81 protein-coding genes, 1 rRNA gene, 1 pseudogene and 1 other annotated feature are annotated in these 85,661 nt (G+C 45.6%); of the genes and pseudogenes, 17 read left to right on the top strand and 66 right to left on the bottom strand.

Features of this window, described 5'->3' with window-relative positions; all coding sequences use genetic code 11:
* Window positions 1-93 precede the first annotated feature (93 nt).
* The 12 genes and pseudogenes from Tfer_RS16945 to Tfer_RS16585 all read right to left on the bottom strand — a co-directional run.
* Window positions 94-225: pseudogene (locus Tfer_RS16945) on the bottom strand (phage portal protein); the annotation flags it as partial.
* A gap of 121 nt (window positions 226-346) precedes the next feature.
* Window positions 347-658, bottom strand: a complete 312-nt coding sequence (locus Tfer_RS10465; protein ID WP_052218361.1) for a type II toxin-antitoxin system RelE/ParE family toxin — start codon at window positions 656-658, stop codon at window positions 347-349.
* Entirely contained in the window at window positions 651-938 is a 288-nt protein-coding gene (locus Tfer_RS10460) for a type II toxin-antitoxin system Phd/YefM family antitoxin (protein WP_013119085.1), read from the bottom strand. Before Tfer_RS10460 ends, Tfer_RS10465 begins: the two co-directional genes overlap by 8 nt.
* Window positions 939-1,100: 162 nt before the next feature.
* Complete coding sequence (locus tag Tfer_RS10455; RefSeq protein ID WP_052218360.1) at window positions 1,101-1,901, bottom strand: MBL fold metallo-hydrolase; 801 nt, start codon at window positions 1,899-1,901, stop codon at window positions 1,101-1,103.
* Window positions 1,902-1,941: 40 nt separating this feature from the next.
* Window positions 1,942-2,562 (bottom strand): class I SAM-dependent methyltransferase, encoded by a 621-nt coding sequence (locus Tfer_RS10450; RefSeq protein WP_152909033.1) that lies wholly within the window; start codon window positions 2,560-2,562, stop codon window positions 1,942-1,944.
* Window positions 2,563-2,711: 149 nt separating this feature from the next.
* Complete coding sequence (locus tag Tfer_RS10445; protein ID WP_052218358.1) at window positions 2,712-3,992, bottom strand: methyl-accepting chemotaxis protein; 1,281 nt, start codon at window positions 3,990-3,992, stop codon at window positions 2,712-2,714.
* A 92-nt stretch (window positions 3,993-4,084) separates the two neighbouring features.
* Complete coding sequence (gene murA, locus Tfer_RS10440; protein WP_052218357.1) at window positions 4,085-5,338, bottom strand: UDP-N-acetylglucosamine 1-carboxyvinyltransferase; 1,254 nt, start codon at window positions 5,336-5,338, stop codon at window positions 4,085-4,087.
* 156 nt (window positions 5,339-5,494) lie between these two features.
* The gene (locus Tfer_RS10435) at window positions 5,495-6,157 is read right to left on the bottom strand and encodes a BON domain-containing protein (RefSeq protein WP_052218356.1); all 663 of its coding nucleotides are present in this window, start codon (window positions 6,155-6,157) and stop codon (window positions 5,495-5,497) included.
* A 95-nt stretch (window positions 6,158-6,252) separates the two neighbouring features.
* On the bottom strand, window positions 6,253-7,143 hold the full coding sequence (locus Tfer_RS10430; RefSeq protein WP_052218355.1) for a peptidase MA family metallohydrolase: 891 nt from the start codon (window positions 7,141-7,143) through the stop codon (window positions 6,253-6,255).
* Window positions 7,144-7,346: 203 nt separating this feature from the next.
* Window positions 7,347-7,910: a tetratricopeptide repeat protein gene (locus Tfer_RS10425; protein WP_052218354.1), complete on the bottom strand. Its 564-nt coding sequence runs from the start codon at window positions 7,908-7,910 to the stop codon at window positions 7,347-7,349.
* Window positions 7,911-8,106: 196 nt separating this feature from the next.
* A complete protein-coding gene (locus tag Tfer_RS10420) occupies window positions 8,107-9,459 on the bottom strand; it encodes a peptidoglycan DD-metalloendopeptidase family protein (protein ID WP_160315557.1) in 1,353 nt (450 codons plus the stop codon).
* A 328-nt stretch (window positions 9,460-9,787) separates the two neighbouring features.
* Window positions 9,788-9,955: a hypothetical protein gene (locus Tfer_RS16585; RefSeq protein ID WP_160315556.1), complete on the bottom strand. Its 168-nt coding sequence runs from the start codon at window positions 9,953-9,955 to the stop codon at window positions 9,788-9,790.
* A 346-nt stretch (window positions 9,956-10,301) separates the two neighbouring features.
* Here Tfer_RS16585 and Tfer_RS10410 point away from each other — a divergent pair, with 346 nt between their 5' ends.
* Both Tfer_RS10410 and Tfer_RS10405 read left to right on the top strand, forming a co-directional pair.
* The gene (locus tag Tfer_RS10410; RefSeq protein WP_160315555.1) at window positions 10,302-10,901 is read left to right on the top strand and encodes a TetR/AcrR family transcriptional regulator; all 600 of its coding nucleotides are present in this window, start codon (window positions 10,302-10,304) and stop codon (window positions 10,899-10,901) included.
* Window positions 10,902-10,906: 5 nt separating this feature from the next.
* Window positions 10,907-11,950, top strand: coding sequence for a 4Fe-4S binding protein (locus tag Tfer_RS10405; RefSeq protein WP_052218351.1), 1,044 nt, complete (start codon window positions 10,907-10,909; stop codon window positions 11,948-11,950).
* 34 nt (window positions 11,951-11,984) lie between these two features.
* Here the strand turns inward: Tfer_RS10405 and Tfer_RS10400 are convergent, their stop codons facing one another.
* From Tfer_RS10400 to Tfer_RS10380, 5 genes are all read right to left on the bottom strand, one after another.
* A complete protein-coding gene (locus tag Tfer_RS10400; protein WP_041587630.1) occupies window positions 11,985-12,224 on the bottom strand; it encodes a hypothetical protein in 240 nt (79 codons plus the stop codon).
* Between the two features lie 153 nt (window positions 12,225-12,377).
* Window positions 12,378-13,778, bottom strand: a complete 1,401-nt coding sequence (locus Tfer_RS10395) for an RsmB/NOP family class I SAM-dependent RNA methyltransferase (RefSeq protein WP_052218350.1) — start codon at window positions 13,776-13,778, stop codon at window positions 12,378-12,380.
* Between the two features lie 5 nt (window positions 13,779-13,783).
* Window positions 13,784-18,031, bottom strand: a complete 4,248-nt coding sequence (locus tag Tfer_RS10390; protein ID WP_052218349.1) for a 2-hydroxyacyl-CoA dehydratase — start codon at window positions 18,029-18,031, stop codon at window positions 13,784-13,786.
* Between the two features lie 77 nt (window positions 18,032-18,108).
* Window positions 18,109-18,684 carry a TetR/AcrR family transcriptional regulator gene (locus Tfer_RS10385; protein ID WP_052218348.1) on the bottom strand — a complete coding sequence of 192 codons (576 nt, stop codon included), beginning with the start codon at window positions 18,682-18,684 and terminating at the stop codon, window positions 18,109-18,111.
* 316 nt (window positions 18,685-19,000) lie between these two features.
* Window positions 19,001-20,455: a metallophosphoesterase family protein gene (locus Tfer_RS10380; RefSeq protein ID WP_052218347.1), complete on the bottom strand. Its 1,455-nt coding sequence runs from the start codon at window positions 20,453-20,455 to the stop codon at window positions 19,001-19,003.
* Between the two features lie 174 nt (window positions 20,456-20,629).
* On the opposite strand from Tfer_RS10380, the gene Tfer_RS10375 reads away from it, so the two are divergent.
* The 3 genes from Tfer_RS10375 to Tfer_RS10365 all read left to right on the top strand — a co-directional run bounded on the left by Tfer_RS10375 (window position 20,630) and on the right by Tfer_RS10365 (window position 25,312).
* Window positions 20,630-22,024 (top strand): RsmB/NOP family class I SAM-dependent RNA methyltransferase, encoded by a 1,395-nt coding sequence (locus Tfer_RS10375; protein ID WP_052218346.1) that lies wholly within the window; start codon window positions 20,630-20,632, stop codon window positions 22,022-22,024.
* A 10-nt stretch (window positions 22,025-22,034) separates the two neighbouring features.
* Window positions 22,035-22,778: a pseudouridine synthase gene (locus Tfer_RS10370; RefSeq protein ID WP_052218345.1), complete on the top strand. Its 744-nt coding sequence runs from the start codon at window positions 22,035-22,037 to the stop codon at window positions 22,776-22,778.
* Window positions 22,779-22,909: 131 nt separating this feature from the next.
* The gene (locus Tfer_RS10365; RefSeq protein ID WP_052218344.1) at window positions 22,910-25,312 is read left to right on the top strand and encodes an AAA-type ATPase lid domain-containing protein; all 2,403 of its coding nucleotides are present in this window, start codon (window positions 22,910-22,912) and stop codon (window positions 25,310-25,312) included.
* An 85-nt stretch (window positions 25,313-25,397) separates the two neighbouring features.
* Here the strand turns inward: Tfer_RS10365 and Tfer_RS10360 are convergent, their stop codons facing one another.
* Both Tfer_RS10360 and Tfer_RS10355 read right to left on the bottom strand, forming a co-directional pair.
* A complete protein-coding gene (locus tag Tfer_RS10360; protein WP_052218343.1) occupies window positions 25,398-26,516 on the bottom strand; it encodes a 4Fe-4S binding protein in 1,119 nt (372 codons plus the stop codon).
* 190 nt (window positions 26,517-26,706) lie between these two features.
* Window positions 26,707-27,459, bottom strand: coding sequence for an MEDS domain-containing protein (locus Tfer_RS10355; RefSeq protein ID WP_052218342.1), 753 nt, complete (start codon window positions 27,457-27,459; stop codon window positions 26,707-26,709).
* Window positions 27,460-27,726: 267 nt separating this feature from the next.
* Here Tfer_RS10355 and Tfer_RS10350 point away from each other — a divergent pair, with 267 nt between their 5' ends.
* From Tfer_RS10350 to Tfer_RS10330, 5 genes are all read left to right on the top strand, one after another.
* Window positions 27,727-28,248 carry an HPP family protein gene (locus Tfer_RS10350; RefSeq protein WP_052218341.1) on the top strand — a complete coding sequence of 174 codons (522 nt, stop codon included), beginning with the start codon at window positions 27,727-27,729 and terminating at the stop codon, window positions 28,246-28,248.
* A gap of 146 nt (window positions 28,249-28,394) precedes the next feature.
* Window positions 28,395-29,291: a tetrahydromethanopterin S-methyltransferase subunit H family protein gene (locus Tfer_RS10345; protein WP_052218340.1), complete on the top strand. Its 897-nt coding sequence runs from the start codon at window positions 28,395-28,397 to the stop codon at window positions 29,289-29,291.
* A gap of 13 nt (window positions 29,292-29,304) precedes the next feature.
* Window positions 29,305-30,456: a uroporphyrinogen decarboxylase family protein gene (locus Tfer_RS10340; RefSeq protein WP_052218339.1), complete on the top strand. Its 1,152-nt coding sequence runs from the start codon at window positions 29,305-29,307 to the stop codon at window positions 30,454-30,456.
* Between the two features lie 141 nt (window positions 30,457-30,597).
* Window positions 30,598-32,433 carry an MtaA/CmuA family methyltransferase gene (locus Tfer_RS10335; RefSeq protein ID WP_052218338.1) on the top strand — a complete coding sequence of 612 codons (1,836 nt, stop codon included), beginning with the start codon at window positions 30,598-30,600 and terminating at the stop codon, window positions 32,431-32,433.
* 25 nt (window positions 32,434-32,458) lie between these two features.
* Window positions 32,459-32,755, top strand: coding sequence for a hypothetical protein (locus tag Tfer_RS10330; RefSeq protein ID WP_052218337.1), 297 nt, complete (start codon window positions 32,459-32,461; stop codon window positions 32,753-32,755).
* A 150-nt stretch (window positions 32,756-32,905) separates the two neighbouring features.
* On the opposite strand, the gene Tfer_RS10325 is transcribed toward Tfer_RS10330, so the two are convergent.
* The 13 genes from Tfer_RS10325 to Tfer_RS10260 all read right to left on the bottom strand — a co-directional run bounded on the left by Tfer_RS10325 (window position 32,906) and on the right by Tfer_RS10260 (window position 45,451).
* Window positions 32,906-33,745, bottom strand: coding sequence for a 1,4-dihydroxy-6-naphtoate synthase (locus Tfer_RS10325; RefSeq protein ID WP_052218336.1), 840 nt, complete (start codon window positions 33,743-33,745; stop codon window positions 32,906-32,908).
* Window positions 33,742-34,398 (bottom strand): futalosine hydrolase, encoded by a 657-nt coding sequence (locus Tfer_RS10320; protein WP_052218335.1) that lies wholly within the window; start codon window positions 34,396-34,398, stop codon window positions 33,742-33,744. The genes Tfer_RS10325 and Tfer_RS10320 overlap by 4 nt, the downstream gene beginning before the upstream one ends.
* On the bottom strand, window positions 34,395-34,643 hold the full coding sequence (locus Tfer_RS10315; protein ID WP_052218334.1) for a DUF4855 domain-containing protein: 249 nt from the start codon (window positions 34,641-34,643) through the stop codon (window positions 34,395-34,397). The genes Tfer_RS10320 and Tfer_RS10315 overlap by 4 nt, the downstream gene beginning before the upstream one ends.
* A gap of 111 nt (window positions 34,644-34,754) precedes the next feature.
* Window positions 34,755-34,940, bottom strand: a complete 186-nt coding sequence (locus Tfer_RS16940) for a type II toxin-antitoxin system PemK/MazF family toxin (RefSeq protein ID WP_242843582.1) — start codon at window positions 34,938-34,940, stop codon at window positions 34,755-34,757.
* A gap of 513 nt (window positions 34,941-35,453) precedes the next feature.
* Complete coding sequence (rlmH, locus tag Tfer_RS10300) at window positions 35,454-35,933, bottom strand: 23S rRNA (pseudouridine(1915)-N(3))-methyltransferase RlmH (protein WP_052218333.1); 480 nt, start codon at window positions 35,931-35,933, stop codon at window positions 35,454-35,456.
* 269 nt (window positions 35,934-36,202) lie between these two features.
* Window positions 36,203-37,150 carry a ribose-phosphate diphosphokinase gene (locus Tfer_RS10295; RefSeq protein WP_013119053.1) on the bottom strand — a complete coding sequence of 316 codons (948 nt, stop codon included), beginning with the start codon at window positions 37,148-37,150 and terminating at the stop codon, window positions 36,203-36,205.
* Window positions 37,151-37,206: 56 nt separating this feature from the next.
* Entirely contained in the window at window positions 37,207-38,571 is a 1,365-nt protein-coding gene (glmU, locus tag Tfer_RS10290; RefSeq protein WP_052218364.1) for a bifunctional UDP-N-acetylglucosamine diphosphorylase/glucosamine-1-phosphate N-acetyltransferase GlmU, read from the bottom strand.
* Between the two features lie 287 nt (window positions 38,572-38,858).
* On the bottom strand, window positions 38,859-39,116 hold the full coding sequence (spoVG, locus tag Tfer_RS10285; RefSeq protein WP_013119051.1) for a septation regulator SpoVG: 258 nt from the start codon (window positions 39,114-39,116) through the stop codon (window positions 38,859-38,861).
* Between the two features lie 277 nt (window positions 39,117-39,393).
* Window positions 39,394-40,152, bottom strand: a complete 759-nt coding sequence (locus Tfer_RS10280; protein WP_052218332.1) for a nucleotidyltransferase family protein — start codon at window positions 40,150-40,152, stop codon at window positions 39,394-39,396.
* A 24-nt stretch (window positions 40,153-40,176) separates the two neighbouring features.
* Complete coding sequence (locus Tfer_RS10275) at window positions 40,177-40,881, bottom strand: GntR family transcriptional regulator (RefSeq protein WP_052218363.1); 705 nt, start codon at window positions 40,879-40,881, stop codon at window positions 40,177-40,179.
* A gap of 30 nt (window positions 40,882-40,911) precedes the next feature.
* Window positions 40,912-41,832 carry a 4-(cytidine 5'-diphospho)-2-C-methyl-D-erythritol kinase gene (gene ispE, locus Tfer_RS10270; protein ID WP_052218331.1) on the bottom strand — a complete coding sequence of 307 codons (921 nt, stop codon included), beginning with the start codon at window positions 41,830-41,832 and terminating at the stop codon, window positions 40,912-40,914.
* A gap of 70 nt (window positions 41,833-41,902) precedes the next feature.
* Window positions 41,903-44,575 (bottom strand): cyanophycin synthetase, encoded by a 2,673-nt coding sequence (gene cphA, locus Tfer_RS10265; protein ID WP_052218330.1) that lies wholly within the window; start codon window positions 44,573-44,575, stop codon window positions 41,903-41,905.
* A 72-nt stretch (window positions 44,576-44,647) separates the two neighbouring features.
* Window positions 44,648-45,451, bottom strand: a complete 804-nt coding sequence (locus Tfer_RS10260; protein ID WP_052218329.1) for a cyanophycinase — start codon at window positions 45,449-45,451, stop codon at window positions 44,648-44,650.
* A 136-nt stretch (window positions 45,452-45,587) separates the two neighbouring features.
* On the opposite strand from Tfer_RS10260, the gene Tfer_RS10255 reads away from it, so the two are divergent.
* Window positions 45,588-45,968, top strand: a complete 381-nt coding sequence (locus Tfer_RS10255) for a L,D-transpeptidase (RefSeq protein WP_013119045.1) — start codon at window positions 45,588-45,590, stop codon at window positions 45,966-45,968.
* A gap of 95 nt (window positions 45,969-46,063) precedes the next feature.
* Here the strand turns inward: Tfer_RS10255 and Tfer_RS10250 are convergent, their stop codons facing one another.
* The gene (locus Tfer_RS10250) at window positions 46,064-48,118 is read right to left on the bottom strand and encodes a methyl-accepting chemotaxis protein (RefSeq protein ID WP_052218328.1); all 2,055 of its coding nucleotides are present in this window, start codon (window positions 48,116-48,118) and stop codon (window positions 46,064-46,066) included.
* A gap of 435 nt (window positions 48,119-48,553) precedes the next feature.
* Window positions 48,554-49,840, bottom strand: coding sequence for a cytochrome c3 family protein (locus Tfer_RS10245; protein ID WP_052218327.1), 1,287 nt, complete (start codon window positions 49,838-49,840; stop codon window positions 48,554-48,556).
* Window positions 49,841-50,122: 282 nt separating this feature from the next.
* Between Tfer_RS10245 and Tfer_RS10240 the strand changes: the two genes are divergently transcribed.
* Window positions 50,123-50,635, top strand: coding sequence for a hypothetical protein (locus Tfer_RS10240; protein ID WP_052218326.1), 513 nt, complete (start codon window positions 50,123-50,125; stop codon window positions 50,633-50,635).
* A gap of 74 nt (window positions 50,636-50,709) precedes the next feature.
* Here the strand turns inward: Tfer_RS10240 and Tfer_RS10235 are convergent, their stop codons facing one another.
* The 12 genes from Tfer_RS10235 to Tfer_RS10185 form a co-directional block, all read right to left on the bottom strand.
* Window positions 50,710-51,903, bottom strand: coding sequence for a cytochrome c3 family protein (locus Tfer_RS10235; protein WP_242843581.1), 1,194 nt, complete (start codon window positions 51,901-51,903; stop codon window positions 50,710-50,712).
* A gap of 52 nt (window positions 51,904-51,955) precedes the next feature.
* The gene (locus Tfer_RS10230; protein ID WP_052218324.1) at window positions 51,956-53,023 is read right to left on the bottom strand and encodes an NHL repeat-containing protein; all 1,068 of its coding nucleotides are present in this window, start codon (window positions 53,021-53,023) and stop codon (window positions 51,956-51,958) included.
* 20 nt (window positions 53,024-53,043) lie between these two features.
* Window positions 53,044-53,673, bottom strand: a complete 630-nt coding sequence (locus Tfer_RS10225) for a tetratricopeptide repeat protein (protein WP_242843583.1) — start codon at window positions 53,671-53,673, stop codon at window positions 53,044-53,046.
* Between the two features lie 118 nt (window positions 53,674-53,791).
* The gene (locus tag Tfer_RS16580; RefSeq protein ID WP_160315554.1) at window positions 53,792-53,944 is read right to left on the bottom strand and encodes a hypothetical protein; all 153 of its coding nucleotides are present in this window, start codon (window positions 53,942-53,944) and stop codon (window positions 53,792-53,794) included.
* Between the two features lie 290 nt (window positions 53,945-54,234).
* Complete coding sequence (locus tag Tfer_RS10220; RefSeq protein ID WP_052218322.1) at window positions 54,235-55,581, bottom strand: cytochrome c3 family protein; 1,347 nt, start codon at window positions 55,579-55,581, stop codon at window positions 54,235-54,237.
* 194 nt (window positions 55,582-55,775) lie between these two features.
* Complete coding sequence (locus Tfer_RS10215) at window positions 55,776-57,734, bottom strand: methyl-accepting chemotaxis protein (protein ID WP_052218321.1); 1,959 nt, start codon at window positions 57,732-57,734, stop codon at window positions 55,776-55,778.
* Between the two features lie 63 nt (window positions 57,735-57,797).
* Window positions 57,798-58,289 (bottom strand): chemotaxis protein CheX, encoded by a 492-nt coding sequence (locus Tfer_RS10210; RefSeq protein WP_052218320.1) that lies wholly within the window; start codon window positions 58,287-58,289, stop codon window positions 57,798-57,800.
* A 23-nt stretch (window positions 58,290-58,312) separates the two neighbouring features.
* The gene (locus Tfer_RS10205; RefSeq protein ID WP_427916562.1) at window positions 58,313-58,795 is read right to left on the bottom strand and encodes a chemotaxis protein CheX; all 483 of its coding nucleotides are present in this window, start codon (window positions 58,793-58,795) and stop codon (window positions 58,313-58,315) included.
* Between the two features lie 30 nt (window positions 58,796-58,825).
* Window positions 58,826-59,878 carry a protein-glutamate methylesterase/protein-glutamine glutaminase gene (locus Tfer_RS10200; protein ID WP_052218319.1) on the bottom strand — a complete coding sequence of 351 codons (1,053 nt, stop codon included), beginning with the start codon at window positions 59,876-59,878 and terminating at the stop codon, window positions 58,826-58,828.
* Window positions 59,879-59,910: 32 nt separating this feature from the next.
* The gene (locus Tfer_RS10195) at window positions 59,911-60,267 is read right to left on the bottom strand and encodes a response regulator (RefSeq protein ID WP_013119033.1); all 357 of its coding nucleotides are present in this window, start codon (window positions 60,265-60,267) and stop codon (window positions 59,911-59,913) included.
* A gap of 40 nt (window positions 60,268-60,307) precedes the next feature.
* Complete coding sequence (locus Tfer_RS10190) at window positions 60,308-62,398, bottom strand: chemotaxis protein CheA (protein ID WP_052218318.1); 2,091 nt, start codon at window positions 62,396-62,398, stop codon at window positions 60,308-60,310.
* Window positions 62,399-62,426: 28 nt separating this feature from the next.
* Entirely contained in the window at window positions 62,427-62,897 is a 471-nt protein-coding gene (locus Tfer_RS10185; protein ID WP_052218317.1) for a chemotaxis protein CheW, read from the bottom strand.
* A 214-nt stretch (window positions 62,898-63,111) separates the two neighbouring features.
* Between Tfer_RS10185 and Tfer_RS10180 the strand changes: the two genes are divergently transcribed.
* Window positions 63,112-63,849, top strand: a complete 738-nt coding sequence (locus tag Tfer_RS10180; RefSeq protein ID WP_052218316.1) for a ZIP family metal transporter — start codon at window positions 63,112-63,114, stop codon at window positions 63,847-63,849.
* 83 nt (window positions 63,850-63,932) lie between these two features.
* Here Tfer_RS10180 and Tfer_RS10175 read toward each other — a convergent pair whose 3' ends face one another.
* The 5 genes from Tfer_RS10175 to yabG form a co-directional block, all read right to left on the bottom strand.
* The gene (locus tag Tfer_RS10175) at window positions 63,933-65,006 is read right to left on the bottom strand and encodes a CoA protein activase (protein ID WP_152909031.1); all 1,074 of its coding nucleotides are present in this window, start codon (window positions 65,004-65,006) and stop codon (window positions 63,933-63,935) included.
* A gap of 155 nt (window positions 65,007-65,161) precedes the next feature.
* Window positions 65,162-65,335 carry a ferredoxin family protein gene (locus Tfer_RS10170; RefSeq protein ID WP_052218314.1) on the bottom strand — a complete coding sequence of 58 codons (174 nt, stop codon included), beginning with the start codon at window positions 65,333-65,335 and terminating at the stop codon, window positions 65,162-65,164.
* A 138-nt stretch (window positions 65,336-65,473) separates the two neighbouring features.
* Window positions 65,474-66,145: a LysM peptidoglycan-binding domain-containing protein gene (locus tag Tfer_RS16730; protein ID WP_052218313.1), complete on the bottom strand. Its 672-nt coding sequence runs from the start codon at window positions 66,143-66,145 to the stop codon at window positions 65,474-65,476.
* A 78-nt stretch (window positions 66,146-66,223) separates the two neighbouring features.
* Window positions 66,224-67,192, bottom strand: a complete 969-nt coding sequence (locus Tfer_RS10160; protein ID WP_052218312.1) for an NAD-dependent epimerase/dehydratase family protein — start codon at window positions 67,190-67,192, stop codon at window positions 66,224-66,226.
* Window positions 67,193-67,252: 60 nt separating this feature from the next.
* The gene (gene yabG / locus Tfer_RS10155) at window positions 67,253-68,119 is read right to left on the bottom strand and encodes a sporulation peptidase YabG (RefSeq protein WP_052218311.1); all 867 of its coding nucleotides are present in this window, start codon (window positions 68,117-68,119) and stop codon (window positions 67,253-67,255) included.
* 142 nt (window positions 68,120-68,261) lie between these two features.
* Here yabG and Tfer_RS10150 point away from each other — a divergent pair, with 142 nt between their 5' ends.
* Window positions 68,262-69,053 carry a glycosyltransferase family 2 protein gene (locus Tfer_RS10150; protein WP_052218310.1) on the top strand — a complete coding sequence of 264 codons (792 nt, stop codon included), beginning with the start codon at window positions 68,262-68,264 and terminating at the stop codon, window positions 69,051-69,053.
* A gap of 54 nt (window positions 69,054-69,107) precedes the next feature.
* On the opposite strand, the gene rsmA is transcribed toward Tfer_RS10150, so the two are convergent.
* The 5 genes from rsmA to metG all read right to left on the bottom strand — a co-directional run bounded on the left by rsmA (window position 69,108) and on the right by metG (window position 75,315).
* Window positions 69,108-69,983 carry a 16S rRNA (adenine(1518)-N(6)/adenine(1519)-N(6))-dimethyltransferase RsmA gene (gene rsmA / locus Tfer_RS10145; RefSeq protein WP_052218309.1) on the bottom strand — a complete coding sequence of 292 codons (876 nt, stop codon included), beginning with the start codon at window positions 69,981-69,983 and terminating at the stop codon, window positions 69,108-69,110.
* 137 nt (window positions 69,984-70,120) lie between these two features.
* On the bottom strand, window positions 70,121-71,116 hold the full coding sequence (locus Tfer_RS10140) for a resuscitation-promoting factor (protein WP_052218308.1): 996 nt from the start codon (window positions 71,114-71,116) through the stop codon (window positions 70,121-70,123).
* Window positions 71,117-71,329: 213 nt separating this feature from the next.
* On the bottom strand, window positions 71,330-72,289 hold the full coding sequence (locus tag Tfer_RS10135) for a G5 and 3D domain-containing protein (RefSeq protein WP_052218307.1): 960 nt from the start codon (window positions 72,287-72,289) through the stop codon (window positions 71,330-71,332).
* Window positions 72,290-72,549: 260 nt separating this feature from the next.
* Entirely contained in the window at window positions 72,550-73,326 is a 777-nt protein-coding gene (locus tag Tfer_RS10130; protein ID WP_052218306.1) for a TatD family hydrolase, read from the bottom strand.
* A 42-nt stretch (window positions 73,327-73,368) separates the two neighbouring features.
* Window positions 73,369-75,315, bottom strand: a complete 1,947-nt coding sequence (metG, locus tag Tfer_RS10125; protein ID WP_486679325.1) for a methionine--tRNA ligase — start codon at window positions 75,313-75,315, stop codon at window positions 73,369-73,371.
* 49 nt (window positions 75,316-75,364) lie between these two features.
* Window positions 75,365-75,614 (bottom strand) — a binding site (T-box leader).
* A gap of 309 nt (window positions 75,615-75,923) precedes the next feature.
* Between metG and Tfer_RS10120 the strand changes: the two genes are divergently transcribed.
* The gene (locus Tfer_RS10120) at window positions 75,924-76,178 is read left to right on the top strand and encodes an AbrB/MazE/SpoVT family DNA-binding domain-containing protein (protein WP_052218304.1); all 255 of its coding nucleotides are present in this window, start codon (window positions 75,924-75,926) and stop codon (window positions 76,176-76,178) included.
* 82 nt (window positions 76,179-76,260) lie between these two features.
* Here the strand turns inward: Tfer_RS10120 and rsmI are convergent, their stop codons facing one another.
* The 9 genes from rsmI to Tfer_RS10080 form a co-directional block, all read right to left on the bottom strand.
* The gene (rsmI, locus tag Tfer_RS10115; protein ID WP_052218362.1) at window positions 76,261-77,139 is read right to left on the bottom strand and encodes a 16S rRNA (cytidine(1402)-2'-O)-methyltransferase; all 879 of its coding nucleotides are present in this window, start codon (window positions 77,137-77,139) and stop codon (window positions 76,261-76,263) included.
* A gap of 47 nt (window positions 77,140-77,186) precedes the next feature.
* Window positions 77,187-77,948 carry a tRNA1(Val) (adenine(37)-N6)-methyltransferase gene (locus Tfer_RS10110; RefSeq protein WP_052218303.1) on the bottom strand — a complete coding sequence of 254 codons (762 nt, stop codon included), beginning with the start codon at window positions 77,946-77,948 and terminating at the stop codon, window positions 77,187-77,189.
* Entirely contained in the window at window positions 77,920-78,273 is a 354-nt protein-coding gene (locus tag Tfer_RS16045; RefSeq protein ID WP_013119014.1) for an initiation-control protein YabA, read from the bottom strand. The genes Tfer_RS10110 and Tfer_RS16045 overlap by 29 nt, the downstream gene beginning before the upstream one ends.
* A gap of 42 nt (window positions 78,274-78,315) precedes the next feature.
* Window positions 78,316-79,230, bottom strand: a complete 915-nt coding sequence (locus tag Tfer_RS10105) for a PSP1 domain-containing protein (RefSeq protein ID WP_052218302.1) — start codon at window positions 79,228-79,230, stop codon at window positions 78,316-78,318.
* Between the two features lie 28 nt (window positions 79,231-79,258).
* Complete coding sequence (gene holB, locus Tfer_RS10100) at window positions 79,259-80,233, bottom strand: DNA polymerase III subunit delta' (RefSeq protein ID WP_052218301.1); 975 nt, start codon at window positions 80,231-80,233, stop codon at window positions 79,259-79,261.
* A 52-nt stretch (window positions 80,234-80,285) separates the two neighbouring features.
* A complete protein-coding gene (locus tag Tfer_RS10095; RefSeq protein WP_052218300.1) occupies window positions 80,286-80,738 on the bottom strand; it encodes a YaaR family protein in 453 nt (150 codons plus the stop codon).
* Entirely contained in the window at window positions 80,735-81,370 is a 636-nt protein-coding gene (gene tmk / locus Tfer_RS10090; RefSeq protein ID WP_052218299.1) for a dTMP kinase, read from the bottom strand. The genes Tfer_RS10095 and tmk overlap by 4 nt, the downstream gene beginning before the upstream one ends.
* Complete coding sequence (locus Tfer_RS10085; protein ID WP_052218298.1) at window positions 81,367-82,833, bottom strand: aminotransferase class I/II-fold pyridoxal phosphate-dependent enzyme; 1,467 nt, start codon at window positions 82,831-82,833, stop codon at window positions 81,367-81,369. The genes tmk and Tfer_RS10085 overlap by 4 nt, the downstream gene beginning before the upstream one ends.
* 131 nt (window positions 82,834-82,964) lie before the next feature.
* Entirely contained in the window at window positions 82,965-83,150 is a 186-nt protein-coding gene (locus Tfer_RS10080; protein ID WP_052218297.1) for a sigma factor G inhibitor Gin, read from the bottom strand.
* Between the two features lie 173 nt (window positions 83,151-83,323).
* Between Tfer_RS10080 and Tfer_RS10075 the strand changes: the two genes are divergently transcribed.
* Both Tfer_RS10075 and Tfer_RS10070 read left to right on the top strand, forming a co-directional pair.
* Window positions 83,324-83,866 (top strand): lytic transglycosylase domain-containing protein, encoded by a 543-nt coding sequence (locus Tfer_RS10075; RefSeq protein ID WP_052218296.1) that lies wholly within the window; start codon window positions 83,324-83,326, stop codon window positions 83,864-83,866.
* Window positions 83,867-84,080: 214 nt separating this feature from the next.
* On the top strand, window positions 84,081-85,223 hold the full coding sequence (locus tag Tfer_RS10070) for a C45 family autoproteolytic acyltransferase/hydrolase (RefSeq protein WP_052218295.1): 1,143 nt from the start codon (window positions 84,081-84,083) through the stop codon (window positions 85,221-85,223).
* 89 nt (window positions 85,224-85,312) lie between these two features.
* Here the strand turns inward: Tfer_RS10070 and rrf are convergent.
* Window positions 85,313-85,429 (bottom strand): 5S ribosomal RNA (rrf, locus tag Tfer_RS10065).
* Window positions 85,430-85,661: the final 232 nt, after the last annotated feature.

Here is an 85,661-nt window from a genome sequence, read left to right as displayed (position 1 = left end):
ACGTTTTTGGATTGTTCGGTAGAACCTTTAGCCACTTGTTCTATGGTCTGGGCCACCTGCTGGGTGGCTTTGGTCGCTTCTTCTGTACCTGCCGTCCTTGACCACGCCGGGGTGTTCCAGGATACCGCCGGGCCTGGCTCCGTTGGCAAAGAACTACGCCCCGTATTCTTCGGTGGCCAAGGCAAGCCCTATTGCTTCCTTGGCCATGTGGATGGGGGAATAACCCTGAGAAAAAAGGTATGCGCAAAGCATCACCCCCCTTTTTCGGGCATAGAAAAAGCACCTCCGAAGAAGTGCTAATAAATACAGGTTTATTGATTTTTGCCTTTTTATAGTTTTAGTATTTTTACTTGAACAATTTTGTCAAATCCATCTTTGCGTATATTATGCGATGGACTTCAACTATTTTCTCCTCTTCCCGAACAACGTAAAAAACAGCATAATTTTTCACAATCAACATTCGATAATCTTCTCCCAAAGGCTTTATAGGGCGGTATATCTTGTGTGCATAAGGAAAATCCCTCAACAGGGAGATAGAATACTCTAATGCCTCCAGCAGATCCATTGCCGCCTTTGGCGCATTTAACTGGTCGGATATATACAGGATAATGTCCGTTATATCCTGCTTGGCTATGGGAAGGAAAATGATTTCATACATTTCCGTCGTCTGCCTTTTCCTGTAAAGTTTGCCTCAAACTGTCGAAAACCTCTTTATGGGAAAAACGCTGATTGGTTTGTTTTGCTTGCAATTCCGCTTCCTTCAATTTGAAATACACTTCACTTTCAAATTGTAGCTTTTCGTAAGCTTCAAAGCTCATCACAACCATATCTCCATACCCATTTTTTGTAAGAAAAACAGGTTCGGAGGTTTCGTGGACAACCCTTGAAATCTCTGCGAAATTATTTCGCAAATCCGATACCGGCCTAATCTGTGGCATAGAATAACACCTCCACATTTTGCTTAGCATAATTTTATCATAATTATGCTAAATAATCAAGGCGCGCGTCTGAAGCTTGATAATAGTATCTCCAGCATATCATTTTACGCTTTGGATTAATTATTGTTTTCTGTTTCAGCAACAAATTGTGGTTGATCTGCGTCACCTGTAATTAGAACTGTCCCATATCAGCCCCGGTACATACCGTGGAGCTACCGACAAGTTAATATTTTCACCCGCTGTCAGGCCGTTTTCTGCCAAAATGCGGGAAACCGTGGTAAAAGCCAGGTCAGGTTTATTATTTTCCGCACTCAAATGAGCCAGAGTAACGGAATTAGTTTGTCCCGAAACAAGGGAAACTAAACTATGCCCCGCCACAATATTGGACAAGTGCCCCCTGTTGCCTAATATCCGTTTTTTCAGAGGCCAGGGATAAGACCCTCTTTGCAGCATATCGATGTCATGGTTGGCTTCCAGAATAAAATAATGAGATCCCCGGACTTTTTTCACGATTTCCGAGGTCATGCAGCCCGTATCCGTGATAATACTCGCCTTGGTATCCCCCTCGTAGAAAACATATCCGACGGGATCGGCTGCGTCGTGGGATGTGGAAAAAGTCTCGATTTTCAAAGAGTCAATTTCCAGGACATGGCCGGGCCTAAAACAACATACCTGCTGTTCATGTATTTTGCCCAGGCTAAACTGCAAAGCCCGCCAGGTTTTTTCCGTCACATAGACAGGCAAATCATAACGTTGGGCCAAAACTCCAACACCTTTTATATGGTCGCTATGCTCATGAGTTATTAAAATAGCGGAAAGACTCTCACATAATTCCCCCATAGCCTGTATTTTTGCTTCCAAAGCCTTTCCACTCATTCCGGCATCAACAATCACGGACGTATTATCAGATTTGATAAATATTGAGTTTCCAGAACTCCCACTAGCCAAAGTACAAACCTTCATGAGGGCCCCTTTCCCTACTGTTCCGCATTTAAATTTACGATCAGCCTAACTTCAGTGTATAAACAGTAACCCGGTAATGCAGCCCGCTGTCTTCCACATTAAACCGACATTCTGCTACACCGAATTCTTCCTGCCCCAACCCGCAGATAAACTCCTGGGCGTCTTTACGGCCCGGGTCAGAAAGGATTATCCTTCCGCCCGGCTTTAACAGCCTGTAAAAAATACTCTTTAGATAAGGATATAATGTCGGTTCGTAAAGTATATCAGAACCAAGTATAATATCGAAATCCTCTGTTATCTCAAAACTACGCCAATCGGCCTGAATCCTTTTTATGTTCCCTACTTTGTTCAGTTTCGCATTAAAAGCGCAAAAATCAAGGGCTTCCGGAAATAAATCCGTCTGATACACAACCCCGTTTTTAGCGGCAGCAACTATGCCGGCCAATCCTAACCCCGCTCCCAGTTCCAGGATTTTTTGCCCTGTGAGGTCCGGCCCTTGCCATAAAAACCGGGCCATACCGATGGCGGCAGGCCATAAAACCGCCCAAAACGGAACATCATCGTTGGTTTTGACCAGATTCAAAAGAGAATCTATGTCTTTCACGGCCCTAACCTTAAAAAACCGGCCACCCACATCTATTTCCAGTATTTCTGTAGCCACCAAATATATTTCACTTCCTTAACTTAACACAATTGGATAAAATATTGCAAGCAGCAATACCGGTCCTGATGATGAACATTCTCTAAAAAATCAAGACCATAGTTATTATACCATGGCCTCACAACTTCAAGCTATATTTTTTGTTATGGCTATACTTTGAACTTAGTTATCTTTTTCCTCAACTCATCAGCTGCCTCAGCCAGCCGCTGGGCATTCAATGTTACCTGTTCATTGGTATTCATCTGCTGCTGAGCGGCCGCCGAAACCTGTTGAACCGCCGATGACACTTGCTGGGCAATATTATTAATTTTATCTATGGCCTGAACAACCTGCGTGATGCCTGCTGATTGCTGTTGGGCCGCCGTCGAAATTTCCTGAACTATATCAACTGTATTTTCCACCGTCTCAACAATTTCCTTGAGAGCCTGTTGAGCGTCAGATGCTATAACTACTCCCTCTTCAACTTCTTTAGAACCAACAACCATGGCATTAACCGCCATGCTTGTTTCTGACTGGATCTCCTTAATCAGGTCGCCAATCTGCTGAGCAGCTTTACCGGAACCCTCGGCCAATTTTCTCACTTCATCTGCAACCACGGCAAAACCCCGGCCGTGTTCTCCTGCCCTAGCCGCCTCAATAGCGGCATTCAAAGCCAGTAGGTTAGTTTGATCGGCAATACTGGTAATCACGTTGACTATCTCGCCAATCTGTTCGGACCTTTCATTAAGGGTTTTTACCACCTGGGCCGATCTCTTCACGGTTTCAGAAATACTGTTCATTTTTAGCACAGCCCGTTCAACTTCATTAGCGCCCTTAATGGCCAACCGGGAGGCGTTTTGGGAAGCGCCGTGAGCATTTTGGGAACTTGCGGCAATCTGTTGTACGGCAGCCGATAAATCCCGCATGACCTGCAATGTTTCATTTAACTGATATGCTTGCCCTTGCGTACCACCCATTATTTGCTGTATGGCAGCAGAAATTTGCTGCAGAGCAGCGGTTGCTTCCTGAGTGGCATCATATACCTGCTGAGACTCGCAAGCCACATTATTGGCCGTTGACGCGCTCTGCTGAACAGTATCCCTTATGTCCTTAACCATCTTGTTGAAAGCAGTGGCCATTCGCCCAAAAACATCTTTGGTAGGAAAATATATTTCTCCGGTAAGGTCTCCTTCCGCCACTCTGTTAGTGGCCTGAAGAAATACCTGGAATATGCTTTTTAAAATCCTGGTCACCATATAGAGGATAAGAAGGCCGGAAATTACCCCAACGGGCATAACGCCTGTTACCAGTTGTTTTGTCTGTTCAGGAGTGGCCCCAAAATAGTGCATCAAAAAAAGAGTCCAAACCAAGGTGCCTCCGCCCGTAATAGCCACAAAAATAAGGCCTAAACGCACCATCGGCTTAATCCTGAAGCTTGGTCCTTTAGACATTATCCCACTTCCTTAGACAAAAATTGATAAAATTATAGTTCTGCCTTTATCCTCTTTTTTCCTGCCAGGGCGTTATAAAATGTTTATAAACTTTAATATTTTATAGCAGTTTTCACTCCCAGTGCATTTAATTTGTCATAAATCCCTTCGTAGCCTCTTTCTATATAATGGGTATTGCAAATTTCTGTTTCTCCTTCCGCCATCAAACCGGCAATTATCAATGCCGCCCCCGCCCTGAGGTCGGAAGCTTTAACTTTGGCTCCCTGCAGTTTTTCAACCCCCTGAATAATAGCAGTACGGCCTTCTACCTTTATTTTGGCGCCCATGCGTTTGAATTCATCGGCAACCTGCAGCCGGTTTTCAAAGATATTTTCCACAATTACACTGGTGCCTTTTACGGTGGTAAGCATAGCCATCACCTGCGACTGCATGTCCGTGGGGAACCCCGGATAGGGTAAGGTTTTAATGTCTATGGGCCGCAGTTTGCTCCGACGGCGCACTCGTACCTTTTCGTCTTCCTCCCTGATTTCTGCCCCTGCTTCCCTCAATTTTGCAATCAGGGGCTCGATATGGGTGGTAATCACACCATCGATAAGAAGGTCGCCGTCAGTAGCCACCGCAGCAACCATAAAGGTACCTGCCTCTATGCGGTCCGGAATGACGGAATAACGACCGCCTCGCAGCCGTTCCACCCCGTCGATACGAATAACGTCAGTTCCTGCTCCTCGCACCTTGGCGCCCAGGGAATTAAGGAAATTGGCCAAGTCGACAATTTCCGGTTCCTTGGCCACATTTTCAATGACCGTCTGGCCTTTTGCCAAAACAGCCGCCATCATTATGTTTTCCGTGGCACCCACACTAGGGAAATCAAGGTAAATTTTGGCACCCTCTAAACGGTCGCATTTGCCTTTTATTACGCCGTGCTCAAGTTCAATCTCGGCACCCATGCCGGCCAATCCCTTGAAATGCAGGTCCATAGGCCGGCTACCGATATTACACCCTCCGGGCAAAGAAATCTCCACTCTCCCCTGCCTGGCCAGTAATGGGCCCAACAGTAAATTAGAAGCCCGTAACTTCTTTACTAATTCGTATGGAGTCTGGTACCCAATATCACCGGGGACATGAATACGGATCGTATTCTTTTCGCACCAGTCGGCTTCCACACCCAGATTCTTAACGATGTCCAGCATTACATTTACATCACTGATGTTGGGAACATTGTCGATAATAACAGGTTCATCAGTTAATAGGGCAGCAGCAATAATAGCAAGAGCTGCATTCTTGGCCCCTGCTATTTTTACCTCGCCAACAAGCGGTGTCCCTCCCGAAATTATTAAGCTATTCACTCCGTTTTTGACCTCCTCAGATTGTCCACAGTCATACCTTATGTATATTCTCGATAAATGTAAATATTCCTGCCGGTCTTCCAACATAAAGACAGTTCTAAACCTTCCCGGTATAGAACTGTTCGGATTACCGCGGTATTTTTGCTGGCAACATTTTTACTGTATTTCATCACAAGTGAGGTTATTTTCAATTTCCCCGACTCCGGGCACCTGGGATACTATCCGTTCAACTGCCTCAGCCTGTCCGGGGTTTTTTACATAACCGGAAAGCCTTACTTTGTTGTTCTCTGTTTCCAACCGGATTGTCCCCGGGTTAACTACAGTATTGTGCGCTAACGCTGTTTCAATATTATTGACCAATGTAGCTTCATCTCTCACTAAATCAGTGGCGCCGATTTTCAAATGGTTTACCACGTTTTTTACACCGTAAACTTTTGCCGCCGATTCCAGTGCACTATTGGCTTGCGCCAGAGACGCAACATTACCTTCCAGGTACACGACACCATCATGAACACCTATTTCTATGTCATGCAGGTCAAGCATGGGATGCCTCCTAAAGCGTTCCTCGACGGCCGTATAAATCTGGGCATCAGTCACCGGCCTGTCCATGGCGACAGTTAAGCTGTTGTCTACTCCCGTTACTCCGGAAACCTTGCGGGCTAATTCTCCGGCCATCCATTTTTCAGCCAGAACATCAACCACTCCATGCAGCGTTACGGCGCCATTGGCAACATCAATATTAATATCTGCCGTCTTAGACAATCCCGCAGCTTCCAATTGGTCCACTATATCATTTTTGATTTGCTCGTCTTTCGTCATCAAAAACCCCCTCCTTCAAAGATGGTAATAATAGTCTGCCCAGAAGTTAACAAATTAGACCAAAAAAGCCCAAAATCCAAGAGTGGATTTTAGGCCTAATTCGACTTTAACCAGTCTGCAAATTCACTTTGAAATTCATCGAGGTTCATATCCAAAGCATGTTCAAAGCTTTGATTGATGGTTTCTCCCATGGAGAGCCTGACTAATATTTCCCACAGCTTACTCTCACCGTGTTTTTCTACAATATAACGGACCGCTTCATAGGATTGGCGGTATGCCAAGGACTGGTCGGCTAAAGCATCAAATTGTCTGTCCATCACATTTAACGGATACAACTCTTTCCCTGAGATAGGCTGCCTGTATTCTTCCTCTACATCCCCAACAATTTTAAATTCCTGATATAAAGCTATCCCTTCCGTAAGCCAGCGCGGATAATTTCCCCTGGTAATGTAATCAACTACCAAATGAGTGAATTCGTGCGCCATCGGACCCCTTGTTTCAAAAACGGCCTTCATGTCTTCAGGGGTATCCGCTTCAATCCATTGCTTGGGCGACAGCACTCTGATTACGCCTGCCCAATAAACACCCATGGCGCTTTCATCAGCATCCCAGCCAAAACTTTTGCTTAAGGATTCCCTGGTCGGGTACACAACGATAAGCACTTTATCCTTTGGGGCATAGGCAAAATCCCTTCTGATAGGAATATATGCATTTTCGGCAGCATCCAAAACCAACCGGGCTATATCCCGGTCGGCACTTTGATACCTGACAATAAAATGCTCTCCCTCATTTTGGTTCCAGGAACGGGTTTTCCACATCATCTGAGCTTTGCTGAGCTCCCTGAATATGCTGTAAATATAGGTTTTCGACAGCATGGGAGCCCGCACGGACACTATAACAAACAAAATAAAGAGGGCCAACACCAACTGTACCGTCTTTTTTAACAGAAAATTGGTACCAAGAAAGGTTGCATCGAGGAAACTCACTAGCCCTCCCCCCTCTCTGGCAAGTTCTCTCCAAAAACAAACAACAAATCAATAATGTTTATAAACCCAAATTCTCCTCTAATACAAATTATACAATTTTGCCGGCAGGGTACCTACCGGAAATAATCGCCATAAAGCCAAAAAAGGGGCCAAATGTTTCCTTGGGGAAATACCATTTGGCCCTCATAAGACTATCGCTGCGCCTATTTATTTTTGGGGCCGGACATAGCCTCAAAGTACTGCTTGATCAGGTTTTGCGCATCCTGGTACCTTGGGTCACCGGTTTTTATTTTCTGTAGCTCTTTGATGGCATCCATATACTGTTTCTTGCCGTCTCCAAGATAAATAGCATAATTAAAACGGGCCTGTGTAAAATTAGGGTCTATTTTCAAGGCCTGCCTTACTAATTCAATAGCCTTGTCCGTGTTACCGGTATAAAAATAAGCTGTGGCCAGGTCCCCTAAAACCAGTTTATTTTGGGGAGTCTCTTTCAGGGCTTTTTCATATTCGACAATAGCATCTTTAAAAAGTTTTTGGGCGCCTTCCACATCATTCTTTGTCAGCAGTTTATCCATGGCTTGGGAAAAATAAGCGTTACCCTTAGCCTCGCTACTGCCATTATTGGCAACGGCAGTACCACTCGAATAAGAGCCGGAACTAAAAGCCCAAAAACCAATGGATACAGACCCCAACAAGCCTATGGAAATCATGGCGACCAAAACATAAAGGACAATTTTGTTAGGCCTTTTCTTATTCATAAAAGCCATATATAAATAACCTCCCCTAAATTTTTTCGCATTTCTTACACGCAACTTATTATAACACAGCCCTTGGTCTAAAAAAAGGTATAATCTAAGCCAAACTTACCAACCTTTAGGTATATTCGGGCATGTCCAAAAGATAATAAGAGGAAGCTTATTTTTTAAGCTTCCCCATTATCAGCATTTTCCTTAATTGTTCTCTCTACTTCAGGTAAGGTAAAGGATTACGGAAACTGCCGCCCACCATTACCTCGAAGTGCAGGTGAGATCCTGTGCTTCTACCCGTGGAACCGACTTCACCAATTAATTGTCCGCGGGACACATACTCGCCCGGAGAAACCTCTATTTTAGAAAGGTGAGCATATTTTGTTCTTAGCCCATTGCCATGATCAATGGTAACCTGTTTGCCGTAAGCGCCGTCCCAACCTGTCGAAACCACCCTTCCGTCTTCTGCCGCACCTACCGGCTGTCCTGTATAACCGTCAATATCCAACCCTGTATGCATGCTCCCCCACCTGCTTCCGAAGGGGGAAGTAATGCGGCCGCCGGTAGGCCATGCCAAACGACCGCTGCCGCCCCTGCTCGCCACAACCAGCCTGGCTCCTCTTACAACTATTTGGTCTTTGGCCGGTTTAATAACTTTTTGGTTTAATACGGTACGGTTCTCCACGGTTCCATTAGCCAAAACCAGCTTGTAAGTAACTTCGCGGCTACCGTTTTCCCCTTTTTGGTTAATTTTTTGTCTTCCTTTCCACATACTTTTATCGGCTATTACTTTCACGTTATAGGGGATAGTCTCTTTAACAGTAGCTTTCGCCTCTACTACAACGGTTAACAGAGGTTCTTCCTTAACAAGTTTTATTTCCTGGCCCAAATCAAGCCTTTCGCCCTTAATTTCCGGGTTAGCAGCCTTCAAATCAGCCACATGGGTATCATATTTACGAGCAATGGTCCATAATGAGTCGCCGCTTTGCACTATGTGTACCCTGGCCTTTTCTTTACCATGCATAAGTTTTTCCACTGCCTGGTCCACGGTAACTACATCTGCCAGCGAAGCAGGAATTTCGGAAATTTCTACTTTTTCCCGGAATCCTACGGATAAAGTTTGCATATTATTTATATTGGCAGTAAATCTTTTCTTAATGGTATCGAGGACTTTATTTGCCTCTGCCCGGCTTGCCAGAATAGCCACCGTTTTCCCATTTACTTTTAAACCTGTCGCCACCCCGACAAAGGTCAGTTTTTTATCCAGTATTGGTTTTAACGCACCTATATCGGCAATCAGGTATCTTTTTGCTTCCGTATCAACAAAGTTTACTTTTTCTTTTATAATTAACTTTTGCTTCCACTGGTGGGCCTTTTCTTTCTTCAGTTGCTCCAGTACTTTTTGGGCTGCCCTCTTATCCGAAACCAAGGCTACCTGTTTTCCATCTACCTTTACTGCCACCGCCTTTTCAGTAGAGTAAGCTACGGATACACCGGTAATAACGGCCAAACACAAAACTGTGGTCAAAACTACTACTGCCTTTTTCCACTTACCATTTGAACCGCCCAAATTTATCCGGCTCCAAATATTTATTAAAGTATTACTGCAGGTTTTTCTCAAAAACTTTACCGCGGTAAACAGGGAAATTTTTTCTTTCAGAAAAGACCGGAAAGGAAATCTTACGGAAGGACTTTTTTTGGCTAAAACTGTTTGTCTCGGTGCCATAATATGTTGTTTTCTTTGACTGTGTTTACTAAAATATTCCTTGGTTTTCTGCAAACGTAATTTTTTTCGGGAAGATTTAAATAGCGAAGTAAACTTTAAATCGGTTTTAATTAGCGATGAAAAAAAGGTTCCATTCTTGGCTGCCAAGCTCCCAAAAATCGACCTGGCTTTGTCAGTTATCGACTTCATCAGGCGCTCCTTTCTCACTGCCGGTACCTTTTTTGATAAAAAAAGACTCGTTTCGCACGCAGTCGCAGTTGATTATTTTATTGTATTGTACGATTACCGTTAACATTATAGCACAGGAAACATTTTCCCGTAAACCCTTAATTTTCGACAAAGCCCATCGCCGTAGTGCTTCGCAAATATACCCCATGTAGGTAGGCGCCCCGGTGCTAAAGGTTTTGCATGTTCCTCGCTTAAAAAATTATCAGAAAATTACAAAAACGCACTTATTTTAATAATTTTTAAGCCCCAAACCCGCTTAAAACAAACTAGCCCTTTCCAACCAAAACGGAAAGGGTTTTTTAATGGCAAAAGTTAAATATATTAATATCTCGCTATTGACGCGTGGGATCAAATTTATTAATATAAAAATGAACATTATTCATTTATGGATTACATTCATTATTAATAACTTTTTTATGCCCTCAAAAAACGTTCCCGGGAAGAAAGGGGTGAAAAGAATGGCCGCAAGACCTAACCGGCGGGAAAAGAAAAAAATGCTGGCCAGGCAAAAAATTATGGACGCAGCTCTGCAACTTTTTGTGGACAATGGGCTAAAAGAAACATCCATAGCAGAAATTATGGAAGCAGCCGATTTGGGGACCGGGACCTTTTATAACTATTTTCGGTCAAAGGAAGATGTGTTGGAACAATATATTCATGAAAAAATAGCTGATGCCAGGACAGCTATTGAAAAAACAGCAACCCAACCCGTACCGGCTTCATCAAAACTGGCCGAAATTCTGATTCTTGTCAGCGAAACATTCCAAAAGAATTCCTATTTAACATATTTTTTTCTTCAATTGCAAAAATCGAATCCCACTTTACAGGCCCCGGTCGGACACGGAATGGTCTTCAAGGAAATTCTCCTGAAAGTGATCCGGGAGGGACAAAGTTCAGGTGAATTCAAAAATGATATCCCTCCCGAAATAATCCTCGAGCTGATTCACGGTGTTTTATGGTCATCTCTGACCGGAGCCAATCAAGGTAATGATCTCACCAATAATATCCGGCTCAAACTTGACCTGCTTTTGCACGGTATATTAAACAAAAAGGGGTAATGTATATGCGTTTGAATTTGGAACAAAATCTAAGCAGGTATCCGCTGGCGGCAAAATTATACCGTCAACTTACATTGCGTAAAGCAGTTCAGTTTGCCGTAGCCTTCATCATGCTTTATGCAGCCTGGGAATTTTACCACTTTGTTGAGTATATCAGGGGCAGCGGCCTGGGGCCGGCCCCCCATCGCCCCCCCGTGGCCGAAGGATTTTTGCCTATAGCAGCAGTTTTAGCTTTTAAAGCTCTATTTGCCCTGAAAGAAATTGACCCCATACACCCAGCCGGACTAATGATTTTTATTGCTACACTTACCACAGCATGGGTTTTCAGGCGGGCTCTCTGCTCCTGGATTTGTCCTATAGGTACCTTGTCTGAAACTTTGGGGCAACTGGGCCGTAAACTGATTGGCCGTAATTTAAACGTTCCAAAGTGGCTTGACCGCTTATTGCTTGGTATCAAATACCTGTTATTCTTTTATGTCGTGAAAATGATACTCCTGATTCCCACCGATGAAGCCGTAGCTTTCATGAAAATACCTTATTATGCTGTTTCCGATATAAAAATGTTTGATATGTTCATGAATTTGGGCGTCAAAGCCCTGAGCATAATTCTGGTTCTCGCTGTTCTCTCCGTGCTGATTAAATCTTTCTGGTGCCGGTACTTGTGTCCTTATGGAGCCCTGCTCGGTGTTCTCGGCTTCCTCAGCCCCATATTTTTAACTATTAACCATGATACTTGCCATAACTGCGGCGCCTGTAACCGTGTATGCCCAAACAGGGTAGATGTACAGGGGAAAAAGCGCCTGGTGGCATCCACTGAATGTACGGGCTGCACCTCCTGTGTATCGGCCTGTCCACAAAAAGGAACTTTGCAGTTTAAATTGTTCGGTTTATTACCCATCAGCCCGCTGGTATTTTCACTTGGGTTTTTAAGCCTCTTCTTCGGCATTATTCTTTGGGCCAAACTTACAGGGCACTGGGAAACCAACCTGACCATCGAAAATTACCGGGCTATTGACCAGATGATGTCCGGCGGTTTCGGCGGCATGTAAATTAAGGCGCTCCCAAGGGAGCGCCAGTTTATTTTTACCACCAAAACCAGAAAAACGGGAAGAAGAATGGGAAGAAAAACCTGAAACGCCAAGGCCAAAACAGTTGTGCCGAAATATTGGGATCGGCGTAATTTTCCGGGTTGGCGCCAGCTTGTATTTCAGTATCTGTGGCTGCTTCAGCAGAATAGATGTCCGGATGCCAGCCAGGCATATAACCGGGCATTCCCGGATACATACCGGGCATATAACCGGGCATATATCCATAGTATGGCATTGGACAGCCACCCATAGGTGGATAAAAGGGATAAGTTACTCCGGGGTAATGACTGTATCCGCACATGCTGATTACTCCTTTCAGTACTCAAGTTTCATCTTATAATATGAATCTGCTAAATAGACGGATACATTTTTTTGTTATGTTAGTGAATTAATTGCGACCTAATACAGACCCCCATCTCAAACCTTTGGGGTAATGATTTTTTAGCAGGCCGTTGACTAATTTACCCCATCCCAGCGGAAACCCATCAACAGTCACTATCGCCCATCCCTGCTCTCCCCCCTGTATTATGAGGGATTCTCCTTTTAGGTAACGGTAGACATCTTCGTTGTCCGCCCTTAAGTTAACGGTACGTTTCCATTCACCGGCATGCAGGCCCAAAGCCAACGCATGAGATGGCTCGAATCTTCCTCTTTTTACCGTCCCCAAGTGCCAGCCGGCACGGCTTATTTTTAGTCGGCTCAGCTCCGGCAACCGGTCAAATACAGCATATAACTGGTCGCCAAACATGAGATAAGGACCTTCCGGCACAATATTTAAGGTCTCCCGGCAAAAAGTCGCAAATAACTTTTGTACTTCCGGTGAAACCTCGTTGATTTTGTCGACCCCTGACTTTCGGCCGGGCCATAGCTTTTGTTCGGCCCTTAGTATCTGGCCCGCCCCGGCATCGCCTTTTTTCCGCAGCCGGGCCACAAAATGTCCCTCCCCTTGTACTTTATGGGGCCAAATCCGCACCGTACCTGCTAAGGTCCCCGGCGCAAGCCAATCATTTTCGACCGGGCATATTTCAAAGTCATTATGTGCCTGTAAAAAACTGTTTACCTGTTCTTCGTTTTCCTCTGGAGAAAAAGTGCAGGTCGAATATACCAAAACGCCTCCCGGTTTAAGCATTGACGCCGCCTGTGCCAATAAATTTTTTTGCAAGGCGGCACAGCGCTGCGATTTCCCTTCCGACCAATCCAGGCAAGCCTCAGGAAGCTTGCGGAACATCCCTTCCCCGGAACAGGGCGCGTCAACAAGAATTTTATCGAAATAGGCAGGCATACGCTCCGCCAATTTTTCCGGTGTTTCATTAGTGACCAGGATGTTCCTGGCCCCCCACCGTTCCAGATTTTCGGCAAGGGCTTTCACCCGGTTGGCATTAATTTCATTAGCAACCAACAGTCCTGTATGGCCCAGGTAGCTGTAAATATGAGTAGATTTACCGCCCGGAGCGGCGCATAAATCCAATATCCGTTCCCCTGGTTGGGGCTGTAATATTTCGACGACGGCCATAGCGCTCGGCTCCTGAATATAATAAAGACCGGCGGCATGGTAAGGATGTTTTCCCGGCCGGTCGTCGGGGCTATAATAAAATCCCAGCCTGCACCACGGAACAGGGCGCAAAGAAAAGGGTACGCGGCTGACCAGACTGTCCCGGGAAATTTTCAGCGGATTTACCCTGATTCCCCGGGCAGCTTCCTCCCCGTAACTTTCACAAAATAAATTAAACTCCTCCTCACCCAGTAACAATTTCATTTTCTCAATGAATTTTGCAGGCAATTCAGGCATGGGATTCAGTCCTTTAATTCATTGCTTTTTTCCAGGTTTTCCATGGCAACAGAAAGCATTAGTTTTATCCTGTTTAGCTGGTTTACTTCACTTGCCCCGGGATCGTAATCGATGGGGGCAATGTTAGCCAGCGGATAAGCCCCGCGCAGTTCCCTGATCATACCCTTACCGGTAATATGGTTCGGCAGACAGGCAAAAGGCTGCAGGCAGACAATATTGTTCACCCCACTATGGATAAGTTCTACCATCTCGCCTGTCAGGAACCAGCCTTCACCCGTCTGGTTAGCCAGGGACAAGTGCCGCTCCGCCAACCTGGCTATCTCCTCAATCGGTTTTGGGGGTTCGAAACGTTTACTTGTAGCCAAGGCCTTCCGCATATGCTTCCTGTAAGCTTCCATTACTTTAATGGAAATACTTCCGGAAATCATCTTTTTAAAACTCCCCGATAACTGCTCGTACTTTATCTTGTTGTCAAAAGCGCTGTACATCAGGAAGTCAGTCAGGTCAGGCACAACGGCCTCTGCTCCCTCAGCTTCCAGCAGCTCGACAATATTATTATTCGCGGTAGGATGAAATTTAACAAGGATTTCACCTACTACCCCCACCCTGGGTTTACTCATGTTTTCGTGAATTTCCAGATTATCAAAATCTTTAACAATTCTATAAATATTTTCTTTAAATTCTTTTCTACCGCCTTTTCGCAAATGTTCCTGGCACTTATCTACCCAGTATTCATATAGCTTGTTGGCCGAGCCGGGTACCTTTTCATAAGGCCGTACCCTGTACAGTACCCTCATTAACAGGTCGCCGTAGACCAGTCCCATCATCAGGTCATTAAACATTGAAATAGTTACTTTGAACCCAGGTTGCTTTTCCAGGCCCGAAGCATTCAGTGAGATTACAGGTACATGGCCCATTCCGGCATCTCTTAATGCTTTCCGGATAAAAGCAATGTAATTGGTGGCCCGGCATCCTCCGCCTGTTTGAGTGATTATGACCGAGGTGTTCTTTAAATCGTAATCACCTGAATTTAAGGCCTTCATTAACTGGCCTACAACTATAATTGCCGGATAACAGGCATCATTATGGACGTATTTTAAACCTTCGTCGATAGCAGTCTTGTCAACTGATGGCAGGACCACTATTTTGTAGCCCGCCTTTTCAAAACCGGTTCTCAAAAACTGAAAATGGATCGGCGACATCTGGGGGGCCAGAATAGTATGTGTTTTTTTCATTTCTTCAGTGAATATGACTTTACCGGGATTTTCATATAATTTCCGCGGTACAAAGTTCCTCTTATCCCTCTCTTTTATGGCTGCAATCAGAGAACGGACACGTATTCTTGCCGCCCCCAGGTTGTTTATTTCATCTATCTTCAACACTGTATAAATCTTACCGTATGACTCCAGTATTTCTTTCACCTGGTCCGTAGTTACAGCATCCAGGCCGCAGCCGAAGGAATTCAACTGAATTAGCTCCAGATTCCTCTGGCGGGCCACGAAACTGGCTGCCGCATACAACCTGGAATGATAAACCCACTGGTCTACAACCCGCAAGGGCCTTTCCACTTCAGCCAGGTGCCTGATGGAGTCCTCCGACAGCACGGCAAAACCGAAGGACTTAACCATCTCCGGTATACCGTGGTTGATTTCAGGGTCAATATGATAAGGCCTTCCCACCAGGACAATGCCTTTAATGTTGTTGGCTTCTATGTATTTAATGGTTTCTTCTCCTTTTTTCCGTACATCCTCCTTATACCTGGCCAGTTCGGCATAAGCTTTATCTAAAGCCCTGGCAATCTCTTTTTTAGGAATACCCTCAGGGGCAAGTTCTTCCGTCAAGCGTTTAACCATTCTTTTCGGCATATCCAGCGGCAGGAAGGGATGGTAAAAAATGACATTATTTTGCTTCAGAATATCCATATTGGCGTTAATAGTTTCAGGGTAGGATGTAACTATCGGACAGTTATATTTATTGTCGGCATTTTCATCTTCTTTGATATTATATGGTATACAGGGGTAAAAAATCTTTTTTACGCCTTTATTAATCAGGTCCGTAATATGCCCATGCACCAGTTTTGCCGGATAGCAGGTAGATTCCGATGGAATGGTTTCCATGCCCAGCTCATATATTTTCTTTGATGAGCGACCGGAAATCACCACTCTATAGCCAAGCTCCGTGAAGAAGGTAAACCAGAAAGGGTAGTCTTCATACATATTCAACACCCTGGGCAATCCTATAACGCCCCTGGTCGCTTCTTTTTTCGATAAGGGTTTATAGCTGAATAATCTTTTATACTTATACTCGTATAGATTGGGGACTTCATTGGCGACCTTTTCCTTGCCCGCTCCCCTTTCACACCGGTTACCCGAGACAAATTCCGTCCCGTTGGAAAAAGTCTTAACAGTAATCAGGCAATTATTTCCACATAAACCACAACGTTTGAAAGATGTTGCCGTGGAAAAGTTATTCAGTTCTTCTCCTTGCAACAGGCTTGAAGTATGTCCCTCCACGTAACGCTCCCTGGCAATCAGAGCCGCGCCAAAAGCTCCCATTAGACCGGCAATGTCCGGGCGGACCACCGGTCTTTTGATTATTTTCTCCATGGCCCGGAGCGCCGCATCGTTATAAAAGGTTCCACCCTGCACAACAATTTTTTCTCCCAGGTCATCGGCGCTCCTCAACCTGATGACCTTAAACAGGGCGTTCTTAATAACAGAAGTGGATATACCCGCAGAAATATCGCCAACATCAGCGCCTTCCTTCTGGGCCTGTTTTACTTTGGAATTCATAAACACAGTGCAACGGGTACCCAGATCAACAGGTTTCTTAGCTGTTAAGCCCAGCCGGGCAAATTCCTTTACATCCATATTTAACGAATTGGCAAAGGTTTCTATGAAAGACCCGCAGCCGGAAGAACAGGCCTCGTTTAACATGACCGAATCAATGACTCCATCGCGGACCACCAAACTTTTCATGTCCTGACCGCCGATATCCAGAACAAAATCCACCCCTGGCAGGAAGAAATCAGCGGCTTTATAGTGGGCCACCGTTTCTATCTCTCCGATATCTACCTTTAAAGCGGCTTTTATCAGGTGTTCACCATACCCGGTGACAGCAGAGTTAACTATCCTTGTCCTGCTGTTCATCTTGCTGTATAAAGTTTTTAAAGCTTCCACGGTAGACTCCAGCGGGCTGCCCATATTGCTCCCGTAATGGGAATATAACAGATTGCCGGCTTCATCTATCAAAGCAATTTTCGTAGTCGTGGAACCGGCATCGATACCCAAATAGGCATTACCTTCATAGGTCTCCAGCTCAACCCTTTTTACCTTATGCCGGGCGTGCCTTTCGCTAAATTCTCTGTATTCTTCTTCATTGGCAAACAATGGCTCCAGGTTTTCGCTGTCTTCATTGTTTAAGCTGTAAATCCTGGGCGCCCGTTCATAAAAACACTCAAAGGGTATCGGCGTTTCCTCCCGGGAAGACAGAGCTGCTCCCAGGGCCACAAAAAACTGGGAATCATCGGGGAAAATGACACTCTCATCGGCCAACCTGAGGGTTTCTATGAAACGCTTCCTGAGTTCGGACATGAAATGAAGCGGGCCGCCTAAAAAAGCCACTTTACCGCTAATCGGCCTCCCCTGCGCCAATCCGCTGATGGTCTGGTTGACCACAGCCTGCAGAACCGATGCAGCAATGTCCTCCTTAGCCGCCCCTTCGTTTAGCAGGGGTTGGATATCAGTCTTGGCAAACACTCCGCACCTGGAAGCAATAGGGTAAATGTTTTTATGCTTTTTAGCCAGCTCATTTAGCCCTATGGGGTCAGTCTGCAGCAGAGCAGCCATCTGGTCAATAAAAGCTCCCGTACCGCCGGCACAGGTCCCGTTCATCCTTTGCTCGATTGAATCTCCAAAATATGTAATCTTGGCGTCCTCACCGCCAAGCTCTATGGCTACATCAGTATTGGGAATTTTCCTTCTGACAGCATTGACACAAGCAATAACCTCCTGGATAAAAGGCACATCCAACCTTTGGGATATACTGAAACCTCCAGAGCCCGTAACCATTACAGTCAACAGGTTTCTCTCCATAATTTTTTTGGCGTCCTCAAGCATGGCAAAAACTGTATTTTTTATGTCGGATAAATGCCGTAAATATTTTTTGTAAACGATATTATCGTCCTGGTCCAAGATAACCATTTTTACCGTGGTCGAGCCCACATCGACCCCAACATGCAAAACCTTGTTCATTTTTGTCCTCCATTGTGCGTCAAAAGTATCTATCCCACTTAATCTGAAACAACCGTATATTAAACCGTCCGGAAAAGTTAAACGGTAATCCCTTTGGCAAAGGCGCTGACATAACTGGCAACGCAGGTCTCTAAACCAATATTTCCGGTTAAATCGCCATTGACCAAAAAAGTCATAAAAAGACCAAAGTTAGCAGCCAAAAAGTTAACAGCCAGAATCTCAGGATTTTCTTTGATAACTCCCTTTTCCTGCATCTTAGCCAGATACTCTATAAGTAATTTTTTCAATTCGCCGGAAAACTTCAATAAAGGCGCATCAAAGGTAGAAGTTAAATCATCGTTTTTAAACTCCATCAAAATTATCTGCCGGTTCTTCAACAGGGTATCCTGGTAACAGTAGCTTATTTTAAGTAAATCCTTTTCCAAATCCCATTCCAGATTGTTCTCGAAGAAAGACTTGAATTGGGGGGAAAATATGAAAGTTTCAAAGGCTTTTTCGAAGAGGTTCCTTTTGTTCAAAAAATGGCGGAAAACTGTCATTTCACTGACGCCCGCTTCTCTGGCAATTTCTTTGGTCGTAACGGAATCGTATCCCTTTTGGGAAAAAAGAATTATTGACGCGTTTAGTATTTTATCTGCAGTTAAGCTGCTCATATATTTTCCTCCACAGTAATACCTTTGTCCAGTGTATATCTCATTATATACATATTGTTAAAGACATTGTTACATGACGGCAACCTTAATATGGTCGGATTATACCAATACAAAAAATGTTAGCACCCGCTAACAGCATTTTATCACTAATTTTTGACAACTTCAATCACCTTTCCGCTTTGTTTTCACCATATTTCTTTCGCTAAATCATAGCCGGTATCTCTTGGTGCACCACGCAGCGAAAGAAAATTTTTCCGGCATGCCCTTGGGCTATACTTTCTTACTCACTAAAAAAGACCTGCCGGTTATACAGGTTTTACGGTTGAAGGGGAATAATTATGTCATTGTCGGCCGGTTCCAAATCTGTTCCCAGTGAAAGAAGGGCCTCGCCAAGCATGCCTAAAAGAGGGCTTTCCGATGCTACCAGCCTTTGAATTACCGGCAACAACTCTTCGTCAAGAACCTCGTCCCCCTGGTAGTGCGCTACCATAATCGTGGCCAGCAGGTCGCCGAGGGTCATGAATGGAGAAACTTTCTGCCTCACGATAAGAGCAGCCTGCTCCACCGCTTCTTCTTCAGTCAAACCCTGGCCCATAATAATACGGGCTAAAAAGTGCGGCGCCAAATCACGCAAACCGTCTGTCAAATATTTTTTGGCATAAACCGGGAATTTCAGACTTCCTGTATCGTAGTCAATTTCTTCAATTCTCGATGTCTTTATTCTTAATTTATTATCGGGCGTCCATTCGATGGTCCGGTACGGGTTAGGATAAGTCACCAGAGAACCCGTTTCAACGTCATAGATATATTTATTGCCAATCTGCTTGGCAGTAATATCCTGGGCATGAAAATGCCCGGTAAAGACTGCCGCCATACCGGCATCAGCCAAATCTACAGCTATTCTGTCGGCATCCTTAATCACATATTGAGCAAAAAACCGGCGCTGCACACTAAAGTGGTCCATTAAACCATGATGCATCATGCCCAAAACAATTTTCCCCTGCGCCTTGGCTTTTTTTATCTGCCCGATAATCCAATTCAGTGTAGCCCCAGAAAAAGCGCCTTCCGTTTTGGGCCGCCCAACAGTGTGGTTACGGTCATATATCGCCGAATCCATGACGATAAGCCTTAACCCTTGAACAGGCTCCACCACATAACTCAACGAATTGGTATCAACGGCAAGAGCCTCTGCATAGCCAAAATCTTTGTAAATCTCTTTAAACTGCTCAGGCGAAACATTTTCAACCGGGATTACCTGCGCGCCTTCAAATTTAAAGGCATGGGGGTTGTTAATATCATGGTTGCCATTAATGACATAAACTTTCCTGCCGCTGTCTTCCAGTTCTTTTAAATATGATGCAACCTTCAGGTGATTAACAAGTTCCCCGTCTTTGGTCAGGTCCCCCGAAATAAGCACGATACCGGCGTCACTGGCTTTAATCTGATTAATTGTTTTTCGCAAAATGGCATTACTTTCCGCCAACAGTTTCCGGTCCCCGGCCAGGTACTCTTCGAAAGCAGCGCCTGTAGTACCAAGTTCCGGGGTATAATAATGGGGGTCGGAAAAAATAATTATCTTTTTATAATTCAATTTGTGGCGCTGCTGTTCCCTTGCACAGCCAAACCGTCCCCAAATTGTATTGTTCGGCCCCCGGGTAGCCCCCACCGGTTTTACCGACCCGGCAGGAGAAATTATCCCTAAGCCCATTACCAGAACCAGGAACAACCCTATCAGCCAACGCGGTTTAAATATGAACACAATTAATTTCACCGGGCCTAAACCCTCCTTAATGTAAAAGGCTGGGTTCTGTAGTTTGGCAACTTTTTGATGCATTTTACCGCTGCTGGACTATCTTTCCAACTTGTTGTATAATTTTATCCACTGCATCCTATGTTAGGAAAAAGCATATTATAACGGGGTAAAGATTGGAAAAGGAGTCAGGATATGAGATTACCTCCTGCATTTTTAACCAAAATGGAACAGCAACTGGGCAGCAATGTTGCGCGCTTTTTGCAAAGCTACACCGAACCCCGCACAGCCGGGTTGCGCGCCAACACCCTAAAGATTTCACCGGAAGCTCTACAGGAACTGCTTCCTTTTTTACAGGAACGGGTCTCCTGGTGCAGGGACGGTTTCTATTACAACGAGGAAGAAGTTAGACCGGCAAAACTGCCCCACTATTACGCAGGTCTTTACTACATCCAGGAACCAAGCGCCATGCTCCCGGCCGAACTGTTACAGGTTCAACCGGGTGAGCGGGTGCTGGACTTATGCGCAGCGCCAGGCGGGAAATCTCTGCAACTTGCGGCCCATTTAGGAAAGGCGGGGCTTCTTGTAGTCAATGACCCCCATCCCCAACGAGCCAAGGTATTGTTAAAAAACATAGAACGGTATGGCGTGACAAATGCTGTTGTTTTGAGTGAGACTCCCCAGCGGCTGGCCCATATCTTCGCAGATTTTTTTGATAAAATTTTGGTAGATGCTCCGTGCTCCGGCGAGGGTATGTTCCGCAAAGAACCGGAAATGGCCAAAAACTGGAGTGAAGCAGAGGTGGCCAAATATGCCAAGTGGCAGGCCGCCATTTTAGAGCATATTCCTCAAATGCTCCGACCAGGCGGCGAAGTGGTTTACTCCACCTGCACCTTTTCCCGGGAGGAAAACGAACAGCAGGTACTCCGGTTCCTGGGCGCTTTTCCTGATTTTGAACTGTTGGAAATGCGCCGACTGTGGCCTCATGAAGTTAGAGGCGAGGGACATTTTGCCGCAAAAATAAAAAACCTGTCTTTACAGGCAGAAAAAAAGGAATGTTTAATGGACAAAAACGGTCTCTGGCGACAGCAGGAAAAAAATGGCCTTACGCCGGAGGCAAAGCAAGCCCTGGCAGAATTCTCACTGCAGGTTTGGCAGGCTGCCGAAGGTTGGCAGGCATGGCTGCCTGAGGGTGGCATGGTGATAGAACGGGCCGGCCATATTCTTTGGGAAAGCTTATGCTTGCCGCCTTTGCGCGGCTTGAAGGTGCTTCGCTCCGGTTGGCTTCTGGGCACAATCCAAAAAGGGCGATTTCGCCCCAGCCCGGCCTTTGCCCTGGGCCTGCCCCCGGAGGCAGTCCATTCGGCAATCCAGCGGTTGGATTTATCATCTCACAACGCCGATGACAACTCTGTAGCCCTTCGCTATTTGCGCGGGGAGACCATCCAACGTGAGGGAAAAGTATGGGCCAAGGGCTGGCATTTGGTATCTCTGGACGGTTTTGTACTGGGGTGGGCAAAGGGAGCAGGAAATTGGTTAAAAAATGAGTTTCCCCCCGGCTGGCGTCGCATAGACGGAGAAGAAAGGTAAGGTGAAATCAATGGCGGAAAAAGAACGGCAGCGCCTGGACAAAGTGTTGGCCCATATGGGATTGGGCACACGCAAAGAAGCTAAAAAGTTGATTAAAGAGAGAAAAGTAGAGGTCAACGGGGAATTGGCCCAGGACCCGGGATTACATGTCCGGCCCGGTCAGGACCGCATTGTGGTAAATGGCAAACCCGTAGAATACCGGCAGTTTGTCTATTTAATGTTAAACAAACCGCAGGGTGTCCTGTCCGCCACTGGGGACGAGTCTGGTCAAGTGGTGGTTGACCTGCTGTCACCCAATTACCAATCCTTTCATCCATTCCCCGTAGGGCGGTTGGACAAAGATACAGAGGGCTTGCTTTTACTTACCAATGACGGTCACCTGGCCCACCGGCTCCTGTCACCGAAAAAACATGTGCCGAAAACCTATTATGCCATAGTTAGCGGAATGGTTACACAAGAGGACGTGGAAATGTTTCGTCAGGGGGTAGTTTTAGACGATGGCTACCGCACTTTACCCGGCTGCCTGAAAATTCTCCGGTTCGGACCGGAATCGGAGGTTGAACTGACTATCTACGAAGGAAAATATCACCAGGTTAAGCGTATGTTTCAGGCAGTTGGCAAAACAGTAACCTATCTGAAGCGGATTGCCATGGGCCCCCTGACGCTGGATAATACTCTAAAACCGGGGGAGTACCGCGAATTGACGGAAGAAGAAATTACCTCCCTGCGGGAACACCCCGGAGACACCGGTTAAGCTGTTATTTAGCAACTGAAGGCCGAAAATCACCCTTTGGGCCAATACCGGTTGCTGTGCCCAAATCTTGTCTGATAGTATTGAAAAATAATATTTTGTCCTAGAAAGCTCGGCACTTAACCGGAGGTAGTATGACTGCAGGCAAAGTTTACTTTTTATCAAAAGTAGAATTATTTGCACATTTAAGTCCACAGGATTTGGCAGAGCTTGCCAGGGACTTTGAATGGGCAAAATTTGACAAGTACTCGGATATCGTACCCCAGGGCGAGAAAAACTTTAAATTTTATGTCCTCGCCGAGGGCAAGGCAGAGGTGTTGATTAATAATCAGCAGGATCCATTGAAAGTTAATTCTTTCGGCCCTGGCGACATTTTCGGCGAGATATCCCTTTTTACCGGAAATCCTCCTCCCGTTACCATACGGTGCACAGAAAACTGCAAAGTCCTGGTAATGAATCGGGATAACTTTGCCCGTATGCTAACACGCTGGCCAAAACTTTATGAAAAGTTCCTGGAAAAACTTTCTCATCACCTGATGCAGGCCAATATGAGCATGTGGGAGACCCGCTACAAGGAACTTTTACGCGCCGGTCTCCTGGCAAATCAATTACAATATAAATTTTACGGCTTATGGGGAAGCAGAAAGACTACCAGAGAAGTCGAAAGTAAACTGGCTGAATTTTCCAGGAACGGTGGTAATTTGTTGGTTTTAGGCGAACGGGGAACAGGCCGACAGATGTTCGCCTGGTATTTACATAAACAACAGTTTGGTGAATCAGCTCCTTTTATCGTTATTGACGGGGTTCATTTTGACCGGTATTGGGGGGAAATACTTTACCATAAGGCAAAAGAAGGTAACCAATGCCCTAAAATCACCATAGACAGCCTGTTAGATATTGTCAAAGGCGGTACCTTGTTTATCAGAGACATAAACATGATTTCCGCCAGGAATCAGGTGCAGTTAGCCAGGGCCATCCGCCGCACGGAAACAGCCTGCCGTATTATTGGCAGCATCAATGTAGGCTCTGACCAGATACCGACAGATTTGGCCACACCGTTAACAAAATGTTTTGATCTCAGATATGAGATTACTCCTTTGCGGGAGCGAAAACGGGATATCCCCGTTATTGCCCAGGGTATTCTAAATAAACTGGCGCAACAAAACAACCGGAAAACACCCGTATTGGACCCACAGGCCAACAAGCTTCTCCTTTCCCATGACTTCCGTCAGGGGAACGTTACAGAACTGATTCAGGTCATAGAAAGAGCCTTCCTTTTGGCGGATGACGAAATTATCGGCCTTGAACACCTTTTCTTTGGCCAAACCCCCAAAAAGCTGGATGAAAGTATTGACCTTCTTACATGGGCATGGGTTAAAAAACTCATAATAAATAAAAAATTTCCGGTACAAATTCAAAAAGTTTCCTTCCTATTTTTCAGCTTTATCACCTTCTGTTTAATTTGGGGTCCCAAAACAAAGTTGACCGGAATTCTGTCCAGTATCATCTGGGGACTGTGGTGGCCGGCTTTGGCCATATTCTCGCCATTATTCGGCCGGATATGGTGTTGTATTTGCCCCTTCTCCGGCCTTTTTGAACTGGTTCAAAAATACGTTCATTTCAACCGCACTATCCCCAATTTTCTGAAAAAGTATGATTACGCGCTGGTAACTTTTTTGTTCCTACTAATAGTTTGGGTAGAAACAGTGGCCAACATTCGCTCTAGCCCCGTTTATACAGGACTGCTGTTTATTTGCATTATGGCGCTCGCCGGTATCATCGGCATCATTTTTGTCCGGCACACATGGTGCCGTCACCTGTGCCCGCTCGGCGGATTTGTCGGTATGGCATCAATAGGCGCTATGCTTGAAGTCAGAGCCGATCCAAATATATGTTTAAGCAAATGTTCCACTTATGAATGTTACCGTGGTAAAGATAACTCACCAGGCTGTCCGGTACTTCGGTATGCGCCTTTTATCGATAATAACCTGGACTGTAAACTGTGCTTACGCTGCATCCACAACTGCCCCAACGGTTCAGCCAAACTCAATTTGCGTTTTCCCGGCAAGGAAGTATGGCACCTGACCAGGATTAATCAGGGTTATGTAATTTTCATCGGAACAGCCCTGGCCATCCTGGTACCTATGCTTTATTTTCAACAGTTACAAAAGTTTTTGCCTTTTTCAACGTGGCAGGTAGCGTTTACTTTATCATACTGGCTGACTGCACTGATATCAGCCGTTGCAATCCGGTTGATAGCCCGTCCATTCCGCAATAAAACGGCTTCCCGCCGCATCAAACTGGTTTTTGCACTGGTTCCTATGGTATTGGCCGGCCATATTATTTATCAACTTTCCTACCTCCCAGGTATCACGGCCGTCAATCTTGGTGTAATCCTGGAGCCGCCCGGGAGCTATGGCCACATGTTTACAGTTCCGGCTTTGACCCTGCTTCGGTTTATTTCCGCCGCTATCGGAATAACTTTAACCGGATTTACAATTACCATGGTATTGGTACGCACCAGCAAGGAGACTTGAGATGTTCCATGGCTAACAGTGTACAGTTAAGCGGGGCCACAGAAGTTCCCTTCATGGGGCTACCGGCCCATTGCAGTACTTTGCATCATTTGCTGTTCAGTAACTCCCTTGCTGTTTCCGGGGAAAAACCTTCAACATACTGAGATACATCCTTCAACCGGGTTTCGGGTGGAACATTTTCCGGAATCCCCAGCTTCTTGTATAAAACATCTTGACTCAGGCCCGTCCCTTTGGCCACATCAGCAAGGGTCATAGACCCCCGGATTTCCTCCACGTTGACAATTGACCCTTCTGCTACAGGAGCAGGTAAAGTCTTGTAGAAGCCAGTTGCCTGTGCGACCAGGATACCTCCGAAGAAAATTCCCATTACCAGACCAATGACTGCAAGGGCGGGTATTTCCTTTTTGCCCTGCTTTATAGCGATGGCGCCATTTTGGGGGCACACATTGACGCATTCCTGGCAGTTGATGCATTCAGCGGTGGTAACAGTGGTTTCCTTTTCCACATCAATATTCACGGGACAGCTCTTGCTGCACAATCGGCAGTGAATACATTTGGCTTCGTTCCTTTCCACTTTATTGGGGCTTAATTTCCCCAATATTCCGTAGAAGGCTCCGGCAGGACAAAGGTATTTGCAGAAGAATCTATCATAAACAAAGGAACCTATCACAGTTACAACCAGCAATATAAGACCGATAAAATATTCTTCAGCTAACTCGGTAAAACCTGCCGAAAGGTGCGCGTATGCGGCATAGGGGTCATAGGGTGACATCCAAAGCGTACCGGTAATCCATGCGCCCAGGAGCGTAATGAGCAGGACAAGGTATTTCAGATACCGCAGTGGTATATCAATTCTGTCGGGCATAGTGTATCTTTTCCCCAGTACTTTCTGCCCCAACTTAGCAAAAAACTCCTGTAAGGCGCCAAAAGGGCAGAGCAAACCGCAGAAGCTCCTGCGGAAAAGAAGAGTGATGATTAAGCTCAATACCAGCAGCACCATGGTGCCCGAAAATATTTTCTTGACAAAACTGCCTGAAAACATAAGGCTGTAGAGGGTTTCAAGACCGCCATAAGAACACAGGGCATGGATGGAAGCAGCCTTTTCCGGTCCACTCTGCTGGTGGAGGAAAGCAGCAACCGTAATATATACCAGTATGGCTGCCAGCAGTCCCCAGCGCAGATACCGCAATCCTTTGTTTGTCATATTGACGTAACCTCCTTGTAATGTTTTCGTAAGCTAATTATATATTTCATATATGGCAGAATTGTGACAAAAACCGGAAGTAATTGAGAACACTACAAGGAGATTTTGCTTAAAGAATACCTCTAAAAATAAGGGCAGAAACATTATATTGATGTTTCTGCCTTTATTTATGGAAAGACATTAAAGTTTTTTAAGCGGGTTCATTTTTTAAATAAGTTGCGAGTCCGTCATTGTAAAAAATAACACTTCTATGATGGTTCATCAAATTAATCAATTGGCTAAAACAATCGTCTTTTATAGTTTCAAAAATATAAGGACAGATTCCTACAACCGGAAGTTTTCTAATGACATCCTCCAATGAACTTTCAAAGTCAACCAAGTTTGGAAAGTGTCCCCCGCATGACAACAGGTGAGGAGAACCTGAACCCCACATGGTTTTGTAGCCCAATTCAAGAGTTTTTCTTGCCTCATCTGACCATATTTGAATCGGTCCGTTTTTTCCCGAACGATTGTACTGGTGGGTTAAGTCGACAATAGTAAGAGAATTTTTTCCTTCAAGCTCTTCAATAGGCAATCCTCTTAAGGATAGTTCCTGTCTAACGTCATCAGGATGCTGCCACCAGCATCCCTTAAACAATCTAGATCCTCTCGACAACCCCTTTTTAAAAAACTCTGCCTCAAGATTATACAGATTATTTGTGTTGCGGGTAACTGCCATCACATGATCATGTTGAGGATGAATGTTATCCAGCAAACTCTGGTCTTTGATAATGACGGTATTGGTCTCGCTAAGCTTGAGTTCCAGGGTCTCTCGTCTTATGCGCCATTCTTTCCCGATTTTAACACCGGGCAGTTTTCCGGCTCGCAACCATCTATAGATTGTATTGGGGGTTGTTCTTAAAATGTCTGCTACTTCGTCTACTGTTAGCAGTTCCTCATTCATGTTAACCGCCTTCTCCTACTTTTTTATATTTTCATTAAAATGATATCACAGCGTATTGAACATATCAAGTAAAGTATAGGCTTTTAAAACGTTTATTATACAATGTTATACAATAAAAATTAATATTATACAATAAAATATATTGACATACAATATAGTGCGTTTTATAATGAGGCCAGATACAAATTTGTTTTCAAAAATATGACTACATTGTACAGGAGCTCTCTGGCACCGCCAATTTCTATCTGATTTAAGGAGTTGTTCCTTTTGATAAATCAGATTATTAAACGGGTCTGTGACATTATCAGAAGGGCAAAACCAGGTTATTTAATGGTCGCCACGTTAGGAACGTTTCTCGGGATTTCTCCAATAGCTTATTTGGGCTATCAATATGAAGCAGCACTTCTTTTCCCGTCTCTAGCCAGTTCTGCCATAGTATTATTTGCGTCTCCGGTTTCGATGACAAAAGTTAAATGTATTGTGGGTGGGCAACTGTTATCTGCTTTAGCTGGTGTCACCGTATACCAGCTTCTGGGATCGAATTGGTGGAGTGTCTCTATTAGCGTTGCCTTGGCAATGGTTTTAATGAATATTACTAACACATTACATCCTCCTGGTGGTGCAACAGCTTTTGTGGCAGTTATTTCCAAACAAAACTATGCATTTGTTCTTAAACCTGTCTTTCTTGGATTAGGAATCCTAATTTTGTCGGCTTTGGTTGTACAGTATTTGGCGTTGGTAAAAGATACTAAGCAATCTGATAAAATCAAGTCTTCCAATCATCCTTAAACTTTAGGTTCTGCCAATAGGAGGAAGTTTTCGGTAGAAAAACTTGGTTGCTTGATTGCTGATATCAAGAGAAATGGTTTCTGCGCAGACTTTCTCCATGATTTTTTACTTAAAAAAATGTTATCTAAAAGAAGGAGGAATTGAAGTTGGCAAATTTTCACGTACTGAAGATAGGTGACACTATAATAGGTGGGCCAATGGGATCGAATACCGGCTTAGCGGTAGGGAGCATTTTTTATGACAAACATTCTCTTGTTTCTGATCCATTTGCCGGCGAATTTGACGAAAATCGCGCGACAGAATTGGTGGACCGTGTAAATAAACTCAGTAAAAGATACGGTGTGCAAATGGCATTTGACATCATTGCCGCTTCACCCGAAGCCATGGAACGCTTTTTAGAATTTGTTAGTGTGCGTACAACCCTTCCTTTATTTATAAATGCTTCTGAAGCCGAGGCCCGCATGGCTGGCCTTGAGGCTGCCGCTAAACTGGGAATTCTAAATCGGGTAATTTATGCTTCGCTGAATGAGGATACAGAAGACGAAGAGTTGGAATTACTCTGCCGGCAACGCCCCGCCGCTGTCATGATACTTGCCAGTGATGTAAGCAACCCAACACCTGAGGGAAGTTGTGAGATGATCGAGAACTATTATCAGCCGATGTTAAAGGAGATTGGAGTAGAAGCCCCTATTGTGGACTTAGGCACGATGGATCCACCCTCAATTGGTCTGAATATTCGGCAAATTCAGGCTGTTCGTGAACGTTTCGGCTATCCTGCCGGTTGTGCCTTCTCTAACTGTTTTCCACAATGGACCAGTGTCAGTCAACTAGGCCGGGAATGGGTAAATCTATCTTTGGCAACAGCACTTGTTGCTTGTCGTGCAGCAGGTGCAGATTACTTGCACTATGGCATCATTGAAAAAGCAGCAGTGGCAGCCCATGTTTCTGCGACTGCCGAAGTGTTTTATGGCTTTGCGGCTCAAGAATTGGATGGTCATAAACTGCCTGAAGGACACGCTTTGTGGAATATGTTCAAACTGTAGGTGAAATAAAACGATGAATCTTCGGTCAAGATTAGCATCCATTATTTCCGGAAAACAATCAGGCTTGCCACTGATTGATATTGGAACTACGTCTCTCACTGGTATCCGGAACAATGTACTTCCCCATAAGGCAAAAGACAAAGCAGCTCATCCTGTATACGGAACAGTACCTTTGGAGCCGCTGGATTGTATCCGGCTAGGATCTGATTTTGTCCGTAGTGGTTTGTTATTTGACTTCCCCGCAATAACAGATGATAGCTTTATTGATGCCTATGGCGTTAAATGGATACAGGATGGAAGTGCTTTTTTTCCTGTCAACCACCCTCTAGAAACAGCGGCGCTCAGCGATATTGTGCGTTATCCCAAAATCCAATGGCATCAGAAGATACAACCCATTGAATCTAATATTGCAAATAACTACCTTATAATCGCAGATGCGCCTTGCCCCGGTCTCCTAAATCTATGCTTCATGCTGCGCAGTACCTGGCAGTTTATGGAAGATATTGCAGATAATTGGCAAATTGCTACAGCGCTACTCGAATGGTCCGCAGAAACTATAGTAGATGCCTATAAATATATGTTGAGCTCACTTCCTTATGAACCAGATATAATCATTTATGCCGATGATTTGGGCCACCAGGATGGCATGTTTTTTTCTCCGATGGATTTTCGCAAATATATTCGACCCTTTATGCATTCATCGCTGACCAGACTCAGACAGTTAACCTCTGCCGCAATTTGCTTTCACAGTTGTGGAGCCATTCGACCAATTCTGAAGGATGTAGTTGAGCTCGGTATCAAGATATTTAATCTGGATACTAAAGCTAAGGGGATGAGTGTTCAGGAAATAAGGCAAGAGCTTCCACCTCATGTTGTACTGCATGGGTCAACCGACCTTTGTGCTTTGGGTAGGTCCGTAGCGAATCGGGATAGGGCCGGAATCGCCCGATTAATCACTGAATTGGCCAAAAGTTCACCGGTTATTGCCGCGCCCTTGGATAACTTGTTATCTACAGAAGAAGTACTTGCAACTATATATGGAGCTGCATTTATCCGAAATTTGTCCGACGATGATTTTGAAAAAATCCGTAACATTGGGCCGGTACGGAGCATCATCGAAGAGGCAATAGAAAAAACCTTATCAAAAGAACTACCTGCCGTATAACATAGGGTGACTTTTTTACCGTCAATGTACAACAAAAGTATTTATTATTCTGGCAATAAGGTGGTGAGAAACGGGATAACGAATTCATTGGAAAAGGACCATATCTACGCTTAAACTAACAAATTAAGGGAGTGAATCAATATGTCCAAGATGACCAGCCGAGAACGAGTTTTTGCGGCAGTTACTATGCAAGAGCTGCCGGACCAGTTACCCGTAAACCCGTTGTTGATGACACGGGGCATTCGCGAGGGGGGCGTTAGAGTTGATCAGGTCCTGCTCGACGGTGAGGCCATGGCCAAAGCCAAAATCAAAGCCCATCAAAAATTCGGCGGAGACGTGGTGGTTGCCGGGACCGACTTGTTTACCCCGGTAGAGAATCTGGGTGCTGTATTAGAATACCTGCCTTATGCACAACCCTCACTAGTTGAACATCCCGCACCTACAAAAGAAGCTTTTTACCGTCTAAAAGATAACTACCTAAAGAATGGCTTTAATCCGGAAAAAGGCCGCTTGAGAGCAATTCAAGAAGAAATAAGAACCTTAATCAGGGAAGGCTGGAAAGATACCCACGCGCTGGCTACCCCCGTTGGCGGTCCGATTACTACCGCCCAGTTAGTTACCGGTACCGACAATTTTTTCACTTATTTGGCTGAAGATCCGGATTTCGCTAAAGAGGTTATAGAATTATCCCTTGACGTGGTTAAAAATGTCTGCCGAATGATGTTTGAAGCTGGTGTTGATGTCTGCAATATTCTTGACCCATTCTGCTCCAGTGACATTTTACCGCCGGAAATGTATAGAGAGTTTGGCTTGCCCTACCAGCAGAGGTTATTCGCTTATATTAAGGAAATTGGCGGTATCGGGTTCACTCATACATGTACCTTTACCCAACCCATCTGGTCCGACATTGCCAATAGCGGCACCTTTAACTTTAACGGCGATATGTATCCTGGAGCAGACCATGCCAAGCGAGCTATCGGAGACAAAATTTCACTGATGGGTACGGTCAGCCCCTACTCAACATTAGTCCATGGCACCCCCGAGGATGTTGCCAGGGAAGTCAAGAAATTGGCTGTTGAAGTTGGGTATAACGGCGGATTTGTCTGCATGCCCGGTTGTGACATTGACTGGACTGTTCCGGAGGAAAACATGCGCGCGTTGATTGATACCTGTGCATCGATCAAGTACCCGATAGACATCGAGGCCCTTGGTGACCTGAGCAACGTTTATTTGGCGGGCCACCCCAACCACCCGGGTATGCGCAAAATATCAACGGATAACGATCAAATGGTCAGAATGGGCATTCAAAAGAAGGCAAATAAAACTCCGGAAGAAGAGGTTTATTCAAATCTGGCGGATGCGATTTTGGAATACGACGGTGATAAAGTCGTTGAGTGGACCAAAAAAGGTCTGGAACTCGGGTTAACCCCGCAGCAGATTATATTTGACGGTTTATCCCTTGGTATGAAAATGGTCGGCGACTTGTATGAGCGTAACGAACGTTTCATCACCGATATGATCAAATCTGCCAAGACTATGGAAAAGGCTATGGCTATTCTTGTTCCGCTGCTGGAAGCATCAGGAGCAGGGGACGGGAATAAAAAAACGGTGGTAGTGGGTCTGATTCGTGGGAACACTCAGGACATCGGAAAAAATCTTGTTGTCCTAATGCTCAAAGCCAACGGCTTTAATGTTATTGATCTTGGCAAGAATGTTAAACCTGAACAATTTGTTGAAGCAGCAGAAGCTAATAATGCGGTGGCAATTGGTATATCCGTCATGACCAACTCATCGGTTATTTACGCAGAAAAAACAGTAGAATTGCTTAAAGCAAAAGGCTTGGCCGACAAGTATTTGGTCATGACCGGTGGCGCAGCAATGAATGAACAGATTGCTTCCCAAATCGGCGCAAAATATGGTTCTGATGCTAACGCTGCAGTTTCCTTGGTTAAAGAACATATTAAGGCAACAGCCTAAATATTTCTTTTCAAGGAGGTTAATTATGCCTATATATGACTTTCTTTGCAGTGAATGTGGGACAAAAAGACCGGTGATGGTTGATTATGAAGCCAAAAAAGGGTTGGAACTGATATGTGTCCAATGTGGAGGAGTCATGAGAGCTATGCCGGTAGCCATGTTTAACCTCATCAGGTCAACAAAAGATAAGCCGCCTATTGAAAGAAAAGTTAAAGCTTGTGGACATACTCATCATTGTCAGTGTGCCGCCATTAAACAAAGTAAACCTAATCCATTTCAAAAGCAAATTGATGAAGCTTTAGGGAATGCCGAGAACCAGTAAACAACAGGTAGATGCTAATGTAAGTAATCAAACCCAGTAAATATAGTACAATAAAGCCTCCGCTCTCGAGTGGAGGCTTATATTAAATACCGTAGATGTCCCTCATGTGGTCTTCGATATCACGGACGGGCATACCCTTGGCATACATGGTTATGATAAGGCCGCCAAGTCCACCCTGGGCACCAGCCCTGCCTGTGCGGCCCGGCTGAGTAAGGTAGTTACCGCTTGATACCCTGTCTCGCCTAAATTTTCACTGAACTCGTTTACGTAAAGATTAATATGTGCCTGGGCAACTTCAGGCGACAGCTCCTGAGCATGGCACATTACATACTCCCGTGAAGCCTCCGGGTGTGCCCACGCGTATCTGAGCGAGGCCCGAATCCAGTCAGCGACAGCCGTTAAATCCAGGTTCCGACGGGCGACGATCGCTCCCAAAGGAATCGGCAGATTGGTATCAGCTTCCCACCAACTGCCCAGATCAGCCAAAAGGTCCAGCCCGTAAGAAGGGTAAGTGAAGCGTGCCTCGTGAATCACCAGCCCGGCATCAACGGCGCCGTCACGCACCGCCGGCATAATCTCATGAAAAGGCATAACCACTATCTCGCCTACCCCCCCTGGTACTTTTTGAGCTGCCCACAGGCGGAACAACAGGTAGGCCGTTGATCTTTCACTGGGTACCGCAATCCGTTTACCGGCCAAAACCGCCGGATCCTCGGTATTACCTGCTTTTAGCGACGTTAATACCAGCGGCCCACAACCTCTGCCCAGTGCACCTCCACATGGGAGCAGCGCGTAATCAGATAATACCCATGGGAGAGCTGCATAAGAAATCTTAATCACCTCCGGCCCGTTACCACCGGCCGCCAAACTGTTGGTGATGTCAATATCGGCATAAGTAACCTCCAGCTTCGGAGCACCCGGAATCAGTCCATGTACCCAGGCATGGAATATAAAAGTATCGTTAGGACAAGGAGAAAAAGCAATTCTCATAGTAAAACCTCCAATAATACTGAACTTGCCGCTTCGAGAGCGGCCAATGCCTCATCTATACGCCATGTGCTCCGTTCCCTTAAGCCAACCAGGTTTGAGACAGAGCGGATTTCCAGCACCGGCACACCAAGCGCCTGTCCCGCAACAGCCACACCATACCCCTCCATTGCCTCAGCAGCGGCCCCCGGTACCCGTGCCGCCATTTCTACCGCACTCTCAGCCGTACCCGTCACTGTAGATACAGTCAATATAGGGGCAGCGCTGACCGGTAGATTGGCCGCAAATAACGCTTCAGTCAACCGGTTCACCAGGCAGAGATCCGCCTGAACACGGGTACATCCGAAGCCCAATTCATCCAAACTCATGAAACCTTTCGGGGTTTCCGCCCCTAAATCCGCGGCAACAATTTCATTTGCCACCACAAGGGAACCAATCTCAGCCCTGCCAGGGAACCCTCCACCAATACCGGCGCTCACTACCAGGTCGTATTCAGCAGTTGCCAAGATCCTTGCCGTATTGGCTGCCGCCGCTGCCGGGCCAACACCCGCCAAGCAGACATCAAACCTTTGATCGCCCTTCAGCCCACGCAATACCGCATCCCGTTCTGCCTGAACAGCGGTCATTACCAGGATACGTTTTTTAGGCAAATTCATAGTATTCGCTCCTTTGGAGTATTCGCTTCTTTTTTACAGATACATCTCGTAAAAAGAGCATCAGTTATAATTACCGTTGATCCATTTATACAGGTCGTCGTAAACAGTTCGATTTCAATTCCCGTCCCATACTTTTGGGCCAAAGCCGCTGCCCGCTCCATGCGGTCTTCCAAAGGCGCCTGAGTAGCATAATAGTTAGGCTGCAGAAACACATGGGTAAAGCCATATGATTTCCTGCCGTTCATCCAGCCTTTATATGAAACATAAGCTTATGCTTTTCCCTGACAGCATCTATAATATACTTCTTCACAGCACCAGAGTTGCTAATTACAATACTTTGGGATAAGGTATAAATCTTATCCACCCTTACGCAGGAATCCCACCTTTAAGGTTCCCTCGTCAAGGTCGTTACCGGTCAGCATTACAATATAATCCTTTGCTGTCAGGTTCGAAGTAATGGCCGCAACCACTATATCTTCCGTCTTGCTATTATAATTATTATTGGATAAAACCAGAACAGGGCGTTTTTTATTGGAAGTCAAATCACTGAAAGGTATTGGAATTAATTAAGATATCACCCTGTTTATACATTATTCCATACCTCATCATCAATATCATTGTTCCAAAAATCTATGCTGCTCTCACTGGCAGATATTAAATCTTTGAATATTTGATTATCCTGCTTGTTTTTCAAAAACATGATTAAAATCAATTACTTCTGGTATTTGACTCTCTGGAATTTCATCAATTAATTTAATTAAAATACTTTTACCTGCATTCATTAATCTCACCTCAGTATTATTATATCACAAAACTTTCTCACCCAACCCCTTAAAAACCTCGATCTGTTCTTTCAACAAAGTTCTGGGGACAAGCAAAAGGGCAGCAAAGATGTTTTAGCTGCCCGTTCCTCCTGTTTGCCTTCAAGGTCATCTTGCTTGATCAAGTGGCTATAACCGTTTTCCAACTTGTCTCGGTTAAACAGGAGGTGGTAAAGCTCACAGGCTGCAGCAAAAATTTGCTTTTCCAGGAGAAGGCTGGTATTTATATAAATATCATTTATGATACTTCTCCCCCCTGTTAATCTTAAACGCCCTGTACAACTGCTCCACCATAATCAGCCGCATAAGCTGATGGGGGAAGGTCATTTTTCCGAAAGACAATTGCAAATCCGCCCGCTCCAATACCTTCTTGGGCAGGCCCAGAGAACCGCCGATAACGAAGCAAAGCTCACTTTTTCCCTGCAGGGCCCAGTTCCGCAACTGGTCCGCCAGGCCCTCCGATGAAAGCATCTTTCCGTCAATAGCAAGGGCCACTACGGTTGCACCCTGTTTAATGTGCCTTAATATCTTCTCCCCTTCCCGTTCCCGAACCAGTTCCTGCTCCGCTGCCGAAGCGTTCTCCGGTTCCCGTTCATCGGGAACTTCCGTTACTTCTACTTTGGCATAGGGCTTAAGCCTTTTCAAGTATTCATTTATCCCGGCTATGAGGTATTTTTCTTTAATTTTGCCGACAGCAATAATGTTGATATGCATAATCCACCACCACCGGTTACTGACCCATCTTCCGCTTACCTTCATTATACCACTCAAAAGGGGAAGCTCCCAATTTTTGTTGGCAATCCGGCGTTTAGAACAAAATACCCACTCCTACGCCCAATACGGGCGTAGTCGGGGTGCAAAGGTAGGTTTGCGTAGCAAACCTCTCATCATATAAAGAGGGTGCTGCCAAACCTTTGGCAAACACCCTTCAGTAATTCTTTTATCTATACCGGCCGGCGATCACTCACCCCCGGTCACAGAAATCAATCAAACAACTTACTTACTGACAAATCCTCGTGAATGCGTATAATGGCTTCTCCCAACAGCGGAGCAACAGAAAGCGCCTTGATCTTGTCAATCTTTTTGCTTTCAGGCAACGGGATGGTATTAGTAATAACCACTTCTTTAATCGGCGAATTCTGCAGCCGCTCAATGGCCGGCCCGGACAGTACAGGATGGGTGCAGCAGCAATAAATCTCTTTGGCGCCCCTGTCTAAAAGCGCCTGCGCTCCCTGGGTAATGGTTCCGGCCGTATCAATGATATCATCAATCATGATGACAGTTTTTCCCTTTACATCACCGATAATATTCATAATTTCCGCAACGTTGGGTTCCGGCCTTCTCTTGTCAATTATGGCAATTGCTGCGCCAATCCTTTCTGCCAGGTCCCTGGCCCGGGTCACGCCACCTAAATCTGGCGATACTACCAGCACATCACTGAAGTTTTTGTTGTTGAAGTATTCCGCCAATATCGGAACCCCGGGCAGGTGGTCTACCGGAATATCAAAAAATCCCTGGATTTGCCCGGCATGCAGGTCCATGGTAATAACGCGCATGGCCCCGCTGGCCGTTATCAGGTTGGCCATAAGTTTGGCTGTTATGGGGTCTCTGGCCCGGGCTTTCCGGTCCTGCCGGGCATAGCCATAATAGGGCATAACCGCCGTAATCCGGCGAGCTGAGGCTCTCTTTAGAGCATCTATCATGATCAACAGTTCCATTATATTTTCATTTACCGGGTCACAGGTGGGTTGTACAACAAAGACATCTGCGCCCCGGACACTTTCGTTAATTTTCACCTGAATTTCCCCGTCACTAAACCTCGATACCTTCGACTCTCCGATAGAAACGCCCAAATACTCTGCAATCTCCTCGGCCAGACTGTGATTAGCATTACCTGAAAAGATTTTTAGCTTCCGGTTGAAAATTGGCATCAATGACTTCCTCCCAACGTTGTAAATAAACTTAACCTTTCCCATTATACTATTGTTTAATCCTTTTTTCTAGAGGCCCAATTGGGATAATTAACCTGTTTAGCCCTTTCAACACTCAGCGCTTCACTGGGCACATCCTTAGTAATGGTAGAACCGGCTGCCGTAAAGGCATGCTTGCCTACCCGGACAGGCGCCACCAGGTTGGTATTACTGCCGATAAAAGCTCCGTCTTCAATAATGGTCCGTGATTTTTTATACCCGTCATAATTGCATGTAATGGTTCCCGCTCCAATGTTAACCTTTTCACCTACATCGGCATCTCCGACATAACTCAGATGAGGCACCTTACTTCCGGCGCCGATGTTAGAATTCTTGATCTCAACAAAATCTCCTATCTTAACATTTTCCCTCAGGACAGTACCCGGTCTAAGGTAAGCAAAGGGACCAATAGAAGTATGAGCACCGACCTTGGCATTTAATATAACAGAGTATTGAACATTAACATTATCGGCAAGAACAGAGTTAACAATTCTGGTATTAGGACCGATAATGCAGCCGGCGCCAATTTGCGTATCTCCTTCCAATATAGAACCCGGATATATCACCGTATCAGTCCCAATCACCACACCGCTGTCTATATAAGTAGCTTCAGGGTCTATTATTGTAACCCCCGCAAGCATATGCCTTTCAGCAACCCTCTGCCTAAGAACTTTTTCCGCCTGCGCCAGTTGGCTTCTGTTGTTTATGCCCAATATTTCTTCACTATCCTCGGCTGTAACAGCTCCAACTTTCCAATTTTTTCTCTTCATTATCTCCAACACATCGGTGAGATAGTATTCTCCCTGAGCATTAACAGGGTTAATTTCTCTTAAGGCCTGATACAATTCCCTGGCCTTAAAGCAATAAAATCCCGTATTTATCTCTTTAACCCGCAGTTCCTCCGGAGATGCATCCTTTTGCTCAACAATCTTTTCCACGTCTCCGGACTTACCCCTGATAATACGGCCATAACCACTGGGGTCTTCAAGAATGGCTGTCAAAACTGTCGCCGTGTTCCCAGCGGTTTTATGGCCGGTGACCAACCTCTTTAAAGTACCTGAAGTAATCAGGGGAGTATCACCGCATAGAACCAGAACATCGCCAGACCATGACCCCAGCACCTCTTCCGTTTGCATGACAGCATGTCCGGTTCCCAATTGTTCTGCCTGTAAAGCAAATTCCACCTGTCCACCTAAAAGCTTTTTCACCTGCTCTGCCCCATGGCCTATTATGACAACTGTCTTTTCTATACCGGCCTTGGAAACAGCGTGAAGTACATGGCAGATCATCGGCTCCCCGGCTGCCTTGTGCAGAACCTTGGGCAAGTCAGACTTCATCCTTGTACCTTTACCTGCCGCAAGAATAATGGCTGCTACATCCAACATAGGCGTCCTCCCTAAAATATCTGGTCATTATTTTATTGATTACAAAAATATTCCCAAATATTCTTTTATTCAACATTTTAACGCCATTTCCTGCGGTAATTTTAAGGAAATTACCCGGACAATTTTGCGCTAATGTATATATACCAAAAAAGGCTCCGCTAATGCGAAGCCTTAGTTGTCCCTTTCAGTGCAGGAATCTATTGCACGTTTTTCGATATACCGGCTATTTACTACGAGGATAAAGTCAAAAGATAATTTTTTCCCTTCCAAACAACAGCGTACGATTAGGCTAGGGCCTCCTCATAGGCTTTCAGTACGGCAGTTTGAATTACTTCCCGGGCGCTGGAGGTAATGGGATGGGCAATATCCCGGAATTCCCCATCCGGCGTCTTCCGGCTTGGCATTGCTACAAAAAGCCCGTTTTGCCCTTCCACAACCTTTACATCGTGAATAACAAATTGATCATCCAAAGTTATTGATACGATGGCTTTCATTTTCCCGTCCAGATTGATCTTTCTAACCCGTACATCTGTAATATTCATTGTGTTCACCACCTTCCTGTTGCTCCACTTTCAATGCTAAAATTCGATATTCTTCATTTTGGAGCAAATTCCTGCTTTTGTCTGCGGAATTTTTTGAACTTTCAATCATATATTATTTGACATTATCTGTCATTATTTGTCGATAAATGTCGCCTGCAAAAGAAAATAACCGGGGCTACTGAGCTACCCCGGCTAGCTGTAAACTTCATTGACTGCCGCAAAATCATCTATATTTGTTAAAAAGCCTGAATAACATACCAAAAACGGGCAAAAGTACCTACGCGGTCTCTTCCAGCTTGGACATTACCAGTTCCAGGTCCGCCGGTTTATCCACATCAACCCCAATTTCCGGGTAATCAGAAATAACTGCGGCGCCGGTGATGCCAAGTAACTCATAAACTTTTTGCTCAATTTCACTAATCGAGAGTTTATGTAAAAAAAACTTTAACAACAGCTTCAACCCCAGCAACCGGCATAACTTAACAGGTTGTTTCCTCAATTTTACCACTTCTACAGCCACTTCAGCCAACCTATCCAGCACATGTGGTTTCAAAAGCATGATATTGCCGCCTGTAAAAACCCCTTCCACAAGACTGACATAAGTTCTCTGGGCCTGGGGATAACGGGCCTTTACTGTCTCCTGGCTGATGATGGGATAATAAAAATCAGCCTCCCTTTCACAACACCTGGTAATAAAATCCTCGATAGCGGCGGTAGTGAGCAGTGGAATATCAGAGCATACCACCAACACAGGCCCCGTCGATTTTAACAGCTCCAAACCCCTTTGCAGGGTTTCAATAACTGTTTCTCCTCCATCAACCAGACTGACCTGTGGTCCTATGATTTCCGCCAAATTGCCCTTAGGGCCGGCAACAACGATTCTGCTTACGTTTTCGGCAGCCAGTAACGCATCGATGACATATTCCACCATATGCTTTCTGCCAATTTTAATCAGGGCTTCATCGGCAGCACTACTGCACCCCTGAAGGGCTCCACGGTTAGGGCTACCGGCCAAAACCACAGCATCGATTTTCATGGAATAATCCCCTTTTCAGAAAGATTACTCCGCAGACTTGAATCCTTTACCCTCCCGTTTTTCTCGCAAAACATTAAGCATAATATTTTCTGCGTTCTCTATATGTTCAGCAGCCAATTTCTGAGCCAATTCCACATTCCGCTCCGAAACGGCTTCCACTATTTTCTTGTGCTCTTCCAATGCATATTTCATGCGGCCCGGCGAAGCAAGCGAAGTAGTCCGGAAACGCTGAATTTGCTCCCGCAGGTTGCTGATAATTTGCACCAACCGCTCATTCCTCGTCGCCTTGAACAGAACATCATGAAATTCAGTGTCAACCTCAATCAACTTATCAAGGTCATTAGCCTGTACGCACTCGCCTATTTTAACCAGGAGCCGCTCCAGATTTTCCAACTCTTCTTCGGTAATTCTTTCCGCCGCCAATCCGGCCGCCAGGCTTTCTAAAGCAGTTCTAATTTCAAATACATCGGCAATATCTTTCATAGATAAGCCGGCAACATAAGCCCCTTTACGGGGCACCATGACAACAAACCCTTCGAGCTCCAGTTTTCTTATAGCTTCCCTGACCGGCGTCCGGCTGACACCCATCTCTTCTGCCAATTGTATTTCCATCAACCGTTCCCCTGGCTCCAGGGTGCCGTTAATAATAGCTTCCCGCAGCGCCTCAAATACTATTTCCCTGAGGGGTTTGTAATTATCCAGTGATACGGGTATTAATCTCCTCTCCATGTTATCCATCCTTCCCGCTGATATGTACAATTAATATTCTGCCCGGGCTAAAATATTTCCTGCTTCTCCTACGCTTATAGTATTAGTTGTCAATATCCGGTAAGAAGCAGGAAAATTTCGCTGCGCTGTTGCACATAAATCTTTGGCCAGTTCCGGCGAGCGGGTAAAAGCACAAACAGTAGGACCGCTCCCCGACATCAAAACCGCCTCCGCACCCCAATCCACCAGCCTTCTCTTAATATCCTGCAGCACCGGATATAAACGCAAAGTAACCGATTCCAGAACATTTCCCATTCCCCGGTAAATATCCACAATTTCGCCCCGTTCAATACCTTTTAAAACCAGGTCCAGATCCGGACGGCAAAGCCTTTCATGAAAACTGAAGTTTTTGTAAACCAAAGCTGTTGAAACGCCAAAATCCGGTTTAACCAGGACCATCCACATGGTAGGCGGCGACGGCACACGGGTTAATATTTCCCCTATCCCGCGGGCCACCGCTGTTCCCCCGAAAATGCAGTAGGGTACATCAGCCCCGAGACGCAGCCCGATACGCATAAGCTCTTCTGTGGAAAGGTTCAGGTTTAACAGTCTATTCAGTCCCTTTAGAACAGCGGCAGCGTTAGCAGAACCTCCAGCCATCCCGCCTTCCACCGGAATACGTTTGGCAATAAAAATGTCTATGCCATAATTTAAACCGGTCAAATCAAGACCTGCAAAGCGTAACAATTCCTGAGCTGCCCTGTAAGCTATGTTAGCAGCATCCCGGGGTACAGATTCGTGATCAGATAATACGCTAATCTTTTTTTTCGGGGACAGCCGGATCCTTACATCATCATGTAGCTCCACCTGCTGCATTAGTGTTACCAGCTCGTGGTATCCATCTTCCCGTTTACCTGTTATGTCCAGGGTCAGGTTAATTTTTCCATAGGCAGGTACGGTAATTTGTTGCATACTCTATCTAACCTTTCCAACTTGGCATTTTTATAGTATGTTTGCCATTCGGACAAAAAATTCCTTCATTTTAAAAAGCCCTTTGACCTGTAACCCTGCTGCGGGCAGCATCAGCGGCCTTTTCTCTAATCTTTTTGACTTTGGCAAATTCACCAAAGGCGCTTAACAGGTTCACCACAGGTTCCAGTTTTTCGTAGAAAATCACCACCAAATCACCGCGTTCGGCAATTTCTACGGCCTTTAGCACCGCATTTATTTCTTTTAAAATAATGATTACATCCTTACCGGAACAACCGCCGGCCTGGACTCCCTTTTTGAGAAGGCTAGCTACCTCCCCCGGCTTACGTCCTCTCAGATCAGCGTCTTCCTTGATTATAATTTTATCAAAACCACGCCCGGCAATTTGGCCTACTTTAATAATAAAATCGTCCTGCCGGTCTCCCGGGACTCCAATAACCCCGATAAGTCTTTTATGCTTCATCTTCTTTGCAGTCGCCAGCACACTTTGGTACCCGGCGGGATTATGTCCATAATCGACGAGGACTTTTACGCCGGCCACTTCAAAGAAGTTTAAGCGTCCCGGATTGCCTTTTAATCCAGGTTCGAAACTTAGCAACCCTTCTTTAATTTGGGCAACCGGTATGCCTAGACCCAGGCAGCCTGCCGACGCAGCCAGAACATTTTCCACATTATGAAGAGCCTGGCCTGATAAAGTACATGGAATACTTTTTACCGAGGCTATCTTTACCACGTGGTTGCCTTTGGCATAAACAACAAAGCCATTTTTCACAAAAACCGCCATCCCACCGGCCCCCAGGTGACGCCGTATGGTTATATTGTCCGATGCCCTGGAAAAATAAATAATATTTCCCCGGCAACGGGAAGCCACATAACTTGCCAGCCTGTCGTCAGCGTTTAATACAACATAGCCGTCCCTATCAGTGGCTTCGGCGACTACAGACTTCACAAAGGCGAGATCTTCCAGGGTTTCTATGCCGTCTATACCCAAATGGTCTTCGCTTATGTTCGTAATGATGCCAACATCGCAGCGGTCAAAACCCAAACCGGCCCTTATTATCCCTCCTCTGGCTGTTTCCAGGACAGCCACCTCAACGCTGTTATCCCTTAGAACGGTTCTGGCGCTGACCGGGCCGGTCATATCCCCTTTGGCTATAAGTTTCCCATTTACATAGATGCCATCTGATGTCGTCATCCCTACTACATTGCCCGCCGCATGCAAAATATGGGCTATCAACCTGGTGGTTGTCGTCTTTCCGTTGGTCCCTGTAACTGCTACAATAGGTATGCGCGATTTTGTCCCGGGCGGAAATAATTTGTCAACGATTGCCCTCGCCACATTACGCGGTTTCCCCTGTGAAGGGTAATGATGCATTCTTAGGCCGGGCGCCGCATTTACTTCAATTACCGCGCCATTGCAGGAGGTCAAGGGTATGGCTATATCCTCGGCTACCAGGTCAATGCCCGCTACATCAAGACCTATAATTTTCGCGGCGCGTACGGCCAATGCGGCATTTTCCGGATGTACATTATCAGTGACGTCAATAGCTGTACCCCCTGTACTCAGATTGGCGTTTTCCCTCAGCAATACGCGGGCGCCTTCAGGGGGTATGCTTTGCAAGACAAAATTTTGTTTAGCCAGAACCATGAGCACAACCGGGTCAATCTTGATCTTGGTCAGGGGTTTTTCATGCCCGTCTCCCCGCAGGGGATCCCTATTGACCTGCTCAATCAATTGTTCAATGGTGCTTTCCCCGTCTCCCGTTACTGAAGCAGGGATTCGTTCGGACGCTGCCACCACCCGGTCGTCAACAACAACCAGCCGGTAATGCCGGCCCGTAATAAACTTCTCTACTATCACCCGGTCACTGTAATTGGTGGCCACAGCATATGCCTTTTTAACCTCACCTTCACTGCGCAGGTTCAAGGCAACCCCTTTACCCTGGTTTCCGTTAAAGGGTTTGACTACGACAGCATTATTGATTCTTTTCATTATATCCAGAGCTTCTTTTTCCGTTCTGGCCACCCCACCGTTCGGTACAGGAATGCCCGCCTCGGAAAGTATCTGCTTGGTAAGGATTTTATCCCCTGCAATATCGACGCCTATACACCCGGTAGCATCGGTAATACTGGCTTCTATCCTGCGCTGATGACAACCGTAACCCAACTGGAGAATACTGCCTTCGCCAAGGCGCATCACGGGAATATTGCGTTTTCGGGCTTCCATGGCAATTGCTTTTGTTGTAGGCCCTAAATCAAACTTTAACGCCGTCTCTTTAATAATTTCAAGTTCTTTATCCAGGTCAATGCTACCACCCTGCAGTAAGGTCATAATCAGGTTTACCGCCGCTCTGGCCGCCTGAATCCCGGCTTCTTTTGATTCATACTCAAAAATTACTTCGTAGATGCCGGGGGCCTCGGCTTCACGGGTTTTGCCGTAAATTACATCGAAACCGGCTAAATGCTGTAATTCTAAAATAACGTGTTCCAAAAGGTGACCAAAAAAAGTGCCTTCGCGCATACGCTGGACAAACCCGCCCGGCCGACCCAGCGAACAGTAGTGTTCCTGTAGCGTTGGCATAAGCCGCAAAACCGCTTCAATTAACGTCGGATGCCGGTCAGTGGTTACTCCTGTTAAATTTTCCAGGTCTACAGTCAACTTGATTACCGGGCTGTGCGAATATATATTTATTCCCTCGTAAACCCGAAATTCTAAAATCTTCATTAAAAGCGAAAACCCCTTTCCCAAACATCGCAGATATTTATCAAATCAATACCTGGAAAAATCAAACTTTTATCAAATCAACGGCTGGCGGTTTCTCAGGTTAAACCCGTAACCCGCCGGAATTACATGCAATCGCACACCATGCAAGGCGAGATTCTGGTCCGGTTCCAATTCCGAAACATTGGTATAAGTTGCCTCTTTACCATCCACAATAGTTACTGTCCGGGACCCTATAACATCGAGACGGGCATCTGCCCCAACGACGACGGCTGTATCTTCATCAATACCTATCCCTAAAACATAGGGATTATGGGCTACGGCTGCCAGTAACCGCCCCAACCTGCCACGTTGGGCAAAATGCTGGTCAATGACCGTTTCTTCCAGTAAGCCCAAACCAGGCGCCATCCTTAACGAGTTTTTTCGAGGCGCACTGTCGCTGTCACCTTCAACAATCATCGTATCACTCATGGCCGATGCCCCCGCACTGGTCCCCGCAATGACCACCCCGTTTTTATAAGCTCTGGCCAGGGCCTCATTGACAGGAGTACCGCCCAGAATACTGGTTATCCTCAATTGGTCCCCGCCTGTAAAGAAAATGCCGGTCGCTTCAGAAATAATGTTTACGGCTTTTTCCCCTTTTGCCTCCGTTCTGCTGGGCAAATCCAGTATTTCAATCTGACCGCCTCCCAACCGGCCAAAAATCTGCAGGTACTCTTTTCCCACTGCCTCCGGTTCCTTGGTGGCAGTAGTCATGATGACCAGTTTGCCGGCTTTGCCTCCTGACAATTCAACAAATCTTTTTAATATGGCACAATCCCCTTTTTTATCCTCCGCACCGCCGATAATTAAGAGATTACCGGCTACCTTTTTCCCCATTAATCCGACCTCCGCACGATAATTACACACCACTTATGTTTCCCATTTTTGCCATTTTTATTCCAAAATCGCTTTTTTACGCAATTTAGCTCCCTAAATCATATGTTAATAAAAAAATATTTTCAGGTGATGAAAAATGCGTAAAAACACTTTGTATAATGACGAACCCTTGTATTCCAACATCCTCATCAGGGTTGACGTTACCAACCGCTTGCTTTACCTGGAAAGAGGGAACCGGACTACGCAAATTTATCCTGTTGCCGTTGGCAAACCATCCACCCCTACCCCCCCCGGCACTTATTCAATAATAGAAAAAACAGTCAACCCCGGAGGAATCCTGGGCACTCGCTGGATGGGGCTTGATATTCCCGACGGACCTTATGGGATTCATGGCACCTGGAACCGGGACTCCATCGGTAAGGCCGTTTCTAACGGCTGCATCAGAATGTACAACGAGGATGTGGAAGAAGTATTCAGGCAGGTCCATATAGGCACCACCGTCATTATCTACAGGTAAAAAAGGGCTGTACTTTGGGAGCTGTTCACAAAGGTCATGCAAAAAATTTGGGAGGTTAAATGATTTCAAAATCATTTAACCTCCCCTTAATTACACTATATTTTATTCATCACCTTAAATGCTTCACAGTTCATACAGCGATGCCGCTTCGATTTGGCGTCTCCCTGCTGAACCCCGCCACACCAGGTTCCGGAAATTAACCAACAACATTTTTCGTTGCTTTTATACGCCGGACATTTGCCCCTGACTTCCATGCTGCAGTTCATTATATCCCAGCAGTTTTCAGTAATCTCACGCATCTTGAACTTACCCGCCGTCTCACTCAGACGGTCCGCAGTCTCAGCCAGAATACCGGCGGCGTTAGCTATTGCCTCCGCCGCAGCCGTCATTTCCTCGGTAGATGCCGAAACTTCTTCCGCTGAGGCCGAGCTCTGTTGGGTAACTGCGGCAATGTTTTCCATAGCCAAAGCAACCTGTTTACTGGCTTCCCTCAATTGTTCTGTGGCGGCTGTATTCCCGTGGCTGATAGCGCTCACATTATCGATAGCCTTAACGACATCCTGGCTGCTGGCCGAAATTTCCTCTGCCGCTGCCGAGATATTCTGTACCTGTTGATAAGTCTCTTCAACTGTGGCCAGGATTTCTTTCAGGGCATTACCGGCATCAAGGGCCAGGTTACTGCCTTTTTCAACTTCACCGGTACCCGCTTCCATTGCTGCTACTGCCATGGCCGTTAATTTTTGAATGTTTGTAATCAGGTCGGCAATTTCCTTGGTGGCTTTGCTACTGCGCTCGGCCAGTTTCCTGACCTCATCGGCCACTACGGCAAATCCCTTACCGTGTTCCCCGGCGCGAGCCGCCTCAATGGCCGCATTTAGCGCCAACAGGTTGGTCTGTTCCGCAATATCATCAATTACCTGGATGATTTCGCCGATCTGCTGCGAATGTTCGCCCAGTTCTTTAATCTTATTGGCTGTTTCGAATACCTTCTCTTTTATTTCATTCATGCCTTCTATGGTTAATTTTACGGCTTTTTCACCCTTGTCGGCGGCCTGCCTGGTCTTATCGGCAGATAAAGCGACGGTCTGGGCGTTGACAGCAACATCCTGTATAGAGATAGCCATTTGATTTACTATTTCCACTGTCGAAGCTACATTGTTTATCTGTTCTCCGGCTCCGTCGGCAATCTGGCGGATAGCTGTGTTGACCTGATTCACAGTCTCCGATGTTTCGTTAATATAGGTAGTCTGATTAGCAATACCTTTGGCCACTTCCTGAATAGCGCCGGCCACCTGCTGGGTGGATTTGGCTGCTTCATCGGCATTGGTCAACAGGCGCTGGCTGGTAACAGCTACTTCGTTAGCGCCGTTTAATACTTCTCCCAACAGCTCGCGCACATTCTTAATCATCACGTTAAAGGACTCTGCCAGGTCCCTGATTTCATCCCTGGTATTTACATCAATATAGGAAACAGAAAAGTCGCCGGCAGCCATTTTTTTGCTGCGCTCTACCACAGCCTTAATGGGCGCGGTAATTTTGAAAGGCAGGTAAAGTCCCAAGCCCAAACCGACGACAATGGCAAGAATCAACAGAATTGCCGTAATGTATTGGGTTGTTTTTAAGCCCTCATGCATTTCAGTGTTGGATTTTTCTAAGTCCTCCTGGATTTGCTTTTCCAACTGAGCGAACAATGGGTCCAGGTTTTTTCTTTTGTCCCGCCCAACCTCCAGGGACAGTCTTTTTGCTTCCTCCATATTGCCGCTTTTATAAGCGTCTACCACTTGTTTCTGAATAGCGGTAAACTCTTTATGTACTTTTTCTATCTGCAGGAAAATTTCTTTCTCATTTTCCTCAAGAACTGGCAGTCTCTGTTCTATTATTTCATCTACCTTCGCCGCTCTTTCCTGCATTTCTTTTACAAACTTTTCTTCACCGGTTAAAAGAAACCCTCTTTCATCATTGGCCTGGCCGGCTATGCCTGATTTGATACTATCCACAATACCCAGGTTCGGTAGAACTTCTTCATGGATGCCATCAAACACTTGCAAAGTTTTTTGCGTATTGCGGAAGCTAAAAAAACCGATTACGGCCAGAAAAAGGATCAGCACAATGTACCCAAGAAATATTTTCCCCTTCAGCCCCATTCTCATTTTAATATCCCTCCGCCCATTAGATTTCGTTCAATATTCGACAAATTGTGGCATTTTCTTTTTCGTTTTCGTTTTAAACTCACTCCGGCCGGCCTCCTTTTTTTGGCAAAACTATTTATTCACGTTTTTCGACACTTTGCTCAATTGTCCTGCTTTATTCGATAAATACCAAAACCCTTACTTGTAATAAATGTAATTTCCACAAAAATTATACCGGTATAAAAATTTACTGTTAAAATTGCCGCAAATAGGCTCTGTATCTTGCAGCAAGCCATCCATAACCGGTAATTATAACATCTTGTTTTTTTAGAAAGGCAAATGTATAATAATTACATTGATATTAATTTTAAAAGGGGAGCTTCAGTTAGCGCTCCCCTGAAAAATCATATGGCAGGAATGCCGGTTGTCCCAGATGTATGGCGTCGATTAATCGCCTCAGCTATGGCAGTTGGTGCATAAGTCGTCGCCGTTTTCCTCAACCAGTAATGCTGGGTTGGTGCTTAAGTGTGGGAAAGTACCTCTGCTGGGATAACCGGCTCCTTTTGTATTAAAGTCCACCCAAAATGCCGCGTCAACATTTCGCGGACTGGCGTGACACTGCTGGCAGGAAGGCCCGGAATAGACTGCATAGGCCACGCTGCCGTCAGGGCGGGAAGCGCCGGTCATGGGGTCTATACCCAGCATAGCGTACCACTTGTTGCTCCGCGGGTCAAAGCTAAGGTCGGCGTCGCTGGCAGGAACAGGATTGCTGTCAATCAGCACATATCCCTGGTTCATAACCTTTGCTACGCTGGAACCATTAATCCAGCCGGCGCTGTTATTCATACCGGCGCCCAGCAGGTCATAACCGGGGCCCGCCGCGTTCACCGGATGATTAAAGATTTCACTGTAGACCCTGTTGTAGACAACATCATCAACGGTCATATAATTCTCGTATCCCCGGTGGCATCCGGTACACCATTTGGACCCATAGGAACCGCCGGTGTTAATGCCGTTAATAACCCTTTTCAGCAAACGGTTGGTCAGGAATATCTTTCTCTGTCCGCTGCTTAAGCCCTCTTCCGTAACCTTAACCTGTGATTCGCCCAGGTAAATACCAACAGTGTTGGCCGTAATTCCGTGCGGCGTATGACAACTGTCACAGGTAAAGGCGTTGCCGGAAAGTTGCCCCTGGTCTCCCGTGTAGAGAGGGGCGCTACTACCGTCTGCGGCACCGGCAGGGATTAAGGTGGAACCGAAAGTAGAATTGTAAGTAAATCCGTTAACGGTGCCGAACACCCGGTGGGAAGATTTTACGCCGTATCCGTAACGCGGGTCCGGCAAGTCGCTGGCAAAATAAGGAGCATTACTGCTGCCGGTAATATCATGGCAGAACTGGCAGGCATCGGTAACCGTCTGTCCAGGTAGCAGTATGGGGTTATCAGCATCATGCACTTTATGACATATCTGACATTTATTGGTACTGGCAGTGTAGCCACCATGTGGGCCGGTAGTACCTGTCGCGGCGCCGGCATGACAGCCGTTGCACTGGTCTGCGGCGTAACGTTCAGCCCAACCGCTGCGGTCCCCCAGGTCTTCATGGGCAGCAAAAGCGACTCCGCCGGTGAGCACAAGGATTAGGGCGCTCAGTGTTACCGTTACCGCCAACATTACTATCGTAATTAAGGTTGCCGGTGCGTTGAATGTTTTTTGTTTCCTTGACAATTGAAACAACTTTTCCACTCCTAAAACTCCTTAATTTGGCTAAATATCCAGTAGGCCAATAAGGCAGAACCATACTTTAATTCGACAAATTTATGTAATATTTGTGTATATTCTACTTTTAGCAATAGTATCGCATAGTTTTCAACACATTTGCCTAAATTCCTTTTCAAATGTAATTATTTTTCTTTAGTAACGGTGTGCAATTGCACTATATTGGCTGTATTGTGTTTTCCACAGTAAATTTGTATAATTAAGATTGTGAATGATATCAATATTCACTGATCAGGGGGTGGCCATAACTTGACAAAGCTCAGAATGATGTACCTGATTATTGGATTGGTCCTGCTGTCTCTGGCAGCCGGGTGCGGCGGCGGTTCTCCAGGCGGAAATGAACCAAAGGCCGCAGCGCAAAAACGGATAATTAATACATATCTGGAAGGGCTCAAGGACCTGGACTACAACAAACTTAAACAATCGGTTACATATAGCGTCTACAGCTCCTGGCCAACAGACAGGACTAAATTTAAAGAAATGCTCGCCGAGCGGCAGAAACCGATGGGAACTATCAGGAACTGGACGTTGGAAACAAACCCCTATGTCGACGAACTCAACAACCAGACGCTGGTTCGCGCGACCGTTACTACCGATAAATATAAGGTGATATTAAAATTTGACCTGCGTAAATACAGTAATCAGTGGCGCATTTACGGTGTGGATACGGAGAGAACGATTCCCCTGCATAAAAATTCTACACCCTCCGCTCTCCCTCCGTCAGGTAAAGCTGATTATAGTTCCAAAGCCAAAACAAAATAAGTTATAAGTTTTTGCCCCAGCGAAGAAAAAACTGCAACCGAAAGGTTGCAGTTTTTTTGGCCTTTACGCCCATATTACGGCAAGTTAGCTGTACCGTGGCAGTTGGTGCAGAAGTCATCACCCGATTCAGCGAGCAGAGCCTTATTGGTGCTTAAGTGTGGGAAAGTACCTCTGCTGGGATAACCAGGTCCTTCTGTGTTAAATGCTGCCCAGAATGCTGCATCAACGTCACGCGGGCTGGCGTGGCATTGCTGACAGGAAGGTCCGGAATAAACTGCATAGGCCACACTGCCGTCGGGACGCGGTGCGTCGCCATTGAGCGGGTCATTGGCAATCATGGCATACCACTTATTGCTCCGCGGGTCACCGTTCAGGTGAGCACCAGGATCAGGGGTACCCCTAGTATCAACATAGACATACCCGGCTGCGGTAACATCAGCCGCTGTTTTACTGTTAATAAAGCTGACACCGTTTGCCATACCGGTACCTAACAGGTCATAACCAAGGCCGCTTGCGTTAACGGGATGGTTGAAGACACCGGCATGGTTATTATCACGTCCCTGGTGGCATCCTATACACCAGGCCGAACCGTAGGTGGTGCCGACGTCAACACCGTTAACAGTTCTCCGCAGGATCCGGTTGGTCAGGTAAATCTTCTCGGTGCCGGCAGGCATGCCGTAGCTGGTCGCCTTAACGTGGGACTCGCCCAGGTACTTGTCTACCACCTTGGCAGCGAGAGCGTGCGGGGTATGGCAACTGTCGCATGTAAAAGCAGTTGCGGAAAGATCACCAGTACCCGTGGTATTTAATGTGGCATTACCGCCGGTGGCGTCATCACCGCCCGGGATGGTGAGGGAACCATAAGTAGCAAAATATACGGTGCCGGCGACTGTGCCGAATACCTTGTGCGCGGACTTAATATTGGTAGTCGGTATGTCACTGGCAAAATAAGGAGCTACGTCTGTTCCGGTCAGGTCATGGCAGAAATTGCAGGCCTCCGTAACAGTGGCACCCGGCAGTAATTTTGCATTAGCAGCCTTGTGCACCTTATGGCAGGCAATACACCTGGTGGTAGTGCTGGTATACCCGCCGTGAGGGCCGGATGTGTGTTTGTCGGCCGTATCATGGCAGGCAGAACACCCTTTGGCGGACATTTCCGCCCAACCGGTACGGTCACCCAAATCGGTATGTGCTGCAAAAGCGACACCCGCAGTCAGCATAACCAGACATAGGGTCATGACAGCAATGATACCCAGTTTGCGCATCATTTTCACCTCCTTTCCCCGATAGTCCTTTTATACCGGGTTCAGCCCGGTAAACTTATTCTTCGTGATTTTCGATAACAAAGTCAGTCAGCCTGATGGCCTGTACCCTGTCGTTTTCCTTATCCGCCACATAAATGACCTTATCCTTGGTAATGGCTATGCCGTTGGGAAAATTGAAGGTCCCGTCATCAACGCCCCGTTGGCCCATTTCCGCCAGCAGTTTTCCCTGCGGGGAGAGGACCTTAATATTAAAGTCAAAGGCGTCAATCACATAGATGTTGCCGTCAGGCCCAACGGCGATATTCCGCGGTAGCTCAAACTGCTGCGGTTTTTTGTTGAAATTGTCCCAGGCATCAACGGGCTGACCGTATACCCACTTCACTTTGCCGTTCTGGTCCAGGGCCTGGACACGCAGGTTGTTAGAATCGGACACATAAATGGTTCCGTCATCCCCCACGGCAATGCCGTTAGGCCGGTCAAACTGACCCTCTTCTTTCCCCGGCATGCCGAAATCCTTGACAAACTTACCCCTGGTGGTGAAGATAACCACCTGGAAAGGGTTGGCTATATAGACTTTCCCGTCTTTCACATCCAGAGCCAGCGGGAAAATATCGGTCGCCGTTCCTCCGTAAGGACCTTTGGGAAACCAGTCTATAAATTTACCCCTGCTGTCAAATACCTGTATTCGCTGATTCGCCAGGTCGGCCACAAAGATATTGCCCGTTTCTTCATCGATGTCAATTCCATAGGGGTAATTAAATTTCCCGGGGCTCCAGGTAGCCTTGTAACCGGGGGCGGGATGGGCCACCCCGCGTTCGCCGAACTCAAACATAAACTCGCCCCGGCGGTTAAACACCACCACCCGGTTATTCCCGCTGTCGGCCACATAAATATTGTTATCTTTGTCCGTGGCCACCGACATGGGCTTGTTAAAGGCCGGCAGCAGGCCTTTCCCCGGTCCGTAGACGGCAAACAAAAATTCGATATTGCCGACCCTCTTTGGGTTAGCGGATACAACCCCGCCGCCGCCCAAGTCCGGTATATTAAAATAGATGTATGTTATCAGAGCCAGGGTAACAGTCAACACTGCAGCAGTAACATTGGCCAGACGTTTCTTCTTCATCCTAAACTCCTTTCAACCGGTTACTTTAATTTTTCCAGTCCGGCAGTCGCATCCGGATCGTCAGGAACAAACTTCAGTACCTCCTGGTACTGTTCTTTGGCCCTGGCCTTATCGCCCATTTTTTCGTAGGCCCGCGCTTTCAGCAGGTGTAAATCGGCCTTGCCAGGTTCCAGCTTGAGTACCTTATCGGCCACTTCGATGACCTCACCGTACTTTCCCTGCGCCAGGTAGGTTTCCCCCAGGCCTATGGCCGCAATGACGTGATTGGCTTTCAGATCCAGAGCCTTCTTATAATATTTTTCTGCCTCCGCATATTTTTCTTCTTCCTGGGCAATCACCCCCAGGTTGTAGTTGGCAGCCAGGTTATTCTTTTCAATTTTAAGAACCTCCATGTACTGTTCCCGGGCCTTTTCGTACTCTTTCATGGTCTGCAGGGCATAGGCCAGTTGCAGCCTGGCATTGATGTCAGCCGGGTTTTTATTCACCTGTTCCATAAAGCTTTTCAACCGCGCCACCTCCGGCGCCACCGTCGGTTCCTTGGCCGTGTACTTCCTTACCGTCAGTACCCCCATCGCAATATTGGCCACTACCAGAACCAGGATCAGAACTATAACGGAAACCGGCACTTTCTCCTGTTGTTGTATCGACACTTCGGACAACTTGACCACTCCTGTTAAAACTTAGTTAATTACGCATTTCACAAATCACCCAAAAAAACTGCTGCTTTTCTTTTCGCTGACCGGCTATTCTCGGTATTTTTGCTAATAATCAAGCAGCATAATGTTTCAACATTATTTTCAATATTATTATCAATCTTACCGTCAGTACCCCCATCGCAATATTGGCCACTACCAGAACCAGGATCAGAACTATAACGGAAACCGGCACTTTCTCCTGTTGTTGTATCGACACTTCGGACAACTTGACCACTCCTGTTAAAACTTAGTTAATTACGCATTTCACAAATCACCCAAAAAAACTGCTGCTTTTCTTTTCGCTGACCGGCTATTCTCGGTATTTTTGCTAATAATCAAGCAGCATAATGTTTCAACATTATTTTCAATATTATTATCAATATTGTTATCGATATTTTCTGTTTTGGACTTTAGTCCATTTTTATTACAAATTTATTAATTTTTTTTTACGAAGCAGGCTATTAACTTTTCATTGGCGCAACCCTCCTGACAGAAGATCATTCATCTTAACAGGAATCATTCACCAAAATGGCACTCGTTGCAGTGAATAACTGCCGGGTGACAGATAAGGCACCTGTTCCGGTCATAACCGCCTAACTGATGTTGAATGTTAAACCCGGGTGGATGGGGCTTATTCTTCATATGGCATTCAAAGCAGAAGTTCGGACTTGTCCACGGCGCCCCCGGGTTGACAGGGTTGGCCGGCGAATGGCAAAGGTTGCACACCGCCTGCCCTTTGGCATAATATACATCCTTATGCCGGTATTTGAAACCGGGTGGATGAGGCATTTCCAGCCCGTGACAGTCAACACAGGCCACTGCCATATCTTTTTGTTGGGGAGAGGTCTGGTGGCAGTAATTACAGTTTTTGATCCCCTGTTCTCGGACCAATGTCGTATGCGTTTTTACAATGTCTTTTGTATGCGGCATCTTCCGCCCGTGGCAGACACTGCACGATGCCGTATCCGTCGGTTGCTTCGGGTCGGCGGGTCCCTGCGCCACCTTTGCCTCATGGCAGTTGAAACAGGTCCTCACCCCAACTTCTTCTATGGCCTGTATATGGCGCTCCTTGTAATTTTCAGGGTGTGGCATCTGTACTTTATGGCAATTCTGGCATAGAGGCTCTTGAACGCCCCGGACATGGCACAGGCGGCAGTTCTGTTTAGCCAGATAATCCCGGCCGTGACTTGTTTTAAAGTTATCGGCAGCATGGGAAGGAGGCTTTCCTATCTTTTTATCATGGCATTTCAGGCATTGCTGCCTGGTAATCTCTACTTTCCGCCTGTGTATCAAATCGCCGTGGCACTGTTTGCATGTAATTACACCGCTGCCGGCGTGCTGAAAATGCCCGTAGTAGTCTTTTCCCGTCTGTGAAAATATTAAATCCCCGTGGCAATTCAGGCAGCGGTCCCATACCCGGTCTCTGTTTGCCTGGTTAGAATGACCGGCGACCATAGTAAAAAGAAACGCCAGTTGTTTTCGCTTTGTGTCGATATAATTAGCAACAACATCGGTATACCTGGATACAAATTCAACAGCCTTGCCAAAAGCTTTTACTGCCCTGTCAGTTGTGAGCATATATCTGGGGATGATTTCCTCGTCCTTGGTCTGTTCACTTTTCATTTGGATTTCGGAATCCGCATGACAGCTATAACAATTAATCCTGCTGTGCCCGGATTTTTTCCACGAGTTATAATAGGGTTTCATGGTGTGGCAGGTCCCGCAAAAATCCGGTTCTTCTATATACCGGAGGCCCTCTATAGTTAATGCTGGCATTGCTATCAAAAAAAATACTACAGTCAGCAGTAGTTTGGCCCGCCATTTTAACTTTGTTTTACGCTCCTCTACGGTAATCCCCGCCATTTCTCCACCACCCAGTAATTGCTATTTATTTCGACACATTGCGTTAAATATCCTGTTTTGGAATTGTGATTTATTTCTTAAATTTTTATAAATTCCCTCCCTATTCAATAAACTCCTTGGTTTTTGTCAATTAAAAAAAAGAAGCTGCCCCGGCATTTAACTTGGGCCAGCTTCTAAACCTTCAATGTATCTTGTTAAATCTTAAACTGATTTGTCATTTCCGCCAACCGACCGGCCAGCTCCTCCAACTCTTTTGACAACGTTGCCATTTCCTCTACCGTTGCCGACATCTGCTCCGATGAAACAGATACCTCTTCGGCCGAAGCGGCTGATTCTTCAGCAATGGCAGATACGTTTTCGATAGCCGTCATAACCTGGTCGCTTCCTGCCGACATTTCCTGAGTGGCCGCAGAATTTTCCTCTGTTATTGCCGCGACAGCATTAACCGCCTGAACAACATTTTCACTGCGTTCGGAAATATCCTGGGCCAGCGCAAAGATTTTTTGAATCTGTTCAGTAGTTTCGCCTACGCTGTGCAGTATTTCACTGAGGGCCTGCCCGGCATCGGCGGCCAGCCGCGAACCTTCTTCCGCTTCTGCAGTTCCCTGGTTCATGGCCTCCACAGCATTGTCGGTTTCTTTTTGAATATTGGTTATCAAATCAGCAATTTCCTTGGTCGCTTTACTGCTTCTTTCCGCCAGCTTGCGCACCTCGTCAGCAACTACTGCAAAGCCTTTGCCGTGCTCACCGGCGCGCGCCGCTTCAATGGCTGCGTTCAGCGCCAAAAGATTGGTTTGTTCCGCGATATCATCGATAACCTGAATGATTTCGCCGATTTGCTGTGACCGTTCTCCCAATTGTTTAATACTGCCTGCTGACTGGAACACCGTTTGCCTTAGCTTCTCCATGCCGGCTATAGCCTCTTCCACAGCTTTTGCGCCTTTCTGGGCAGCTTTGGATGTATCCTCAGCGCTCCTGGACAGGATTTGTGTTCCATTGGCCACTTCCTGTATCAGACCGGCCATTTGCTCCATGGTGAGGGCAGTTTTTGTCACATTATTGGCCTGGTCGCTTGCACCCGCCGCTATCTGGCCGATAGCCTGCGTCAATTCCCTGATTATGTCAGCCGTTTCCTGGATGTGCCTGATTTGTGCCGTATTACCTTTGGCCACATCGTTTATGGCAGCGCCCACCTGTTGGGTGGCTAAAGCAGCTTCGTTACTCCCCTGGACCAGTTTGTGACTGGCGGCAGTCACCCGGTTAACGGCGTCGGCCATACTGCTAACCATAGTATGAATTTGCGCAAGGAACCTGTTGATAAACCGGGACACCCTTCCCAACTCGTCTTCTGATTCTTCCGGCAAACGCTGCGTCAAATCCCCTTGTCCCGAGGCCAGGTTTGCCGTGGCGACCATTATCCTCTTCAGGGGGCGGTTTATCTGATAGTAAGAGACCCCTGTTAAAACGGCTGTAATACCTATAAGCATAAGCAACATTTCTATGACGGTCCTGATAATGGCCGCAGTAACTGCTTTATCTATTTCCGTCAGGGAAAGTCCTACCCGGAATGCCCCCCAATGCTTTCCGTTGACCGTAATCGGATAGCTGATATCCCAGACCTTTTCACCGGTATCCCTCAGGTAATCCTGTTTTAAGGGAGTTTGTGTAGCTGCGGCTTTAGCTCCAACAGGGTCATTAAAAATCCTTTTTGCCCTGTCCGGATTATTATGAGTAGGTATGTAACCTGTTTTGGCTGGGTCATCGGCTTTGGCCGCCGGTACCGCAAAGAGAACATTTTTATCGGAATTTGCAATGCCCTTAATAATCGTCGACCAGTGGCTGTCGGTATATGCGTCAAAGGCTGAACGATATTTTCGGTCCTTTGCTTCCGCCGCATCTTGCAGCAGGGTATAATTCCTGTCAAATAAGGCTTCTTCGGTGATTACGCCGTTTCGAATATCATTTTCCATAACCTGTTCCAGGGCGGCAGCCCCCGCCCGGGCAAGGGCAAACCCTTGCGCTTCAATGGCTGCCTCCACCATGTGGTGGACCTTGTTAACGGAATAGGCGGAATAAAATATCATAACCACCAGCAATGTAATAAATAAGGTGAAGCTTAATTTGAACGTCAGGCTTTTGGTCAGTTTAACCAAAAAAATTCCCCCCTTTGCGTGAACAATTCAGTATTTATGTATCAAAAAAGGCCTCTCCTGGCCTTAATTTTTCTCCTGGGTCCTTTTCTTTTCAGTTTTTTCCCGCAAACACACGCTCAGTTCCACAACGCCGACATCGGTTTCCAGCGGAATTTGCAGCTTTTTCCGGTCCAGGGTGGAAATACGCGCCGGAGCTCCATATAAGATACTCGGCGGACCGATATCACTGACATAACCGATTTGCTCCAGTCTGATCAGCGCCCGGCCGGCAATTATATTGGCCATTTCTCCAATCCCGCTCAGTACCCATTTGTCAAATTCCCGCATTTCTTCACCCAACATGCGGGAAGTAACTGCGATTGCCGTTTTTTCAGACATTCCTATCTGGAAGGTCCCTTCCACAGCGCCTGTTATGGAAATCATCACAGTTATTTCCCGGGTCGTCCAGCAGGCGTCGGCCAGGGACAAAGCGCCCCTTACCGGTTTTATTCCCGCCTCCATCTGCAATATTTCCATGGCCGAGGTTAAAAAAGGATTGATAATATCTGCTTTCACCCTTACACCTCTAACATACAGTCTTATTTCTTCTCACGCAGGGCCACACTCACCGTTATTTCTCCCAGTTCCGTCAGTAATGGGATCTGCAGCCTCTTTATATTTATCGTGGAAATGACCACGCCCCGGCCAACTATAACAGTAGGAGGAGCCAGCGTGCACGGGTAACCGGCTTTTTCCAGTTCCCTACTGGATATACCCGTTATAACGTTGCCTAATTCTGCAATGGCCGATTCCACCATGCTGTCAAATATGGGTACCGGCTGCCCCAGCATCTTGGAAACAATATTTTTGGCCGTTCTTTCAGACATGCCGTACATGACTATCCCTTGAACTTTTCCGATAACCCCGATCATTACAGTTACATCATTTGCCGTATAAGACGACTGTTCCAGAGCTAACTGTCCTTTTTCTATTTTGATATCCTTCCCCAGTTCAGCGCTTAGAACCTCATGTGTAGCTATCACAAAGGGGTTGATAAATTCCGCTTTCAGCAAGGTTTTCACCCTCTCCTGTTTCCGGTTATTGTTGTATCTTTACAGCATTTTGACAATCTCGTCGGCAATCTCAGTGATGGGCAGTACCTTATCAGCTTTACCCATTTCTACCACAACCCTGGGCATGCCATAAACCACGCAGGTATCTTCATTTTGTGCAATTACTTTGCCCCCTGCCCGCTTAATAGCGCTAGCCCCACCGGAGCCATCATACCCCATACCGGTTAGCACAACCCCAACAACATTGGGTCCGTAGTAATTTACCACCGATTCCATAGTGACATCCACCGCCGGACGAACGGAATGCACCGGAGGATTCTGATTAAGTCCGATAACGGTACTGGAAACCAAATTCATATGGTATCCACCTGGGGCCAATAGGGCGACACCCGTCTGTAAGGTATCCCCGGCGCTGGCCTCTTTTACGGTTATACCGGAAATATCATTTAGCCGGTCAGCAAGCGATTTGGTAAAACCGGGCGGCATGTGCTGCACAATTAAAACAGCAGCAGGCAAATCTGCAGGAAGCTTTGGCACAACCTGCTGCAAGGCATTCGGCCCACCCGTCGAACTGCCAATGACAACTACTTTAGACGGCGTTTTCCCGGCTAAAGGTTTGGCGGCAACAGCCGCTGCTTCCTTTTTCGGTATAGGAGCTATCATTTGCAAAGCCCGGATGTTTTTTAATGAAGCCTTGGCACAGACCTTTATTTTTCGGATAAGTTCTTCTTTAACTCTTGCAATGTCCAGCGATATGGCCCCCGACGGTTTGGGTACAAAATCAACGGCCCCTAAGGTAAGCGCCTTAATAGTAGTTTCACTGCCCTCCTGGGTCAAACTGCTTAACATAACTACAGGAGTAGGGCATTCCACCATGATTTTCTGCAGGGCCGTTAACCCGTCCATCCTTGGCATTTCTACGTCCAGAGTAACAACATCGGGTTTCCATTTTTTTATTTTTTCCAGAGCGTCCAAACCGTCCCGCGCTGTATCGACAACAAAAATCTCTTCATCCGATTGAAGCATATTCGAAACAACCTTGCGCATATAAGCTGAGTCATCAACCACCAAAACTTCAATTCGCTTGGCCATAAAGCTTCCTCCCCGGCGCCTTCTCAAAAAGCTTATCCCACAAAACGCTTAATGGTAGAAAGTATTTTCTCCGGTTGATATGGTTTAACAATAAAGTCTTTGGCCCCTGCTTTAATGGCAGCCATTACCGTATTCTGCTGCCCCAGCGCGCTGCACATAACTATATTTGCGTTGGGATCAATTTTTTTAATTTCTGCCACGGCAGTCAAGCCATCCATCACCGGCATCGTGATATCCATCAAAACCAGATCCGGTTTGATTTGCTGGTACTTCTCCACGGCTTCCTGGCCGTTTTCTGCCTCGTCAACGGAATACCCGTTTTCAGTAAGCAGCTTGGCACACCTCATGCGCATGAAGGCAGCATCATCAACCAATAACACCTTCGCCATAACCAAATACTCCTTTCCCGAATAATTCGTTGCATTCTTATTACGATGCGGCTTTTTTCAAAAGGTTTGGCACATCCACGATTAAAGCCACATTTCCGTCGCCTAATATTGCCGCTCCTGAAATTCCCGGCACATCTCCTATATATTTGCCAAGGCTCTTTATTACTATTTCCTGTTCGCCAACAAGCGAATCAACCACTATGCCCACCTGGGTGCCGGCCAGGTTGACCACAACGACAAATAACTTGTCCTTGTCCTTCGCCCCACCTTTTATATTAAAGACCTTTTCCAGCCTGATGAGGGGCAGAACCTTACCTCTTACAACAATAACTTCCCGATTGTTGACATATTCGACCTGGTTGCTGCGCATACGAATAGTTTCAATCACAGAAGAAAGAGGTATCGCATAGACATGCTTATTCAGGGACACTAAAAGAGCCCGAATAATGGCAAGAGTTAAAGGTAGCTTAATTTTAAACTCCGTTCCTTTGCCAACGGCCGTATTAATCTCGATAGCCCCATTAATACGTTCAATGTTGGTCCTTACTACGTCCATACCAACACCGCGACCTGATACATCGGTAACCTTTTGCGCTGTACTGAGCCCTGAAGCAAATATAAGGTTAATAGCTTCTTTGTCAGTTAAGCGCTTGGCTTGCTCTTCTGTAAGCAGGTTTTTCTTCACAGCGCTCTTTCTGACTACTTCCGGATCAATGCCGCGTCCATCATCTCTTATTGAGATGATAATATGGTTTTCTTCATGGGCGGCCTGCAGCCATAAATTACCCACAGGCGGTTTCCCTGCCGCGACCCGTTCGCCGGGCGGCTCTATGCCATGGTCCAGGGCGTTCCGCAGTAAATGAATCAGCGGGTCGCCTATTTCCTCAATAATAGAACGGTCCAACTCAGTCTCCTGTCCGGTCATAACGAAGTTTACTTCTTTTCCTGCCTTATGAGACAAGTCCCTGACCATACGCGGAAATTTGTTAAAAAGGCTTTCCACAGGCAGCATCCGGGCCTTCATAATCAATTCCTGCAGTTGCGTAGAAACACGACCTATATGCACAGATGTTCGGCCAAGCTCCTGTGATATTTCATCCATATCATAATTGTTTTCTAATTCACCGTAAATCTGGAACAACCTTGTCCGGTCTATGACCAGTTCTCCGACCAGGTTCATGAGGCTGTCCAAGAGGTCCACATCAACCCGGACAGTCCGGTTGCTGCTTTTCTTTAAACCGGCAGCCCGGTCAGCCACATCTTTGGATTGTCTGGATTTAGGCTTTTCCTGCTCCTGCTGCGCACCCGGTTTTTCTGCCCCTGACATATTAGTTGCTGCCATCTCGTCGCTTAAGTCAAGTTTTCTCACAGAAGGTTCGGTCAGGTTGGGCAGATCTTTGAGCAGTTTTTCTATATTCTCCGGTGTTTCTTTTGTTAACAGGACTACAGTAAGTTCACTGCCTACCTGTTCTTTCTCTATATCTTCTGCTGACGGAATTGATTTCACAACGTCTCCCCATTCGCGGATAGCCATTAAAGTTACGAAGCACCTTACGGCCAACATTTCGGGTTCTACATCAAACTTGGTCGAAATTACAAGCGCCGTTTGCCCTTCTTTTATTCCCTTATCCAGGTGCGTCTTCTCATCATAACTGAAATCAATTTCGGGTACGTTTTGCCGTGTCTCAACTGCCGGCGCTGTTGATACTGCTGTCTGGGCCGCAAGGGTTCCACCTTCAAAATTGCTTACATTGGCAAGCTTGTCCAAAATGCCCGTTAAATCTATATCACTTTCTTCGTCATTTACGATTTCTTCTTTTAACACCCGCAAATGGTCCAGGCACTCAAATAAAACATCGACTATGCTACTGTTTACCGTCAGTTGGTTTTTGCGGAGTTTGTCCAAAACATTTTCCATGGCATGGGTCAATTCCGCCATCCTTTTATGGCCAATAGTAGCAGAAGACCCTTTTAGGGTATGTGAAGCACGAAAAATTTCCTGCAGCAATTCCTCATTATCGGCTTCTTTTTCTAGCCTGACCAAGTCGTCTTCTAAAGTCTGCATATGTTCTTCTGCTTCTTCCAAAAACAATTTCAGTTCTTCCGGCGAAGCGTCCAAATTTAAACCCATTTAACATTCCCTCCATTCCAGGGGTTATTTAGCTGATATTTTCAAGCACCGGATGCTCATCTTTGCTTAAAACCTTATCAATATCAAGCAAAATTACCAGTTTATCGTTCAGCTTGGCTACCCCGGCCAAATATTCCGTATCAACGTCACAAACTATCTCTGACGGTCGTTCGACCATTTCGCTGGATATCCTCAGAACTTCGGAAACACCGTCTACAATCATGCCGATGGTGTTGCCTTCAACTTCAACGACGACAATTCTGGACGCTCTGGTGATTTCTTCCTCAGGCAAGCCAAATTTTCTCCTGATGTTATAGACAGGAATAACACGCCCTCTAAGGTTAATGACCCCTTCTATGTATTCAAGTGTCCTCGGCACCTCAGTGATATTCTGCATAGTAATAATTTCCCTTACACTTTCGATGTCCAGACCGTAAGTTTCTTTTCCCAGCCGGAATACCACGTACTGCTTTTCGAAATAATTATTTTCCTCACTCATTTTGTTTCCCCCTGCTCGAAAAAAGTTGCTATATATTGTCAGTATAGGGTTAGTTCGACAAAATACGCGGAATTCCTTCATTTTATTCTGTAAAGAGGTAATTTTTTGAAAGTACTTTAAAAGGGGGAACTTGAAAAGAGGGCACGATTTGACATGTAATAATCAAGCACTTTTAAGAATAAATATTAGCAGAATTCCTGCTGGAGGGGAGTTTATGTCCTATATTTTCCTGACCAGTATAGTTGCCGGGTTGGCCACGTGCTTGGGAAGTTTCATAGTAATATGTATGGGGCGCCCTGCCGAAAAAACCTTTTCACTCCTCTTCGGATTGGCCGGCGGAATCATGCTGGCCGTGGTGGTCATGGATCTGATTCCGTCTTCCCTTGCCTACGGTTCGATAAAACAAGCCCTCACTGGCTTTAGTTTTGGAATCATGTTGATGGTTTCACTGGACATTCTGCTGGATCAAATATACCGTCCGTTAACACCTCTACCAGGTGCCGGTAAAAAGCGCCTGGTAAAAATGGGCTATTTAATTGCCATCGGCATAGCCCTACATGACCTCCCCGAAGGTTTCGCCATTGCTGCGGGATACTCGGCTAAAAATAAACTTGGTCTGGTCATTGCTACAGCTATTGGACTGCACAATATTCCGGAAGGAATGGCAACTGCCGTTCCCCTGCGTATGAGCGGCGTTTCCGGCAAAAAAATCCTGGCCATTAACTTACTGGTAAGTCTCTTCACTCCTCTGGGCACTTATATGGGACTTTTACTGGTAAACATTTCACCCGGTTTAATCGCCTCCCTGTTAAGCCTGGCAGCAGGCGCTATGACCTATATAGTTAAAAATGAAATCCTCCCTGAATCCAGGAAAAAGCACCCCAACTTTTCTACTCTGGGAGCCATGGCCGGTTTCCTATTAATCTTCGCCCTCGATTTTCTGCATGTGTAAAAAAACAACAACTGCCTGTTTATTTGCAATATACCATATAGGGGTATATCAAAATTATACATCCGAGCGCAGCAGTTCGTCAATTAGATATACATCACTTTCCTTCTCAATAACATATCGGCAAAAGCCTCCAGTCTGCTGTATAAGCCGGCTGATGCACTGTGTTCGTCCAAAACCAGGGTCAGAACAGGAATGCCCGTTTCCTGCCGTAGCTTCGGAGTAACCGACTGAGCTACAATTTCCGGCATACAGGTCATGGGCAGGATGTGGATTATACCGTCAAACCCCTGGCGGTAATACCGAATAGTATTGGCCACTGTATCAACACCGTGCCCGCCTACAAAATCAGTCAAATATGGAAAAGCATCCTTTAGCAAACTCTGTTTATGTAGGTAGGCTTTTATTTTTCCCAGGTGGTTTTTAATCCAACCCGATATAAAAATTGACCTGCATACTTCTATCCCCATACCGTTCAGGAATTCTTCAACCCGGTAATTGGCATAGGGTTCAATTAACATATATATATCGCCCACCAAACCAATTTTTAAAACAGGTTTTCGCTTCGATTCAACTGCCTGCCTGATTGCTTGCAATGTGTTTTCTTCTTCCCGGACCAGGGTTTCCCTGTCCATGGCCTTGTCTATAGCTATTAAGCCTGACCCGAATATTTTTGTTACCTGTCCTGTTTTCCGCTCCAAAGGCCTGCACCTGTGAACCACGGATTCTATCCGGTCTGCCGCACAGATTTTGGCCCAACCTAGCTTCACGGCCCTATATACCTCGGCCCAGGTTGCATTGGCAGCTACCCGCAGAGCGTCAAGCTGTTGAACTGTTTCTTCGCCCTCCAGGACGATGATGTGGCAACGGTAACCGGCATCCCTAAGTATTTCTCCCATCAGATGCCCGAAATAGCCAAAGCGACATGGTCCTTCGCCACCAAGCATAATAACCGTATCAGCCCCTTGTTCTAAACCTTCAATTACATTCCCCAAAACCAGTTTAAAAGGATAACAGGCTCCTTCGGGCGCAAACCGGGCACCAATTGACGCTGTTGCCTTGGTTACAGGCGGAGGCGGTACAACTTCAAATCTTAACCCGGCCAATGCGCATTTTACTGCTATGCCCAAATTCCCCATGTTGGGATAGGTAATTTTCACGTTCTGACCCTCCAAAACTTCTTTCTGGTTTAAAAAACTTTTCAGCAACTAAGTTTTTCCAATCAGAACTATTTTATTCCCCAATGGATCTTTAACCGCAAAATAACCTTGATAAAAAAAACCCTTCCTGTTCAGGAAGAGTCCTTCATTCAATCTTAGCGCTCGCATGAAGCGCCTACCGGGCAGTTTTCCGCACAGATCCCGCACATTGAACACTTGCTGGCATCAATAGTATAGCAAGCGCCATCCTTTTTAATGGCGCCGGCCGGACACTTCTCGGCGCAGGTTCCGCAGGCCGTGCAGATATCTTGGTTTATTGAAAAAGCCACTCTTTCACCCCCTTAACGGGATTTTATCTTCACCTAGTTTTGCCAATAAACAAAGAAATATACAAAAATAAATTACGGATGCATATACATCCGTAATTACAAACCTTTTTCCCGGTATTCCGGCGCCTTTGTTTGAAACTAGCCCTTTGCCCCGGGGATTCCCAGCGGAATACAGATAGTCTGCCCAATCTGCAGGTTTAGCGGGTTCACATCGGGGTTGGCCGCTTCAATAGCCTCCACAGTAGTATTATACTTTCTGGCCAGTTTCCAATAGGTATCGCCACGTCGAATTATATGGATAACGCTGTTTTCCGGGCAAGGCCCAGGTTCTTCAGGAAATTCGGGGAATTCAGGGCATTCCGGTTCTTTTGGTAGTTCCGGACATTCAGGTTCTTCGGGTAATTCCGGGCACTCGGGTTCTTCAGGCCATTCCGGAAAATCAGGGAATCCCGGCCAGCCAGGAAAACCTGTTGCTTCACCTTCCGCATCAGGAGCCTCTGCATCGGAGTCTTCCTTTTTGGGTTCCTCTTCTTCAGCTATTTCTCCTGCAGAATTTTGATCCGGGAAAACTTCTGTTTTTGAAGCCTCTTCATCAGTGGGTAAATCAAGCGACTCATGCACCGGCGGCTCAAGCAATTCTTCTATGTTTGTCGGCTCGTTTAATTCAGGGTTCTGCTCTTGTAACTCCTCGTCATCTAAGGGGATTTTCTTTTCGACGAGGCTGTCAAGGGTATCCTTTTTTACAGGCTTGGTTTTTTTCTTTTGCGGAACGTATTTAAAAAAGATAAAGCGGTTTTTGTCCTGTGACATGGAAACTTCCCCTCCCTTCTTTAAAAATAATTCCTTATATATATATATAAAGAAGCCCTAAATATGTACTAACTTTTTTCATATTCCCAGATTCATAACCTGTCTGTGCCAGTTAATAGTCCTCTTCAACCCTACATCAAGAGGAGTTGAAGCCGACCAGTTTAATAATTCACAGGCTTTCGAAATATCTAGAAGATAACCGGGATAGTCTCCTTTTACCGGCGGAAGTTTAATGATTTCTGACTTTGCGCCACTCAAATCAATGATGTTCCTGGCTAGTTCTTCTATACTAATCACTTTCCCTGAGGCTATGTTTATTACCTGGCCGCATACTTTTTTGCGGGCCTTAATAATACCGGTTATAGCCTTGGCAACATCCCCGGCGTAAATGAAATCCCTCGTCTGCCCCCCACACCCATAGATAATCAGCGGGTCATCCCGGAGAGCTCTGCAGATAAAATTGCCTACAACGGACGTATAGCCTACAAGATTCTGGTTTTCACCATATACCTTGCTCAGCCTGATAACAGCTAAAGGGTAATTATACCAATTAAAAAAGACGGAGCAATAGTTCTCGCCTGCTAATTTAGTAGCCGCAAATATATTCATGGCAGTTGGAGCAGAGCTTTCGGAAACGGGTTCTTTTACAGGTTTACCGTATATTTCAGCGGCAGAAGCAAAAATGAAGAAGGGGTTTTTTTTGGTATGAAACAGCTTTTGCAGTAATTTCATAGTACCGTAATCGTTATTCACAAAATATTCATCAGGCGTTTCCATCGCTTCCCGCGCGCTGTTATAAGCAGCCAAGTGCACAACTACATCAACATCGAGGTTGTTAATTTCTCTGACCGAAAGGTCCTGGTACTTCTTAACAATCAGTTCAAATTTACCTTGCCACTGTTCCCCAATCACAAATTCTTCTTTCCTGGGAAAACCGCGGGATAAATTGTCGATTCCATATACCTTAGATATCTCCTTGTCTCTTACTAATTCGTCTACCAGATGGGTACCACAAAGCCCCGCTGCTCCTGTCACCAAAACACGCATTAAAAACACCCCCGCAGGTATTTAAATAACATGATTACACCAACCTTCCCCACTTTTCTTTCAATAAGGTGATTTAGGGAACCCCCATCTGTGTTTCCCACGGGTTTCAATACCCCCCAGGCCATTTATCCCGGTTAAAGTATTATCTATAACGTCATTTATGGAAACAGTCTGTGATGCCGATGTAAAACATATTTTCTCAACAATAAAAACCGGGTCAAAAGCATGGATAAAAACCCGTTTGGGTGAACTGGCAAAGTTTGCTCCGGCCCTTAACAAAGCTTCGTAATGGGACTGGCAAGCTCCGGCCACAATGATCAGGTCGTCCTTATTAGGCCTGAATTTTCGGGCCAATTTCACAGCCTCGACAAAGTACTTGGAATTACGATAACTGTTTAAACTCCGAAAATCTTTTTTCTCCTTTATAAAACCGTCATGGCCCGTTAACACCAATACATCAGGTTGGTACTCCTGGAGCAGTCCGACTATTTTTTTCGGCTGTTCCTGCTCGGGGACATGTGCTCCTTTTGCTTCCAATCCCAGTTGGCTGTACATTGCTTCACAAAGTCTCAGGTAATCTTCATTCCCATCTACATGCAAGACCTTCCCGGGGATCTCAAAAAAATTGGCTTTGTCTGCTTCAGCGGTTCTTAATAAATGCGGACGTAAAGACGATCGTTTTTTATAAATGCGGCTTAATAGTTCATTATTACGAAGAATAAATTTTTTTCTGTACTCCTTTAACTGGGAACGGGTTACTTTTTGTAAATCTGTTACCGGGCAATCAGCGCAAAGCCGTACATCCAGACCTTTCAGCAATACCCGGTCATTTCCGTTTCTGCCGGGTAAAAAATCCACTATTTGAAAATAAAGGTCACAATTATAAGATTTTCTGGTGACAATATCCCCTTTTTTGAAATCAGGCACCTTCCTTCCCCTCCAGCCTTTTCCCGGTCTTTTACATAGTATGCATTGAGATGTTTTTGCGTGATTCCCCAAGTAGCACCAAATATTTTTGCTCATATAATAAATTAGCAGCAATGCGTTTATCATTTCAGGAGGGAGTAATTTGATAGCAGCCGTAGTACCCGTAAAAAACGAAGGAACCAGTTTGGCCAAAGTACTGGAAACCTTATCTTGTTCCAACGTAGATATAATAATTCCGGTCTTAAACGGTTGTAGTGATGAATCTATGGCCATAACAAAAAAAAATTACAAAAAAAAAATAACGCCCATAGTGTTCGGCCAGCCTTTAGGCATTGATATTCCCCGCGCCGTCGGGGCCAAACAGGCGCTGGATATGCATGCGTCGGTAGTAGTCTTTATGGACGGAGACATGCGGGGGCCCATCTTAAATCAAATAAACATGCTAATTGAAGGTATTCGTTCCAGGGGCCTGGATATGGCCTTGACGGACTGCTATCAAAACTATTTCAACTCTGACCCCTTGGCACAATTAGTACTTTATTTTAGGAAAGAGCTAAACATGGCTCTAGGGCTGTTCCCCGAAATAGGTGTCGCCTGTCCTTCACACGGTCCTCATGCTGTATCATGCAAACTTCTTCGGGAGATACCCTTAAAAGAACTGGCCATCCCTCCCGTTTCTCTTGCTTTAGCCGGTAAAGCGGAGTTGCATATTGGGGTTGCTGCTTCTATCCCCCATTGTCTTTTAGGTTCAAATTTACGCAGCCAGAAACATGTCACTAGAGTTGCGGAAACCATTATCGGCGATTGTATAGAAGCGCTGGAAGCATATAACGGGCAACCGAGAACCAGAACTTATAAAGGGCAGGTATTTTTGGGGTACCACCCAAACCGCGATTTTAAAGCATTGGCAAATTTTTTGGACCCCAAAAAATAAAACTGCTCTGACAGGATTAATGCTACTTGTCAGAGCGGCTTTGTTTTTGATTTACTAAGACATATTGCTGAAAATGTTGCTCAGCGCTGCAAATTCCTGTAAAGTCAGGGTTTCTCCCCGTCGTTCCGGGTTAATGCCCACTTGCGTCAGGGCTTTTTTTATGACCTCTTTGTCGCAGCCCAATCCCCCGCGTAACGAATTTAACAAGGTTTTTCGGCGCTGGCCGAATGCAGCCCTGATAATTCGAAACAGCAATTCTTCATCCTTCACTTCCACCGGCGGCCGGCTTAAGCGCTTTAATTTGATAACCGCAGAATCCACTTCCGGTTTCGGTATAAATACTGTACGCGGGACCCTCATCACCAGCGCCGGTTCCGTGTAATATCTTACGGCCAGACTGAGGGCGCCGTAATCTTTACTGCCTGGCTGAGCAGCAATCCGTTCCGCTACTTCTTTTTGAATCATTACGACAATCTCGGATATGTTAAATTTATTTTCCATCAGGTACATAAGAACAGGAGTGGTGATGTAATATGGCAAATTAGCCACTACCTTATATGGTCCTTCAGCCAGGTCATGTTCCTTTCTGAAATCCCCAACTACCTTATCCAAATTGACCTTCAGAATATCGTTTTGAATTATGGTGACATTAGCATAAGCTCTTAGATTTTCTTCCAGAATGCCGATTAAATCCTTGTCCAATTCAACAGCAATAACATGACCGGCGTAATGGGCAAGTTGTTCCGTCAAAGTCCCTATGCCGGGGCCGATTTCCACAACTAAATCCGATTTTTTCAGGTCAGCTATCTTACATATGTTAGTTACTACGTTCCGGTCAATTAAAAAATTCTGTCCAAGGGCTTTTTTGAAGCGAAAGCCATATTTCTCAATTATGTTTTTTACTACAACCGGAGATGCAAGAGATCCCAAATGCCCAGCGCCTCCTTCTATTATTTAACCCCGCCGGCGTAAAAGGCTGACGCGACCCGGTAACCGTAATTGTAAATAACAGGGCAACTTTTTGCAATTTTTAAGAAAAAAGGGATAGGGTTAACCCCTTTCCCCCTTCACTCTATTATATAAACCTTTGTGTTTCTGCGCCCCCATCTGTCAGCCTGGGCCTCAGTGGCAAAGAACAGGTCAATTTTATTTCCCTTTATGGCGCTTCCCACATCCAGAGCAGTAGCGTATCCGTAGCCTTCGATATAAAGTTTGGTTCCCAAAGGAATTACCTCCGGGTCAACGGCTGCTACCCCCGGGCGCGGCGGAATACCACTGGCTGTATTGTGCCCTGTATAAGTATAACCGGTTGCATTCATTACCATTACCCGGGAAAACCTGATCGAGCCTCCCCGCGAAACGGTTTTTTCCCTCAATGTTCCAAAAGCCACTATTTTATTAACCGGTTCTTTGACAACCTTTTCGCCGACAACCTCTCTCTTTACTTCCTTTCCGTTTTCCAGCGTAACTTTGACTGTTCGCTGGGCAACGCCGTTTTTACCCTCTCTTACGACATGAGTAATGCCTCTATAAAGCCTGTTGTCAGGTTGCCGTTCCGTCTTAAAAGCAATAGTCCGATTCTCAAAAACAGTTTTTTCTGTCACACGGGTAATCCTGATGATGTCCCCGTTGGTTAATTCATCATCTAATTGCGGTTCAACTTTATCCAACGGGTTAATTTTGATTTCCGCATCCCTAAGAATTTCTTTTACTGTGCGCAGCGGTGTACGTACCTTGGTCGTTTGTCCGTCGGCAATCACGTTAACGTCAATTGCCCTGGTCACGGTAATTTTCATTCCCTCATGAAGCCTGGTTTTTAAGCCTGGCTCAACCAGGTCCCTGTCATAAAGTTTAATTCCTGCCTTAGCCAATGCATCATTAACAGTTCCGCCAAAAACTGTAACTTCATATGATTTCCTGTCATCAACTATTTTAATTTCCTTGTTTTGTTGTGCGATTACTCCCAATATCAGACCAGCCAATACAACGACCCCGAGCCCAATAATGACCAGCTTGCTGCGAAAAAAACCTGCAGTTTCTCTCGGGGGGGTGTATGCTTGCATCAGATCACTCCCTATTAGCTTTTTGAAACGATTTTTTTGTGGCGAAAGATATGTGCATCTATTTTAACCCATCTCAGGGAATATTGTCAACGCGAATTGATTTTTGAATTCTTTGTCTTAATTAAATGTTCAATACCGCCACTACAAATTCCTGCTGAAAAACAAAAGCAAATTGTCCAAAATTCCGACAAATACCAGAATATACGTTGAATTTTATCCTAAAATGGTCACTTTTATACATCTTCTGCCCCATTTCAGAGCTTCTGCCCTTGTTTCAAAAAATACATCCAGTTTTCTTCCTTTGATAGCACCCCCGGTATCAGCAGCCACAGCATAACCATAACCGGGAATAAACATCTTCGTTCCAAAAGGGATTACCCGCGGGTCGACAGCCACCACGCCTATCCGGGGCTTTATGCCGGTGGCAGTACGGAAACCGGTATGCGTATATGCAGTGGAAGAAAAAAGCAGAATACCCTTGGGCACCGACCGGTTAAAACCGATAAAAGTCACCCCTCTGGACAGCCGGACAAAAGGCATTCCTTCCTGGACAATCTCCTGTCTGGGAGCTACCGCTACTTCAGAAGCAGTTTTTTTGTTTTGAATTTTTTTACCATTCTGCCATACAATAAAGTAATAATCATTCCTGACGCCTGTCCGGCCCTTCTGTACTAACCTCTTTTGACCCGGCAGTAAATAAGGAGTTTTTTTGACCAATACCCGGTAGGGTATCCTTATTTCCCGGCACTCCTCCGCTATTTTATAATATACCAGATTAATCCTTGTATCTTTATTTATTTTACTGTCAAGTTTTCGGTCAACAAAAAGATATCTGCCCGGTTTTTTTAAGGCCGCCCTGTCGTCCGTCACCACCCAACCCGCTTTATTGGCCAATCTGTATATACCCAGGCAGCGCAAGACTTCTTTTGTCATCATATTATCTACTCGCGCGCCGGCCCGAAAATGCCATCCAATTATTGTAACCCTGTGCAGACTCTTTACAGCGGTAACAGTTACCAACACCACAGTAATAATCAGCAATAAATAAGCTACAAGTACCTGGTTCCTGTTAATCACATGCCGCAACCCCAATTCCGCCCGGTCTTTTTTACTTGTCGTAATGTATTCGGGCAGAAGCGCCTCGGGATGAAAGGACCTGACATCTGCCGACAACGAGCGCACCCCCCATAATTTAATGGCCATGTTTAGTTAATTTTTATGACAAGCTGGGCCAAAAAATTACAGGAACTGCAAGAAAGGGGACCTGTTCCAAAAAGGCTTGTTGACAAAGCTGCATAATGAATAAAGGGGAGGTTAAAGACATCCAGATGTGCGCAATAAAAAACCCTAACAATTATTGATTACATCAAAAAAAATTTGGTCCCAAGGTAATACCACCTATACGGACCAACGTAAAAATTTTCGATGCCCACTTAAACAGTCCCGTTCATCTTACTAAATAACCGCAGGGTATTTTCCGCCGCCGCATGGGCCAGCTCTTCCACCGGTATATTGCGCAGCTGCGCGATTCTTTCGGCCACATAATAAACATAAGCTGATTCATTTCGCTTACCCCTATGCGGTTCCGGTGTCAGGTACGGAGCATCCGTTTCCACCAAGATGCGGTGAAGAGGCACTTTTGCGGCCACTTCCCGCAGCTTATTGGCATTATTGAAGGTGACCGGGCCGGCAAAGGATATGTAATATCCCATATTAATACATTCCCTGGCCATATCCCAGCTCCCGGAAAAACAGTGCAGCACCCCGGCTACCCGGCCCTCATACTCCTTTAAAATAGCCACAGTATCCCCATGGGCCTCCCGATCATGAACTATAATAGGCAACCCCACTTCAATAGCCAGTTCAATCTGTTCCCTGAACCTTTCCTGCTGCAGTTCCCTTGGCGACAAGTCACGGTAATAATCCAGCCCAATTTCGCCTATGGCCACAACCTTGGGATGGATAACCAGGTCCTTAAGCCGGTCCAGAATATCCTGCGGAGCTTCTTTTACATCATGGGGATGCACGCCAACGGCGGCAAAAATAAATTCGTATTCTTCCGCCAGTTGGATAGACCGTTTTGAGGAAGGCAGGTCATAGCCTACATTAACAATATGGGTGACTCCCCGTTCTTTCGCCCGCATCAACATCTCGTGGCGGTCCTGCTCATATTTGCTATCATCCAGGTGAGCATGTGCGTCAATAAGCATCCTGTTACCTCCAAAACTTATATAACCTTCATCCCACCGGGCTTATTTAACCTTCGCGCCACTGGGCACTTCTTTTCCCGGGTCAATGGTAAGCACACCAAGGTTCCCGTCATGGGATGCCGCCAGCAGCATACCTTCGGACAAAATTCCTCTCAATTTGGCAGGCTTGAGATTTGCCACCACCACTATCTTTTTGCCTATCAGTTCATCGGGGCTGTAATGTTGGGCTATACCGGCAACTATAGTACGGCGCTCCTCGCCCAAAGCCACCTCCAGCTTAATTAACTTGTCAGCCTTTTCCACTTTTTCTGCCTTAACTATTTCCGCCAGACGCAAATCAATTCTGGCAAACTCTTCAATGGTAATATACTGTTTTTCCCCGGCAGGCTCCTCCTTGGTTGCAGCCTGTATAGCAGTGTTATCCTTTTCCTCCACAGCTTCCCGCTCCTTTTTTACCTCAATTCTGGGGAACAGGGCTTCCCCCCGCTTCACATTAATATTGGAAGGGAACCGCCCCCAATTCTGGACAGATTCCCACGTGGTACATTCCTCTTTTCCGCTAAGCCCACATTGAACCCAAACCTTGTCCGGAAGCCTGGTCATAAAAGGGGATACGAGGACAGTGACTATCCGGATTACTTCCAACAGGTTATATAAAACCGTACCCAATCTGGGCCGCTTCGCCTCATCCTTGGCCAGAATCCAGGGAGCCGTTTCATCAATATACTTGTTGGCACGGCCAATTAATTTCCATATACTGGCCAGAGCATTGCTTAATTCTAATTTTTCCATTTGGTTACGGTAATCTTCTACAGTAACCATGGCCAATTGCCGTAAATCTTCGTCTATTTCTTCTTTTGCCGTGGGCGCCTGCACCATACCGCTAAAATACTTCTCCACCATGGCAATGGTCCTGGAAATCAAGTTCCCCAGGTCATTGGCCAAGTCGGAATTTATCCTTTGTATTAAAGCTTCTTCGGCATAGTACCCGTCCGAACCAAAAGGAAGTTCTCTCAGCAAATAATACCGGATAGCGTCAACCCCATATTTGTCTATGAGAACAAGAGGGTCGATAACATTCCCCTTTGACTTGGACATTTTGCCGCCTTCCAGGAGTAGCCAGCCATGGCCCATAACCTTTTTCGGCAAAGGCTCGCCGATAGCCATCAATAATATCGGCCATATAATCGTATGAAAACGTACAATATCCTTTCCTACCAAGTGGACATCGGCAGGCCAGTACTTTTTGTAAAGCTCGTCGTTTTCGGTGCCGTATCCAAGGGCGGAAATATAGTTAGTGAGAGCATCAACCCAAACATAAACCACATGTTTAGGGTCGAAGGGAACCTTAATGCCCCAGTCAAAAGTAGTCCTTGATACACAAAGGTCTTCCAGCCCCTGTTTGATAAAGTTAACCATTTCGTTGCGCCGCGAAACAGGCTGAATAAAATCAGGGTTTTCTTCAATATACCGGAGAAGTCGGTCAGCATATTTGGACATTCTGAAGAAATAACTTTCCTCCCTGACCCTTTCTACCGGGCGCCCACAATCAGGGCAGTTTCCTTCCTCAGCCTGCCGCTCCGTCCAAAATGTTTCACAGGGAGTGCAGTATAAACCCTCGTACTCTGATTTGTAAATATCTCCCTGTTCATAAAGGCGGGTAAATATTTTCTGTACCACTTCCTTGTGCCGCGGTTCTGTTGTCCTGATAAAATCATCATAATGAACATCCAAGTGGTGCCAGAGGTTTTTAAACCCGGCCACAATTCTGTCCACATAATCAATCGGCTCAACTCCGCGGGCTTTTGCGGTACGCTCAATTTTTTGGCCATGCTCGTCACTTCCGGTAAGAAAGCGCACGTCATAACCCGTCATCCGTTTATACCGGGCAATAGTATCGGCAGCCACCGTGGTATAGGCATGGCCAATATGCAAGTTATCACTGGGATAATAGATCGGCGTTGTGATATAAAAGGTCTTTTTCATCAACTCTACTCCTCTCCAAAAGATTTTCAAAAATAAAACCTCCCGCCCAACATAATGGGACGAGAGGAACACCTTCGTGGTACCACCCAATTTTACTTTTACTTAAAGTAAAAGCCTCTACCAGGTACAGTCATACCCGAAGCTGCATAACGGAGCTTACCCGTAACGGCCTACTTTTAAATAAATTTCAGCCTTCGGTTCTGGGACCATGTTCAAAATGGGTTCTTTGGCAGGGCTCGCACCTTCCCCCCACTCTCTGGGCAAATACTACCAAATCTACTCTTTCCCGTCATAACCTTTAGTCCATATTAGGTTTTTCTACCTGGTGATTGCCGAAAAATAATTATAAATAGATAATAATCAACAATGTACCTTTTGTCAAGTTTACCCTGAAAAACCAACCAATATTCCCTGTAATAATTTTTCGTTTTTACAGTTATGAGACTAATTTTTTTGCCAAACTTGCAGGATTTTAACAATTAGCACAGAATTCATTTTATTGGAACCTGTTTACAGTTATACTGAAATAAAAAAGGGTTGACTTTTAATGGCATGGTTGGTATCATTTAGTTATAAGAAATTTGTCGAATTATGCGGAAGGGGAGAAGATAGTGAAATCCACAGGAATTGTACGAAAAGTAGATGAGCTCGGTCGGGTTGTTATTCCTATTGAACTCCGGCGGACTTTAGGCATCGATGAAAAAGATGCTTTAGAAATTTACGTTGACAGCGAAAAAATTATCCTGAAAAAATACGAACCGGCCTGCATATTCTGTGGCAATGCCGACAACGTGCAGCATTTCAAAGGCAAAAACGTTTGCCGCGAATGTGTAATTTCCATGGCCAAAGCAGCAGATACATTTTAATATGCCACACCTCAAAAAGAAAGACTGTGTCTTTCTTTTTTAGTGCATAAAAAAATATCTCAGCCCACTACCAACTTTATTGCTATTCATGCTTTATTATTTCATTATAGACCTCCCGCTTAGGTTTACCCATTTTATTTGCTACCTCTTTTATTGCCTCTTTTTTAGATAAACCCTGCTTCATTAAAACTTGAACCTGTTCAATCAGTGTTCGGCCTTCCCATACCGGAAGGTCATCTTTTTTTTGTTTGCGTTCAGCTCCTTCAATTACCAGGCAAAGTTCCCCTTTAATTTCCTTGTCGGCAAGCCGGGCTGTAATTTCGGAAATACTGCCGCGTAAAAACTCTTCATGAACTTTGGTCAGTTCCCTGGCCAGTACCATTTTCCTATTGCCCAAAAACCGGTTTAATTCCTCCAGGGTCGTTTGCAACCGGTGGGGCGCCTCGTACAAAATGATAGTGCGTTCTTCGTCAGCCAGTTGTTGTAAGATTTGCCTGCGCTTTTTCTTCTCTTTAGGTAAAAAGCCTTCAAATACATAACGACCGGTATCAAGTCCAGACGCCACTAATGCGGTAATACCCGCAGAAGCCCCCGGTACAGGAACCACTTTAATTCCTTTATCCAAAGCCATTTTTACAATAACCTGCCCGGGATCTGAAATACCCGGCATACCTGCGTCACTTACCAATGCAATATTTTTACCTGCCAATAATTCCTGAATCAACTTGGACCCTTTAACCTTTTCGTTATGTTCGTGGTAACTGGTTAATGGAGTTTTTATGACATAATGGTTAAGCAACTTAATGGTCCTCCGCGTGTCTTCAGCCGCAATTAAATCACATTCCTTCAAAAGCCTTAAAACCCGTAGGGTTATATCTTCCAGGTTGCCTAGCGGGGTTGGGCAAAGATAAAGAACACCCGTATGCGGGGTTAACTTACTGTTTTTATTGTTTTCGGCCATGTTTTCACCCACCGAAATCTCCGCTCCTATCTATCTAAGCTTTTTTCCTACCGACCCGGGTAATATATTTCCATCAGCTCTTTTGTATAATTCCCCTGTTCATCATAAACTAATAAAGGTTCCAGCGCTTCCAAACCCGGCATGGCCCCCTTAATGGCCTCAATCAACAAAATATTAGGTTTTTTCCCCAGTGCCGGGTAAACAAGCTGCAGCCTTTTCGGTTCCAACCCATACCGCTTCATGGTAAATATGATATCGACCATCCTTTCGGGACGGTGAACCATGGCCAGCCGGCCATTGGAATTTAACAGCCGAGCCCCTTCCCTCAGTACGTCCTCCATGCTGCAGCATAATTCGTGGCGCGCCAGGGCAATTTCTTTGTTGAGATTGATTTTTCCTTGTCCGGCAGGCAAATAAGGGGGATTAGCAGTAACAAGGTCAAACTTGCCCAGGCCAAGCTCCGCCGAGGCATTTCTTATATCGCCTTCCCGTATGGTTATCAACCCCTGCAGCCCGTTGCCCGTAACACTGCGAACCGCTCTGTCCACCGCTTCTGCCTGGATGTCTATGCCAATAATATGGTCCACCTGCTGCCGGGTAGTAAGTAGAATAGGTATTACGCCACTGCCTGTCCCCAAATCAACTATTAAATCGCCTTTTTTCACAGAAGCAAAGTTAGCTAATAACACAGCATCAATTGAAAAACAAAAAGAACCTGGACGTTGAATAATTTTTAAATCATTGCGTACCAGGTCATCAAGCCGCTCTCCGGGTTTCAGATTAAAGCCGGTTTTCCTTAACTTGGACATCTCGCTGAATCCCCTTTTTCAGAAAGCCCATACAGAAAAGGCAGTCGCTGTTGTTTCTGGATTGTCCGAAATGCAGGTGGCAAATGTGAAAACCTTCATTATAAAGCCTGGCCAGGTTTTCCAACCCTTCTTTGGGCGCCTGAACGTTCCCTTTTCCACTACGCCCTTCTTTGGTATAAAACTGGTACACCTCCGATATTTCCTTCCGTAGCTTTTCGTTTTCATCTTCTAATGCATAGGCACGCATTTTAAGGTTTTGGAGCTCTTTAACCAACTCAGAAATTTTTTCTTCAAATTCTATAATTAGATTGGTTAATTGCTTCAACAGCTTTCCCTCCACAAAATGTCGTTTCCGGTTATTCGGTATCTATTCAAGCTCGCTGAAAAGTTTCTCCCTTTCGTTGAAATCCACGTCCTCAATCCTGTCTTTTTCAGGTTCCGGATTTCTGTTTTTTCGACAGCACCTATCGGCACCTTTGGGACAAAGTACTTTAATCTGGTCCATGGTCAGGTCAATTTGCTGCTTACTTTCTTTTAATTCCACCGTTACAGCCTTTTTCAGGATGTTAATACCCACGATCTTGCCTTCGCCTACGGATGTTTCCACGATAGTCCCCACTTCAGGGTAGAGCTTTCTTTCTTCTTCATAAGCTTCATTTTCGTATTTAAGGCAGCACATTAACCGCCCGCATATCCCTGAAATCTTAGTAGGGTTCAAAGACAAGTTTTGGTCCTTGGCCATACGTATAGATACGGGCTGAAATTCACCCAAAAAAGTAGCACAACAAAGACCACGTCCACACGAACCCAACCCGCCTAACATTTTGGCTTCGTCACGCACACCGATTTGCCTGAGTTCAATCCGGGTTCTGAAAATAGCCGCCAGATCTTTAACCAGTTCCCTGAAATCAATGCGTCCGTCAGCAGTAAAATAAAAAATGATCTTGTTCGCGTCAAAAGTATATTCCACATCCACCAACTTCATCGGCAACCCGTGTTCCTTAATCTTTTCAAGACAAATTGCAAAAGCTTTTGTTTCCTTACTTTTGTTAATTTCAATCTGCTTCAAATCGACATCAGTGGCTTTCCTGATAACCTTTTTCAGGGGCGCCACAATTTCCGATTCTTCAACTTTTTTGTTGCTTATCACCACGTAACCTGCTTCTATGCCTCTTGTCGTCTCGACAATGACTACATCGTCCTTTTCAAACTCCAGGCCACCGGGGTCAAAATAATATATTTTTCCCGCCGGCTTGAAGCGAATTCCTACTACGTCTATCATTCTTCGGCAACCTCCCATACTTCTATTATTACGCGCTTTTGGAAAGTTTAAGCAGCAATGTTTCCAGGCTGAGTTTTAAATTAACATTGGACTGAATGTTTCTTCTGGTTTTCATTATGTCGTTTAAATCCTTGCCGATCTTATTAATATCTAACCCCAGAGCCTGTTTTTTTATCTCATCCAAGAAATCCAAATTTATCAACAGACGTGTTTCTCTTGTTTTTGCCCATACCAGTAAGTCCCTATACCAGGTAGCCAGTAAATCCAAATCTTCCTTTACCGCATCTTTGTCCTTTTCCATGTCTTCTGCTATTCTGAGGGCTGTTATCACATCACCCCGTTGAATCTGAGCCGCTTTTGCAACAACGGTTTCCCGTCGGTCCGGCTCTTTCGGGGAAATCAGGTTCAGCGCCTTTCCAGGCGCTCCATCGCTTAAGGCACTTATTACCCGCGCCCGTTCGGAATCAAGCCCCTGTTTAATAAGCCAATCCGCAAGAACAGAGGGCGGAACAGGCCGGAGATTCAGCCTCTGGCACCTTGATAAAACGGTAGGCAGTAACATGTACGGATTCTCCGCTGTCAATAAAAAAACAGTGTTTTCGTTAGGTTCCTCCAATACTTTAAGCAAACAATTGGCCGACTCTACAGTCATAGCCTCCGCATTTTTAATCAGATAAACCCTGCCTATCCCCTCGTAAGGCTTATATTGGCAGGATTTTTGTATGTTTCTTATCTGCTCTATTTTTATTGCATTCCCTATAGGTTCTATGATGTGAAAATCAGGGTAATTTCCTTCCTGTAGCCTTTTGCAATTACTGCATTGGTCACAAGGAATGCTCTCTTCCCGTTCACAAAAAAAGGCCTGCGCAAAAGTTCTGGCTATAGTTTCCTTCCCAAGCCCCCGCGGCCCTGTTAATAAATAAGCATGGGCAACTTTCTTGTTGTTTAAAGCATTGATTAATGTTTTGATAACTGTTTCATGGCCAACAATTTGCTGCCACATCGTATATTCACCCTACAAACAAAGATTTCCTCAGATACGGTATTTGGTGAGGTTAAGAGTATATGTCAAGAAGTAATCCTTTAATTTCGTCAAGTTTGTGCAATATGGCCATATTGTCCTTCTGTTCTTCCATAAACATACGGGTTAGTGCTTCCAATTCTTTGTCAACACTTTCTACAATAGAATAAATTTTGTGCCTCCCTCTCCGGTCCCACCCCATTTCTTCCCGTAACTTATACATTTTCTGCACAGCTTCCTGAAGAAATTTTTTCACCAAAGATTTATATTTAACCAACTCTTTAATATTATAACCATCCGTCAGTTTCTTGGCCTGTTCATTAATATCTTTCAGCAACGCATCAAGTCTTTCCTGGATTATATTTGCCTGGATGTGGCCCAATTCTTCCGCAAATTTTGGTCGGAAAGCGGAGTCGGCGATTCTCCCACCCTTTGACGCCTTACTTATGTCATTTATAGAAGGTTTGGGATATTCTCTTATCTTCATGAAAACACCCCGCTTATACAAGCCATAACTTTTTCAAAAACTTTGTCTTCATCCATGCCGGCAGCAATAATCTTGTACCGACCCGGGTCCTGCAGGGCAATACTTAAAAACCCTTCCCGCACCCGTTGGTGAAATTCCACTGTTTCCATTTCTATCCGGTCCTCTGTCTCGCCGGCCACCGCCAAACGTTTATTCCTGATTCTGTTTAAACCAACCTGCGGGTCAAGGTCTAAAATAATAGTTAAGTCAGGTTTTAAACTACCGATAGCCAAGGAATTCACTATGTTTAATAAATTAAGATTGATACCCCGGCCGTAACCCTGATAGGCCAGGGTAGAATCGGCAAAACGGTCACACAGAACCACTTTTCCGGCCTGTAATGCCGGTAAAATCAGTTCCTCTACGTGCTGGGCTCTGGCAGCAGCATATAATAACGCCTCGGTTCGGTGCGACATCCGGTTTTGCGGGTCCAGCAAAATACTTCTTATGCTTTCGCCTATCTCGGTGCCACCTGGTTCCCTTGTTAAAATTACTTCGTAACCCTTTTCCTGCAGGGCCTGCGCAGCTCTTTTCATCTGGCTGGTTTTCCCAGCCCCGTCAGGCCCTTCAAAGGTAATAAATTTCCCTGTCATAAGACTGTAATCCTCCTTAGGCTATCAACAACCTGTATATATAAAAGTTTGGGGTCACGGGAACCCTGAACACCTATTTCCATCGCCCGAATCTCTTTTATCTGGTTAATTATTTCATCATTTATTTTTTCCCCCGGACATAACAACGGAATGCCTGGCGGATATGGAGCAACAATTTCCGCACTGATACATCCCCGCGCTTCCTCCACGGGAACTGCCCTTTTTACCGAAAACCATGCCTCTCTGGGGGTAAGTTCACATTCCGGCAGTGTAGACACCCTAAACAAAGCCGTAGCTCGCTTCGGGGCAGCTTGTCTTTTATCCATGCTTAAACCGGCAAGACTGTTCAAGCCATCTACAACCCTTTGGCAATCTTCCTTCGTATTCCCAAAGGTAATGAGCAGAAGTATATTGAACAGATCGGCCAATTCTACCTGAACATTAAAGTTTTCCCTTAAATACTCCGCAGCCGCAAAACCTGTAGCCCCCAATTCCTTTACGGATATTAGCAGCTTACAGGGGTCGTCTGTTGGAGCGCACCTTATTCCTCCTATAGTCTCTATCTTCTGTTTTAAGCTTAAAGCCATATCAATGGTTTCTTCCAGCAGTTTCTCCCCGTTAACCGCCATCTGCATTCTTGCGGTATCAAGGGAAGCCAGTATCAGATAAGAAGGACTGGTTGTCTGAAGTATGGTAAGCTGTTCAAAAACTGCCTCCGGCTTAATCAGGCTCTCCCTCCCCACGTGAAGCATGGACCCCTGGTTTAAGGCGGTAAGCATTTTATGGGTGCTTTGAATGGCAATATCAGCGCCCAGATCCATCGCCGAAGCCGGAAGCATATTGTGAAAATGAAAATGCGGTCCATGGGCTTCGTCAATAATTACAGGCACGCCAAGCCGGTGGGCATTTTCAATTATGGGGCTTAATTCGGCAGAAAAACCATGATATGTAGGATTAATACAGAAAACCGCTTTGATATGCTTGCCTGTATCCAAAAGTTCCAGAAATTTGCGCGGCGCCGGATGCAGAGGAACACCAAAATTCCTTTCCAATTCTGCCGGAACCCATACTGGCCTGGCCCCACTAAGGATCAACCCTGCCAAAGCAGACCTGTGGGCATTTCGTGGTAAAACAATGGCGTCTCCCTCTTTACAGCAGGCCATTATAGCAGCCTGGATGCCGCAGGATGTACCATTGACAGAGAAAAATGTTTGTCCGGCGCCAAAGGCAGCCGCTGCTAATTCCTGGGCCTCTTTTATGCACTCCTGAGGAGCATGCAAATCATCCAGCCCAGGTAGTTCAGTGAGGTCTATTTTGTAAAACCCGCGACCGGTAATTGACGCCAGGCGCCTATCAATACCTTCTCCACTTTTATGTCCTGGCATATGAAATGAAGAATACCTGGCTTTCCGGTAAAATTCCAAAGCGCCGACAATAGGAACATCTTTTTGGTTTAAATCCAACGGCCATCCCCCATACAAACATAACTTGTCTATCATTTAATTTTAACACATTATAATGAAAACTACCATACGCACCTGAATATTGGCAAAAACAGAAAAACCGGGGCCTTCTTTTCCACCCGGTTTACTCGTTAGTTATAAATAATCCTTTTTATTCTCTCCTTAAAAAAATCATAGTTTCGGTTGGCCATTGTTAAATTAACAATGGCCTTTTCACATTCATAGCATATATGTTTACCCAGAATGGTCAAGGTTGCTGTTTCGGGTATGTCAATAACCTTTCCGCAAATAAAGCAGTTGTATCCAGGCCGATACACTCTTTCACCTCCTGCTCGGTTCCTTGACTTCTCCAGTCTGGACAGATTCATTATAAAATATGCATTCCATGGTTCGGTGGTGCTTTACAACATTTTAAAAAAATATTATTATTAAAATGTAGGTTTTGGCAATTTCGGTTTTAATTCCTAATATTCGTTGGGGAGGAATTTGTGTGTGGAATTTACTGGAACTGCTTTTTTTCCTTAGGTTTGGCGAAGTCCGTAGCCAGTTAAACGGCTGGTTTAATAATACCTTATATAGTAAAAATATTAATTCAGCAAATAACTACCAGGATACTTTTATACAGCAAAGTTCCCGCGCAACTCCAGCAGATTTTGAACAATTGATTCTGCAGGCAGCCGAAAAATATGGCGTTTCTCCAGGTTTAATCAAATCCGTAATTAAAACTGAATCTAATTTTAACCCCAATGCTCGCTCTGCTGCAGGAGCTCAGGGATTAATGCAGTTAATGCCTAAAACTGCCCAATCGCTCGGTGTCATAGACCCATATGATCCGAAACAAAATATTGACGGCGGGACAAAGTACCTAAGAAAGATGCTGGATATGTTTAACGGTGATGTTAAACTGGCCCTGGCGGCCTATAATGCCGGCCCGGGCAATGTCCGTAAATACGGTGGAATTCCTCCGTTTAAAGAAACTCAAAATTACGTGGAAAAGGTAATAAAAAACAGCAATCTGGACTATCTGGCTTGAAAAAAGGCCGCCACATGGCGGCCTTTTTTCGCTTCAAGGTGAATTATCGTTTCACCGCATGGTCCGTACAATCTCAATGGTCAAAACGCTAAAAGTAGTTGTTATTGAATTTTTGACACCAAAAAGAAGGATTTTGTCAAATATTGTGTAAATATAAAATTTAATATTAAATTCCAAAAGCTTCCGCAGTTTCTCAAAGGGGGACACCAGTTAAATGGCAGTTCGTTTTCTTGATTGTGTAGGCTCTCATTACATGATTGGTATTCAACAGGGACGCATAGCTAAACCTGCCATCCAGTCTGCCTGGGAAGCCTTTCAGAACTCCCAACAACTGGATATGATTCGCAAATCCAAACTTGCACCCAAAGCCTTATACATTATTCACTGCCAGCAAAAAGCTGAAAATATCCTTAAAAAAATTATGAAGGATATGCTTCCCGAACAGGCAGAAAGGATCAAGGGCTTAGCTGAAGGTGCAGATGTACCTGATAAAATCATTTATCTACTGCAAGCTCTTGAAATGGAGTTAATGCCAAAAGTAAATATGTATGTTCTCGGTTCCGGTACATTGGTTGGTCTAAAACCGGAACACACTGACATAGACGAACCTGTTCTTCTGAAAAATCTCGATTATTCTCTCCCCTTTGAGGATATGCTTCTGGTCAGAAGGTGTAAGCCCCTTGCCGGCTGCCAAACAATCGAGGTTACTTCAGCTTTCCTCTCCGGCAGCCACGGCGGTCTGAACGAACATGGATTAGCTATTCTGCATACTAACGCCTATCCAACTGATAGTATCAGTTTAAAAAGCATTCCCATTACCTTATTAATTCAAGAAGCCCTGGAAACCTGCCATAGCACGGAAGAAGCCATAAGGCTCATAAGTAAATACAGCCTGGACAGCGGGGCCAACCTATTAATATGTGATGCTTCAGGTGATATGCGGGTTCTGGAAACCTCCCGGCAGCATACCGCTTCCCGGTTCCCCGAGAAGGGTTATATTGTCGCCACAAACCACTATCTCACACCGGAAATGGCACAATATATGATTCCACTAGACGCAGTTTTTACGAATAAGTCTCTGCCCAGGCTACAAGGCGTACCTGTTTATGAATCAAGCAAGGCCAGGTACAACCGGGCAGTAGAACTGCTAAACAAAGGGCCAATTGACACGAGTAACCTTACAGAAATTTTAGCCAACCATAGTGGTGCCCCAAGCGACAACTCCATTTGCCGTCACGGACCCGTATTATCAACAATGGCCTCTGTGGCTATCTTCCCAAAACGAGGGATGGTAAAAGTTCTGGTAGGAAAGCCCTGTGAAAAAGAATTCGAGCAGTTTACCCTGCGAAAAATATAAAATACCTCTTCGCAGTGCCGATGGTTTGTAAGTACTATCAAAGCAAAAGAAAAGCACTTGGTTTTAAGCCAAGTGCTTTTCATATAAAGATCCGGCAACGACCTACTCTCCCAGGCGGTCCCCCGCCAAGTACCATCGGCGCTGAGAGGCTTAACTGCCGTGTTCGGGATGGGAACGGGTGTGTCCCTCTCGCTATTGTCACCGGAAAATTATTTCAGTTATTAGTTGACAGTTATTAGTTTACAGTTATTAGTTTACAGTTATCAGTTCACAGTTATTAGTTCACAGTTATTAGTTCACAGTTATTAGTTTACAGTCAACTGTTAACTGCCAACTGTCAACTGTTAACTGTCAACTGTTAACTGTCAACTGCCAACTGTCAACTATCAACTGTTCTCTCAAAACTGGACAGAGTAGAGCAGAAACCTGAGGTTTTCA

Source organism: Thermincola ferriacetica (assembly GCF_001263415.1).
In the GTDB taxonomy this organism is placed as follows: Bacteria; Bacillota; Thermincolia; order Thermincolales; family Thermincolaceae; genus Thermincola; species Thermincola ferriacetica.
This window is presented reverse-complemented; position numbering and strand designations above follow the sequence as displayed.

Bases quoted from the DNA above. Each gene is read 5' to 3' on its own strand.
- Tfer_RS10465 (WP_052218361.1), bottom strand. From the start codon at position 658: ATGTATGAAATCATTTTCCTTCCCATAGCCAAGCAGGATATAACGGAC.
- Tfer_RS10460 (WP_013119085.1), bottom strand. From the start codon at position 938: ATGCCACAGATTAGGCCGGTATCGGATTTGCGAAATAATTTCGCAGAG.
- Tfer_RS10455 (WP_052218360.1), bottom strand. From the start codon at position 1,901: ATGAAGGTTTGTACTTTGGCTAGTGGGAGTTCTGGAAACTCAATATTT.
- Tfer_RS10445 (WP_052218358.1), bottom strand. From the start codon at position 3,992: ATGTCTAAAGGACCAAGCTTCAGGATTAAGCCGATGGTGCGTTTAGGC.
- Tfer_RS10435 (WP_052218356.1), bottom strand. From the start codon at position 6,157: ATGACGAAAGACGAGCAAATCAAAAATGATATAGTGGACCAATTGGAA.
- Tfer_RS10425 (WP_052218354.1), bottom strand. From the start codon at position 7,910: ATGGCTTTTATGAATAAGAAAAGGCCTAACAAAATTGTCCTTTATGTT.
- Tfer_RS10410 (WP_160315555.1), top strand. From the start codon at position 10,302: ATGGCCGCAAGACCTAACCGGCGGGAAAAGAAAAAAATGCTGGCCAGG.
- Tfer_RS10405 (WP_052218351.1), top strand. From the start codon at position 10,907: ATGCGTTTGAATTTGGAACAAAATCTAAGCAGGTATCCGCTGGCGGCA.
- Tfer_RS10400 (WP_041587630.1), bottom strand. From the start codon at position 12,224: ATGCCATACTATGGATATATGCCCGGTTATATGCCCGGTATGTATCCG.
- Tfer_RS10395 (WP_052218350.1), bottom strand. From the start codon at position 13,778: ATGCCTGAATTGCCTGCAAAATTCATTGAGAAAATGAAATTGTTACTG.
- Tfer_RS10390 (WP_052218349.1), bottom strand. From the start codon at position 18,031: ATGAACAAGGTTTTGCATGTTGGGGTCGATGTGGGCTCGACCACGGTA.
- Tfer_RS10385 (WP_052218348.1), bottom strand. From the start codon at position 18,684: ATGAGCAGCTTAACTGCAGATAAAATACTAAACGCGTCAATAATTCTT.
- Tfer_RS10375 (WP_052218346.1), top strand. From the start codon at position 20,630: ATGAGATTACCTCCTGCATTTTTAACCAAAATGGAACAGCAACTGGGC.
- Tfer_RS10370 (WP_052218345.1), top strand. From the start codon at position 22,035: ATGGCGGAAAAAGAACGGCAGCGCCTGGACAAAGTGTTGGCCCATATG.
- Tfer_RS10365 (WP_052218344.1), top strand. From the start codon at position 22,910: ATGACTGCAGGCAAAGTTTACTTTTTATCAAAAGTAGAATTATTTGCA.
- Tfer_RS10360 (WP_052218343.1), bottom strand. From the start codon at position 26,516: ATGACAAACAAAGGATTGCGGTATCTGCGCTGGGGACTGCTGGCAGCC.
- Tfer_RS10355 (WP_052218342.1), bottom strand. From the start codon at position 27,459: ATGAATGAGGAACTGCTAACAGTAGACGAAGTAGCAGACATTTTAAGA.
- Tfer_RS10340 (WP_052218339.1), top strand. From the start codon at position 29,305: ATGAATCTTCGGTCAAGATTAGCATCCATTATTTCCGGAAAACAATCA.
- Tfer_RS10335 (WP_052218338.1), top strand. From the start codon at position 30,598: ATGTCCAAGATGACCAGCCGAGAACGAGTTTTTGCGGCAGTTACTATG.
- Tfer_RS10330 (WP_052218337.1), top strand. From the start codon at position 32,459: ATGCCTATATATGACTTTCTTTGCAGTGAATGTGGGACAAAAAGACCG.
- Tfer_RS10325 (WP_052218336.1), bottom strand. From the start codon at position 33,745: ATGAGAATTGCTTTTTCTCCTTGTCCTAACGATACTTTTATATTCCAT.
- Tfer_RS10320 (WP_052218335.1), bottom strand. From the start codon at position 34,398: ATGAATTTGCCTAAAAAACGTATCCTGGTAATGACCGCTGTTCAGGCA.
- Tfer_RS10315 (WP_052218334.1), bottom strand. From the start codon at position 34,643: ATGAACGGCAGGAAATCATATGGCTTTACCCATGTGTTTCTGCAGCCT.
- rlmH (WP_052218333.1), bottom strand. From the start codon at position 35,933: ATGCATATCAACATTATTGCTGTCGGCAAAATTAAAGAAAAATACCTC.
- Tfer_RS10295 (WP_013119053.1), bottom strand. From the start codon at position 37,150: ATGCCAATTTTCAACCGGAAGCTAAAAATCTTTTCAGGTAATGCTAAT.
- spoVG (WP_013119051.1), bottom strand. From the start codon at position 39,116: ATGAATATTACAGATGTACGGGTTAGAAAGATCAATCTGGACGGGAAA.
- Tfer_RS10280 (WP_052218332.1), bottom strand. From the start codon at position 40,152: ATGAAAATCGATGCTGTGGTTTTGGCCGGTAGCCCTAACCGTGGAGCC.
- Tfer_RS10275 (WP_052218363.1), bottom strand. From the start codon at position 40,881: ATGGAGAGGAGATTAATACCCGTATCACTGGATAATTACAAACCCCTC.
- ispE (WP_052218331.1), bottom strand. From the start codon at position 41,832: ATGCAACAAATTACCGTACCTGCCTATGGAAAAATTAACCTGACCCTG.
- cphA (WP_052218330.1), bottom strand. From the start codon at position 44,575: ATGAAGATTTTAGAATTTCGGGTTTACGAGGGAATAAATATATATTCG.
- Tfer_RS10260 (WP_052218329.1), bottom strand. From the start codon at position 45,451: ATGGGGAAAAAGGTAGCCGGTAATCTCTTAATTATCGGCGGTGCGGAG.
- Tfer_RS10255 (WP_013119045.1), top strand. From the start codon at position 45,588: ATGCGTAAAAACACTTTGTATAATGACGAACCCTTGTATTCCAACATC.
- Tfer_RS10250 (WP_052218328.1), bottom strand. From the start codon at position 48,118: ATGAGAATGGGGCTGAAGGGGAAAATATTTCTTGGGTACATTGTGCTG.
- Tfer_RS10235 (WP_242843581.1), bottom strand. From the start codon at position 51,903: ATGATGCGCAAACTGGGTATCATTGCTGTCATGACCCTATGTCTGGTT.
- Tfer_RS10230 (WP_052218324.1), bottom strand. From the start codon at position 53,023: ATGAAGAAGAAACGTCTGGCCAATGTTACTGCTGCAGTGTTGACTGTT.
- Tfer_RS10220 (WP_052218322.1), bottom strand. From the start codon at position 55,581: ATGGCGGGGATTACCGTAGAGGAGCGTAAAACAAAGTTAAAATGGCGG.
- Tfer_RS10200 (WP_052218319.1), bottom strand. From the start codon at position 59,878: ATGGCCAAGCGAATTGAAGTTTTGGTGGTTGATGACTCAGCTTATATG.
- Tfer_RS10195 (WP_013119033.1), bottom strand. From the start codon at position 60,267: ATGGCGAAGGTGTTATTGGTTGATGATGCTGCCTTCATGCGCATGAGG.
- Tfer_RS10190 (WP_052218318.1), bottom strand. From the start codon at position 62,398: ATGGGTTTAAATTTGGACGCTTCGCCGGAAGAACTGAAATTGTTTTTG.
- Tfer_RS10185 (WP_052218317.1), bottom strand. From the start codon at position 62,897: ATGAGTGAGGAAAATAATTATTTCGAAAAGCAGTACGTGGTATTCCGG.
- Tfer_RS10180 (WP_052218316.1), top strand. From the start codon at position 63,112: ATGTCCTATATTTTCCTGACCAGTATAGTTGCCGGGTTGGCCACGTGC.
- Tfer_RS16730 (WP_052218313.1), bottom strand. From the start codon at position 66,145: ATGTCACAGGACAAAAACCGCTTTATCTTTTTTAAATACGTTCCGCAA.
- Tfer_RS10160 (WP_052218312.1), bottom strand. From the start codon at position 67,192: ATGCGTGTTTTGGTGACAGGAGCAGCGGGGCTTTGTGGTACCCATCTG.
- Tfer_RS10140 (WP_052218308.1), bottom strand. From the start codon at position 71,116: ATGCAAGCATACACCCCCCCGAGAGAAACTGCAGGTTTTTTTCGCAGC.
- Tfer_RS10130 (WP_052218306.1), bottom strand. From the start codon at position 73,326: ATGCTTATTGACGCACATGCTCACCTGGATGATAGCAAATATGAGCAG.
- rsmI (WP_052218362.1), bottom strand. From the start codon at position 77,139: ATGGCCGAAAACAATAAAAACAGTAAGTTAACCCCGCATACGGGTGTT.
- Tfer_RS10110 (WP_052218303.1), bottom strand. From the start codon at position 77,948: ATGTCCAAGTTAAGGAAAACCGGCTTTAATCTGAAACCCGGAGAGCGG.
- Tfer_RS10105 (WP_052218302.1), bottom strand. From the start codon at position 79,230: ATGATAGACGTAGTAGGAATTCGCTTCAAGCCGGCGGGAAAAATATAT.
- holB (WP_052218301.1), bottom strand. From the start codon at position 80,233: ATGTGGCAGCAAATTGTTGGCCATGAAACAGTTATCAAAACATTAATC.
- Tfer_RS10095 (WP_052218300.1), bottom strand. From the start codon at position 80,738: ATGAAGATAAGAGAATATCCCAAACCTTCTATAAATGACATAAGTAAG.
- tmk (WP_052218299.1), bottom strand. From the start codon at position 81,370: ATGACAGGGAAATTTATTACCTTTGAAGGGCCTGACGGGGCTGGGAAA.
- Tfer_RS10070 (WP_052218295.1), top strand. From the start codon at position 84,081: ATGGCAGTTCGTTTTCTTGATTGTGTAGGCTCTCATTACATGATTGGT.